103 protein-coding genes, 1 tRNA gene, 1 other RNA gene and 1 pseudogene (2 of these 106 cut by a window edge) are annotated in these 115,343 nt (G+C 54.0%); 63 read left to right on the forward strand and 43 right to left on the reverse strand.

Annotated elements, in window-relative coordinates; translation table 11 throughout:
* A protein-coding gene (gene pdeH, locus EX31_RS05425) for a cyclic-guanylate-specific phosphodiesterase (RefSeq protein ID WP_013573464.1) crosses the window boundary here: on the reverse strand, window positions 1-219 show its 5' end (the start). Its footprint begins 558 nt before the window's first position; only the first 219 of its 777 coding nucleotides appear in the window; the start codon lies at window positions 217-219; its stop codon lies off the left edge, out of view.
* Between the two features lie 323 nt (window positions 220-542).
* Between pdeH and EX31_RS05430 the strand changes: the two genes are divergently transcribed.
* Together EX31_RS05430 and EX31_RS05435 are read left to right on the forward strand one after the other, a co-directional pair.
* Window positions 543-746, forward strand: coding sequence for a 2-hydroxymuconate tautomerase family protein (locus tag EX31_RS05430; protein ID WP_013573463.1), 204 nt, complete (start codon window positions 543-545; stop codon window positions 744-746).
* A gap of 193 nt (window positions 747-939) precedes the next feature.
* On the forward strand, window positions 940-1,878 hold the full coding sequence (locus EX31_RS05435; protein ID WP_013573462.1) for a 2-dehydro-3-deoxygluconokinase: 939 nt from the start codon (window positions 940-942) through the stop codon (window positions 1,876-1,878).
* Between the two features lie 170 nt (window positions 1,879-2,048).
* Here EX31_RS05435 and EX31_RS05440 read toward each other — a convergent pair whose 3' ends face one another.
* The 3 genes from EX31_RS05440 to hmsP all read right to left on the reverse strand — a co-directional run bounded on the left by EX31_RS05440 (window position 2,049) and on the right by hmsP (window position 7,392).
* On the reverse strand, window positions 2,049-3,563 hold the full coding sequence (locus EX31_RS05440; protein WP_037033797.1) for a M16 family metallopeptidase: 1,515 nt from the start codon (window positions 3,561-3,563) through the stop codon (window positions 2,049-2,051).
* A gap of 326 nt (window positions 3,564-3,889) precedes the next feature.
* Window positions 3,890-5,173 carry a dicarboxylate/amino acid:cation symporter gene (locus tag EX31_RS05445; RefSeq protein WP_037033798.1) on the reverse strand — a complete coding sequence of 428 codons (1,284 nt, stop codon included), beginning with the start codon at window positions 5,171-5,173 and terminating at the stop codon, window positions 3,890-3,892.
* A 236-nt stretch (window positions 5,174-5,409) separates the two neighbouring features.
* Window positions 5,410-7,392, reverse strand: a complete 1,983-nt coding sequence (gene hmsP, locus EX31_RS05450; protein ID WP_037033800.1) for a biofilm formation regulator HmsP — start codon at window positions 7,390-7,392, stop codon at window positions 5,410-5,412.
* Window positions 7,393-7,951: 559 nt separating this feature from the next.
* Here hmsP and EX31_RS05455 point away from each other — a divergent pair.
* From EX31_RS05455 to EX31_RS05485, 7 genes are all read left to right on the forward strand, one after another.
* On the forward strand, window positions 7,952-8,686 hold the full coding sequence (locus EX31_RS05455; protein ID WP_037033801.1) for a hypothetical protein: 735 nt from the start codon (window positions 7,952-7,954) through the stop codon (window positions 8,684-8,686).
* Complete coding sequence (gene bcsQ, locus EX31_RS05460; protein ID WP_013573457.1) at window positions 8,677-9,480, forward strand: cellulose biosynthesis protein BcsQ; 804 nt, start codon at window positions 8,677-8,679, stop codon at window positions 9,478-9,480. Before EX31_RS05455 ends, bcsQ begins: the two co-directional genes overlap by 10 nt.
* Before the next feature lie 30 nt (window positions 9,481-9,510).
* The gene (bcsA, locus tag EX31_RS05465; protein WP_013573456.1) at window positions 9,511-11,610 is read left to right on the forward strand and encodes a UDP-forming cellulose synthase catalytic subunit; all 2,100 of its coding nucleotides are present in this window, start codon (window positions 9,511-9,513) and stop codon (window positions 11,608-11,610) included.
* Window positions 11,607-14,096, forward strand: a complete 2,490-nt coding sequence (gene bcsB, locus EX31_RS05470; protein ID WP_037033803.1) for a cellulose biosynthesis cyclic di-GMP-binding regulatory protein BcsB — start codon at window positions 11,607-11,609, stop codon at window positions 14,094-14,096. Before bcsA ends, bcsB begins: the two co-directional genes overlap by 4 nt.
* Window positions 14,097-14,178: 82 nt before the next feature.
* The gene (locus EX31_RS05475; RefSeq protein ID WP_037033804.1) at window positions 14,179-18,141 is read left to right on the forward strand and encodes a cellulose biosynthesis protein BcsC; all 3,963 of its coding nucleotides are present in this window, start codon (window positions 14,179-14,181) and stop codon (window positions 18,139-18,141) included.
* Window positions 18,142-18,159: 18 nt separating this feature from the next.
* On the forward strand, window positions 18,160-18,639 hold the full coding sequence (gene bcsD / locus EX31_RS05480; RefSeq protein ID WP_037033806.1) for a cellulose biosynthesis protein BcsD: 480 nt from the start codon (window positions 18,160-18,162) through the stop codon (window positions 18,637-18,639).
* Window positions 18,640-18,648: 9 nt separating this feature from the next.
* A complete protein-coding gene (locus EX31_RS05485; RefSeq protein WP_037033808.1) occupies window positions 18,649-19,662 on the forward strand; it encodes a glycosyl hydrolase family 8 in 1,014 nt (337 codons plus the stop codon).
* Between the two features lie 64 nt (window positions 19,663-19,726).
* Here EX31_RS05485 and EX31_RS05490 read toward each other — a convergent pair whose 3' ends face one another.
* The 7 genes from EX31_RS05490 to EX31_RS25925 form a co-directional block, all read right to left on the reverse strand.
* A complete protein-coding gene (locus tag EX31_RS05490; RefSeq protein ID WP_051930996.1) occupies window positions 19,727-20,161 on the reverse strand; it encodes a hypothetical protein in 435 nt (144 codons plus the stop codon).
* Window positions 20,162-20,443: 282 nt separating this feature from the next.
* Window positions 20,444-21,457: a dipeptide ABC transporter ATP-binding subunit DppF gene (dppF, locus tag EX31_RS05495; protein WP_037033810.1), complete on the reverse strand. Its 1,014-nt coding sequence runs from the start codon at window positions 21,455-21,457 to the stop codon at window positions 20,444-20,446.
* Window positions 21,447-22,472, reverse strand: a complete 1,026-nt coding sequence (gene dppD, locus EX31_RS05500; protein WP_013573447.1) for a dipeptide ABC transporter ATP-binding protein — start codon at window positions 22,470-22,472, stop codon at window positions 21,447-21,449. The genes dppF and dppD overlap by 11 nt, the downstream gene beginning before the upstream one ends.
* Window positions 22,473-22,482: 10 nt before the next feature.
* The gene (dppC, locus tag EX31_RS05505; protein WP_013573446.1) at window positions 22,483-23,397 is read right to left on the reverse strand and encodes a dipeptide ABC transporter permease DppC; all 915 of its coding nucleotides are present in this window, start codon (window positions 23,395-23,397) and stop codon (window positions 22,483-22,485) included.
* 10 nt (window positions 23,398-23,407) lie between these two features.
* Window positions 23,408-24,427 carry a dipeptide ABC transporter permease DppB gene (gene dppB, locus EX31_RS05510; RefSeq protein ID WP_013573445.1) on the reverse strand — a complete coding sequence of 340 codons (1,020 nt, stop codon included), beginning with the start codon at window positions 24,425-24,427 and terminating at the stop codon, window positions 23,408-23,410.
* A 200-nt stretch (window positions 24,428-24,627) separates the two neighbouring features.
* Window positions 24,628-26,235 carry a dipeptide ABC transporter periplasmic-binding protein DppA gene (dppA, locus tag EX31_RS05515; RefSeq protein WP_037033811.1) on the reverse strand — a complete coding sequence of 536 codons (1,608 nt, stop codon included), beginning with the start codon at window positions 26,233-26,235 and terminating at the stop codon, window positions 24,628-24,630.
* A gap of 405 nt (window positions 26,236-26,640) precedes the next feature.
* Entirely contained in the window at window positions 26,641-26,874 is a 234-nt protein-coding gene (locus EX31_RS25925; protein ID WP_134706489.1) for a hypothetical protein, read from the reverse strand.
* Window positions 26,875-26,963: 89 nt separating this feature from the next.
* Between EX31_RS25925 and EX31_RS05520 the strand changes: the two genes are divergently transcribed.
* From EX31_RS05520 to EX31_RS05575, 12 genes are all read left to right on the forward strand, one after another.
* Window positions 26,964-27,890, forward strand: a complete 927-nt coding sequence (locus EX31_RS05520; RefSeq protein ID WP_013573443.1) for a LysR family transcriptional regulator — start codon at window positions 26,964-26,966, stop codon at window positions 27,888-27,890.
* 257 nt (window positions 27,891-28,147) lie between these two features.
* Entirely contained in the window at window positions 28,148-29,587 is a 1,440-nt protein-coding gene (locus EX31_RS05525) for a M20 family metallopeptidase (protein ID WP_037033813.1), read from the forward strand.
* A gap of 233 nt (window positions 29,588-29,820) precedes the next feature.
* Window positions 29,821-31,419 carry an ABC transporter substrate-binding protein gene (locus EX31_RS05530; protein ID WP_037033814.1) on the forward strand — a complete coding sequence of 533 codons (1,599 nt, stop codon included), beginning with the start codon at window positions 29,821-29,823 and terminating at the stop codon, window positions 31,417-31,419.
* 29 nt (window positions 31,420-31,448) lie between these two features.
* The gene (locus tag EX31_RS05535; RefSeq protein ID WP_037033815.1) at window positions 31,449-32,534 is read left to right on the forward strand and encodes an ABC transporter permease; all 1,086 of its coding nucleotides are present in this window, start codon (window positions 31,449-31,451) and stop codon (window positions 32,532-32,534) included.
* Entirely contained in the window at window positions 32,531-33,466 is a 936-nt protein-coding gene (locus EX31_RS05540; RefSeq protein ID WP_037033816.1) for an ABC transporter permease, read from the forward strand. Before EX31_RS05535 ends, EX31_RS05540 begins: the two co-directional genes overlap by 4 nt.
* The gene (locus EX31_RS05545; RefSeq protein ID WP_014411456.1) at window positions 33,459-34,325 is read left to right on the forward strand and encodes an ABC transporter ATP-binding protein; all 867 of its coding nucleotides are present in this window, start codon (window positions 33,459-33,461) and stop codon (window positions 34,323-34,325) included. Before EX31_RS05540 ends, EX31_RS05545 begins: the two co-directional genes overlap by 8 nt.
* Window positions 34,325-35,107: an ABC transporter ATP-binding protein gene (locus EX31_RS05550; protein WP_014411455.1), complete on the forward strand. Its 783-nt coding sequence runs from the start codon at window positions 34,325-34,327 to the stop codon at window positions 35,105-35,107. Before EX31_RS05545 ends, EX31_RS05550 begins: the two co-directional genes overlap by 1 nt.
* 19 nt (window positions 35,108-35,126) lie before the next feature.
* The gene (locus tag EX31_RS05555) at window positions 35,127-36,506 is read left to right on the forward strand and encodes an MmgE/PrpD family protein (RefSeq protein ID WP_037033817.1); all 1,380 of its coding nucleotides are present in this window, start codon (window positions 35,127-35,129) and stop codon (window positions 36,504-36,506) included.
* A 211-nt stretch (window positions 36,507-36,717) separates the two neighbouring features.
* A complete protein-coding gene (locus EX31_RS05560) occupies window positions 36,718-36,954 on the forward strand; it encodes a ParD-like family protein (protein WP_037033819.1) in 237 nt (78 codons plus the stop codon).
* The gene (locus EX31_RS05565; protein ID WP_037033821.1) at window positions 36,923-37,252 is read left to right on the forward strand and encodes a type II toxin-antitoxin system RelE/ParE family toxin; all 330 of its coding nucleotides are present in this window, start codon (window positions 36,923-36,925) and stop codon (window positions 37,250-37,252) included. Before EX31_RS05560 ends, EX31_RS05565 begins: the two co-directional genes overlap by 32 nt.
* Window positions 37,253-37,333: 81 nt before the next feature.
* The gene (locus EX31_RS05570; RefSeq protein WP_013573435.1) at window positions 37,334-37,678 is read left to right on the forward strand and encodes a type II toxin-antitoxin system PrlF family antitoxin; all 345 of its coding nucleotides are present in this window, start codon (window positions 37,334-37,336) and stop codon (window positions 37,676-37,678) included.
* 6 nt (window positions 37,679-37,684) lie between these two features.
* Window positions 37,685-38,161 carry a type II toxin-antitoxin system YhaV family toxin gene (locus EX31_RS05575; protein ID WP_037033823.1) on the forward strand — a complete coding sequence of 159 codons (477 nt, stop codon included), beginning with the start codon at window positions 37,685-37,687 and terminating at the stop codon, window positions 38,159-38,161.
* Between the two features lie 102 nt (window positions 38,162-38,263).
* Here the strand turns inward: EX31_RS05575 and EX31_RS25160 are convergent.
* The 6 genes from EX31_RS25160 to EX31_RS05600 all read right to left on the reverse strand — a co-directional run bounded on the left by EX31_RS25160 (window position 38,264) and on the right by EX31_RS05600 (window position 43,086).
* Window positions 38,264-38,393, reverse strand: a non-coding RNA gene (locus tag EX31_RS25160) — RtT sRNA.
* 33 nt (window positions 38,394-38,426) lie between these two features.
* Window positions 38,427-38,503, reverse strand: a tRNA-Pro gene (locus EX31_RS05580).
* A 100-nt stretch (window positions 38,504-38,603) separates the two neighbouring features.
* A complete protein-coding gene (eptB, locus tag EX31_RS05585; RefSeq protein ID WP_037033825.1) occupies window positions 38,604-40,283 on the reverse strand; it encodes a kdo(2)-lipid A phosphoethanolamine 7''-transferase in 1,680 nt (559 codons plus the stop codon).
* A gap of 271 nt (window positions 40,284-40,554) precedes the next feature.
* Complete coding sequence (locus tag EX31_RS05590) at window positions 40,555-40,977, reverse strand: organic hydroperoxide resistance protein (protein WP_037033827.1); 423 nt, start codon at window positions 40,975-40,977, stop codon at window positions 40,555-40,557.
* A 134-nt stretch (window positions 40,978-41,111) separates the two neighbouring features.
* On the reverse strand, window positions 41,112-41,570 hold the full coding sequence (locus tag EX31_RS05595) for a MarR family winged helix-turn-helix transcriptional regulator (RefSeq protein WP_013573431.1): 459 nt from the start codon (window positions 41,568-41,570) through the stop codon (window positions 41,112-41,114).
* Between the two features lie 70 nt (window positions 41,571-41,640).
* Window positions 41,641-43,086 carry an alpha/beta hydrolase gene (locus tag EX31_RS05600; RefSeq protein ID WP_037033828.1) on the reverse strand — a complete coding sequence of 482 codons (1,446 nt, stop codon included), beginning with the start codon at window positions 43,084-43,086 and terminating at the stop codon, window positions 41,641-41,643.
* Window positions 43,087-43,370: 284 nt separating this feature from the next.
* Between EX31_RS05600 and atzF the strand changes: the two genes are divergently transcribed.
* The 10 genes from atzF (at window position 43,371) to EX31_RS05650 (ending at window position 56,311) form a co-directional block, all read left to right on the forward strand.
* Window positions 43,371-45,221, forward strand: coding sequence for an allophanate hydrolase (gene atzF, locus EX31_RS05605; protein ID WP_037033829.1), 1,851 nt, complete (start codon window positions 43,371-43,373; stop codon window positions 45,219-45,221).
* 9 nt (window positions 45,222-45,230) lie between these two features.
* The gene (uca, locus tag EX31_RS05610; RefSeq protein ID WP_037033830.1) at window positions 45,231-48,860 is read left to right on the forward strand and encodes an urea carboxylase; all 3,630 of its coding nucleotides are present in this window, start codon (window positions 45,231-45,233) and stop codon (window positions 48,858-48,860) included.
* Window positions 48,861-48,888: 28 nt separating this feature from the next.
* Window positions 48,889-49,611 (forward strand): GntR family transcriptional regulator, encoded by a 723-nt coding sequence (locus EX31_RS05615; RefSeq protein ID WP_013573425.1) that lies wholly within the window; start codon window positions 48,889-48,891, stop codon window positions 49,609-49,611.
* 69 nt (window positions 49,612-49,680) lie between these two features.
* A complete protein-coding gene (urtA, locus tag EX31_RS05620) occupies window positions 49,681-50,949 on the forward strand; it encodes an urea ABC transporter substrate-binding protein (protein WP_013573424.1) in 1,269 nt (422 codons plus the stop codon).
* Between the two features lie 180 nt (window positions 50,950-51,129).
* The gene (gene urtB / locus EX31_RS05625; RefSeq protein ID WP_037033832.1) at window positions 51,130-52,698 is read left to right on the forward strand and encodes an urea ABC transporter permease subunit UrtB; all 1,569 of its coding nucleotides are present in this window, start codon (window positions 51,130-51,132) and stop codon (window positions 52,696-52,698) included.
* The gene (gene urtC / locus EX31_RS05630; protein ID WP_013573422.1) at window positions 52,698-53,771 is read left to right on the forward strand and encodes an urea ABC transporter permease subunit UrtC; all 1,074 of its coding nucleotides are present in this window, start codon (window positions 52,698-52,700) and stop codon (window positions 53,769-53,771) included. The genes urtB and urtC overlap by 1 nt, the downstream gene beginning before the upstream one ends.
* A complete protein-coding gene (gene urtD / locus EX31_RS05635; RefSeq protein ID WP_013573421.1) occupies window positions 53,771-54,568 on the forward strand; it encodes an urea ABC transporter ATP-binding protein UrtD in 798 nt (265 codons plus the stop codon). The genes urtC and urtD overlap by 1 nt, the downstream gene beginning before the upstream one ends.
* An 11-nt stretch (window positions 54,569-54,579) precedes the next feature.
* Window positions 54,580-55,278 (forward strand): urea ABC transporter ATP-binding subunit UrtE, encoded by a 699-nt coding sequence (gene urtE, locus EX31_RS05640; RefSeq protein WP_013573420.1) that lies wholly within the window; start codon window positions 54,580-54,582, stop codon window positions 55,276-55,278.
* A 233-nt stretch (window positions 55,279-55,511) separates the two neighbouring features.
* Window positions 55,512-55,928, forward strand: coding sequence for a DUF2442 domain-containing protein (locus EX31_RS05645; protein WP_037033834.1), 417 nt, complete (start codon window positions 55,512-55,514; stop codon window positions 55,926-55,928).
* The gene (locus EX31_RS05650; RefSeq protein WP_037033836.1) at window positions 55,928-56,311 is read left to right on the forward strand and encodes a hypothetical protein; all 384 of its coding nucleotides are present in this window, start codon (window positions 55,928-55,930) and stop codon (window positions 56,309-56,311) included. Before EX31_RS05645 ends, EX31_RS05650 begins: the two co-directional genes overlap by 1 nt.
* A gap of 63 nt (window positions 56,312-56,374) precedes the next feature.
* On the opposite strand, the gene EX31_RS05655 is transcribed toward EX31_RS05650, so the two are convergent.
* Entirely contained in the window at window positions 56,375-56,623 is a 249-nt protein-coding gene (locus EX31_RS05655) for a GlsB/YeaQ/YmgE family stress response membrane protein (protein ID WP_013573417.1), read from the reverse strand.
* 403 nt (window positions 56,624-57,026) lie between these two features.
* Here EX31_RS05655 and EX31_RS05660 point away from each other — a divergent pair, with 403 nt between their 5' ends.
* From EX31_RS05660 to EX31_RS05670, 3 genes are all read left to right on the forward strand, one after another.
* Entirely contained in the window at window positions 57,027-57,284 is a 258-nt protein-coding gene (locus EX31_RS05660) for a multiple stress resistance protein BhsA (RefSeq protein WP_013573416.1), read from the forward strand.
* Window positions 57,285-57,442: 158 nt separating this feature from the next.
* Window positions 57,443-58,078, forward strand: coding sequence for a LysE family translocator (locus EX31_RS05665; protein ID WP_013573415.1), 636 nt, complete (start codon window positions 57,443-57,445; stop codon window positions 58,076-58,078).
* Window positions 58,079-58,097: 19 nt separating this feature from the next.
* On the forward strand, window positions 58,098-58,544 hold the full coding sequence (locus EX31_RS05670; protein WP_037033837.1) for a GNAT family N-acetyltransferase: 447 nt from the start codon (window positions 58,098-58,100) through the stop codon (window positions 58,542-58,544).
* Here EX31_RS05670 and yfcF read toward each other — a convergent pair.
* Window positions 58,536-59,165: a glutathione transferase gene (yfcF, locus tag EX31_RS05675; RefSeq protein WP_013573413.1), complete on the reverse strand. Its 630-nt coding sequence runs from the start codon at window positions 59,163-59,165 to the stop codon at window positions 58,536-58,538. The two genes, EX31_RS05670 and yfcF, sit on opposite strands and share 9 nt — an antisense overlap.
* Before the next feature lie 295 nt (window positions 59,166-59,460).
* Here yfcF and EX31_RS05680 point away from each other — a divergent pair, with 295 nt between their 5' ends.
* The 5 genes from EX31_RS05680 (at window position 59,461) to EX31_RS05700 (ending at window position 62,080) form a co-directional block, all read left to right on the forward strand.
* A complete protein-coding gene (locus tag EX31_RS05680; RefSeq protein ID WP_037033838.1) occupies window positions 59,461-60,111 on the forward strand; it encodes a hypothetical protein in 651 nt (216 codons plus the stop codon).
* Window positions 60,112-60,132: 21 nt separating this feature from the next.
* Window positions 60,133-60,324, forward strand: a complete 192-nt coding sequence (locus EX31_RS05685; protein WP_037033839.1) for a hypothetical protein — start codon at window positions 60,133-60,135, stop codon at window positions 60,322-60,324.
* Window positions 60,325-60,346: 22 nt separating this feature from the next.
* Window positions 60,347-60,826 (forward strand): Hcp family type VI secretion system effector, encoded by a 480-nt coding sequence (locus EX31_RS05690; RefSeq protein ID WP_037033840.1) that lies wholly within the window; start codon window positions 60,347-60,349, stop codon window positions 60,824-60,826.
* A 217-nt stretch (window positions 60,827-61,043) separates the two neighbouring features.
* Complete coding sequence (locus tag EX31_RS05695; protein ID WP_037033841.1) at window positions 61,044-61,583, forward strand: hypothetical protein; 540 nt, start codon at window positions 61,044-61,046, stop codon at window positions 61,581-61,583.
* Between the two features lie 14 nt (window positions 61,584-61,597).
* Window positions 61,598-62,080, forward strand: coding sequence for a GNAT family N-acetyltransferase (locus tag EX31_RS05700; RefSeq protein WP_037033842.1), 483 nt, complete (start codon window positions 61,598-61,600; stop codon window positions 62,078-62,080).
* On the opposite strand, the gene EX31_RS05705 is transcribed toward EX31_RS05700, so the two are convergent.
* Together EX31_RS05705 and EX31_RS05710 are read right to left on the reverse strand one after the other, a co-directional pair.
* The gene (locus tag EX31_RS05705) at window positions 62,064-62,516 is read right to left on the reverse strand and encodes a GNAT family N-acetyltransferase (RefSeq protein ID WP_037033844.1); all 453 of its coding nucleotides are present in this window, start codon (window positions 62,514-62,516) and stop codon (window positions 62,064-62,066) included. The two genes, EX31_RS05700 and EX31_RS05705, sit on opposite strands and share 17 nt — an antisense overlap.
* A 28-nt stretch (window positions 62,517-62,544) precedes the next feature.
* Window positions 62,545-63,111 carry a helix-turn-helix domain-containing protein gene (locus EX31_RS05710; RefSeq protein WP_013573409.1) on the reverse strand — a complete coding sequence of 189 codons (567 nt, stop codon included), beginning with the start codon at window positions 63,109-63,111 and terminating at the stop codon, window positions 62,545-62,547.
* A 138-nt stretch (window positions 63,112-63,249) separates the two neighbouring features.
* On the opposite strand from EX31_RS05710, the gene EX31_RS05715 reads away from it, so the two are divergent.
* The 5 genes and pseudogenes from EX31_RS05715 to EX31_RS05735 all read left to right on the forward strand — a co-directional run bounded on the left by EX31_RS05715 (window position 63,250) and on the right by EX31_RS05735 (window position 67,926).
* Entirely contained in the window at window positions 63,250-64,452 is a 1,203-nt protein-coding gene (locus EX31_RS05715; RefSeq protein ID WP_037033845.1) for a benzoate/H(+) symporter BenE family transporter, read from the forward strand.
* Between the two features lie 122 nt (window positions 64,453-64,574).
* A complete protein-coding gene (gene idnD, locus EX31_RS05720; protein WP_037033846.1) occupies window positions 64,575-65,606 on the forward strand; it encodes an L-idonate 5-dehydrogenase in 1,032 nt (343 codons plus the stop codon).
* 87 nt (window positions 65,607-65,693) lie between these two features.
* Entirely contained in the window at window positions 65,694-66,290 is a 597-nt protein-coding gene (locus EX31_RS05725) for a DJ-1/PfpI family protein (RefSeq protein ID WP_013573406.1), read from the forward strand.
* 131 nt (window positions 66,291-66,421) lie between these two features.
* A pseudogene (locus EX31_RS05730) lies at window positions 66,422-66,964 on the forward strand (isochorismatase family protein); the annotation flags it as partial.
* Window positions 66,965-67,011: 47 nt separating this feature from the next.
* Entirely contained in the window at window positions 67,012-67,926 is a 915-nt protein-coding gene (locus EX31_RS05735; RefSeq protein ID WP_013573404.1) for a GlxA family transcriptional regulator, read from the forward strand.
* Between the two features lie 6 nt (window positions 67,927-67,932).
* Here EX31_RS05735 and EX31_RS05740 read toward each other — a convergent pair whose 3' ends face one another.
* Complete coding sequence (locus EX31_RS05740) at window positions 67,933-68,928, reverse strand: acyltransferase (RefSeq protein WP_037033847.1); 996 nt, start codon at window positions 68,926-68,928, stop codon at window positions 67,933-67,935.
* A 235-nt stretch (window positions 68,929-69,163) separates the two neighbouring features.
* Here EX31_RS05740 and EX31_RS05745 point away from each other — a divergent pair, with 235 nt between their 5' ends.
* Complete coding sequence (locus EX31_RS05745) at window positions 69,164-70,402, forward strand: MFS transporter (protein ID WP_037033849.1); 1,239 nt, start codon at window positions 69,164-69,166, stop codon at window positions 70,400-70,402.
* Between the two features lie 129 nt (window positions 70,403-70,531).
* Here the strand turns inward: EX31_RS05745 and EX31_RS05750 are convergent, their stop codons facing one another.
* From EX31_RS05750 to fdnG, 6 genes are all read right to left on the reverse strand, one after another.
* Window positions 70,532-72,070, reverse strand: a complete 1,539-nt coding sequence (locus tag EX31_RS05750) for an acetaldehyde dehydrogenase ExaC (protein WP_013573400.1) — start codon at window positions 72,068-72,070, stop codon at window positions 70,532-70,534.
* A 101-nt stretch (window positions 72,071-72,171) separates the two neighbouring features.
* Window positions 72,172-72,813, reverse strand: a complete 642-nt coding sequence (locus EX31_RS05755) for a glutathione S-transferase (protein ID WP_037033850.1) — start codon at window positions 72,811-72,813, stop codon at window positions 72,172-72,174.
* Between the two features lie 85 nt (window positions 72,814-72,898).
* Complete coding sequence (gene fdhE, locus EX31_RS05760; RefSeq protein WP_037033851.1) at window positions 72,899-73,804, reverse strand: formate dehydrogenase accessory protein FdhE; 906 nt, start codon at window positions 73,802-73,804, stop codon at window positions 72,899-72,901.
* Complete coding sequence (fdoI, locus tag EX31_RS05765; protein WP_013573397.1) at window positions 73,801-74,454, reverse strand: formate dehydrogenase cytochrome b556 subunit; 654 nt, start codon at window positions 74,452-74,454, stop codon at window positions 73,801-73,803. Before fdoI ends, fdhE begins: the two co-directional genes overlap by 4 nt.
* Window positions 74,451-75,362: a formate dehydrogenase subunit beta gene (gene fdxH / locus EX31_RS05770; protein ID WP_037033852.1), complete on the reverse strand. Its 912-nt coding sequence runs from the start codon at window positions 75,360-75,362 to the stop codon at window positions 74,451-74,453. The genes fdoI and fdxH overlap by 4 nt, the downstream gene beginning before the upstream one ends.
* A gap of 12 nt (window positions 75,363-75,374) precedes the next feature.
* The gene (gene fdnG / locus EX31_RS05775; protein WP_072012262.1) at window positions 75,375-78,422 is read right to left on the reverse strand and encodes a formate dehydrogenase-N subunit alpha; all 3,048 of its coding nucleotides are present in this window, start codon (window positions 78,420-78,422) and stop codon (window positions 75,375-75,377) included.
* Window positions 78,423-78,567: 145 nt separating this feature from the next.
* On the opposite strand from fdnG, the gene fdhD reads away from it, so the two are divergent.
* From fdhD to yiiM, 4 genes are all read left to right on the forward strand, one after another.
* Entirely contained in the window at window positions 78,568-79,410 is an 843-nt protein-coding gene (gene fdhD, locus EX31_RS05780) for a formate dehydrogenase accessory sulfurtransferase FdhD (protein ID WP_037033853.1), read from the forward strand.
* Between the two features lie 210 nt (window positions 79,411-79,620).
* Window positions 79,621-80,241 carry a superoxide dismutase [Mn] gene (gene sodA, locus EX31_RS05785; protein WP_013573393.1) on the forward strand — a complete coding sequence of 207 codons (621 nt, stop codon included), beginning with the start codon at window positions 79,621-79,623 and terminating at the stop codon, window positions 80,239-80,241.
* Window positions 80,242-80,512: 271 nt separating this feature from the next.
* Complete coding sequence (locus EX31_RS05790) at window positions 80,513-82,459, forward strand: methyl-accepting chemotaxis protein (RefSeq protein ID WP_037033855.1); 1,947 nt, start codon at window positions 80,513-80,515, stop codon at window positions 82,457-82,459.
* Window positions 82,460-82,562: 103 nt separating this feature from the next.
* Window positions 82,563-83,234, forward strand: coding sequence for a 6-hydroxyaminopurine reductase (gene yiiM, locus EX31_RS05795; RefSeq protein ID WP_013573391.1), 672 nt, complete (start codon window positions 82,563-82,565; stop codon window positions 83,232-83,234).
* A 171-nt stretch (window positions 83,235-83,405) separates the two neighbouring features.
* Here the strand turns inward: yiiM and EX31_RS05800 are convergent, their stop codons facing one another.
* Window positions 83,406-83,765, reverse strand: a complete 360-nt coding sequence (locus tag EX31_RS05800; protein WP_013573390.1) for a YibL family ribosome-associated protein — start codon at window positions 83,763-83,765, stop codon at window positions 83,406-83,408.
* Between the two features lie 164 nt (window positions 83,766-83,929).
* Here EX31_RS05800 and EX31_RS05805 point away from each other — a divergent pair, with 164 nt between their 5' ends.
* The gene (locus EX31_RS05805; RefSeq protein WP_037033856.1) at window positions 83,930-84,352 is read left to right on the forward strand and encodes a hypothetical protein; all 423 of its coding nucleotides are present in this window, start codon (window positions 83,930-83,932) and stop codon (window positions 84,350-84,352) included.
* Here EX31_RS05805 and EX31_RS05810 read toward each other — a convergent pair.
* Window positions 84,321-85,814, reverse strand: a complete 1,494-nt coding sequence (locus EX31_RS05810) for an aminotransferase-like domain-containing protein (RefSeq protein ID WP_037033857.1) — start codon at window positions 85,812-85,814, stop codon at window positions 84,321-84,323. The genes EX31_RS05805 and EX31_RS05810 overlap by 32 nt on opposite strands.
* 144 nt (window positions 85,815-85,958) lie before the next feature.
* On the opposite strand from EX31_RS05810, the gene EX31_RS05815 reads away from it, so the two are divergent.
* A complete protein-coding gene (locus EX31_RS05815) occupies window positions 85,959-86,567 on the forward strand; it encodes a LysE family translocator (protein WP_037033907.1) in 609 nt (202 codons plus the stop codon).
* A gap of 93 nt (window positions 86,568-86,660) precedes the next feature.
* Here the strand turns inward: EX31_RS05815 and EX31_RS05820 are convergent, their stop codons facing one another.
* The 12 genes from EX31_RS05820 to EX31_RS05875 form a co-directional block, all read right to left on the reverse strand.
* On the reverse strand, window positions 86,661-87,209 hold the full coding sequence (locus EX31_RS05820) for an MltR family transcriptional regulator (RefSeq protein WP_014411435.1): 549 nt from the start codon (window positions 87,207-87,209) through the stop codon (window positions 86,661-86,663).
* A gap of 136 nt (window positions 87,210-87,345) precedes the next feature.
* Window positions 87,346-88,494, reverse strand: a complete 1,149-nt coding sequence (locus EX31_RS05825) for a mannitol-1-phosphate 5-dehydrogenase (RefSeq protein ID WP_013573385.1) — start codon at window positions 88,492-88,494, stop codon at window positions 87,346-87,348.
* Between the two features lie 134 nt (window positions 88,495-88,628).
* Complete coding sequence (locus tag EX31_RS05830; RefSeq protein WP_013573384.1) at window positions 88,629-90,542, reverse strand: PTS mannitol transporter subunit IICBA; 1,914 nt, start codon at window positions 90,540-90,542, stop codon at window positions 88,629-88,631.
* A 487-nt stretch (window positions 90,543-91,029) separates the two neighbouring features.
* On the reverse strand, window positions 91,030-92,574 hold the full coding sequence (locus EX31_RS05835) for an anti-phage dCTP deaminase (protein WP_037033858.1): 1,545 nt from the start codon (window positions 92,572-92,574) through the stop codon (window positions 91,030-91,032).
* Window positions 92,575-92,604: 30 nt separating this feature from the next.
* Entirely contained in the window at window positions 92,605-92,784 is a 180-nt protein-coding gene (locus EX31_RS05840) for a hypothetical protein (RefSeq protein WP_013573382.1), read from the reverse strand.
* A gap of 234 nt (window positions 92,785-93,018) precedes the next feature.
* Complete coding sequence (locus EX31_RS05845) at window positions 93,019-93,813, reverse strand: DsbA family protein (protein ID WP_037033859.1); 795 nt, start codon at window positions 93,811-93,813, stop codon at window positions 93,019-93,021.
* Between the two features lie 177 nt (window positions 93,814-93,990).
* Window positions 93,991-94,713 carry a DUF3053 domain-containing protein gene (locus EX31_RS05850; RefSeq protein ID WP_013573380.1) on the reverse strand — a complete coding sequence of 241 codons (723 nt, stop codon included), beginning with the start codon at window positions 94,711-94,713 and terminating at the stop codon, window positions 93,991-93,993.
* A gap of 284 nt (window positions 94,714-94,997) precedes the next feature.
* On the reverse strand, window positions 94,998-97,067 hold the full coding sequence (glyS, locus tag EX31_RS05855; protein WP_037033908.1) for a glycine--tRNA ligase subunit beta: 2,070 nt from the start codon (window positions 97,065-97,067) through the stop codon (window positions 94,998-95,000).
* 7 nt (window positions 97,068-97,074) lie between these two features.
* Window positions 97,075-98,010 carry a glycine--tRNA ligase subunit alpha gene (glyQ, locus tag EX31_RS05860; RefSeq protein WP_037033860.1) on the reverse strand — a complete coding sequence of 312 codons (936 nt, stop codon included), beginning with the start codon at window positions 98,008-98,010 and terminating at the stop codon, window positions 97,075-97,077.
* 121 nt (window positions 98,011-98,131) lie between these two features.
* On the reverse strand, window positions 98,132-98,416 hold the full coding sequence (locus EX31_RS05865; RefSeq protein ID WP_013573377.1) for a type II toxin-antitoxin system RelE family toxin: 285 nt from the start codon (window positions 98,414-98,416) through the stop codon (window positions 98,132-98,134).
* Window positions 98,406-98,654 carry a type II toxin-antitoxin system Phd/YefM family antitoxin gene (locus EX31_RS05870; RefSeq protein ID WP_013573376.1) on the reverse strand — a complete coding sequence of 83 codons (249 nt, stop codon included), beginning with the start codon at window positions 98,652-98,654 and terminating at the stop codon, window positions 98,406-98,408. The genes EX31_RS05865 and EX31_RS05870 overlap by 11 nt, the downstream gene beginning before the upstream one ends.
* 78 nt (window positions 98,655-98,732) lie before the next feature.
* Window positions 98,733-100,739 (reverse strand): autotransporter domain-containing esterase, encoded by a 2,007-nt coding sequence (locus EX31_RS05875; RefSeq protein ID WP_037033861.1) that lies wholly within the window; start codon window positions 100,737-100,739, stop codon window positions 98,733-98,735.
* Window positions 100,740-100,929: 190 nt separating this feature from the next.
* Between EX31_RS05875 and EX31_RS05880 the strand changes: the two genes are divergently transcribed.
* The 10 genes from EX31_RS05880 (at window position 100,930) to ghrB (ending at window position 111,924) form a co-directional block, all read left to right on the forward strand.
* A complete protein-coding gene (locus EX31_RS05880) occupies window positions 100,930-101,502 on the forward strand; it encodes a DNA-3-methyladenine glycosylase I (RefSeq protein ID WP_037033862.1) in 573 nt (190 codons plus the stop codon).
* Complete coding sequence (locus EX31_RS05885; protein WP_013573373.1) at window positions 101,499-101,942, forward strand: N-acetyltransferase; 444 nt, start codon at window positions 101,499-101,501, stop codon at window positions 101,940-101,942. Before EX31_RS05880 ends, EX31_RS05885 begins: the two co-directional genes overlap by 4 nt.
* A 221-nt stretch (window positions 101,943-102,163) precedes the next feature.
* On the forward strand, window positions 102,164-102,826 hold the full coding sequence (locus EX31_RS05890; RefSeq protein WP_037033864.1) for an OmpA family lipoprotein: 663 nt from the start codon (window positions 102,164-102,166) through the stop codon (window positions 102,824-102,826).
* Between the two features lie 103 nt (window positions 102,827-102,929).
* Window positions 102,930-103,937: a LacI family DNA-binding transcriptional regulator gene (locus EX31_RS05895; RefSeq protein ID WP_014411432.1), complete on the forward strand. Its 1,008-nt coding sequence runs from the start codon at window positions 102,930-102,932 to the stop codon at window positions 103,935-103,937.
* 140 nt (window positions 103,938-104,077) lie between these two features.
* Window positions 104,078-106,204, forward strand: coding sequence for an alpha-galactosidase (locus tag EX31_RS05900; protein WP_037033866.1), 2,127 nt, complete (start codon window positions 104,078-104,080; stop codon window positions 106,202-106,204).
* Window positions 106,205-106,262: 58 nt separating this feature from the next.
* Window positions 106,263-107,549, forward strand: coding sequence for an MFS transporter (locus tag EX31_RS05905; protein WP_037033867.1), 1,287 nt, complete (start codon window positions 106,263-106,265; stop codon window positions 107,547-107,549).
* Window positions 107,550-107,616: 67 nt separating this feature from the next.
* The gene (locus EX31_RS05910) at window positions 107,617-108,651 is read left to right on the forward strand and encodes a LacI family DNA-binding transcriptional regulator (RefSeq protein ID WP_037033868.1); all 1,035 of its coding nucleotides are present in this window, start codon (window positions 107,617-107,619) and stop codon (window positions 108,649-108,651) included.
* Between the two features lie 213 nt (window positions 108,652-108,864).
* Window positions 108,865-109,614: a sugar phosphate isomerase/epimerase family protein gene (locus EX31_RS05915; protein WP_037033869.1), complete on the forward strand. Its 750-nt coding sequence runs from the start codon at window positions 108,865-108,867 to the stop codon at window positions 109,612-109,614.
* A gap of 43 nt (window positions 109,615-109,657) precedes the next feature.
* The gene (locus EX31_RS05920; RefSeq protein WP_037033870.1) at window positions 109,658-110,950 is read left to right on the forward strand and encodes an MFS transporter; all 1,293 of its coding nucleotides are present in this window, start codon (window positions 109,658-109,660) and stop codon (window positions 110,948-110,950) included.
* The gene (gene ghrB / locus EX31_RS05925) at window positions 110,947-111,924 is read left to right on the forward strand and encodes a glyoxylate/hydroxypyruvate reductase GhrB (protein ID WP_037033871.1); all 978 of its coding nucleotides are present in this window, start codon (window positions 110,947-110,949) and stop codon (window positions 111,922-111,924) included. The genes EX31_RS05920 and ghrB overlap by 4 nt, the downstream gene beginning before the upstream one ends.
* A 67-nt stretch (window positions 111,925-111,991) precedes the next feature.
* Here the strand turns inward: ghrB and EX31_RS05930 are convergent, their stop codons facing one another.
* Window positions 111,992-113,203, reverse strand: coding sequence for a hypothetical protein (locus EX31_RS05930; RefSeq protein ID WP_037033872.1), 1,212 nt, complete (start codon window positions 113,201-113,203; stop codon window positions 111,992-111,994).
* Between the two features lie 251 nt (window positions 113,204-113,454).
* Between EX31_RS05930 and EX31_RS05935 the strand changes: the two genes are divergently transcribed.
* Both EX31_RS05935 and EX31_RS25930 read left to right on the forward strand, forming a co-directional pair.
* Window positions 113,455-114,705: a valine--pyruvate transaminase gene (locus EX31_RS05935; protein WP_013573363.1), complete on the forward strand. Its 1,251-nt coding sequence runs from the start codon at window positions 113,455-113,457 to the stop codon at window positions 114,703-114,705.
* A 358-nt stretch (window positions 114,706-115,063) separates the two neighbouring features.
* Window positions 115,064-115,343 carry the 5' portion of a YopT-type cysteine protease domain-containing protein gene (locus EX31_RS25930; protein ID WP_072012263.1) on the forward strand. Its footprint extends 476 nt past the window's final position, so only the first 280 of its 756 coding nucleotides appear in the window; it begins with the start codon at window positions 115,064-115,066; its stop codon lies off the right edge, out of view.

Raw genomic sequence — 115,343 nt, forward strand, 5'->3', positions numbered from 1 at the left:
GATCGCGACAAAATATTCTTCCGGCGAAATGAATTTGTGCGGGCTCGCAGGGTGAAAAATCCCTGTCAGCAATTCAATTCCCAACAGCTTTCCTGTGGTGCGATAAATAGGCTGAAAACGGTACACTCTCTGACACTGACGCCAGTAAGACTGTGCTTTTACGCGCTCTATGGCGGTAAAAGAAGGCGTAATCAGCCCTAACATCATCTTAGTTATCATATTTTTCTGCCGTCATGAATAAGAATCAGATAATCAGGGGGACATGCGGCAACATGTGTCGCGTGACTACAATGTGATTCATGTCAACAGCGTGTGTTCGCAGAACACTGTGTTTCATGGAGGCAAAGTAGCCCGGTTTCCTGGCTTTCTTTAGTAGAGTTATCTATCGGCGCTGCGCGGGGAAACTTTAATCACTCCATATAACCTTGCAATCCATGTGGCTAAATCAGCCAAAAAGCCGGGCTGGAAGTTCTTTTACACAGGCTCTACAGTGGAAGCACTGAATATTTTATTGACGCCTCATTCACAAGCCGGAGAAAAAAATGCCTTATGTTAATATCAAAATCACCCGCGAAGGCGCGACAGCTGAACAGAAGAAAGCGCTGATCGCCGGGGTGACACAATTACTGGTGGACACGCTGGGCAAAAATCCGGCGACGACCGTGGTCGTCATTGACGAGGTCGACACCGATAACTGGGGAGTGGGTGGCCGTCCGGTGACCGAACTGCGTCAGGAAAATAAGTAACTGCCTCAGGTGGAAGTGCTGACGCTTCCACTTTCCCCCTCGTTTTTTCTTCGTTTTTTTGCCTGCCGCCTACAAAAATAAAACCTTGTTTTAATTTATTTGACTGACCGCATTCTTATGAAGAGACTAGAGCGCAATAATGACGGTCTTTTCTTTCCTTTCGTTTTAATGCTTCAGACATAGGCCAGGTACCATGACCAGCAAAAACATTGCCGTTATCGGCGAATGCATGATCGAATTATCTCAGAAAGGCGATGCGCTCCACCGCGGTTTTGGTGGCGACACGCTGAACACGTCTGTTTATATCTCCCGCCAGGTTTCCCCTGATGCACTGAACGTGCATTACGTCACCGCGCTCGGCAATGACAGTTTCAGCAATGAAATGTTGCAGGCCTGGCAGCAGGAAGGGGTTCACACGGATCTGACCCAGCGCCTTGAAAACAAGTTACCCGGTTTGTATGTGATTGAAACGGACAGCACCGGCGAGCGCACCTTCTATTACTGGCGCAATGATGCTGCCGCGCGCTACTGGCTCGACAGTCCGCAATCCGAAGAGATTTGCCGGAAACTGGCAGAATTCGATTATCTGTATCTGAGCGGTATCAGTCTGGCGATCCTCAGCGACGCAAGCCGTGACCGTCTGATGACCTTGCTGAAAGCCTGCCGTTCACGCGGTGGCAAAGTGATTTTCGATAACAATTACCGTCCGCGTCTGTGGGCCAGCAAAGAACAGACGCAGGCCGCGTATAACGCCATGCTTTCCTGCACCGACATCGCCTTCCTGACCCTCGATGACGAAGATATGTTGTGGGGCCAGAAGCCGTACGACGACGTGATTGCGCGCACCCATGCGCTGGGGGTCAGCGAAGTGGTCGTCAAACGCGGAGCCGACAGTTGCATCGTCTCCAGCGCTGAAGGCGAGTTGCATGATGTCCCTGCGGTGAAATTGCCGAAAGAGAAAGTCATTGATACGACGGCAGCAGGAGATTCCTTCAGCGCCGGTTATCTGGCGGTGAGGCTCACCGGTGGCAGCGCGGTGGAAGCCGCAGTGCGTGGACATGAAACAGCGAGTACTGTTATCCAGCATCGCGGTGCGATCATTCCGATGGAGTTTATGCCGGGGCGGGCATAAGGGGAGTTTTTTTACTCCTCCCCCTGCGAAGGGGGAGGCTGGGAGGGGGTTTTAATGACTAACTCTTTGCTAAAGCACACTTAAACTTTTTGATTTAGACCTTAATACCCCACCCCAACCCTCCCCTTCGCAGGGGAGGGAGCCGACCGAATTCTTACTCAACGATCTACTTATTGCGCAGTCGCCGCCGATGCCGCCGGCACATCCCCCGCAGGGGCATCAACCGCAGGCGCGGTTTCCACCGGTGCCATTATCTTGTCATAAACCGCCCGCAGCTCTGCGGCATTCACCTCAGGTTCCCCTTTTGGCTGCGCCACTAATAACGCAGGAGCGCGGGAAAGCTGTTGCTTCAGTTCCTGATTCAGCACCGGCAGGGTCAGCGTGGAAAGGAACTGCTGACGCAATTGCTGATACTGTTCTGGGGCGATATCTACCACACCGTTTTGCTGGGAACGCAAACGCTGGCTCATCAGCACATCGGTATCGGTACGGGCGTAAGTCGCGAACAGTTTGCTCAGCTGATCGTTTTTCTGCGCAATCAGTGCATCAAATTCAGCCTGAGAAATGCCTTTATCGCGAACAGCCAGGAGTTCTTCTGACAGACGTTTAAACAGCTCCGTCAGCTTAGCCTGCGGTGCTTCAATGCGGATTGCACACTGCGCGCGCTGATATTGCACATTACAGTCGAAACCCAGCCCCGGGCCAGGTGCCGGGGTGTCTTTTTTGGTTTCAAACGCACTTTTCAGTTGTTGCTGCAAATGCCAGAACAACGCTTCGCGGGCTAGATCACTGCGCCAGTATGCGGCAAGGGCCTGTGAATCCTGAATGGGCTGCCAGGCGTTATCCCACATTAATGAGACGCGATCCTGAGTCAGATTTTCATCCATGACGGTCATGGATTTTGTCGTCACTTCAGACAGCGTGGGCAACGTCTGCGGCGTCTGGCGGCTGCCTTTGAGTGACGAGAACGTGCGATTGATTTGTTCACTCAGGCCACGGCTGTCGACATTACCGACGACAAATAACGTCATCGCATCAGGCGTATACCACTGATGATAAAATTTGATTAATGCGTCGATGTTGACAGGTTTGGTGGGTAAATGGTTTGGATTGTGACCAACCAGCGTCGAACCGGCCATCCGCGCACGCCACCAGGCATCCTGCGTATTTTGAGGCAGAGAACCTACCGGATCCTGAGATTCCTGACGGGCTGCACTCACCAGCGCCGGGGTGACAGACACTTTGCCCGCCGTATTTGCCAGCCAGTTCAGAGCATCTTTCAGAAGCTCAGGACGGTTATTGGGCAGGCTCAGGTTGTACATCGTGAAATCATAAGAACTGACCGCTGGCGGCAAGGGCCGCTGCGGATTGATACTTTGCTGCCACAGAGACTGGAGCTGAGCCGTGCTGAAGCCTTCGCTGTGCATCAGCGCAAGGCGGGGAAGGAAATGGGCATAGCCCGTTTGCTGGGCTGATTCCGCCAGCGAGCCGGTGCGAACCACCAGGCGTAATTCAATGCGATCGCTCGGGCGTTGCGGCGTGGTCAGCAACTGCCAGGTAAATCCATTGTCCAGTTTCCCCTGCTGCCAGGCCGGATCTGGTTGTAATGCTTCAGCTTGCACATGACTTGCGGCTGCTGCCAGCAGCAATCCACCAATGAGTAAACGGATTTTGGTGCCCTGCATGTGAACCCCTACGTAATGACAATCCAATTTTCAATATGCTGTCCTGCCGGTGTCGGTCGACTGGCCCACAGGAATTGAATGCGTAAGTTTAAGGACGAAAAATACAGCCCTTCGTTAGACCGCGCATTTTTCGCAATGTCACGCAGCCCGCAAAAATATTATGGGAACGAACGCCAGATGAGGCATTTGAGGGACATATTATGAAGATAATCCACCGGTTGCATCAAGTAACCGGTGGATATTAGGTGGGTTTGGGGCTAAATAAATGCGTTTTTAGAAACCTTTCTCAATATTTTCATCCATTCAGCCACCATTTTTCAGAAATTTCAGGCGGACTTTTCGGCTTCTGTCAGACCTTTCTGGCCGTTTAAGGTCGCTTTTAACTGCCCTTCGTCCAGCTGATCACACCATTTTGCGACCACGATGGTGGCGACGCCGTTACCCACCAGATTGGTCAGCGCACGCGCTTCGGACATGAAACGGTCAATGCCCAGAATCAGTGCCAGTCCTGCAACCGGTAAATGGCCCACAGCAGACAACGTTGCCGCCAGCACGATGAATCCGCTGCCCGTTACGCCTGCCGCCCCTTTTGAAGACAACAGCAGCACCACAATCAGGGTGATCTGATGCCAGATATCCATATGGGTATTGGTCGCCTGCGCGATGAAGACTGCTGCCATCGTCAGATAAATCGAGGTGCCGTCCAGATTGAAGGAATAGCCGGTCGGAATGACCAGCCCGACCACCGATTTCTTACAACCCAGACGCTCCATTTTATCCAGCATGCGCGGCAGCGCTGATTCAGAAGATGACGTGCCCAGCACGATCAGCAGCTCTTCTTTAATGTAATTCACAAACTTGAAGATGCTGAAACCGGTGAAGCGCGCGATAAGCCCGAGCACCACCACCACGAACAAAATACAGGTCAGGTAGAAGCACAGGATCAGTTGTCCCAGTTGCACCAGCGAACCGACGCCGTATTTGCCGATGGTAAACGCCATGGCCCCAAATGCGCCAACCGGTGCGAGGCGCATGATCATATTGATGATGCCGAAAATGACCTGAGAGAAGCTTTCGATCACATTGAAAATCAGCTGGCCTTTGTGGCCCAGACGGTGCAACGCAAAGCCAAACAACACAGCAAATAGCAGCACCTGAAGAATGTTCCCGCTGGCGAATGCCCCAATCACGCTGGAGGGGATTACGTCCAGAAGGAACGGAATGATGCCCTGGCTTTGCGCCTGCTCGGCGTAAACCGCTACCGCTTTAGCATCCAGCGCGGCAGGATCCACGTTCATCCCGGCTCCCGGCTGTACAATATTGACGATCACCAGCCCGATGATCAGCGCCAGTGTACTGACAATTTCAAAGTACAGCAGCGCAATCGCACCGGTGCGGCCGACCGCTTTCATGCTTTCCATACCCGCAATACCGGTGACGACAGTACAGAAGATCACCGGCGCGATGATCATCTTGATTAATTTAACAAAACCATCACCAAGTGGTTTCATTTGAGCGCCAATCTCAGGGTAGAAATGCCCCAGAAGAACACCGACGGTAATAGCCAAAAGCACCTGAAAATACAGGCTTCTGAAGAGTGATTTTTTCATGAATACCCATCCTGAAGTGATTGCGCCGACTTCTATTTTTTGTAAGGTCAAAGGTAATGAGTGGCAGCAGGTAAATAACACAAGCACAACATGATGGAAATATTTCGTTTCCCTCCGCAATCACGAGTCATGAAAAACCGGAGCGGAAAGGATTCAGCAGGAAGTAATGTAAGTAAAAAAAGCGTCAGGAGGGGGAAATGCCGGACAAGAAGAGGTTTTCCTGTCCGTGGTACAGGTCAGGAAGGCTGGCAGAATTTCCGTTCGAAGTCAGTTTTGGAAAGCGGCGCGGAAAATAAATAGCCTTGTCCGAGCTGAATATTTTCCTTAAGCAGCCACTGACGTTGTTCCTCTGTTTCTACGCCTTCGGCTACCAGCTGAATATTCATGGCGCGACCAATCGAGGCCACAATATTCACCATCACTTCATCCTGCGGCAGCACGCTGACGAAGCTGCGGTCAATTTTGATGACATCAATAGGCAATGTGCGCAGCCGGTTGAGGTATTCCAGCCCGGAGTAACCCAGACCAAAATCATCAAGCTCGATGGAAACACCCACGGCGCGAAGTTCGCTGAGCAACAGCAGCGCGCGATCGAGATCATCAATGCGGGCCGTTTCCGTGATTTCCAGCACCAGTTGTCCCGGATTAATTTTGTAACGGCTCAGCAGGCTGCGCAGTTCCGGCAGGAAGTTACGCTGCTGTACCTGCGCGCCGGAGAGATTGACTGACAGCGGCAGGGGAATGCCTCGTTGCTGCCAGTCCGCCAGGATCTGACAGCCCAGCTCAAGAATTTTGTAACCCAGCTGACTCATGACGCCGATTTCTTCGGCCAGCACAATAAAATCGCTTTCCAGGCCGTAACTTCCATCGGCCATTTTACGACGCAGCAGGGCTTCCGCCCCGACCACCGCGTCAGTTGCCATATTCACCTGCGGCTGGATAAACAGCGTGAAATCATTCTGTTCCATCGCATGCAGGATTTCGTTTTCCTGCAGTAAGCGTTTCTGAATTTTTTCGGTCAGTTCCGGCTCGAAGAACAGGATTTGGTTTTTCCCCTGCTGATAGGCCGAGACTCTGGCCGCACGACCATTCACCATCAGTTGCTGCGCACTCACCGGGAATTCGCCGGTGTATTGCACGATGCCGATGCTGCCGGTCGGATGCAGAGACATATTGCCAGCATGACTTTCCTGCGGCGCATTGATGCGCTCCATGATTTGCCGCGCCAGACGCATCGCCATAAAGGGCCGCGGTATATCCGCCGCCAGCAGAGCAAATTCGTTATAACTCAGGCGCGCCAGCAGGCAGTTCTCAGGCAACACATTCATGATGGAAGAGATCAGCGGGCAATCCACATGGCCGTCATCGCGCAGGCTTTCAATGCCGATTAACAGCAGGTGGAAACTTTTTTGCGGTTCAGCGCAATGCAGGCGGTGTTCCAGATGCTGTATAAACTGTTCTTCATTATTTAGCATGGTTTGAGAAGGCAGCAGTGCTTCACGGGCAGTGCATTGCGGCTTCTCCCGCTGTTGCTGATTGCGGTTGTAGCTGCGCACCAGCATGCCGATCTCATCGTCTTCGTGGCGTTGCGGCAGGGTTAGCTGATGGCCTGGCACCTCGCTTTCCGGCAGGGATTCCAGATCGCTGGCAATCGCGCGAAGCGGTTTCACGATCAAACGGTTGATAACCCAGCTCACGGAAATAGTCAGGATCAGCGCCAGCAACAGATATGTTGTCAGCATGGTCGAGAGCGCGCTGATGATGAACTGATACATGCGGTAGGAATCAGCCTGAAGGACCAGATAAGCCAGGGGTTTGGGGGCTTTAGGGCTGGCAGCCGCAGAATAGAGAGGTACGGAGATTGTCACCGGCAGATTGAAACCGCGGGTCACCCATTGCGGCACCGGGCGGCCTGGTGGGAAATGCGTATGCAGTGCGGCGATCTGATTGGGTAACACGACGTCGGCACGGCTCAGAATGCCCACCGGTTGCAGCGTATTCAGAATGTCCTGCGTTTCTTCCAGATCAACATCCAGCACGGCTTGCGAGAGCGGAACCCGAACAGAATGCGCAATATTCTCAAGTTGCTGGGCGTAATCGTCCCTCCGTTGCTGTACAAAGTGGAACAGCTGGATGACGATAAAAATACAAATGGTGATGGCCGCAATGCTCGACACGGCCGCCATCTGTTTAATCGTTAATGAACGCCTGACCCGCAACTTAATTCTCCATCAACCACCGACATGATTTTCCGCGCCCATCCGGGCATAAACGGTACTTGTGCGCAGTATACCTTATAACGTGTTATTTCGAGGTTAAAGACGAAGTTTTGGCTATAAAAAACAACATGTTTGCCGGTACACACCTACAATGAATATTCTTTATGTTGTTCAACTTAGAGAAAACATACATTACTCAGGTTAATCGAATAATTCACAGCATAAGAACATCCTGAGCCCGGCGCACCTGATGAATATTATGTGCTATTCATCACATAAAAAACCAAACATTATACTAATTTAACAAAAACGCATCGCAAAACAACATCAAAAACCTTTTGCGCCAGCCAGTTATGCCCGTGTTGTTTTTTATGCGGGTTAATCCTATTTTTTGTAAAAACTGCTCTATGCTGTAAAAGAACTGATATATTAAGACGAGTCCTATTCCCACATAAAACTTTAAAAATATTCATCTTTTTACACTCTTTGTTAACGGCCAATCACAGTCGTTTTGACGTCCAGAAAACACCGAAATATATAATCCTATCGGGCGGGATTTATGAATAAATATGATGACATTAAACGTTTTATGGATAAGACGAAGTTGGAAAATCTTGATTATAAAGAGCTTAATGAAAAATCAACGGGAGAATCCATAACAGGTTCAATGAATCAGTGGACGTTGATTAAACAAGTCTCAGCCAGCGAAGAGCCTGCCGGTCCCCTTGATAACGGCCGTACCACGCAGCCAACGCCACAATCCATTTCTGCGGACGAGTTTTCGCTTTCTGCTTCTCAGTCTGTCAATGAGCAGCAGAAACCGCATGCTTCTGCCGCACAGACTGTTATGCACACACCAGCCACGCCGATGTCTTCGGAGGTTACTCCTCCGCCAGCCGGTTTTGGTCTGCTTGATGCCCTGCGCGAAACGCTGCCGTCCGCACCCGTTCAGCCTGTTCACACAGCACCGACATTGCACGCCCAGTCAGTCATTCCTGACAGCGGCTCAGGTTTACTCGATTCATTGCGTAAAGCAATGCCCGAAGCGCCTTCAAAGCCTGCACCTGCGCCGGTTCAGACGCCTCAGCCAGAACAACACCCCGCCGCGCCGGTTTACCACCAGCCGCCGGTACAAAATCCAGCGCCAGTGGTGCCCGCATCCCCGGCGTCTGCTGAGGTTAACCAGCGCTTTAAACAAATGTTTAAACAGCGAGCGCCGCAGCCTGCCAGCGCTTATTTACATCGCGACACACCGCTTCAACCCCTGTTAGAGATGATTGCCTCATGCCGTTAGTTTGCGTTTGTTCACCGAAAGGTGGGGTAGGAAAAACCACGGTGGCCTCCAACCTGGCCTATTCGCTTGCCCGCAGTGGCAGCAAAGTGCTGGTCATCGATTTTGATGTGCAGAACGCCCTTCGCCTTCATTTCGGTGTGCCTATTGCCGATACCCGCGGTTTTGTCGCCGGTTCGGGTAATGAATCCGACTGGAGCCAGTTCATCCTGAAAGCGGGTTCCAATACGTTTGTCTTACCTTACGGCGAAGTGACGGAAGATCAGCGGCTGGAATTCGAACATCAGCTTGCCAGCGATCCGCATTTTTTACAGCGCGGATTAAATACCGTCCTGAATTATCCGGGATTAATTATTATCGCGGATTTCCCTCCCGGCCCGAGTCCGGCATTAAAAGCCGTTCAGGCCATTGCTGATTTACATGTGGTGGTGATGCTGGCCGATACCGCATCATTATCTTTATTACCCTTAATGGAAAAAAACAAATTAATTGGCACCCCTTTGAATAACAAGTTGGGTGAATATTATGTTGTTAACCAAAGTGACACCCGCCGGACATTAAGCCGCGACGTCACCCAATTTTTCGAACAGCGTTTAAATGAAAGATTATTAGGCACAATCCACAGGGATGAATGCGTGCCAGAGGCCAATGCCTCGCAGCGCTCTATTATTGATTTCAGCCCGGTATCGGCTTCGGCATTTGATATTGAACTGATCAGCAAAAAAGTCGCCGCCATTTTAGGGATTAAAGTCGGTGATGGTGAATTACACGCCGCGCCTAAATCTGGCAGTTATTAGCTATCACTGTTAACAGCGACCCCAAAAGCGATGAATAAATTCCTGTTTTCTCTCCTTGTACTTCTGCTGCTGCCGGTGGCAGCAGTCATCATCATTACCCCGATGGACAGCCAGAAGCAGTACATTTTTGGCCTGATCAGCATCGGTTTGTTATTCCTGCTTGGCATCAGTAAAAGCCGACGGATTAGCGTGGTGATGGTCATCATGTCCGTCATGATGTCGACGCGTTATATTTACTGGCGTGCGACGGAAACGCTGCATTTTAATTCAACAATAGAAGCTATTTTAGGGATCGGCTTATTCCTTGCCGAACTGTATGTCTGGCTAATTTTGTTGCTGGGTTATCTGCAAACCACCTGGCCATTAAAACGCACCATCGAACCTTTGCCGGATGACACCACGCTGTGGCCAACCGTCGATGTGTATATTCCGTCTTATAACGAAAGTCTCGACGTAGTACGTGACACCGTGCTGGCGGCGCAGTGCATCGATTATCCGAAAGACAAAATCAAAATTTATGTTCTGGATGACGGTAAACGGGACGAATTTGCGGTGTTCTCCGCTGACGCCGGCGTGGGATATATCACCCGTAACGACAACTCCCATGCCAAAGCCGGCAACCTGAACCATGCAATGAAACTCACCAAAGGCGAGCTGATTTGCGTATTCGACTGTGACCACGTGGCCACCCGCGCGTTCCTGCAGGCGACGGTCGGCAGCTTCCTGAAAGACCCGCGTCTGGCGCTGATCCAGACACCGCACTACTTCTATTCACCTGACCCGTTTGAACGTAACTTGTCTGCGGGCCGCACCATGCCCAACGAAGGTGCCCTGTTCTACGGCCCGGTTCAGCAAGGTAACGACAACTGGAATGCGACGTTCTTCTGCGGCTCCTGTGCGGTTATCCGCCGTGTGGCCCTGGAAGAAGTGGGGGGTTTTGCGGTTGAAACGGTTACCGAAGATGCACACTCCGCGCTGAAAATGCAGCGTCGTGGCTGGAATACCGCGTTTCTGGATATCCCGCTGGCAGCCGGTCTGGCGACCGAACGTCTGGGTCTGCACGTCATTCAGCGTACCCGCTGGGCGCGCGGTATGACGCAGATTTTCCGGGTGGATAATCCGCTGCTCGGCCGCGGTCTGAAATGGCAGCAACGCCTGTGCTACCTGAACGCCATGCTGCACTTCCAGTTTGGTCTGCCGCGTGTGGTGTTCCTGACCGCACCGCTGGCTTTCCTGCTGTTCAACCTGAACATTATTTCCTCGTCCGCCAGCCTGATTTTTGCTTACGCGCTGCCGCACCTGGTGATGTCGCTGTACATCAACTCCCGCATGAACGGGCGTTTCCGCTACACCTTCTGGGGTGAGATTTACGAGACCGTGATGGCCTTCCACCTGATCCTGCCCACGCTGGTAACAATGTTCGCCCCCAAACGCGGCAAGTTTAACGTGACGGATAAAGGCGGTTTGCTGGACGTCGGTTTCTTCGACTTCAACATCGTCAAACCTCACCTGATTGTCGCCATCCTGATGATTATCGGCATCGGTTACGGCATCGTGCGCGCCATCTTCCACAATTACTTTGCCATCGACCCAAACGTTATTGCGCTGAATATCGCGTGGGGCAGTTTCAGTGTGCTGATTTTGCTGGCAGCGATTGCAGTAGCGAAAGAAACCCGTCAGGTACGTAAAACTATCCGTATCGATGTGGCCATCCCGGCGATTATTCATTACGCCAATGGTATTTCACTGCGCACCACCACTATCGATATGTCGATGGGCGGTGTGCAGCTGGTGACGCCGGACGTGCGCTATCTGGATGAAGAAATTGAAGAAGTAGAAATTCAGCTGTCTTCCGGCGCGGAAAGTTTCCCGGTGACGCAAATCAGCGGAGACAAAGAGCGGTTGCGTCTGCAATTTGAAAACCTGCCGTTATCGAAACGCCGCGAGCTGGTTCGCGTGGTCTTATGCCGTGCTGACGCCTGGATTGGCGAAGAATACCCGCCGGATAACCCGTTCAGATCGCTGGTAAGCATCATCCGTTGCGTGTTCGAGTTGTTCTATAACACGTGGAAGGAACGCCGTGCTAAAAATAAACCCGCTGACGCCACCAGCAAGAGTGAAGCAGCATGAACCGACCTTATAACCTCATGAGTAAGCGCCGTTTATTGGCTGCGCGGGGCACATCCCTGTTCAGAAAAATCACCACCGGTTTGTTGCTGACGTTCAGCAGTCTGCCGTTGTCACAGGCGGAAGACGCGCCGGCACCGGCCGTTGATCCGGCAACCAGCCTGCCAGCCGCGCCGTCATGGCTACCGCCGGTCATGCCGATGCCGGGTGAAACGGCGCCAGCCGGTGACACAACGCCAGCCCCGGCCGCAGATGCACCACAGACGGATACCACGCCGGTGAATAACAGCCCGGCGATGCCTGATGTAACTGCCGATCCTTCCGCTGCCCCTGCGCCGGTAATGCCGCTGGTTCAGCCGGTGACCAGCAACGTCACCGTTGCCGAAATGGGCCAGCCGAACGGGCTGACGCTCAGCGGCGGCCAGTTGCAGTCCGGTATCATTTTCACCCTGCCTGCCGATGAAGTGGTGACCAACGCGCACCTGTCGCTGGCACTGAAAATTTCCCCGGCGCTGATTGCCCGCGATACCACACTCGAACTGATGCTCAACGGCCAGCCGCTGGGTAACCTGCCGCTGAATCAGAGCAGCAACGGCGGCGATGTTTACGATCTCGATATTCCGGCAGCCATGGTGGTATCCAACAACAACCTGAGCTTCCGCGTGCATGACAGCAACACCATGACCTGCGAGAAAGATCAGTCGGATAAATATTGGGTCACTATTTTGCCCACCACCAGCATCGGGCTGGAAGGTCAGCAACTGAATATTGGCCGTAATCTGGGTAACTTCCCGCGTCCGTTCTTTGATGGCCTGCAGATGCAGGAGTCCAAAATCACCATGGGCTTCTCTGCTACCATGAAACCGGGCGATATCAGCGCTGCGGCGATGGTCTCTTCTTATCTCGGCATGTTGTCCGATTATCGCAGCGTCGATTTCCCGGTCATCCTGAATGATTTGCCGGATCAGAATGGCATTCTGTTCGGCAAGCCGGGAGATAAAATCGGTTCACTGACGTTGCCGGCGAGCAACGGCGCATCGATTCAGATTATCGATAACCCGATCAATCCTGTTTACAAGCTGCTGCTGGTACTCGGTAATGACGATAACCAACTGCGTCAGGCAGCGTATCGCCTGATCAGTGGCGGGATGCCGAACAATACCGACCATCTGGATGTGGCCCAGCAAACCATTCCGTCCAGCAAACCGTATGACGCGCCGCGCTGGATTGACACCTCACGGCCGGTGACGCTGGGTGAACTGGCGGGTAAAGATCAAGATTCGCTGATTTCAAACGGCATTTATCACGACGGCATTCAGGTCGCCTTCCGCGCTGCGCCAGATCTGTTCATGTGGGACGGACACAATATTCCGGTGCGCATTGATTACCGTTTCCCCACCGAAAACTGGATTGATGAAGACAGTTCAAGACTCAACGTCTCCATCAACAGCAACTTCCTGCGCAGCCTGACCGTCAACAAAGTGGGTCTGGTGGAAAATATCTGGCGTCGCCTGGGCGGTGACAGCCGTCAGGAACGCTACACGCTGCAACTCGCGCCCTACCTGATTTACGGCGACAACCAGTTGCAATTCTATTTCGACATCAAGCCGAAAAAAGATGCGCCGTGCAGCATTCTGACCAGCGACAATATTAAGAGCCGTATCGATCCAAAATCTTTCATCGATCTGAGCGGAAGCTACCACTTTGCCCAGTTGCCGAACCTGTCGTATTTCGTCGGCGCGTCTTATCCGTACTCCAAACTGGCTGATTTCTCCGACACCCTGATGCTGTTGCCGCAAACGCCGACGGCGGATGAAATCCACACCCTGCTGAACCTGGCCTCACGCGCCGGTAAAGCCACAGGCGTGCCGGTGAATCATGTGCAGGTGGCCTTCGGCCTGAACGGTGATGAACAAAATAACCCGCTGTTTGACCGCGATATTCTGGCCGTCACCACGCTGGGCGACACGCCATTCAACCAGCAGTTACTTGCGGACTCTCCTTTCAGCATCAACGGTGGCTCAATGGGCGTAAAAACGCCGACCGAAATGCAGCGCGTTGTCGCCTGGCTGACCGGTGACTGGTACCGCCAGCCGGTCGATGCAGACCGTTATCTGTCCTCAACCGGCGCATGGCGTGGCTTCGTCAGCTACCGTTCGCGCTGGTCTGCCGACCATGTGGTCGTGCTGGCAACCGGTACAGACGATCAGCAGTTGCTGAAAATCCATAACGATTTGAAATCACCCAAAATCAACGCCAACGTGCGCGGCGATCTGGCGATTATTACCGATGAAAATGGCATCCGCAGCTTCTCAGTGGGTCAGCAATTCCCGACCGGGCAAATGCCGTGGTACATGATGGTGCTCTGGTATGCCAGCAAACACATCGTGATCCTGTCGTTGATTGCGACCCTGCTTTCGCTGGTGGTTGGCCTGAGCCTGTTCGTTGTCCTGCGTCGTCACGCGGCCAAACGTCTGGGTCAGAAATGAAAAGCATCGGCTTTAAAACAAAAACAATGAAGATCGCCCCGATTTCGGGCGGCGACTCTCTGGCGATTACCGGAGCTGGAAAATGAAGAAACATAAACTGTCCCTGGCGGTGATCAGGGCTATTTATCTGGTAGGGATCGCCGGAGTAGCGAGTTTTAGTGCCGCCACCTTTGCAGCGGATACCACCAATCCTGCCATGAAAGCGTTGTTTGATCAGGCCGCTTACTGGCATGAACGCGCCCATGACGATCTGGCGAAAGACGCCTTACAGAAAGTGCTGCTGGTTGAGCCAGACAATGCGCAGGCGCTGTACCTGATGTCGCTGTATTCCATGCAAAGTGGCGATAAAACCGCAGCCAGCCAGTGGCGCGAAAAACTGGCCGCTGCCTCGCCGGACGATCCGCGTCTGACATCGCTCAACAGCGCCAAAGCCATGCAGTCAATCCCGCCGGCTCAGCTGGCTTCTGCCCGCCAGATGGCCGCGCAGGGCAACGTCAGCGGTGCGCTTTCGGCATACCGCACGATCTTTAACGGCAACCAGCCACTCGACAGCCTGGCGACCGAATACTATCTGACGATGGCGGGCGACAAGTCGCTCCAGCCACAGGCCATTGCCGGGTTACAACAGCGTGTCGCCTCGCGTCCTGACGACACACAGGCGCGCCTTGGTCTGGGTAAGGTGCTGACGTATCAGGAATCCACCCGCCGCGACGGTATAAAATTACTGAGCACGATGGCCGGTTCCAGCACCGAAGCCGACCGCTCATTACGTCAGGCATTATTGTGGATGACGCCGCAGGAAGCTGACCGTGATTTTTATCAGGGCTATCAGGCGCGTCACCCGAACGACACCGGCGTGATGACTTACTTCCAGAAAAACATCGGCGGCGCGGCGAAAGGTCAGGGCTTCACGGCACTGAACAGCGGCGACGTCAACAGCGCGAAAGCTAAGTTTGAAAGCGTACTGGCCGATAACCCGAATGACGCCGATGCACTGGCCGGTCTCGGTTATATCGCGCAGCGCAGCGGTAACTTTGAGCAGGCGTCACAGTATCTGAGCAAAGCTGCCGCACAGGGCGGCCCGAACAGCGCCCAACTGAGCAATCAGGCACAGGATTCCGCGTTTTACGCCCAACTGGCGAAAGCCAAAGACGCCGCCGGTTCCGGCAGTTACGATGCCGCACTGGCGGCCGTCACTCCGCTGACGCAGGTCGGTGGTGAGAAAGGTCAGTCGGCCAGCCTGTTGCGTGCGGATATTCTGCGCCGCAAAGGCGATCTGGCCGGGGCTGAGCAGCAATACAGCGCGCTGGGCGATAATGCCGATGCCCGCGCCGGGTTGTATTACGTGCTGCGTCAGCAGAACAAAACCGCCGAAGCCAGTCAGGTGCTGAAAACGCTGCCAGCCGGGATTCAGGCCAAAATGAACCCGCCGACCGTGGCAGATGTTATCGAGCCAATGCGCCGTCAGGCCGCCCAGGCCGTAGCGAACAACGATCCGCAGCGCGCACTGAATATTCTTCAGCAGGCACGGGAACGTCAGCCGTCAAATGTCTGGGTGAAACTGGATATGGCGCGCATCCTGCAATCGCAGGGGCAAACCGCGCAGGCACAGTCAATCATGGCACCGTCTGCGCGTCCGGGTGCCTCTTCTGCCGATCTGTACGCCGCGGCCCTGTTCGCGTCAGAAACCAAAAACTGGTCAACCGCCAACGCCCTGCTCTCGCGTATTCCGCGCAGCAGTCAGAATCAGGGGATGCGTGAACTGGCGCAGCGCGCCAACTTCAATGCGCAAATGGCCGATGCCGAAAGCTATCTGCAACAGGGCAATGCCGCCGCCGCGTCCAACACCTTGCGTGCGCTGGCACAGAATCCGCCAGCCGCGCCTGCGGATGTCGGCGCGCTGGCGAAAAACCTGGCGGCGGCCGGTCAGCTTCCGCTGGCGGTGCAACTGGTTCGCCAGAATATGCGTCAGGGCGTCACCGGCAATGCCGGGGATTACGCCGATCAGGTCAGCGTGCTGAATCAGGCCGGTCTGAGCAATGAGGCGCAAGCCTTCCTGCAAAATCCACAAATCCAGTCCGGCACTTCACCGACAGCGCTGGCGAGCCTGCGTAACGGTTTCGTGATCACCCAGGCTGATCAGTTGCGCGAACAGGGTCAGTACGCAGCGGCCTACGACAAACTGGTCGTCGCGTTGCAGGCTGACCCGCAGAACCGTGACCTGATGCTGGCGATGGCGCGCCTGTATCAGTCCGGAAAACTCAATAAACAAGCCGGTCAGGTCTATAACTACCTGATGAGCAACGACACACCGACACAGGATGCACGCGTCGGTGCGATTAACGTTGCGCTGGGCGAAGGCGATAACCAGCGTGCTAAAACGCTGATGGAAGGCCTGCGCGGACCGCGTACGCCGGACCGTCTGTTACTCGAAGCGCGCGTCGCCGAAGCACAGGGCGATCATCAGCAGGCGCTGGCGTTACTGCGTTCTGCGAAGGGCAAGATGATCGGGCTGGAAGGCACAGACAGTCAGGCGCAGGTGGCCGGATTGCAGATCAGCGACAACCCGTTCATCAACCGCTCAACACGCACCTCCGCCTCACGACCGGCGACACAATCTTCTTACGGTGCCGTATTGCCGTGGCAGGTATCAGATCAGGTTTCCACGCCGGGAAATATTCCGGCGGCAACGACCGAACCGACAGCGGTCACACAGCGTAATGCCACGGAAAAACAGATCGACGACATGCTCGACGAGTTGCAGGGCAAGACCGCGACCTGGGCGCAGGGTGATATGTCGATCCGTGGCCGTGACGGCGAAAGCGGTCTCAGCCAACTGACCGAAGCCAAAGCGCCGATGACCTTTGCCTTCGTGCCATTTGATACGTCACGTCTGAGTATTGGCGTCACGCCGGTTTCCCTCAGCGCAGGCAGCCCGTCCGGTACCGGCAATTCCCGCTTCGGTCAGGGCGCACTGGCTGCAGCACAGTCGGCGCAGAAAGATGTCGCCGCCGCAGCCGCAGCGGCGGGTCTGGATATCGCCAGTTACAGCACCTTTGCGAAATTGCAGGCAGCGGCAGCAGCGAATTCCAGCACCAACTGTACGTCAGCTAACGCAACCTCCGATCAATGCGTGGCCTACAACACCATTACGGGTACGGATCCAACGACTTACGCAGCGCCAGCCGCAGGCAATCAAAGCGCAACCGGCGTAGAAGTGAACGCTGCGCTGACCGGTGACAGCTATAAAGCCGATATCGGCAGTACGCCGCTCGGGCAGGATCTGAACTCGCTGGTCGGTGGCGTGCAATGGGCACCGAAACTGACTGACTTCACCACCCTGCGCGTGACGGCTGAGCGTCGTGCCGTCACTGACAGTATTCTGTCCTACGTCGGCACCAAAGATAATTACAGCGGCAAGGAATGGGGTCAGGTCACTAAAAACGGCGGCAGCGTCAATCTGTCGTACGACGATGGCGATGCTGGTTTTTACGCCGAAGCGGGTTATTACAGCTATCTGGGTAACAACGTGAAGAGCAACAAATCGGTGAACGCCAATGCCGGTCTGTATGTACGTCCGTTCCGTTATGACGATCGTGAACTGAAAACCGGCATCAACGTCGGTTACATGGATTTCGACAAAAACCTCAGCTATTACAGCTTCGGTCAGGGCGGTTACTTCAGCCCGCAAAACTATGTCAGCGTCTCCTTCCCGGTGGAATACACCCAGAAATATGACGACTGGGATCTGAAACTGTCCGGCGCGGTGGGCTATCAGTCTTATTCGCAGGATAAGAGCGCCTACTTCCCGAATAACCCGGACCTGCAGAAACAACTGGAAGATCTGGTGGCTGAGGGCTACGGCACAGAAGCTTATTACAGCGGTAAAACGCAAAATGGCATCGGCTGGAATGCGGGCGTCGGCGGCAACTATCATCTGAACAAAAGCATGCAGATTGGCGGACAGGTTGGCTACGATACTTTCGGCGATTACAACGAAAGTAAAGCGCAGGTCTACTTCCGTTATCTGATGGGCCAAAATTAATCGCGGTGAAATAAAACCATGCAAGAACATAACTATACTCAGGTCGCGCAGGAATATTACCGCCAGCGCCACACCACACCCGGCTGGCAAAGCCTGGTGCAGGTGCTATTTTCAGGTATTCTGGCGTCCGCCGATGACGAAGATGGCCGCCGCTTTCTGAGCCTGATGGGCAATAACCTGGCACGCCAGCATCCGCTTCCCGCCTCTGCGACTCTTGGCGAACTGGAAGACAATATCAACCATATTCTCAGCCGTTTTGACTGGGGTGTCGTGAAGCTGGAAGCGACTTCGCAACAACTGGCGCTGGTGCACATTGCCTGGCCGGCATCACCGCAAGGGCAGGATGATGCGTTGTGGCCTATTGCGCTCATCGCCCTGTTTGAAGGACTGTATGCTGAGTGGTTGTTATCACAAGGCGGGCAACCCTATGTTCCGCTGCGCTGGCAGGAAAGCACACAGGAAGGCGCATTCGTTTTCCGTTATCAAAATGGTTTGTAAGGAATCTCTATGTCGTTATTTCGGCGCTACAGCCTGGTGCTGTGGTTCGGCCTTATTTTCGCGTTTTTCAGTTCCGCTGTAATGGCTCAGGATGCTGGCTGGTCTGCGTATAAAAGTCGCTTTCTGATGCCAGATGGACGAATCATTGATACCGCCAATAAAAACGTCAGTCACACCGAAGGTCAGGGTTTCAGTATGCTGCTGGCGGTGTTCAATGACGATCAGGCGACGTTCGACAAGCTGTGGCAGTGGGCAAACACGACGCTCTATCGCAAAGATATCGGCCTGTATTCATGGCGGTATGACCCGAACAGCACCCCGCATGTGGCCGATATCAACAACGCCTCTGATGGCGATACGCTGATGGCCTGGGCGCTGTTGCTGGCGGGTGATAAGTGGAATGACAGCCGTTACACCAAAGCCTCTGAAAAATTGCAGACGGCGCTGATCAAATACAATGTGATTGATTACGCCGGTTACAAAGTGATGCTGCCGGGCGTGAAGGGTTTCAATCAGACCAGCAACGTAACCGTCAATCCGTCCTATTTCATCTTCCCGGCGTGGCAGGCATTTTATGCGCACAGCCATTTGAAAGTGTGGAAAGATCTGGATGAAAGCAGCACCGCGATGCTCAGTAAAATGGCGTTTGGTGAATTCCGCTTACCGACGGACTGGGTCGATATGCAGGCCGATGGCACCCTGAAACCGGCCAGCCGCTGGCCAACGCGTTTCAGTTACGATGCCGTGCGTATCCCGCTGTATCTCGGCTGGGCGCATCCCGGCAGCCCGCAACTGGCACCGTTTATTCTGTGGTGGCAAAAATCCCCACGCGACGCCACACCCGCCTGGATTGATGTCATGACCGGCACCAAAGCGGGCTACAACATGTCACCGGGATTATTAGCCGTGCGCGATTTCACCATGGCCAACGCTGGCGCCATCAGCCCGAACCTGGCGCCGAAAGACGATTACTACTCTTCCACCCTGCAACTGCTGAGCTGGTGGGCAAGTCATAAAGGGTGAGCGTACTCTGAAATAAAAAGGCCAGTCAGGGGATGCTGACTGGCCTTTTAATATCTATAGAGATTTAATTAATCTGATAGCTAAAGTTAGCCGTATAGTTCTGCCCGTTATACTTGTAGCTGGCGGTATTATTTAAAGAAAAAACATTTCCGCTATAAGTAACCATCACCCGGTTATCTGCACTGGTGCTGATATCCGCAATTGTTCCACTCCCTGAGATAAATGGAAAACTCTCAGCCAGATTTTTAACGATTTCACTGTTACTGCCTTTCAGATCTCCAGCCAGATAATAACGGTAGTGGAAAGGAACCGTCGCCCCCCCACTTTGGCTTTCAGTCAGATATAACCACATATGATCATTAATTTTTTGTGTGCGAAGCAATTTATCTCTGGCTGGATTGTCCCCGCTCTGATTAAGCCACCAGAACCCCATCACCAGCAGAAAAAGGGCGAGAGTGACAAAACGATGTAGCCATCTAATAACCATTTTGAATGGCATAATCGATCCCTTCTCTTATGTTACGTTGATCTGTTGGGTCATCTCCGTAAGGTGGCTTCTGAGTCCATTTTCCCCACTCAGGTCTCGATGTCCCATGCTGCCGGGCTTTTTTGAACAACCTGAGAGTCGGGTCCAGATAAGGGTACAGATGCCATAATTAACGTCCTGTTATTTTTGGGATTCAGGCATCATATCAATTTCTCATCTGCCAAAGTGTCTGAAAAATTGCCCACAAAAAAGCCCGCTTTCGCGGGCTTTCTCATATCAGCTGTTCAGCCGGTATTACGCAACGGTCTGCGTCGTACCGGTTTCATCCTGATCGACAGCGAAGCAGGCGACGAGCTGATCGCCGTACTGTTTCAGCTGCGGCTGGAACTGTTTGCAGGTGCCGAACGCACGGCGGCAGCGGGCGTTGAACGCGCAACCGGCTGGCGGATTCAGCGGGCTTGGCAGCTCGCCGGTCAGTTTGATGCGTTCACGGCGTTCGTCCGGGTTCAGACGCGGTGTCGCGGACAACAGCGCCTGTGTGTACGGATGACGCGGATTGCTGAAGATGGCGTCTTTCGGCCCCTTCTCCACGCAGCGTCCCAGATACATCACCATCACTTCGTCAGCGATGTGTTCCACCACTGACAAGTCGTGGGAGATGAAGACGTACGACAGCCCTAAATCCTGCTGCAAATCCATCATCAGGTTCAGTACCTGCGCACGCACGGAAACGTCGAGCGCGGAGACCGGTTCATCAGCGATCACCACGTCCGGATCCAGCATCAGACCACGGGCGATAGCAATACGCTGACGCTGGCCGCCGGAGAACATGTGCGGATAGCGGTCGTAATGCTCAGTTTTCAGGCCGACTTTCGCCATCATCGCCAGGGCTTTTTCGCGACGTTCTTCGCGGCTAAGTTTGGTGTTGATCAGCAAAGGTTCTTCGAGGATCTGCCCGACTTTCTTACGCGGGTTGAGCGATCCGTAAGGATTCTGGAACACGATTTGGATCTTCTGACGGCGCAGCTTTTCCGCCGTCGCATCAGGTTTCAGCAAATCCTGCCCGCGGTAATACAGCTCACCGCCGGTCGGCACTTCAATCATGGTCAGCAGGCGGCCCAGCGTGGATTTACCACAACCGGACTCCCCCACCACCGCCAGCGTTTTACCGCGTTCGAGGGTAAACGACACGCCGTCGAGCGCTTTCACCGTGCGTTCCTGGCCGAAGATGCCCTTCTTCACCGGGTAATGTTTTTTCAGGTCAATCGCGTGCAACAGCGGCTGCGGTTGGGTGTTATCAGGACTCATAAGTAGGTCTCCCGGCATCATCCAGCGGATAATGGCACTTCGACTGACGCCCGTTCGCGAGGTCACGCAGCGCAGGTTCTTCTTTACGGCAAAGATCGGTTGCATACGGGCAACGCGGATTCAGCAGACAGCCGTTAGGACGGTCATATTTACCCGGCACCACACCCGGCAAGGATTGCAGACGCGCTTTATCTGCGGCGAATTCCGGCAGTGAGCGCAGCAGCGCCTGCGTATACGGATGGCGTGGCGCACGGAAGATTTCCGTGGCTTTTGCCGATTCCACTACCTGTCCGGCATACATCACAATAATGTGCTGCGCGGCTTCCGCCACCAGTGCCAGGTCATGGGTGATCAGCATCAGCGCCATGTTTTCGCGTTGTTGCAGATCGAGCAGCAGTTCAATAATCTGCGCCTGAATGGTCACGTCGAGCGCGGTGGTTGGCTCATCGGCGATCAGTAATTTCGGGCGACAGGCGATCGCCATGGCGATCATCACGCGCTGGCTCATCCCGCCGGAAAGCTGATGCGGATAGACATCGAGACGCGAAGCCGGATCAGGAATACCGACCAGATTCAGCAGATCGATGGTGCGCTGACGACGGGTCTTTTTGTTGCCGCCCTGATGCACCTTGATGGCTTCCATAATCTGGAAACCGACGGTGTAACACGGGTTCAGGCTGGTCATCGGATCCTGGAAAATCATCGCGACTTCGGCACCGACAATCTGGCGGCGTTCTTTTTCGCTGATGCCCTGCAGATTACGGCCACCGAACTCAAGTTTTTCTGCCATCACTTTGCCGGGGAAGTCGATCAATCCCATCAGCGCCAGTGAACTGACTGATTTACCGGAGCCGGATTCACCGACAATCCCGACCACTTCGCCCTGCTTCACGCTGTAACTGATACGGTCTACGGCGCGGAACGGCGTCCCTTCGTCACCAAAGTGAACGGAGAGTTTATCCACGGTCAGCAACGTTTTGCCGACCTGAACATCATTCGTTAATGTTGTTTCCATCTCCAACCCCTTACTGCTTAAGTTTAGGGTCGAGGGCATCACGCAGGCCATCACCCATCAGGTTAAATGCCAGCACCGTCAGCAGAATGATCACGCCGGGGAAGGTCACGACCCACCAGGCACTTTGAGCAAACTGTAAGACGTCCGACAGCATGGTGCCCCACTCCGGCGTTGGCGGCTGTGCGCCCATACCGAGGAAGCCCAACGCTGCCATATCAAGGATGGCGTTGGAGAAGCCGAGCGATGCCTGAACGATCAGCGGCGCTAAGCAGTTAGGTAAAATATTGATGAACATCTGACGGGCAGAACCGGCACCGGCCACGCGCGACGCGGTGACGTAGTCGCGGTTCACTTCCACCAGCACCGCAGCACGGGTTAAGCGGACATAGTGCGGTAAGGCGACGAAGGTCAGCGCCAGCGAGGCGTTAACAATCGATGGGCCAAAAATCGCCACCAGCACCAGTGCCAGCAACAGGCTTGGCAGGGCCAGCATGATATCGACCACACGCATGATGATGGCGTCAACCACACCGCCGTAGTAACCGGCAAACAGACCGAACACCACGCCGAGGATCAGCGACAGTACGACAACCAGGCAACCGACCAGCAGCGATAAACGCGCGCCGTACATCAGACGCGACAGAATATCGCGGCCGACGTCGTCGGTGCCCAGCAGGAATTTCCAGCTCCCGCCTTCCATCCAGACCGGCGGACGCAACAGCGCGTCACGGAACTGTTCGGCAGGCAGATGTGGTGCAATCACATTCGCACCAATCGCAATGACCAGCATGATAATGATGTAAGCCAGGCCGACAACGGCCCCTTTGTTACGCTTGAAGTAATGCCAGAATTCGCGCAAAGGCGGCATCGGCACTGGCGCAGCCGTCACTAACTCGTTAGCGACCGGCTCAGTGGTTTGAGACATTGTGCGCCCCTTATTTCTTGTGGCGAATACGCGGGTTGACCACGCCGTAGAGCACATCTACCAGCAGGTTAACCACGATGATCAGAGTAGCGACCAGCAACACCCCGCCCTGCACGACCGGATAGTCGCGGCGCTGGAGTGCGTCGATCAGCCACCGGCCGAGTCCCGGCCAGGAGAAGATGGTTTCGGTCAGGATGGCACCGCCGAGCAGCGTACCGACCTGCAAACCAATGATGGTCACCACCGGCAACAGCGCATTGCGCAGCGCGTGGATGACGATCACCCGCATACGGCTGACGCCTTTGGCGCGCGCGGTACGGATGTAGTCTTCGCCCAGCACTTCCAGCATGGAAGAACGGGTCATACGCACAATCACCGCCAGCGGAATGGTGCCCAGTACGATGGCCGGTAAAATCATGTGCATCACGGCATCCACGAAATCACCCGGTTCGCCCCAGAACAGCGTGTCGATCAGCATAAAGCCGGTCAGCGGCAGGCTGTCATCCAGGAAGACGGTATCGCTTATTCGCCCCGATACGGGCGTCAGATTAAGCTGCACCGAGACCAGCATCACCAGCATGATCCCCCACCAGAATATCGGCATCGAATAGCCGGTCAGCGAGATCCCCACAGCCGTGTGGTCGAATATCGATCCCCGTTTTACCGCCGCCAGCACACCCACCGGAATACCGACAATGATCGCGAAGATCATCGCGCAGATGCCCAGTTCCAGTGTTGCTTTGAAGCGCGGTACGAATTCCTGCCAGACAGGGGTGCGGCTTTTTAAGGACGTGCCCAGGTCGCCATGCAGCACACCGTTCACGTAGTGGAAATATTGTTGGTAAAGAGGCTTGTCGAGCCCCATATCTGCCATCAGCTGGGCGTGACGTTCGGGGGAAACACCGCGTTCGCCTGCCATGATGGTGACCGGGTCGCCTGGTATCATGTGTACGAAGGCAAAAGTCAGCAAAGTAATGCCGATAAACGTTGGGATAACTAACCCCAGACGTCGGAGTATGAACTGCAACATATCCCGTACTCTCTGTATAAAATGCCCGGCGAACCGTAGCTCGCCGGGCTTATTGTGGCTCACATTTCTTTCTTGAGAATCAAGGCTGTACTGAATGGCCCGCGAGCAAGGCGGAGGAGCACAGCAATCAAGACATACCTTCAGGCAGGCGAAGATTGCGAGCACCACACAACGCAGCTCCCGGGTTATTCAGTAAGCGATCACTCCATTGAGACGTTTTCGAAGTGGTGCTTGCCGAGCGGATCGACGACATACCCTTTGACTTCTTTGCGAACAGGTTCGTATACGGTGGAGTGAGCGATGATCAGCGCAGGTGCCTGGTCATGCATCACAACCTGAGCCTGCTGATACAGCGCGGCACGTTTGGCGTGATCAGATTCAGCACGGGCTGGCTGGATCAAATCTTCAAACGGCTTGTAGCACCAGCGGGAGTAGTTGGAACCGTCTTTCGCCGCTGCACAGCTGAACAGGGTGGCGAAGAAGTTATCCGGGTCCCCATTGTCGCCGGTCCAGCCCATCATCACAGACTGGTGCTCACCGTTCTTAGCACGCTTGAGGTATTCGCCCCACTCGTAAGTCACGATGTTGGCTTTCACGCCAATTTTTGCCCAGTCAGCCTGAATCATTTCAGCCATACGGCGTGCGTTCGGGTTGTACGGACGCTGTACCGGCATCGCCCACAGGTCGATAGCGAAACCGTCTGCGTGACCGGCTTCTTTCAGCAGCTCTTTGGCTTTCTCAGGATTGTATTCGTAATCCACAACGTCTTTGTTGTAGCCCCACATGGTTGGTGGGATCAGGTTTTTAGCCGGCTGGCCAGCACCCTGATAAACCGCATCGATGATGGCTTTTTTGTTCACAGCCATGGTCAGTGCCTGACGCACTTTCACTTCATCCAGTGGTTTCTTCTCAACGTTGAAGGACAGATAACCCACGTTCAGGCCAGGCTGTTGCATCAGGTTGATGGATTTATCTTTCTTCATTGCCGCGATGTCAGCCGGGTTCGGGTATGGCATCACCTGGCATTCGTTTTTCTGCAGTTTCGCGTAACGCACGGAAGCGTCAGGCGTGATGGAGAAGACTAAACGGTCGATCTGCGGCTTGGTGCCCCAGTAGCCCGGGAAGGCTTTGTAGAGGATGCGTGAATCTTTCTGGTATTGCAGAAGCTGGAACGGACCGGTACCGATCGGATCCAGGTCGACTTTCTCAGGGGTTTTCGCTTTCAGCATGTTGTCAGCGTATTCCGCAGACAGGATAGAGGCGAAGTCCATCGCGAGGTCAGCCAGGAACGGAGACTCCGGGCGGTTCAGCACGAACTGCACGGTGTTGTCGTCCACTTTCACGATCTTGTTGATCAGATCGCCCATGCCCATGCCTTCGAAGTATTCGTAGCTGCCGCCAGAAACGCCGTGGTATGGGTTATTTTTGTCCAGCTGACGTTCGAAGGAATACACGACGTCGTCCGCATTGAAATCACGGGTCGGTTTGAATTCCTTGTTGTCCTGCCACTTCACGCCTTTGCGCAGATGGAAGGTGTAGGTTTTGCCATCAGCAGACACGTCCCACTTCTCAGCCAGACCCGGCTGGATTTCAGTGGTCCCGATCTTGAACTCAACCAGACGGTTGTAGATAGGCACGGAGCTTGCGTCATACGTGGTGCCAGAAGTGAACAACTGAGGGTTGAAGCCTTCAGGTGAACCTTCAGAGCAATACACTAACGTTTTTGCCTGGACACTGGCCGCAACGGTCAGCGCAATCAGGCCCATACTGAATTTCAGTAGCCCCGACTTACCTAAAGAGATTGTCATCGCTTCTGCTCCATCGATTAATGGTGATGTGGATGTGTGTGTTGTGTATACAGCTCACGTCACCCTTTATTTTTATTTGCGGGTGACTGTGTTTGCTCGTGTGCTGCAATAAGTCCAACCAGAGCATGGTGAACTGCCATTTTTTTCCTTCGATCTGTAAAGCTGTCTTTACAAAATCTTACCGGAAATAATCACTGGTCTTCCTTGGGGCTATCAATTTGGCAACTCCTTTCCTTGACGTCAATATAACCATCAGGCATTTACACAGACTGTGAGTTACAACAAACAAACATAAAAAAACATTTTGTTAACCAAATCAGGATGAATGTTCAGTTTGCGCAGTGAATAACCAGACAATCCCCTTTGTAAAAGAACATTCCTGGGGGTTTCGCCCATTTTAAATCCCTAAAAATTTCTGGCTAAATGATGAATATATGAACGGTTATTTTTGAGATAGGGGTGGAAACCAGCGGAAAATGCTGACAAGTGCAGCAAACGGCGTCGAGTCATCAGCGAAAGCGTTTGCACTAGCACCCGCAAAATACCCCAAAATAGCGCAATTGCACGCTGGTGGTGCAGGTGATTTAGCGTACTGATGTTGTCTGTTTTTCCGGCATAAGCCGGGTTGCGGGCAGACATGGATTGAAACCAATATGTTAAGCAGTTTTTAAACTCTGGCGCATTTATTGCTTGTTATTACGGGCTTATTACCCGCCAGAGGTTTTCTGATGGAACTGAAGTGGTTTGAAGATTTTCTCAGTGTGTCTCAGTGCTATAGCTTTACGCGAGCCGCCAGTGAAAGAAACATCACCCAGTCCGCGCTGAGCCGACGAATTAAGCAACTGGAAGAATGGCTTGGCGTGCCGCTTTTTGACCGCAAAACCTACCCGATACGCCTGACGCCGGAAGGCCAGGACTTCCTGCATACTGCGGCAGATCTGGTGTTTTCCATGACACAACTGCGCAGCGACCTGCGTGAGCGCCATGCGCAGAAGCACGCCATCGTGCATTTTGCCGCGCTCAATACGCTCTCCCTGACCTTTTTCCCCGACTGGATCAACCAGATCGACCCGTCGCATCAGTACGGCTACATTCGTTTGTGCGATCAGCAGCCGTCATTCAGCGGCAATATTTCCCTGCTGCTGGATGGCGAAACGGATTTTCTGCTGACCTACGCCCATGATTCCGTCCCGCTGATGAAACAGCTCGAACGCTTTCCCTATATTGAACTGGGAAAAGAGAATGCGCTGGCCGTTTGTGCACCAGACGATGACGGCAAGCCCCTGTTCCCGCTGAGCCCCTTTGGCGGCACCCGCGTCCAGCTTCCTTATCTCAGTTACGGCAATCGGTCCTTTTTTGCCCACGCGCTGAGTGCCCTGTTTGCGTCGCGCCCGCTGCCGCTGAAGCCGGTGTATGAAAATCCGATGTGCAGCGGCCTGAAAGCAATGACCATTTCCGGCTGCGGCGTGTCGTGGTTGCCCACCAGCCTGATCTGCGAGGAACTGGCGAACGGCTCGCTTATCCGCGCCGGAGAACGAAGCTGGGATATTCAGGCCAGCATCCGTCTTTACCGGCTGGAAAAATTTCGCACACCACAGGCTGAACGGCTGTGGAATAAAGCCAGCCAGTTGCACCAGACCCGCGCCGTCGCCTGACCGGTTCCGGCGGTAAAAATGTTCCCTTTCCACGCCAGGCTCCCGCGTGAGGCTCCCCGCAACCTGTAATTTCTCCTTTCTATTCAGAGAGTCACGCTGACTATTCTGTTTTCGCATATCTCAAAATATCTATGCGGTTTTGGAATGGGTCAGCTGAAAGACTCATTGGATCTTTGCCTTTTCTGCACACATTCTGAACAGGTTCCTCCGACACACTGACCTCATAAAACCGTAGCCACTGGCACAAGGAGTCTCCGTTGAATAACGCATCTGCGCAGAATAAAGAAACCGTCTGGAGCCTGGTCGACGCCAAAAAAGCCCTGTTCACCGCCCTGAGCGATCGCGTCTGGGGTATGCCGGAAATTTGCTATACCGAATACCGTTCCGTTGCCGAACACACGGCGATGCTGAAAGAACAGGGTTTTCGCGTCACTGAAAATGTCGCCGACATTCCGACGGCCGTGATGGGCGAAGCCGGTGAAGGCGGCCCGATCATTGCGATTCTCGGCGAATACGATGCGCTGCCGGGGCTGAGTCAGGTGGCCGGGATTGCCCGTCCTGAGCCGCTGCCGGGCAACGGTCAGGGGCATGGCTGCGGGCACAATCTGCTGGGTTCTGCCGCCATGCTGGCAGCTACGGCGCTGAAAGACTGGCTGGCACAAACCGGCACGCCGGGGCGCGTGCGCTATTACGGCTGTCCGGCGGAAGAAGGTGGCGCCGCCAAATCCTTTATGGCGCGCGCCGGGGCGTTTGACGGCGTGGACGTCGCCATCACCTGGCACCCGAATGCCTTTACTGAAGTTGCCCGCGCCGAATCGCTGGCCAATACCCGCATGGATTTCGTCTTCCACGGCCGCTCCTCGCACGCCGCCGCCTCGCCGCATCTTGGACGCAGTGCGCTGGACGCCGTTGAACTGATGAACGTCGGCGTTAACTACCTGCGCGAACACGTACCGCAGGATTCCCGCATTCACTATGCGATGCTCGATTCCGGCGGCATCGCGCCGAACGTGGTGCAGGCGCGTGCCGCCGTGCGTTATGCCATCCGTTCACGCGACGTACATGCCATGTTTGAACTCAACGAGCGCGTGAAAAAAGTCGCACAGGGCGCGGCGCTGATGACCGAAACCACCGTCGATATCAGCATCATGAGCGCCGTGGCCAACCTGCTGGGCAACCGCCCGCTGGAAGAAGCCATGCAGCGTAACTTCGAACTGCTCGGCCCGCTGGAATTCGACGCGGCTGACAAGGCCTTTGCCGCTGAAATTCAGGCCACGCTCAGCCCGCAGGATTTGCAAAGCGCCTACCGCCGCATCGGCCTCAAAAAACCGCAGGACGCCTCACCGTTATGCGAATTCATTGTCCCGCTGGAAACCTCCGGCGAACTGATGCTGGGTTCAACGGACGTCGGTGATATCAGCTGGAAAATGCCGACCGTGCAGGCGCATGTCCCGACTTACGCCATCGGGACACCGGGTCACTCGTGGCAGCTCACTGCGCAGGGGAAAATGCCTGCCGCACATAAAGGGCTGGCTTACGTCGCCAAAATCATGGCCGCCACCGCCATCGACACCCTGACCGACAGCGCACTGATGGCAGCCGCCAAACAGGCGCATCAGGAACTGACCGCTGAAACCCCTTATGTGTGCCCGATCCCGCCGGAAGTCAAACCGCCGGTTCAGCCACGTCCTGAATAAAAGTTTGAAGCACTCTCTCTGATGACAGGGAGTGGGTCTGCTCCTCCCCCTGCGAAGGGGGAGGCCGGGAGGGGGTTTAGCAGGCAACTCCGGCGACGCCATTAATACCCCACCCCAACCCTCCCCTTCGCAGGGGAGGGAGTTGACCGAATACGCCTTCTCTTTCTGCGAAAGGGGCTGACAGAGATTCACTATTTTACGCTCGTTTTTTTTTAATCAAAGGAACCCGATTTATGCTCAACACCAGAACAAAAATCCTCGCCACAATGATTGGTCTCACATGGGGAAGTACGGCTGCACAGGCCGCGACGCCTGCGGATTCGCTGGTGATGGCATGGAATATTGACGCAATCAGCACCTTTGACCCGGCGCAGATCGGCGAAGTGGTCACTAATGAAATCATCAAAAACACCTGCGACACGCTGGTGGATTTCGATCCGAAAGACGAATCCCACGTTATTCCGCGCCTGGCAAAAAGCTGGGATATCTCGCCGGATCGCAAACAAATCACCTTCCATCTCAATACCGGCATGACGTTCCCGTCCGGCAATAAAGCCACGGCGAAAGACGTCGCCTGGTCGTTGCAGCGCGTGGTGCTGCTCGGTTTCGGCAATTCCGCCACCCTGACTGAATATGGCTTTACCAAAGATAACGTCAAAGAACGCATTACCGCGCCCGACGACAACACGCTGGTGATGAAATTCGACCAGCCGTACCCGACCAATCTGGTCTTACAGGCTATCGCCGCCAATAACGTGTCGACCACGCTGGATCAGGCGCTGGTGGAGAAAAATGCCGTTGGCGACGACATGGGCAACAAATACCTGACCACGCACACCGCCTGCGTCGGTGCCTATCAGCTGATGCGCTGGAATGCCGGTGAAGGCGTGGTGTTGCAGGCGAATAAAGATTACTGGGGCGAGAAACCGAAACTGCAACGCATCCTGATCCGCCACGTTGCGGAAACCGGTACGCAGCGCCTGTTGCTGACGCAGGGTGATGTGGATATCGCCCGTGACCTGGCGCCGGACGATTTACGTGATCTGGACAAAGGCGGTCAGGTGAAGGTGGAGAAAGTCCTCAAGCCGCAATTGTTCTTCTGGACCTTTAACAGTGAAGACCCGATTTTCAAAAACCCGAAAGTGCGCCTCGCGATGCGTTATCTGATTGATTATCAGGGGCTGGCTTCCACCGTGATGCCGTATCTCGGTGTGCCGCGCGCCAGTTTCGCCCAGCTCGGCGCCTTTGGTGCGCTGGATAAAGATGCCGGACAGCCGTTCAAACTGGATCTGGCGAAAGCCAAACAGTTGCTGACCGAAGCCGGTTATCCCGACGGATTCTCCGCCAAACTGATCATCGGCACCCTGCCGCACTCGGCGCCTATCGCCCAGAGCACGCAGGAAAATGCCTCGAAAATCGGCGTAAAACTCTCCATCGAAAGCATGGCCAATGCCCAGTTATTCAGCCGCGTGCGCGGGCGTGAATTCCAGAGCGCCATGATGGCATGGCAGACCTCGGTGCCGGATGCGCACGGTAACGCCTCGCGTCTGGTCTACAACCCGGACAACAGCAAAGAAGCCAAGAAAACCCAGTATCCGAGCTGGCGTGCTTCGTATTTCGATCCGGCGATGAATAAAAAAGTCACCGAAGCGCTGCTCGAACCGGATGAGCAAAAACGTATTGCCCTCTATCACACCTTGCAGGAAGAGCAGATGCAGCAAGGCCCGATGGCGATCATGTTCCAGATGTACAACACCGCCGGGCTGACCAGACAGGTCAAAGACTGGACGTGGAACGGCTTCCGCGTTTATTACGCACTGGCATCCAAATAAGCCTTCCATAAAAAACCAAGGAGCGCCCGATGTCGCACCTCGATCCGACCACAGCAGGCATAGCGCATGCTGAACCTCTCTGGCTGCGGCTGCGCGAAAGCGCCGCCCGGCTGAGTAAATTGCTGGTTTCCGTGTTCTGCACGTTACTGGGGCTGGCGGCGCTGACCTTTTTTATCGGGCGCTTGCTGCCGATTGACCCGGTGGTATCAGTGCTCGGCGATAACGCCAGTCAGGAAGCCTATCAGAAGATGTATCACCTGCTCGGGCTGGACAAACCGCTGTGGGAACAGTTTCTGATCTACCTGAAAAACGTCGCGATGCTGGATTTCGGTAACGCACTGACCACCGGCAATCCGGTCACCACTGACATTGCCCGCGTGTTTCCGGCCACGCTGGAACTGGCGACGCTGGCGGCACTGATCGCCACCTGTCTGGGCATTCCGGCAGGTGTGTTATCGGCGATGTACCGCAATACCTGGTTTGATCACTGCATCCGCTTTATCGGCCTGCTCGGCCATTCCGCGCCGAATTTCTGGCTGGGGCTGATGGGGCTGGTATTGTTTTACGCCGGACTCGGCTGGATCGGCGGGCCGGGGCGTATCGACTTTATGTATGAATTCGACGTGCAGAAAGTCACCGGATTTTATCTCATCGACACCGCGCTGACCGGAAACTGGGAGGCATTTCGCAACGTGTTCAGCCACCTGATTTTACCGGCATCGATTCTTGGCCTCAGCGGGCTGTCGTACATCAGCCGCATGACCCGCAGCTTTATGATTGAACAACTCGGACAGGAATATGTGATCACCGCCCGGGTGAAAGGGTTGTCATGGGCACGCAGTGTGTGGATCCACGCCTTTCGTAATGTGGCAGTGCAGGTGGTGACGGTCGTCGCGCTGTCTTACGCCTTTTTACTCGAAGGCGCGGTGCTGACCGAAACGGTATTCGCCTGGCCGGGTTTTGGCCGCTATCTCACCAACGCCATGCTGGCGGGCGACATGAACGCCGTGGTGGGTTGCTCGTTACTGATCGGCGTGATTTTTGTGGCGCTGAACCTTATCTGCGACCTGCTTTACCGCATCTTTGATCCGCGAACCCGTCAGGAGCAATCATGACCGACTCCGCTAAACCTCATCTCACTTCGCGCCCGGCGTTTTCCCTGCGGGCATGGCTCGACGCGCCGGTTCCGGCCACACCGTGGCAGGCGCGTGTGCAGCAAAGCCTGAATCAGTGGCGGCGCTTTCGCCGTAATACTTCGGCGCTGTTCGGGCTGATCGTCATCCTGTTTATCGTCACAGTGGCGATTTTCGCGCCGTGGCTGGCGACACACGATATTTACGCGCAAAACCTGCAACTGCGTCTGGCGCCGGTGAGCCGCGAATACTGGCTGGGGACCGACGAACTCGGGCGCGATATTTACAGCCGCCTGATTTATGGCGCGCGTATCACGCTCTACATCACCGGCCTGACGGCGCTGATTGTCGGTCCGCTCGGATTACTGGTCGGCACGCTGGCGGGCACCGTTGGCGGCTGGACGGACACCATTCTGATGCGCATCGTCGATATCTTTCTGGCGTTCCCGAGTCTGATTCTGGCGCTGGGATTTGTCGCCGCACTCGGCCCGGGTATCGAGAATGCGATTATCGCGATTTCACTTTCCGCCTGGCCGCCGATTGCCCGTCTGGCACGCGCCGAAGCCTTGTCTATCCGCAAAATGGATTACGTCGCCGCCGTGCGTTTGCAGGGCGCGTCGCAGATGCGCATCATCCTGCGCCACATCATTCCGATGTGTCTGCCTTCGGTGGTGGTGCGCCTGACGCTGAATATGGCGGGGATTATCCTGACCGCCTCCGGCCTCGGATTTCTCGGCCTCGGGGCACAGGCACCCAGTCCGGAATGGGGCGCGATGCTCTCTTCCGGCCGCCAGTTCATGATGACTCACTGGACGATTGCCGCCATTCCCGGCCTGTCGATTCTTTTCACCAGCCTGGCGTTCAACCTGTTCGGTGACGGCCTGCGCGACGTACTGGATCTGCGCCATGACTGAAACATTGCTTGATGTGCAAAACCTGAACATTACGTTCAAAGGCCACCGGCAGGAAAACCACGCGGTGCGCGGTATCTCCTTCTCGGTTGGCCGTGAAAAAGTGGCGATTGTCGGCGAATCCGGTTCCGGTAAATCGCTCACCGGCCGTTCACTGCTGAAACTGACGCCGCAGGGTGCCAGCGTCAGCGCCGACCGCATGCAGTTTGGCGATATCGACCTGCTCAGTACCGGCGAGCGCCAGATGCGCAAAATCCGCGGCAAACGGATTTCCATGATTATGCAGGACCCGAAATTCTCGCTGAATCCGCTGATGCGCGTCGGTCATCAGATTAATGAGGCATACCGCATTCACTTTCATGTCAGTGAAAAAGAAGCCCGCGTGAAAGCACTGGCGATGCTGGAAGCGGTGAATATCCGTGACCCGGAGCGGGTGTTTGACCTGTATCCGCACGAGATTTCCGGCGGCATGGGGCAGCGCATCATGATCGCCATGATGCTGATCCCTGAACCCGATTTGATTATCGCCGACGAACCCACGTCGGCGCTGGACGTCACGGTGCGTCAGCAGGTGCTGAGCGTACTGGACGCGTTGCTGGCACGGCGCAAAACCGGCCTGCTGTTTATTACCCACGATCTCGGGCTGGTGTCGAGTTTCTGCGACCGCGCACTGGTGATGTACGCCGGACGTATTCTCGAAGAAATTTCGGCAGATCAACTGCATAACGCCAGACATCCTTACACCCGCGCCCTGCTCGCCAGTCAGCCGGATTTACAGCATCCGGTGGACATGCTCGCTATTCCTGCACGCGACCCGGCGTGGCTGACCGGCCCGGTATACCGCTACGGAGAAGCCTGCTGATGACCACTTTCATGAATCCCACGCCGCCGCTGACCGCTGACCGGATGCTCGAAACCGTCGATCTGAGCATCGCTTTCGGCAAAGGCACTCACAGCAAAACCGTGGTCGATAGCGTCACAATGCACATCGCCAGAGGTGAAAGTTACGGGCTGATTGGCGAGTCAGGCTGCGGAAAATCGACCATTCTGCGCACGCTGACCGGCCAGAACACCCGTTACAGCGGCGCGATTTTGTATCAGAACCGCGAACAACATCCGGTGCGCAATAAAGACTATTACCGGCAGGTACAAATGGTGTTTCAGGATCCGTATGCCTCGCTGCATCCGCGCAAAATGGTCTACCACACGCTGCTGGAACCGCTGGTGATCCACGGCATGGACCGGCGGGAAGCACGCATCAGCGACGTGCTGAATGCGCTTGGCCTGAGCGATGCCTTTCGTTACCGCTATCCGCATCAGCTTTCCGGCGGCCAGCGTCAGCGCGTGGCGCTGGCACGGGCGCTGATCATCGAACCGCAGGTATTGCTGCTCGACGAACCGACTTCGGCGCTGGACGTGTCAGTGCAGGCGGAAATCCTCAATCTGCTGAAAAAACTGCGCCGTGAACGCAACCTGACTTACCTGATGGTGACGCATGATCTGGCGGTGGTCGCGCACCTGTGCGACCGCGTCGCCATCATGCATCAGGGAAAACTGCTGGAAGAACTGACCGCCGCCGAAATCCGCAGCGGCGCGGCCCGCGAGCCGTATACCCAACAATTTCTTGCTGCCAGCCGCCACTGAAGCCGTTGAAGGAAACATCATGAATGTGATTGAAGCCATTGCCCGCTGGTGTTGCAGCCAGCCTGATTTCAGCACCACCGCGCGCCGCAAAGCCCGGGAAGCGATCACCGATACGCTGGCCTGCATGTACGCCGGACAGGATGATTTCTCCAGTCGTGCCGTGCGTGCCGCCAGCGAAAGCTATTTTACCCCGCAAGCCCGTTGCCGTTTAGCCGGTGGCGGACGCGCACCTGCGGCCATCGCCGCGATGGTCAACGGCACGGCCGCGCACGCCATCGATTATGACGACAACTTCGCGCCGGGCATGAGCCATGCGTCTGCGGTGCTGGTTCCGGCGCTGCTGGCGGTCGCTGATGATATCCGCGCCAGCGGCGAACAACTGGTGAAAGCCTATCTGATCGGTTTGCAGGCGCAGGCGTTTGTCGGTTCCGGCGTCTCGCCATCACATTACACCGCAGGCTGGCACGGCACCTCGACCGTCGGCTGCATCGGCAGTGCGGCAGGTGTCGCCTGGCTGATGGGATTAGATCAGGCAGGTATCGCCAGAGCGTTAAGCAATGCCGTCAGTTTTGCCTCCGGCACCAAAGGTCAGTTCGGCACGCCGATCAAACCGCTGCACGCAGGATGGGCTGCCCGTAATGCAGTTGACGCGGCGAATTTTGCCCGACAACACATGCAGGGACGCATTGATATTCTGGACGCGCCGCAGGGCTTTCTGGAAATGTTTGGCGGCCTGACGCCGCCGGGCTGGAATATTCCGGCTATTTTGGGCACCCATCTTCACGTCATAGAAACCACCGGCGTGATGCCCAAACGTCACCCGTGCTGCGGCTCGACGCACATGATTATCGACGCCCTGGACGACCTGCGTGCGCAGCATGATTTCAGTGATGATGACGTGCTGACCGTTGATACGCTGGTTGGCATCGCCAATCTGCGCAATCTGGCGTATCCGCTGCCGGTCAATGAAATGCAGGCGCGCTTTTCGATGCAATACTGCGTCGATACCTGGCTGCGCAACGGCTCGCTGAGCGTCGCTGATTTCACGCCAGCGCGGGTCGCAGAACTCACTGAACCGGCACGTCTGGCGCGCATATCCCTGCGCTGCTATACGCCGGAACAGGAAGCAGAAACACCGCCGGGCGATCGCCTGGCACATGAAGTGACACTTACCCTGCGCGATGGCCGCACGTTACAGGCAGGCCGCAAACTGGCGAAAGGCAGCAACAGCGAGCCGTTCAGTGACGCCGACAGACTGCGAAAATTCACTGATTGTTGCACCACGATGAGCAATGCCAGCGACCTTTTTCGTCAGCTCAACCGGCTTGAGGAGCAGGAGGATTTAGGTTTTTTAGCCCCGTTGTTGGGTGAATCTTTGCGGGACGGTGCGCAGGGTTGAGTGCAAGAAAAATGGCGTGCCGGACATTTTTACGTGATGCCTCGCAGGAATGAAAAACCCGCGAAAATGCCCCTTTCTTACGTATGTGACAACGCCTATTCTCGCGGCTCAGGGAAGAAAAAACGGAATGGTTGTCCGCGACAATTTGTTGCATTACGCAATTTTATGGCGCACCCTGCTATCGGGTATAGAAAACGACCAGAGGTAAACCATGGCAACCAGTATTCGCTTAGATGATGATTTTGTGAATGATGTAAAAATACATGCGGAAGCCTCCCACCGGAGCATTCCCAAGCAGATCGAACACTGGGCAAAAATCGGCAGGATCGCCGAGGATAACCCTGATCTGACGTACCGGTTTATTGTGGAAACGTTATTGGCCAAAAGCGAGACAGATAACAACAAGGTAACGCGCTATGTCAGAAGGACTGAGCGGTCAAAGGATTGATACATTTGAATCTCATCGCTTTACCAAAGCTTTTGGACGATTGCCTTTATCACAGCAAATTATCGTCGAAGATGAAATTGAACGCATACAGGATGACCCGCGGCTCGGGGAACTTAAGAAAGGCGATCTCAGTTACCTGAGGGTGCATAAATTTCCGCTGGAAAAGCAGCAAGCTTTGCTGGGTTATTGCTGGCGTGAAGAGAAAATTGAACTGTATCTTCTGAGCCTGGATTCGCATGAGAATTTCTATCAGGATCATAAAAATCACCGCAAAGGCGATTTGAAGATGATGAAGTAAAAAGCAATGCATTTGCATTGGCAATGCAAATGCATTACGCTGACAAAATTGCTCAAATAAGCATCATTATGGAGTCTCATTATGTCAGCCTCGGCACTATGGGGAATAAAATTCGAAGCCGAATCCAAAGTCACCCGCCGCTTCCAGACCACCATTCCGGCCACTATCCGTAAGGCATTAAATCTCACCGAAAATGATCGGATCCAGTACAAGATTTTGCCAGACGGACAGGTGGTTATTTCGAGGCAACTCGAAGAAGCGGAAGACCCTGTTATCAGTGCCTTTCTCGGTTTTGTGGCAAAAGATATGCTCAATAACCCGGAAAATATGCAGCCGGTAACATTATCCCTGCATGAAAAAATCAATGTACTGACCGCCGGGATGGCTATCGATCTTGAGAGCCCGCTTTCTGACGATGACGAGTAAAGGATTATGCACAATCAGGCCATGGAGATTAACGGATGGACCCTTCTCGCTCATCCTCTGATCCTGCAACAAATACAGGCACTCACTGATCAGGTTGTTTTACTGCGCCGCAAAGATCCGGCGGGCTATAAAAGTAAGAACGCCACCAAACGGCTGGCTGCGATCAATAAGCTGATGTTTGACGTTATCCCGCAGGATCCGGCGCGTGTTGAATTCCGTCAGGGCGATACGTTAGGTGGGGAATTCTCACACTGGTTCAGGGCAAAATTCTTCCAGCAGTACCGTTTGTTTTTCCGCTACAACCTGAAAAGCCGGATCATTATTTACGCCTGGGTGAATGATGATAAAGAATTACGCGCCTACGAAAGCAAAACAGACGCATACCGGATGTTTCGCAAGATGTTGAAAAGCGGTGAACCGCCAGACAACTGGCAGGCACTTTGCGAGGCGTCAGGGAAGGTAGCGGCGGAAGAATTCCCTTAGTCTCCCTCATACACGCCACAAAGCAAAAAGCCCGCAACCAGAAGGCCACGGGCTTTTTATAGACGAAAAAAAACCTGCTTTAAAAAGCAGGTTTTTCAAATGTGGTCGGCGAGAGAGGATGACACGCATCTTCGATGCTTGCCCTGCGGGCCGTTGCTAAAGCAACGTGGTCTCGCTTCGCTCGGCTCAAACCTCCTTCGGAGGTTCTCATCCTCTTTTACTACAGACGAAAAAAAACCTGCTTTAAAAGCAGGTTTTTCAAATGTGGTCGGCGAGAGAGGATTCGAACCTCCGACCCACTGGTCCCAAACCAGTTGCGCTACCAAGCTGCGCTACTCGCCGAATGGGGCGCATCTTACTGCGACCCCCTCAGAGCGTCAACGGCTTTTTATAACATCCGAACTGACTGCCCATAAATTATCCGATACGTCGCCAAAATAACCTACAGCTTCTGTTCTGTCTGCGGTTTTGCACACCAGTTATTCGCCGGATTAATACCACCGTCCGGCGACGTATAACCCAGACAGCCTAAAATCGAGTCGAATAACTCAACGTGACGTTTCTTCGCACCGACCCGCTGCTGCGCCTGCAACTGCTCAAACGCCAGCTTGTGGTCCGGTTGTTCGAGGAAACTGTCAGAAGCCCACACCATCATCGGCACGCGGAACTGCTCCGGTGGTGCCATCTCGCGCGGCGTACCGTGCAGATGCGAGTTCTCATCGATAGATTCGCCGTGATCGGAAGCGTAAAACACCAGCGCTTTCTTATCACGCAACTGATCAATCACGCTGTCAATAAAGGTGTCGGTGTACAACACGCTGTTATCGAAGGCATTAATCAGTTCCGCTTTGGTGCAGGTGTTGCTCTTACATTCCGGGGTATAGCGGGCGTAACTGCGCGGATAACGCTGGGAATACAGATAGTGCGAGCCTTTGGTATGCAGGATCACCAGATGCTTACCTTTCGGATGATTCTTCAGCGACTCCTGTAACTCATTGACCAGCAACATGTCATCAACAGGTTTGCCATCGTTACGTTTTTCCGAGGCGATAATTTCGCGGAAAGAGAAGTTATTGGTGTCAGCATTATTGTAGAACCACAGCTCGCTTTGCATCGCGAACAGCTCTGAGGTGAAGCCCAGTGATTTCATCACCGCAAAAATATTCTGTTCTTTCAGCGTACGCTGCGGATTATCCGCCGTACCGCCTTCACGCACGAACATACAACGCAGTGACAACTTGGTGGCCGTATCGCAGGATGTCCCGCGAAACGCCACCAGGTTCTTCTCTTTGGACAGGCGCGGCGTGGTATCCCGCTCGTAGCCCAAAATCCCCATATGATCCCAGCGGGTGGTTTCACCGATGATAAACACCACGTAGGTATCGTCGATGTCAGCAGGTGCAACGTAAGTGAAGTTCTTCGCCGGATCAAAGTAATTACCGGCATCCTGACTTTCATCCACCTGCGTATAGGCATACAAACCCAGTGCAGCCAGCCAGTTAGACGGCAGATAGGAGTGCGCGACAACACCGCCGTAGCTTGGTAAATCGACGTTAGTTTTCTTCTCATTCACACTCTGCGCGTGATCCAGAGAACGCAGCGGCAACCACACCAGCAATGCCGCCGCCAGCAGCACCGCTAAAGGCAGCACACGCTGCCCCGGCGTTTTCATTTGTTCGATCAACGTCAGACGCAGATTATTTTTCCAGATGAGGAACAGCGGTACCGCGCTGACCAGCGCCATCCAGATAAACAGATGATAACCAATGATCTCTTTGCTCAGATCGATATCGGTGGTCATCACCGACACCACGATGCCGTAGCCGATCACCACGTTGAACATCACCATGTAATAACTGGCGGCAACGGAAATCAGCACCAGCAAACTGGCGATAATGCGGAAGAACAGCCGCCCGCCCAGCGAGAGCAAGCGCAGAACAAAGAAGGTAAATAAGACGATGGCACAGACTTCGGTGACGGCCTGAACCAGTTCAGCCGACGTGAAATGATTGACCAATGCAGCAAAGCGGCGCTGGAACACAGAGACATTCAGAAAAATGCCAATGTAAATCGCTAACAATAAAGAGATATTTTGCTGCGATAGAGTCTTCACTCTATTCATGAAAAGTGACTTTCCTAACGTATTTTGAAAGATTTGGAATCATTGTGACATGTTTATGGCGGACTGGTTCACAGATTATGCTGAGAATGCGGTTTTATGCAGCTTTCTGGATTATTCCGCATGCGCAGCGACGTCGTATTTTCTTTCCGAATATTTTCTGTTGGTCTGTGGATAGGCGCTGGTAATGCAAAAAGGAGGCCGAAGCCTCCTGAGATTTTTTGCTTTTATACATCACAACATTCCCCTGGTGAAGGCGTTGTGTATCAGAACATTATTTAACGTTCAGCGTGACGTCGATATTGCCACGGGTCGCGTTGGAGTACGGGCAAACCTGATGCGCTTTCGCCACCAGCACTTCGGCTTCGCTGCGCTCAAAGCCCGGCAGGGTAATATCCAGCTGTACTTCGATGCCATAGCCGCCCGGGATAGCACCAATGCCTACCACACCTTCGATTTTAGCGTCAGCAGGGATCTTAATTTTTTCCTGCGCGGCCACGGCTTTCAGTGCGCCGAGGAAACACGCGGAATAACCGGCGGCAAACAGTTGCTCAGGGTTGGTACCGCCACCCATGCCGCCCATCTCTTTTGGTACGCCCAGTTTGACGTCAAGAACGCCGTCATCGGAAGTCGCACGGCCATCACGGCCACCGGTAGCGGATGCATGAGCACGATACACAACTTTTTCAATAGACATATTTCGTTCCTTATCTGTGATAAATACTTATTAGTTTCAAACGATTTAATCGCACACTACTTAATTAACTTTACCTGACGACCCGCAGAAGCACCTTCGGACTCGTCTGGTTAACACTCTTAAGACAATCAGCGCTACGCTTTATCCTGAAGTTTAGCCCGTAATACTTCGAGCTGCTGTTTCAGCGCCACGAGTTCGCCGATATCACATTCCGTCGCACACACAATGGCTTCGGGAATGTCCTGTGCTTTTTCACGTAGTGCCTTACCCGCATCAGTCAGGGAAATAATCACCTGGCGTTCATCTGCTTTGGCGCGCTGACGCACCAGTAAACCTGCCGCTTCAAGGCGCTTTAACAGCGGCGTTAAGGTCGCCGAATCCAGAAACAGTTTTTCGCCGATTTCAGACACCGTGACTTCATCACGTTGCCACAGCACCAGCATCACCAGATATTGCGGATAAGTGAGCCCGAGTTCCCCGAGTAACTTACGGTAAACTTTATGCAGTGCCAGATTCGCAGAGTAAAGCGCGAAACACATCTGTTGATCCAGATGCAGCATGCGGTGTTGTGTTGGGTCGCTGTCTGTTTTCATGTTCATGCCGCCAATATATATAGTGCGCGATATTATCGCAAGCTATTTCCGTGAATTTAATCAGCAGAAATCAGAAACCTTCAATTCGCTGCAACATATACGGATAAAACGGATTGGATGAAACCCGCATCAGTTGATCCATGCTCACCACCAGCGCGCCATTTTCTCCACGGGCAGCCAGTGTTCCCAGCCGGATGCCAAACTGCGCCGGACCTTGCGGATTGCGCCCGTACAGCGAATCGTCCGTCGGAAAAGGCAGCGAAACATGCGACAGCGAATAGAATTCCGACGGATAATTCAGGCCGAGTGGCGTAACTGACGTGCTGTTTTGCCCCGCCGCAGTGGTTTTCGCGACAGCGGCGGCATCGTCCGGCGAGGCATTGGTGATAACCGTCGTCTGATAAGCGCGCGGGGGCGCAGGCAACAGGCGCTCTGCTGCTGTTTCAGAGGAAGGACGCAGCAGCGGGCCGACATAGGCACTGCGGTTGATATCAAACAGAACCAGCTGGCTGCCATTGGCGGGAAGCTGATTAAACAACGCCGTCACCACGGCACGGGAACTGACGGTGGAGTCAACAACCGACTGAAACGCCAGCAGCGGTGGCAACTGCGCCAGCTTGCCGGATTGCGCATCCTTGCTGATCTGCTGCTGCAAAACATGGGTGAGCAGATAGGACTGACGGGCGGCTTTCACCGGAAAAGAATTGTATTTAAACGGATTAAATTCCGGCATCAGGTTCAGCCAGGCGGTTTTGGCAAAGGCCGGGAAAATAGCCGGCCAGCCCGCATATCCGGCAAAGCGCGCAAAACTGGTCACGCCAATCATCGGGGAAATCAGCACCACACGCGAAGGTTTCGCCAGCGCAGGGTCATCAAGGGAATCCAGCGTGTATTTCATCGCCAGCGCCCCGCCGTTGGAGAAACCCACCAGTTGCAGCGGTACATCTGTCCCGGCTGCGCGACGCGCTTCACGTACCGCCAGCCGCGTTGCCGCCAGCCACTGTTCCCAGTCCACCCGCGTCAGGCCGCCGGGCACGGTGCCATGACCGGGCAGGCGGATACCGACAACCACAAATCCGCGGCGACGAAAATCCTGCGCAATATGCCGCAGGCTGTAAGGGGAATCGGTCAGACCGTGTAACAGCACCACTGCACCGGCTGGCTTACCGTCGGGCATCAGCTCATAAGAGCGGTTCCAGTCCTGTGCAAAATGCTCGGGATAAATCGGGCTGCGATCGTAATAGCGGTTAAGCGGAATACGATCTTCTCTGTCGAGTTTGTCCGTCACCTGCTGCTTCACTTCAACAAACGCCTGCTGCTCCGCGCGCAGATACGCCTGCCAGTCGCTCTTATCCAGTTGCTCCGTACTCAGTTCGTCCGGCACCAGTTTGTGCCACGGTTCAAGCGGCGGCCCTTGTAAGGCGTCATAAGTACGCACAGCCAAAAGCGTGATAATCACCAGAACCAGCGCCAGTAACAGCTTTTTCAGGCGTTCAGAGAGATGACGAAGTTGCATTAAATAGGGGTTTCCTAAAAACAGTTTTGCAGAAAGACAGCCTCTTAAAGATATGTCCTTCCTGAGCATTATTGCGAAAATAATAATGCAATTACCTTGAACGGTGGCTGCACAAAGCGCAAATTTTCGCCCCATTTTTGTTCAGTTGCATTCCGTCCGTGGTGCAACAAATATACAGACCGGTCATACAACGAAACATAAACCCAACAATATCAATAGATAATGATGTGGCACAGGCTTTGCTTAGATGAATTCAATCTTGTATACCAGATGGGATTCACAATATGGCTTCAGCTTCAGAAACAGTCGCATCACCTTTTCGCGGTTTTACCCTGCGGGAATGGCAGCAGCATTACCGCAGTGCGCCCGACAGCCTGCGCACTACGCTTTCCCTGGTGTTGGGGAGCCTGAGTGACACAGACAATGCCTGGATTTATCTCGCCACGGCAGAACAGCTTGAAGCACAAATCACCCGTCTTGAAACCCTGCGCGATCAGGCTGAAGGCTCCCTGAGCGCCCTGCCGCTGTTTGGCGTGCCGTTCGCCGTTAAAGACAATATGGATATCGCTGGCTGGCCGACCACGGCGGCCTGCCCTGCGTTTGCTTATACCGCAGAAGCGGATGCCACCGTCATCGCCAATCTGAAAGCCAAGGGCGCGGTGGTGATCGGTAAAACTAATCTCGATCAGTTCGCCACCGGCCTGGTCGGCACCCGCTCGCCGTACGGCGCGGTGCGCAATACGTTCAATCCTGATTACGTCAGTGGCGGCTCAAGCTCGGGTTCGGCTTCCGTTCTGGCCCGCGGTCTGGTGGCGTTTTCGCTGGGCACCGACACCGCCGGTTCCGGTCGCGTTCCGGCGGGCTTTAACAATGTTGTCGGGCTGAAACCGACCAAAGGCTGGCTGTCGAATACCGGTGTGGTTCCGGCCTGTCGCCTCAACGATGCCGTCTCGATTTTCGCCCTGACCGTCGCCGATGCCCAAACCGTGGCCCATGCCGCAGGCGGATATGACGCCGCCGATGCCTATTCGCGTAAAAACCCGCATACCGCGCCGGTGGCTTTTTCCGCACAACCGCGCATCGCCATACCTGACCGTCTGGAATTTTTTGGGGACGATCTGGCACAGGCCGCTTTCAGTGAGGCGCTGGATCGCCTGCGCCACCATGGCGTCACGCTGGAAACGATTGATTTCACGCCGTTCCGCGAACTGGCTGAGCAGTTGTATTACGGCGCGTGGGTGGCGGAACGCACCGTGGCGGTCGGCGAAATTTTTGAAGAAAGCCCGGAAGCGATGGATCCGGTCGTACGCGGGATTGTCGCCAATGGCCTGAACTACACCGCCTGCGATGCCTGGCGCGCCGAATATTTACGGGCGGAGCTGGCACGCAAAATTAATCTGGCACTGGAAGGGTTTGACGCGCTGGTAGTGCCGACGTCGCCGACCATCCGCACCCAGGAAGAGCTGGTTCGGGAACCGGTGCTCTACAACTCGCAGTTCGGCATTTACACCAACTTCACTAATCTGGCGGATTTGTCGGCGCTGGCGCTGCCTTGCAGCCTGCGCGCCGACGGCCTGCCCGCCGGGATCACGCTGATCGCTCCGGCCTGGCATGACGACGCACTGGCCAGTTTTGGCCGTCAGTGGCAGCGCAGCCTGAGCCTGCCGCTTGGCGCGACCGGGCTTACGATGAAACCTGAAGAATTCATGACATCCGCGCCGGTCAGTGCCGCCAGCGTGCGCGTTGCCGTGGTCGGCGCTCATCTGACCGGCATGCCGCTGAATTTCCAGCTCACCAGCCGCCACGCGGTACGCGTCGAACAAACCACCACTGCTGCCACCTACAAACTCTTCGCCCTCGCCAACACTAAACCGCCGAAGCCGGGGCTGGTGCGGACTGAGAGCGGCAGCGCAATTATCGTCGAATTGTGGGATATCCCGCTGGCGCGCTTTGGGGAATTCGTCGCTGAAATCCCGGCACCGCTGGGGATCGGTTCTCTCGAACTGGCCGATGGCCGCATCGTGAAAGGCTTTATCTGTGAGCCATGGGCGACTGGCGGAGCCACGGATATCACCGCGTTTGGCGGCTGGAGAAGTTACATCCAGAGTCTGAATTCATCACCGGTAAAAAGCTGAGGAACGCACATGTTTACCACCGTTTTAATTGCTAACCGTGGCGAAATCGCCTGCCGTGCGATCCGCACGCTGAAACGTCTGGGCGTCACCAGCGTCGCCGTGTATTCCGATGCCGACCGCAATGCCCCGCACGTCACACAGGCGGATATCGCCATCGCGCTGGGCGGCGAAAAGGCCAGCGAAAGCTACCTGATGATCGACAAAATTCTGGCCGCCGCGAAAGAAACCGACGCGCAGGCAATTTATCCGGGGTACGGCTTTTTATCCGAAAGCGCAGAGTTCGCCGATGCCTGCGAAGCAGCGGGCATTGCGTTTATCGGCCCGACCGCCGGACAAATCCGCGAGTTTGGCCTCAAGCACCGCGCCCGCGAATTAGCCGGTGCCGCGAATGTGCCGATGACGCCGGGCACCGGTTTGCTCGACAGCATTGATGACGCGGTGAAAGCTGCCGCCGAAATTGGTTATCCCATCATGCTGAAAAGCACCGCAGGCGGCGGAGGCATTGGTCTGACGCGCTGTGATAACGAAGAGGCATTGCGTGCCGCATGGGACAGCGTGAAACGTCTCGGCGAGCAGTTTTTCCGTGATGCCGGTGTGTTTCTGGAACGCTTCGTCGATCGCGCCCGCCACGTTGAAGTGCAGATTTTCGGCGACGGCAAAGGCCGCGTGGTGGCCCTCGGCGAGCGTGACTGTTCGTTGCAACGCCGCAATCAGAAAGTGGTGGAAGAAACCCCTGCGCCGGATCTGCCGCAGGCCAGCCGCGAAGCATTGCATCGCGCCGCCGTGCAGCTCGGTGAATCGGTGAACTACCGCAGCGCCGGTACGGTTGAATTTATCTATGACGCCGCGCGCGACGAATTTTATTTTCTCGAAGTAAACACCCGTTTGCAGGTTGAGCATCCGGTCACCGAAATGGTCACCGGTCTGGACTTGATCGAATGCATGCTGAACGTCGCCGCCGGTGAATCGCCGGACTGGCCAGCAATGGAAAAAGCCCCGCAGGGCGCGTCGATGGAAGTGCGTATTTACGCAGAAGATCCGCTGAAGAATTTCCAGCCAAGTCCGGGCGTGCTGACCGAAGTGTTTTTCCCCGAAGACGTCCGCGTCGATGGCTGGGTCTCTACCGGCAGTGAAGTGTCGGCGTTTTACGACCCGATGATCGCCAAGCTGATTGTGCATGGCACCGACCGGCAGGACGCGCTGGCGAAAATGTCCGTCGCGCTGGCCGCCACCCGCCTGCACGGTATCGCCACCAACATTGATTATCTGCGTCAGGTCGTCGCCACGCCGGTTTTCCGCAACGGCGAAATGTGGACGCGCATGCTCGACAGTTTTGACTACTCGCCCAACGCCATCGAAGTGATCGCACCCGGCACTTACAGCAGCGTACAGGATTATCCGGGACGTCTCGGTTACTGGGATATCGGCGTGCCGCCTTCCGGCCCGATGGACGATTTTGCCTTCCGTCTCGCCAACCGCATTGTCGGCAATCATCCGGATGCCGCCGGTCTGGAATTCACGTTGCAGGGACCCACACTGCGCTTTCATTGCGACGCCGTTATCGCACTGACCGGCGCACGCTGCCCGGCAACGCTTGATGACGAAGCTGTTTCTTACTGGCAGCCGGTGGATGTGAAAGCCGGTCAGACACTGACACTTGGCCGCGCCACGCAGGGTTGCCGCACCTATCTCGCCGTGCGTAACGGTTTCGACGTGCCGGTGTATCTCGGCAGCCGGTCGACCTTTGCACTCGGGCAGTTTGGCGGCCATGCGGGCCGCACGCTGCGCGTCGCCGATATGTTGACTGTTTCACAGCCGGAACTCGCGGCCTGCACCACGCCCGCGCCGGTCGGTTTACCGCAGGCAGCCGAAAATATCGTGCCACCTTACGGCGACATCTGGAATATCGGCGTGCTTTACGGGCCGCACGGTGCGCCGGATTTCTTCACCAAAGACGCCATCGATACGTTCTTCGCCGCAGAATGGCAGGTGCACTACAACTCCAACCGTCTCGGCGTGCGGCTGGTCGGTCCGAAACCGCAATGGGCGCGGCAGGACGGCGGCGAAGCCGGTCTGCATCCGTCGAATGTGCATGACTGCGAATACGCCATCGGCGCGATTAATTTCACCGGCGATTTCCCGGTGATTCTGACCCGCGACGGGCCAAGCCTCGGCGGTTTCGTCTGCCCGGTAACCATCGCCAAAGCCGAACTGTGGAAAGTAGGACAGGTGAAACCGGGCGATAAAATCCGTTTCCATCCGATCAGTTTTGAACAGGCGCAGGCGCTGGAACGGGCGCAACAAGGCACGCTCGATTCGCTGATGCCAGTCAACGCGATGGCGCTGCCGGTGCCATCCCTGCTGCCGGACACCACTGCATCAGCCACCATTCTTGCGGCATTACCGGCCACGGCAGAACGCCCTTCGGTGGAATATCGTCAGGCGGGCGACGGCTACGTGCTGATTGAGTACGGCGACAACGTGCTGGATCTGGCGGTCCGCATGCGCATTTATCTGCTGATGAACGCCATCAAAGCCGCCGGTCAGCAGGGCATTGAGGAACTGTCGCCGGGCGTGCGTTCGCTGCAAATCCGCTACGACAGCCGCGTGCTGCATCAGACGGCGCTGCTGCAACATTTACTGACGCTGGAAAACAGCCTGGCCGATGTCAGCCAGCTCAAAATCCCGACCCGTATCGTGCACATGCCGATGGCGTTTGAAGATTCCGCCACGCTCGGCGCGGTCGAACGCTATCAGCAAACCGTGCGCGCAGAAGCACCGTGGCTGCCGAATAACGTCGATTTCATCCAGCGCACCAACGGACTGGCGAGCCGTGAAGACGTGAAAAACATCATTTTCGACGCCAGCTATCTGATCCTCGGGCTGGGGGATGTGTATCTCGGCGCACCGTGCGCGGTGCCGGTCGATCCGCGCCATCGCCTGCTGAGCTCCAAATACAACCCGGCGCGCACGTTTACCGCCGAAGGCACGGTCGGTATCGGCGGCATGTACATGTGCATTTATGGCATGGATTCGCCGGGCGGCTATCAGCTGGTCGGGCGCACGCTGCCGATCTGGAACAAGTTCCTGAAAAACGAGCAGTTCAAAAACGGCGAGCCGTGGCTGCTGCATTTCTTCGATCAGGTGCGGTTCTATGAAGTCACCGAAGCCGAGCTGGACATTCAGCGCGAAGCCTTCCGCGAAGGACGGGCGCAAATCCGCATCGAAGAGACGGAATTTGATTTTGCGCACTATACGCAATTTCTCGCCGACAACGCCGCCGACATTGCTGATTTCCGCACCCGGCAAACCGACGCTTTTACCCGCGAAGTGGCGCACTGGCATGAGGCTGAAAGCGCCGCGGTGGAAGCGGCAGCCAATGCCGTGCAGTTAGTGGAAGACGACGCGGATCAGGACGGCCATTTAGTCAGCGCTGACCTTAACGGCAACGTCTGGAAAATCCTGGTACAGCCGGGCCAGCAGGTCGAAGAAGGCCAGCCGTTGATCGTCGTCGAAGCCATGAAAATGGAACTGTCGGTGAACGCGCCGTGCGCCGGTACCGTGCTGAAAATCAGTTGCCAGCAAGGCCGTCCGGTCGGGCCAGGTGATGCGTTGTTGTGGCTGGACACAGCCGTTTAAAACTATCGGGAACAACAGGGAATATTTCATGCAACTCACGGGACCTAAATCTTCACGCAGTAAAAGCCGCCCGGAAGGGCTGGCGGAACGCATTTATCAGCAGCTGAAAGATGACATTTTCAGCTTCCGCCTGCTGCCCGGTGACCGGTTCAGCGAAAACGACATCGCTGACCGCATGGAAGTCAGCCGCACACCGGTCCGTCAGGCGCTGTTCTGGCTGGAACATGAAGGCTATGTCGAAGTGTTTTTCCGCAGTGGCTGGCAGGTTCGCCCGTTCGATTTCGACTTTTTCGAGCAGTTGTACGATCTGCGTATCGTGCTGGAACTGGAAGCGGTGAAACGTCTGTGTGCGTTGCCGCCAGCCGCTCAGCCCTTACAACTGGCTGAACTGAAAGCGTTCTGGATCGATCAGCCGCAACTGCAAGATGGTCAGGTGGTCTCGCGTTATGACGAGGAGTTTCACATGACGCTGGTGGCCGCGGCGGGTAATGCCGAAATGGCGCGAATCCACCGCGAGCTGACGGAGAAAATCCGCATCATCCGGCGGCTGGATTTCACCAAAGGTGAGCGGGTTAACGCCACCTATAAAGAACACGCGAGCATTTTGCTCGCCATCATCCAACAACAAACCGAGGAGGCACAGCGCCAGTTACACGATCATATTGCCGTCAGTAAGGCCGAGGTACGCAAAATTACTCTGCACATGTTGCACCGGGCCAGGGCGGAGAGTGACGAGGGCAACCCGTCATGACTTTTTTAAATGTTTTTTCGACTTTCTACATACCAGCGTTCTCTTAACTTTTCTTCAGAGGGTACATCTATGCAACGTCGACGTTTTATTAAAGCCTTTGCTCTTTCCGCTACCGTAGTCAGCATGGGCTTAGCCTGGAGCGCGCAGGCAGCCGAGACCATCAAAGTCGGTATTATGCATTCGCTTTCCGGCACCATGGCCATTTCAGAAACTCCGCTGAAAGACATCGCGCTGATGACCATTGACGACATCAACGCCAAAGGTGGCGTGCTCGGCAAAAAGCTCGAGCCGGTGGTGGTCGATCCGGCCTCCAACTGGCCGCTGTTCGCGGAGAAAGCCCGCCAGTTGCTGACGCAGGATAAAGTCGCGGTGGTGTTTGGTTGCTGGACGTCGGTGTCGCGTAAATCTGTGCTGCCGGTGTTTGAAGAACTGAACGGCCTGCTGTTCTATCCGGTGCAGTACGAAGGCGAAGAAATGTCGCCAAACGTGTTCTACACCGGTGCCGCGCCTAACCAACAGGCGATCCCGGCAGTGGAATACCTGATGAGTGAAGACGGCGGTGCGGCCAAACGCTTCTTCCTGCTCGGCACCGATTATGTCTATCCGCGTACCACCAACAAAATTCTGCGCGCCTTCCTGCATTCCAAAGGCGTGAAAGACAGCGACATCGAAGAAGTCTATACGCCGTTCGGTTACAGCGATTATCAGACCATCGTCTCCAACATTAAGAAATTCTCCGCTGGCGGCAAAACTGCGGTGATCTCCACCATCAACGGCGATTCCAACGTGCCGTTCTACAAAGAGCTGGCGAATCAGGGCGTGAAAGCGACGGATGTGCCGGTGGTGGCGTTCTCGGTCGGTGAAGAAGAACTGCGCGGTATCGACACCAAACCACTGGTCGGTGACCTTGCAGCGTGGAACTACTTCCAGTCGGTTGATAACCCGACCAACAAGAAATTCGTGGCTGAATGGAAGGCTTACGCGAAGGCGCACAAACTGCCAAACGCCGATAACGCGGTGACCAACGACCCGATGGAGGCAACCTATGTCGGCATCCATATGTGGGCGCAGGCGGTGGAAAAAGCCGGTACGACGGATGTGGATAAAGTCCGCGCCGCGATGGCCGGACAGACCTTCGCTGCGCCGTCCGGCTTCACGCTGACCATGGATAAAACCAATCATCACCTGCACAAACCGGTAATGATCGGCGAAATCGAATCCAACGGTCAGTTCAACGTGGTCTGGCAGACCGACAAACCAATCCGCGCCCAGCCGTGGAGCCCGTACATCGCGGGTAACGATAAAAAGCCAGATACCCCGGTAAAAACGACTAACTGATTGTTTTAGCTCCTTCTTGCGAAGGGGTTGAAGAGTAAACCGGTCGGCTCCCTCCCCTGCGAAGGGGAGGGCTGGGGTGGGGTATTAATGGCAACTGTGTTGTTTGCAAAACCCCCTCCCCGCCTCCCCCTTCGCAGGGGGAGGAGCAAACCAGCATCAACTTTATGCGGCGAGAACATTATGAGAATCCTCATCCGATCACTGCTTTTCCTGCTTTGTTGCCTTCCGTTGCTGGCAGAGGCGGGTGCGGCGAATGACTTTGCTGCCGCCAGCCGCAGCCAGCAGGCCACGTTATTACAGCAATGGGCGGCAGACCCGCAGCCGGAAAGGCTGCCACTGCTCGAGGCACTGAAGCAGGAAAACGTCGTCATCGACGAAGCGAAACATGCATTTGCGCAAAATGGCGATCAGCTGACGCCGCTGGAAGGCGACGTTAAACCGCAGGGTGACACCAAAAAAGTCTGGCTGAACAACCGCCTGCGTATTCTGATTGCCAATGCGCTTTCCGCACACCGTCTGGTGAGCACCGACAGCGCGGTCCGTTTACAGGCTGCCAAAGCCTTACAGCGCGAAGCGCAGGCCGATCAGTTGCCGCTGCTGACCCGTCGTCTTGAACAGGAAAAAGACAGCACCGTTCACGACGCCCTTTCCATCGCGCTGGCAAATTTACAACTGGCTGATGCCAGTCCGCAGGTGCGCCTGAAAGCCGTTGAACTGCTCGGCACGTCGGGCGATCCGGATACTCAGGGCCGCCTGCAAAGCCTGACGGATCCGAAAACCGAGCCTGATGCCACGGTGCGTAATGCCGCGCTCGCCAGCCTGAAAGCGGTGCAGCATCGCCTGATGATTGGCGATTTACTGGGTCAGGCGTTTACCGGCTTATCGCTCGGCTCGATTCTGCTGCTGGCCGCACTCGGACTGGCGATCACATACGGTTTGCTGGGTGTAATTAACATGGCACACGGTGAGATGTTAATGCTCGGCTCTTACTCGACTTACATGGTGCAGTCGCTGTTTCAGCATTATGCCCCTGGCCTGCTGGCGCTGTATCCGCTGGTGGCACTGCCGGTGGCCTTTTTCATTACGGCGGGGATTGGCATGGCACTGGAGCGCACGGTCATCCGCCATTTATACGGTCGCCCGCTGGAAACCCTGCTGGCGACCTGGGGCATCAGCCTGATCCTTATTCAGGGCGTACGTATGCTGTTTGGTGCACAGAACGTCGAAGTGGCGAATCCCGGCTGGCTCTCCGGCGGTATTCAGTTGCTGCCGAATCTGGTGCTGCCGTACAACCGCATCGCAGTGATCATCTTCGTGTTGCTGGTGCTCGGCCTGACCTGGCTGCTGCTCAATAAAACCCGGCTGGGCATGAACGTACGCGCCGTCACCCAGAACCGCGCCATGGCGGCCTGCTGTGGGGTGCCCACCGGGCGCGTCGATATGCTGGCGTTCGGCCTTGGTTCCGGCATTGCCGGTTTAGGCGGCGTGGCATTATCGCAGCTCAGTAACGTCGGCCCGGAACTCGGTCAGGGCTACATCATCGACTCCTTCTTAGTCGTGGTGCTTGGCGGTGTCGGACAACTGGCGGGCACCGTGGTGGCGGCCTTTGGTCTGGGCATCGTGAACAAAATTCTTGAGCCGGAAATCGGCGCAGTACTGGGGAAAATCCTGATCCTTGCGCTGATTATCCTGTTTATTCAGAAACGTCCTCAGGGACTCTTCGCCTTCAAAGGCAGGGTGATTGACTGATGAGCCAGCCTCTGACGATTACCGGCGTACAAAAAGCGCCGAAGATTGCGATTTCGGTGGGCACGCTGGTGCTCATCTTCCTGATTGTGATGCCGTTTCTGGCGCTGTTGCCCGCCAGTAATCCGCTGGCGATCTCCACGTACACGCTGACGCTGATCGGCAAGATCCTCTGTTATGCGATCGTGGCGATCGCGCTCGATCTGGTCTGGGGTTATGCCGGTTTGCTGTCGCTCGGCCACGGGCTGTTTTTCGCCCTCGGCGGTTATGCGATGGGCATGTATTTAATGCGGCAGGCCGCAGGCAGCGGATTGCCGGACTTTATGTCGTTTCTGTCGTGGACCGAACTGCCGTGGTTCTGGGCAGGTACGCAGCATTTCGCCTGGGCACTGTGCCTGATCGTGCTGGTGCCCGGCGCGCTGGCGTTTGTGTTCGGCTATTTCGCCTTCCGCTCTAAAATCAAAGGCGTGTACTTTTCGATCATGACGCAGGCGCTGACGTACGCCGGTATGTTGCTGTTTTTCCGCAATGAAACCGGTTTTGGTGGCAATAACGGTTTCACCGGTTTTACTACCCTGCTCGGCTTTCCGGTCACCGCCACCGGCACCCGCGTGGGACTATTTCTGGCCACGGTTCTGGTACTGGTCGCCAGCCTGGCGCTGGGCTTTGCGCTGGCGAGAAGTAAATATGGCCGCGTGCTGACGGCAGTGCGTGACGCTGAGAACCGGCTGATTTTCTGCGGTTACGATCCGAAAGGTTTCAAGCTGTTCGTCTGGACGATTTCCGCCATGCTGTGCGGCCTGGCGGGTGCGCTGTACGTGCCGCAGGTCGGCATTATCAACCCGGGCGAAATGTCGCCGACCAACTCTATCGAAGCCGCCATCTGGGTGGCACTCGGCGGACGCGGCACGCTGATCGGCCCGGTTATTGGCGCAGGCATCGTCAACGGCGCGAAAAGCTGGTTCACCGTCGCCATTCCCGAATACTGGCAATTTGTGCTCGGCGGCATGTTTATTCTGGTGACGCTGTTCCTGCCACAAGGTGTGATTGGCCTGCTGCGCAAGAGGAAATCCTGATGACCATGACCGAAGACCTGTTTACCCAGCCGCAGCGGGCGGACCGGCACCGCGAACAAACTGACCCGATTTTGCAACTGGAAAACATCAACGTCAGCTTTGACGGGTTTAAGGCGCTGACCAATTTGTCGCTGAACATCGGCGTCGGCGAACTACGCTGCGTGATCGGCCCGAACGGCGCGGGGAAAACCACGCTGATGGACGTGATCACCGGCAAAACCCGACCGCAAAGTGGCCGTGTTTTTTACGACCAGCGTACCGATTTGACGAAACTGGATCCGGTGCAGATTGCGCAGTCAGGCATCGGGCGGAAATTCCAGAAACCGACGGTATTTGAAGCGCTGACGGTATTCGAAAATCTGGAAATCGCGCAGAAAACCAATAAATCGGTATGGGCGTGTCTGCGCGCAAAAATGAACAGCGAGCAGCGTGACCGTATCGATGAAATGCTTGGCACGCTGCGCCTCGCCGCTGAGCGCCACCGACCGGCGGGCCTGCTTTCGCACGGTCAGAAACAGTTTCTGGAAATCGGTATGTTGCTGGTGCAGGAACCGCATCTGTTACTGCTCGATGAACCGGCGGCAGGCATGACCGATGCCGAAACCGAATACACCGCAGAACTGTTCAAACAACTGGCTGGCAGGCATTCGCTGATGGTGGTCGAGCACGATATGGGGTTTGTGGAAACCATCGCTGACCACGTCACCGTACTGCATCAGGGTCAGGTACTGGCTGAAGGCTCGCTGCGTGAAGTGCAGGCCAACGAGCAGGTTATCGACGTGTATTTAGGGCGCTGAGGAGTCGCATTATGTTGCAGGTAAATGAACTGAATCAGTTTTACGGCGGCAGCCACATTCTGCGCGGCCTGTCTTTTGAGGCAAAAATCGGCGAAGTGACGTGCCTGCTCGGGCGTAATGGCGTCGGAAAAACCACGCTGCTCAAATGCCTGATGGGGCTGATACCGGCGAAATCCGGCACCATCACCTGGCAGGATCAGGTGATCAATTCCCGCAAACCGCACCAGCGTGTACAGGCGGGAATTGCCTATGTCCCGCAGGGACGCGAAATTTTTCCGCGTCTGACCGTGGAAGAAAATCTGCTGATGGGGCTGTCGCGTTTTTCCGGCAGCAATGCTAAACAGGTGCCGGATGAAATCTATCATCTGTTCCCGATCCTGCTGGAAATGAAGCATCGCCGCGGCGGTGATTTGTCCGGCGGCCAGCAGCAACAACTGGCGATTGGCCGTGCGCTGGCCTGCAAACCGAATCTCCTGATCCTCGACGAACCGACCGAAGGCATTCAGCCGTCGGTGATTAAGGAAATCGGTGCGGTGATCAAACAGCTCGCCGCCCGGGGAGACATGGCGATCCTGCTGGTCGAACAATTCTACGATTTCGCCGCCGAACTGGCCGACAGCTATCTGGTGATGTCGCGCGGCAGCATTGTGAAACGCGGGCGCGGGACAGAAATGGAGGCGGAAGGCGTGCGCGGGCTGGTGGCGATTTAGTCCCTGATAAAGTAACGCTCGCTAATTCATCCCTTCAGGTCTACCATAAACCTAACTGCTAGGTTTATGGATAAACTCATGCCCACAATTCTCCGCTTTTCAGGATGGTTGATTATGGTTTACAGCCATGATCACCTGCCGCACCATGTTCATTTACGACGCGGAGATCAAAGCTTTGTTTCGTTATTTAGAAGCAAATATCGTCACGCTCAATGCTGAATGGGAGAAGATCCATGGCACCAATGACACGATTTGATGCGGCGTTAAAACGCGGGGAGCAAACGGCTAATGACCCTTCCCTCCCTGTTTCGGTCGAATACCGTCCTGAACAACATGCTTTTATGATCATGCACGGCAACGGCGTCGGGTATCTTATTAACATTGATTTGATTGAAGAACTTCAGCACGCAACGCAGGAACAACTGAACACCGCAGCAGTCGATGGTTTCAGCAAAGCACTGCGTATTCCGGCCTGTGATGTGGATATTTACCTGCCGGGATTACTTGCAAAAATTCTATTTGATGCCAGCGACTTACAGAAAATTGTTGCCTCAATTAACGGTGCCATGCGCAGCGCGGTTAAAGCCAGTGCCAGCCGGGAAAATGGTAAAAAAGGCGGACGTCCGCGTAAAAATACAGAGTTACGTTAATGCCCAAAATCAAAAGTCAGGAAGCCCTGATGCGTCAGCGCAAGCGCTGGATCATGCTGGCGGTGCTGTTGGCGGTGATCGCCGCAGGCCATCAGTGGTGGAAACAAGGGAAACTCGTCTCCGAGCAGTGGAGTCCGAACAAACAATATGTGGTGCGCGAGTATAAAACTTTCGAATTTATTCCGCGCATGACCATGCCGGGCGACGGCGGGCATTATTCCGGCTATATGCGTGTCTACAACCGCGACGGCAAACAATTTTACGAAGAGTATTCCGACCTGCTCGACTTTATCGAAGGGCCGTTCTGGGCGAAGGAAGGCGTTTACTGGATGGGCAATGAAAATCAGGACATCGTACGGTTGCCGACGTCGCCGGTGGAGTGATTAACAGACACAAAAAAGCCGCGACTTGCGCGGCTTTTCACATCTCAACCTAAGGTCGACACCTTAGCTTCTGACTTTACGGTAGATAAACAGTACGACGATCGCACCAATCACGGCGACCACGAAGCTGCCGAAGTTGAATCCGTCTACGCGACCAAAACCGAAGAAAGTACTGATATAACCACCCACAACGGCACCTACCACACCCAGGACTACGGTCAGAATGAATCCGCCGCCATCTTTGCCCGGCATGATCCATTTCGCCAGAATACCTGCAATCAGACCAAAGATAATCCAGGATAAAATTCCCATTTTCGACTCCTCCGAATAAATTTCCGTTACCGTGAATATTGTTCAGCCAAATTAGCCAAACAAGAGCAGAACGTTTCAGGCTCTGCGAGCAGAACGTGTGTTTTGCACGAACGCCCTCTTCTTGAACTGCAGATAAAGTCTAGCACCCTTTCTACAAAACCGCCCAAAATCAGCAGGAAGGGAAGAAATGCAGAGAAACCTAAGGCAGTTTCAGGCTGTGTCAGCACGAATGCGGTTTCGTCAGCTACCCGCATTCGCACGTAAAATTGCGTAAAAAGTAGGCCAAATATTTTGAACAAGATACTCAAATCAATCCGTTTTTCATCTCCGGGTATCACGCCTATTATACATTCATCGAAAGGCAACCACCTTTCACTCTCATAACCTGAATGGATAAATCATCATGAAAAACGTCAAAATTTTTGCTGTAGCTGCAACCCTTTCCCTGATTTCTTTCGGCAGCTTCGCGGCTCAGCAGATTACTCAGCCATCAAGTGACATGCAGAAAATTGGGGTGATTTCCGCCGCCAACTCCACCTCCATCAGTGGCCTGGAAGCGAAACTTTCACAACAAGCGAAAGATGCCGGTGCCTCTTCTTACCGCATCATCTCCGTAACCGGGAACAACAAACTGCACGCTGACGCTGAAATCTACAAATAATCGTCTGCGCGAAAACCCTCTGAAAAGCCTGTGGAAGCCCGACTTCCACAGGCTTTTTTATTTGCCAGTATTTTTATGCCGAATTTCATTTAAATTCGCGATTGCATCTCTGCCGTCCGCTTCACTATTCTGGTTTTTTCGCTCATCAGGAAAAGCCAATGACCGTTACCGAATCCCTGCTTTCTTACGCGCTTGCCGCTGGCATTTTAACCCTCACCCCCGGTCTCGATACCGCACTGGTGCTGCGCACTGCCGCCAGTCAGGGCAGTAAAAAGGCGCTGTCCACCGCTTTTGGCATCAGCACCGGTTGTCTGGTCTGGGGCGCGATGGTAGCACTTGGCCTCGGTGCCGTGCTCGCCGCCTCTGAAATCGCCTTCAATGTCTTGAAATGGATCGGTGCCGCGTATCTGGCCTGGCTCGGCCTGCAGATGTTGTTCAAACCCCGCAACGAAATGAACATGGATGCGCCACAAAGCCGCCGCACCGCCTTACGCATCGGGAACTCGCCGTTCGTTAAAGGCCTTTTTGGCAACGTGCTTAACCCGAAAGTCGGTGTGTTTTATGTCTCTTTCCTGCCGCAGTTCGTCGCCACCGGCTATCCGGTCGGGCCGTACATTTTCGGCCTCGCCGCCATGCATGCGGTGATCGGGACGTTATGGTCGGTCACCATGATTTCAGCCACCCGCCCGCTGTCGCGCTGGTTGCGCCGTCCGGCAGTGGTCAGAACGCTGGACCGGCTCACCGGCACCGTGTTTATCGCTTTTGCAGTTCGCCTCGCTACGACAAAACGTTAACGGAAAAAGGAAAAATGTCATGAAGACTCGTCTCACCCATGCCCCGACCGAAAGCGATCTCGAGGAGATCAAAACGGCACTGCGGGATTTCAACAGAAACTTTATCCCGAAACCGACCTTCCGCGAGTTAGGCATTTTCGTGGAAGATGAAAATGGCAAGAAACTGGGCGGTATCGTGGCTGAAACCGTCGGCTACTGGATGTACATAAAGATGCTGTGGGTCGATGAAACGCTGCGCGGCAAAGATGTCGGCACGCAGCTCATCAGGGAAGCGGAAGAGGAAGCCAAAGCCCGGGGTTGCCGTTACTCGCTGGTTGATACGTTCAGTTTCCAGGCGCGGCCTTTCTACGAACGTATGGGCTATAGCATGCAAATGGCGCTGGAGGATTACATCCCTGATTCCCGCGCGCCGGACGATGCGCCCTCGACGCATACGCGGTTCTTTCTGACAAAAACGTTAAGCTGAAAGCGCCAGCCATTCCTTCACCGATGGCCGCTGCCATTGCGCCTCTGCGTAAGCGGCCAGTTTCTCCGGCAGCGGATCGCCGTTCAGATGCAGACGATTAAGCATCAGCGCCAGATCCACGTCCGCAATACACCATTCGCCAAATAAATATTCTTTGTCGCCCAGTAAAAACGCGGCGGCGGCATACAATTTTTCAGCCGCCTGCTGTCCGCTTGCACTGAGCGCCGGACGTTTCGCACCGGCAAACACCACTTCCGTTGAACGCTCTTCGCGAATAGGCATCAGATCGCTGCGCAGCCATGCCTGTACTTCACGGGCCTTGGCACGGTTTTCAGGGTCAGCCGGGTAAATGGCCGGGAACGTGGGCGCAGGGAACAACTCTTCGACATATTCATCAATCGCAGAAGACTCGGATAACACAAACGTGCCATTGGTTAATGTCGGTACGCGGCGGGTGACGGAAATCGCCGAATAATTTTCCTTCAGGTTTTCCGCGTTAGCCAGATCTACCTTTTCCAGTTCAAAGGGAATGCCTTTTTCGGTCAGCGCGACAAAAGCGGACATCACGTATGGGCTGAAAAAATTGGCATCGGAATACAAAATCAGCGAAGGCTGGCTCATGGCAAACTCCTGAAAGAAATAAAACAAAGGAAGAAAAACATAGCGCAGAAAGAGGGAGGTGTCGTTAAAAACTCATTCAGATGATAAACCCGAGTGGAGTTGTTGGGATACGGGCAAATTTTCTCATTCTAAAGAATGCGTACATCATCTTATACATTAAGCTAATTTTGAGAAACTGATTAAACAAGATATTTTCCGCACCAAACTTTCGCACGTTTTTTAACCATTGTCATTTGGCTTAAGTCAATATATCCTCTAAAAAACCGCCAAACAAACGGACTTCAAAGGGCGTCTTATGGATAATTCAGAAGAGATAGCACAGCGCATTGCCGACATAATTATTTCCCCTGATTCAGCTATTGGTTTGGTACATGGAATACTTTCCGTGCCAGTTGATCTTGGATATCTTGCATATGGTTTTTTCGATACAGATTCATACCACGCGCATGAAACAGAAACAATAAGAATAATAGAAGCGATTAAACGTGGAATACTGGAACATGATCGGATTACGGACGCGATACAAACTATACTTAACGATTTCAATAAATACGTTTCAGAAAGCGAACAAAACAAAACATACAGCCGATCTGTTTTCTCAGTTGTCGGCAGAACTGCAACTAATACAGTTATTGCCGGGAAAGTTGCTATCGCGATAGCTCAAGGAACAAGCTTTTTTGTGAAAGTAAGAGGCGGGGTCATTGGAAACATATTATTAGTCGGAGGAATGAAAGAACGCTGCATTCGGGCATCAGAAAAGCTGAGCGTGGAAGTGCCTGAACTCTACGCTATTTTGCGGTTAAAAGATTATGATCTGCTTTATTTCCTGTTCGAGCCTGCCCTGTCACCTTTTGTTGACGCCCTGTATGTTCGACACCAACAAGGCTCTCCCGCGTTTGATAAGATCCTAAAAATTGTAGATTCAAAAGTTGGAGGCCGTGGATAAGTGGATAAGAAACCCAGTTTTATGAAGAAAGCTGCAAATGCTGCAGTAGGTCAAATAGGCGCTATCCTTGGCGGTGCATCAGTCTGGTTTTCGTTATTCTTTGTATTTTATTTTGATACCTGGCTGGAGAGATTGCTCGCCATTTCAGCTATGGTATTTGTCATATGGATTATTGGTAAACTAGTCGATAAATATTACCCACAAGATAACTAAACATTAAAAATAAGGATATTTCATGTCAAATCCAGCATATTTATTTCTAACCGGAGTAGATGGTTCGCCCATTGTTGGTGGTTCGTTGGTTTCAGGCAGAGAAGGGGCGATAGAGTTAAAATCAGTGACTCATAATATGCATATCCCAGCCGACAGAAACACGGGTAAACTAACAGGGACACGAATACATTCTCCGATCACCTTGCAAAAAGAATTCGATAGGACAACGCCGCTTTTGTATCGCGCACTGAGTGAAGGACAAACGCTGAAGTCTGCTACAATCAAAATGTATCATATTCTTGAGGCGGGAATAGAAGCCGAATACTTCAATATCATTTTGGAAAATGTAAAAGTTACATCCATTGCACCAAATTTATACCCAGGCAACCAGACTGGGACACATTTTGAAACTATCCAGCTACGCTATGAAAGCATTACATGGAAGTATGTAAACGGGAATATCATTTATAAAGATATCTGGAATGAACGCATAACCGCCTAATAGATCGGCGACAACCCACTACAGCCTCCATCTCTGCTTCGGAAATCCAAAAACGACATATAAAGTCGGCATTTTTACGCCTCCAACCCACCTCATACTTATTCATTGTAGCAATGAATAAGTATGAGGTCCGCCAAAGATAAACGTTCGCATCCTGCGCACGTCTCCCTATACTGCTGTTATGTCGGCTGATTCAGCACCTGTTCAGGAAACTCCTATGAAGTCATGGCTCTTACCTCTTTTGCTGCTTGCACCGCTCTGCTCGCAGGCGGCATCTACGCCGAAAGAAATCAAAGCGCGGTTCAGCCAGTTTAAGGTCGGCGATAAAACCATTTGCCTGGATGATGTGACTTACGCCAACAACAGCAAAATGAAAGTTATCGAGAACGGCTTCGTGGTTTCGAAACGCAAGAATGTGCTGGTTTATCAGAGCAACACCTTATTTCTGCTCGGTAATGACATCACGGTGAACATCAAGGCCGTGATTGAAAGCAAGGCGGGGGAAACAGGATTCCGTAATCAGTTTAAACAGGCGATGATCCGGGTCGACGGGATGGATGATCCGACGCGCGCCAGTGAAAAAGCCAAAATCATTCAGTCTTTTGAAGACGTGATTTCAGATAAAAATAATGAAACGCCCTACAGTTCAGTGGCGCTGACCGATAAAGGCTACATCATCACGCAGATGGAAAGTCATTCCACCACCATCAGCGAATGCTACGTCACGCCTTATAAGAAGCCGGAAAACAACAAATAAATCAGAGGGAAAGGATGACTATTTTAGCGCCGATGAGTGCTGCGTTTTACCAGGGTTTCGCAGAACAGCTGGCAAAAGATTATGCAGAAGAGAACGTAACAGCCGGTCTTTGGCAGGCGGATACCGCGCTGGAACGGGCTCGCAGTTCTACGCAAAGTGCACTGCCGCAAGGTATTGATACGCCGGATCAGTATCTTTTTGAGATTAAAACCAAAGAGAACGGCGAAACAGCGGGTTATTTATGGTTTGCCAATGTGGAACGTTATGGCGTGCGCAGCGCGTTCGTGTACGAACTGACGGTGTATCCGCAATTTCGCCGTCAGGGTCATGCAGCGGCAGCGTTCAGATTGATGGAAGAACGCCTGCAGGAACAGGGTTGTGTGGCAATTGAACTTAATGTCTTTGCCAGCAATCCCGGTGCGCAGGCGCTGTACGCAAGCCTCGGTTACGTCACGACGAAAATGAATATGCGTAAACCACTTAACGGGAATATTTAATAAATTCGGTCAGCGTACCAATACGATCATACAGTTTGCGGGCAGTATGATTTGAGGTCTGGGTAGTCCAGTAGACGTTGGCTTTATTGTTTTCGTCGGCGTAAGCATAAACCGCTTCAATCAGTTTTTGCCCGATCCCCAGTTTGCGGGCGCAGTCGTCAACGTACAAATCCTGCAAATACACCACCTGCTGCATGTGCCAGCCATGATCGTGATTGATACAGTTCACCAGCCCGACCAGTTTTCCCTCGTACTCCGCCACATAGCCAAACATGCTGGCGTAATCAGGCTGTGATAAACGCTGGAAAGTGTAATCAAATTGCGCCGGATCGAGCTCCGACTGGTAAAAATCCAGATAATCTCGCCATAACACTTCCCAACCTTCGCGGTCTGCGGGGGTTAACAGACGGATCATCACATCTTGCGGCTGGCTCATCGGGCATTCTCCTCAGGAAATGAAAACGTTACGGGCGTGACTGCGGATAATGTATCAGGTCATGGAAACGCACGGAATGACCGCTTTCATTGCGGTAAGCGTGCGGACAATCGGCAACAAAACGCAAAGCTTCACCGGCACTGAGCACACGCGTCACGCCGTCAACCGTCAGCGTCAGTTCACCTTCGATAACAATCACATGCTCAATCACTCCGGCTTCGTGTGGTGTGGATTCGCTGCATCCGCCCGGCTCGAGATCGATAACAAACATGTCCATACGCAGCGTGGTATCGAACGGAAACAGCGGCACCACGCGCATGCCCGAAGTGTCACTGTTGAACGTAGTCAGTAAGCCGTGGCGATGCAACGCCGCTGACTGCGCGGGCGGCGTTTCGAGAAATTCCGAGAACGAAACATTCAGGCCGCTGGCGATTTTCCACAGCGTCGCGACGGTCGGGCTGGATTCGCCGCGCTCGATTTGCCCGAGCATCGCCTTGCTGACGCCGGTATGTTCTGCCGTCTGGCTGAGACTCCAGCCGCGTTCGCTGCGCACGGCTTTCAGCTGGCTGCCAATATGGTGGGTGAGTTCCTGCATCCTGACTCCTCTGGCAATCGTTTTTACCGATCGCGATTGTGCGTTATAACGCACAGTGATATCTTGAGCGCAGCAGATGTGCGCTATAACGCACAACAGCATACCGCCAGCGTCCGCTAACCAGAAGGAATTTCGCCCATGGCCTCGCGTCTCAGTTTGCAGAATTTAACGTTTTCGGCGGTAATCGCCGGATTTGTCGCGGTTTTAGTCGGGTATACCAGCTCCGCCGCGATTATCTTTCAGGCGGCGGAAGCGGCAGGCGCCAGCGTAGCGCAGATTGGCGGCTGGCTGAGTATGCTCGGGCTGGGCATGGGTGTTACCAGCATCGGGCTATCGTTGTATTACCGCACGCCGGTGGTGACGGCCTGGTCAACGCCCGGTGCGGCGCTGCTGGTGACCAGCCTGCCCGGCACTTCGCTTAACGAAGCCATTGGCGTATTTGTGTTTGCCACCGGGCTGATCCTGCTGTGTGGCGTGACCGGCTTATTCGCCAGACTGATGCATTACATTCCTCAGGCGCTGTCAGCGGCGATGCTCGGCGGTATTCTGTTGCGTTTCGGGCTGAACGCCTTTACCTCACTGCAAAGCAATTTTGCCCTCGCAGGGACCATGTGTCTGGTGTATCTGCTGGCAAAACGCGCCCTGCCGCGTTATGCGGTGGTAATGGCGCTGGTTGCCGGGCTGATCGTCGCCGCATTACAGGGGAATATTGCGCTGCACGGTCAGACGCTGACCTTCGCCGCACCGGCGTTTGTGATGCCGCATTTCACACTTTCCTCGATTATCGGCATCGGCATTCCATTTTTTGTGGTGACCATGGCCTCACAGAATGCGCCGGGCATCGCCACACTGAAAGCGCACGGCTACCATCTGCCTGTTTCGCCACTGATTTCCTGGACGGCGCTGACTGCGTTAGTTTTAGCGCCGTTCGGCGGTTTTACCATCTGTATCGCCGCCATTACCGCCGCAATTTGTATGGGTGAGGATATTCATCCTGATCCCAAAAAACGCTATATGGCAGCCGTCTCGGCAGGCGTTTTCTATCTGATTGCGGGCGTGTTTGGCGGTTCCATCGGCATGGTCTTTACTGCGTTGCCGGAGGCGCTGATCCACACCATCGCCGGGCTGGCGCTGCTCGGCACCATTGCTGGCAGCCTGTACCGCGCGCTGGAAAATGAGCGTCAGCGCGACGCGGCAGTCATTACGTTTCTGATCACTGCTTCCGGCGTCACGCTGCTGGGAGTCGGTTCGGCATTCTGGGGGCTGGCCGGTGGTGTGATAACCCATCTGATCCTCAGCATTCCGGCGCGCAATCGTGATAAATCTGCCGGGAAAAGTTGAGTCCGTTCAAGTTATGGGTAACAGGTTTTCGTAACACGGCGCAAAGTGACGACGATCACATTTTATGACCGGCAAACCCTCTTTACTGGGCGCAATCAGGCCCTTTAAAGAGCGAGAATTCCATGACTATTGCCACACAATCCTGCGTCGTGACCGGGAAAAAAGACGTTTCGGTGATCAACCAGACCCTCGACTACACCGGAGCAGGTACGCTGGTGAAAATCACCCGCGGCGGCATCTGCGGCTCGGATCTGCATTATTACGAACACGGCGCGGTGGGTGATTTCAAAGTGCGCGAGGCGATGGTACTCGGCCACGAAGTGGTGGGTGTGGTGGAGAAATCGGATAACCCGCGTTTGCAGCCTGGTCAGAAAGTGGCGCTGAACCCGAGTAAGCCGTGCAAAGCCTGCAAATACTGTCTGTCCGGCGACGAAAACCAGTGCACCACCATGAAATTCTTCGGCAGCGCGATGTATTTCCCGCACATCAATGGCGCGTTTACGCAGTATAAGATCGTCGACAGCGACCAGTGCATTCCTTACGACAATCAGGTCAGTGACCGTCTGATGGTGTTCGCCGAGCCGCTGGCCGTCGCCATTCATGCCGTCAATCAGGCAGGCGATATTCATGGCAAAACGGTGTTTGTTTCCGGCGTCGGTCCGATCGGTTGCCTGATCGTGCTGGCGGCGAAAGCCAAAGGCGCCGCGCAAATCGTGGTGACGGACCCGAGCGAACGTTGCCGCACGCTGGCACTGGCGGTGGGTGCAGGTAAAGCGCTGGACGCCGCACAGGGTGATTTCAGTGAATATCAGGCGGAGAAAGGCTTTTTCGATGTCTCCTTTGATGCCTCCGGCCATCCGTCTTCCATCCGCCGTTGTCTGGAAGTGACCCGCGCGCGCGGCACGCTGGTTCAGGTCGGCATGGGGCCGGTGGTGAATGAATTCCCGCTGATGATGCTCATTGCCAAAGAAATTAACTGGGTCGGCAGCTTCCGCTTCACCGAAGAATTCAACACGGCGGTCGAATGGCTGGCGAATAAAACTGTCGATCCGATGCCGCTGCTGTCGGCGGAATTCCAGCAGGAAAGCCTGGTGGAAGCGCTGGAATACGCCCTGGATAAATCCAAAGCCTCGAAAGTGCAACTGGTTTTCTAACCGGGTCTGCAATACCAGTCACAATATCAAAACACCGTTTCATTTTATTATATCCTCTGATTTTTATCCTCAGAGGACATTTGCATTATGGTAAAGGACAACGCGAAAAAGCAGGTCGCTCTGCTGCTGGCCGACGGATTTGAAGAAGGTGAAGCGGTAATTGTGCTCGATATTCTCGAGCGGCTGGAGATTCAGGTCACCACATTAGCCTGCCAGAAAAGCCTGACGCTGCGCACCTATCACGGCATTCAGATGCAGGCCAACGAACTGCTGTCCGCGCAGGGGGATCGTTTATTCGATGCCGTCGTCATGCCCGGCGGGCCGGAAGGTTCAGTGGCGCTGGCGGCCAGTAAAGAGGTGGTGGAATTTGTCCGCCGTCATGACGACGCCGGGAAACTGATTTGCCCGCTGTGCTCCGCTGCCGCGCGCGTACTCGGCGGAAACGGGCTGCTGAAAGGTCGCCGCTATGTCTGTTCTGGCGATTTATACAAAGACGTGAAAGACGGTGTTTACGTCAATCAGTCGTTTGTAGAAGACGGCAACTTACTCAGCGGCAAAGGATTAGGGCTGGCGTTTGATTTTGCGTTTCAGCTTGCGTACCGCCTGACCGGCGACGCTGAAACGACTAATTTCCAGGCCGACCATATCGACTATCACCACTGGCGCGCCGATCAGAAGCTTTGATCAAAAAATTCTGAATCGAAGGCGGATGGCGCAGGTCGTCCGCCCTGGTCAGCATCATGTCCGTTTTTGGCATTCTTCTCATTTCAATTCAGGCACACACTGGCTTAACACTCACCAGATGGAGTCCGGAAATGACCCAAAGCGCCCTGTTAAACATCGACGTTCAACGTTCCTTCGAACATAAAGACTTCTGGCAGCAGGATGATTTACCGGCTTTCAGCGCAGCCTTAACCCGCCTGATTGATGGCTGTCAGGCCCGCAACGTGCCGGTTATCGACGTGTTTCACGTCAATCCTGATGGCGACTTTTCGCTGGCTTCCGGTCTGGTCACGCCGATGACGTTCCTCACACACCAGCCGCAACATGTCGTCCATAAACACGTCCACAATGCCCTGACGGAATCCGGCCTCGACGGCTGGCTGCGTGATAAAGGCATCACGCATCTGATTATCGCCGGTATGCGTACCGAGCAGTGCTGCGAAACCACGGCTCGCGTGGCGTCCGACCTCGGCTATTCGGTGACTTTTGTCACCGAAGCGACACTGACGTTCCCGATGACCCACGCCAGCGGACTCACGCTGAGCGCGCAGGAGATCAAATTGCGTACCGAACTGGTGCTCGACGACCGCTTTGCCACCCTCACCGACGTGACCGGTGCGCTGGCGGAACTTGACCGCGTTGTGTGAAGATAGCGTTTTCCCCTGCGGACGGATGAAGCACTATGCAGCGAAATGTCTACTTTGTGACGCTCCCCGGCGTGATGTCGTTAGATCTCACCGGCCCGGCGGAAGCGCTGCGCCTGAGCGGGCAATTCCGGCTGCACTACATCGGGCCGCAGCCGGAAGTCATGATGTCTACCGGCCTGATGGTCAGCCATTTACAGCCACTGCCGCAAAGCCTGCCAGAGGGCAGCATTCTGATCATGCCGGGCGTGGCGGAATCCGCTGAAAACTTCAGCTCAATGGTGGCGCAGACGACCTGCGACTGGCTGCATCAGCAGAAAAGCGCCATTGAAGCGGGGAATTTAACGCTGGTATGTATCTGCTCCGGCAGCCTGCTGGCCGGAAAAGCCGGGCTGCTCGACGGCTATCAGTGCACGACACATCACGACGTGATCGGGCAGTTGCGCCAGCAGGTCCCCGCCGCACAGGTCAAAGATAACCGGATATTTGTTGAAGACCGTTCCGTGCTGACCAGCGCGGGCATCAGCGCCGGTATCGATCTGGCACTGCACCTGATCGCCACGCATCTGGGACCGCAGGCGGCGCTGGATGTCGCCCGCGAAATGGTGGTCTATTTTCGTCGTGGCGGTGATGATCCGCAACTCTCTCCGTGGCTGCGTTACCGTAATCATCTGCACCCCGCCGTTCACCGCGCACAGAATCTGATGGCCGCCGAACCGGAATCCGCCTGGCAGGTGGAAGAGGTCGCTGCCAGAGCGCACATCAGCGCACGCCACCTCACCCGTTTGTTCCGCCAGCATCTGGGTATCAGCGTGCGTGACTACCACGAGCAACTGCGTATCGCCGTGGCGCAACAGCGCCTTCAGCAGGGATCAGGCATCGAAAAAGCCGCCCTCGCCGCCGGATTTTCGTCCGCAAGACAATTGCGCCGTGCGCAGGAGCGGTGGCGTTAAAGGGATTCAGCTCACCCAATTCCGCCGGTCTATTTTCCCCAACCCCATCGCCAGTAATAATCCGCCACCCAGTCCGCAGATAAACAAAAAGGCGATGTTCAGCAGCGGATATTGCGGAAAGTCGAGATGCTGGCTGCGCAGGCCAATGATGATCAGTGCATGAAAGCCGTAGATGGCCAGGGAATGACGGGAGATCGGGGCAAATCCCGGCAGCATGCGGTGTGTCAGCGCGTTTTTGAACACCACGAACAGCGCGATGGCGGAGATAAACACCAGCGGGCCGCTGTAGACGTAAAAGGTGTCGGCGAAATTCTGGTTAATCTGCATCTGCCGGTACGTACCCGTGGCAATCGCCAGCGTGCTGAGGATAAACAGGGTGCTGGCGGTAAGCGTGATTACCATTTTTTCAGTATTGAGCTGGCTGATGGCGCGGCCCATCAGGGCGTAAAGCACGTAATAGAAGGTATCGCCACTGATGTATAAATCCAGCGGCAAAAGATGGATTTTCTGCCATGTCACGGCAGGCAGCTGCGGATTCGCCAGGACGCCAAGCAATGTTCCGGCGATCAGCAGGTATCTGCCGGATACGGCTTTAACGTTAATCAGCGGGGAAATCAGGTAAATCACGATAATGGCGTAGAAAAACCAAAGATGGTAAAACACCGGCTTTTCCACAATCAGACGCAAAGACGGCCAAAATCCTATTTTTGTCATCGTGAGGATATACATCAGCGAGACGGCGCTGTAGAACAGCAAACATAATGTGACGCGCCAAAAATGCCGTTTTTGCGCACTTTTTTCACCCAAAAATAGCGCACCGGAAATCATAAAGAACAGCGGCACACAGACGCGCGAGGCGGAATTGAGCAGGTTTGCCACTGTCCATTCAGCGGTATGGACCGCAGCGAAATTGACCACCAGCGAGGTGCTGGCGTGGATCATCACCACCATCATGCAGGCGAGCGCACGCAGATTATCTATCCAGCTGATTTTTTGGCTCATTCCCTGCAATTTCCTTCTTACCGATGGTTGTTGGCAGCGTAGCCAGCTTTTGGAGGGCTAACAAGGCAAAAGTGCCGTTCTCAGATTGTGCTGAACGTGAATCTGAAGATTGCGTTGCGCTCAAATAATCGGCAAAATAGCCAGCATTACTGCCTCGCTTGCGAAACCCGCCCGGACAGTCTCTTATTTTCTGCTAATTTTCAACCGATTAGCCTTACGTCTGTGAATAACTAAAATGCATAATTCTCCAAATACTGCGTCCCTTCTGGGTCGGCAGGCGCTTTTGTTCCCTCTGTGCCTGGTGCTGTTCGAATTCGCGACTTATATCGGTAACGATATGATCCAACCGGGCATGCTGGCCGTCGTGGCTAATTTTAATGCCGGGGAAGAATGGGTGCCAACATCCATGACCGCTTATCTGGCTGGCGGCATGTTCCTGCAATGGCTGCTCGGGCCACTGTCAGACAGGCGCGGGCGTCGTCCGGTTATGCTGGCGGGCGTGAGCTTTTTCATCATCACCTGTCTGGCCATTTTGTTCGTACAGAACATTGAACAGTTTATGGTGATGCGTTTCCTGCAAGGCATCAGCCTGTGCTTTATCGGCGCGGTCGGCTACGCGGCGATACAGGAATCTTTCGAAGAATCGGTGTGTATTAAAATCACGGCCATGATGGCGAATGTCGCGCTGATTGCCCCGCTGCTCGGGCCGCTGGCCGGTGCGGCGCTGATCCACATTGCCCCGTGGCAGTCGATGTTTGTAATTTTCGCCGTGCTCGCCGCTATCGCGCTGTGGGGACTGTGGAAATCGATGCCGGAAACAGCTTCCCGGCTTGGCGAACCGTTCTCGATGCCAAGCCTGCTGCGCGATTACAAGCACGTGCTGAAGAACCGTCAGTTCGTATGCGGCGCGCTGGCGATTGGTTTTGCCAGCCTGCCGCTGCTGACGTGGATTGCACAGTCGCCGGTGATTTTAATCAGCGGCGAAGGCTTAGCCACTTACGATTATGGCCTGTTACAGGTGCCGATTTTCGGCGCACTGATTATCGGTAACGTTACGCTGGCGCGCCTGACGGGCAAACGTACCGTCGAATATCTGATTAAACTGGGCGCAGGCCCGATGGTGGTCGGTTTGCTGATCGCCGCGGTGGCTACGATGTTTTCTGCGCACGCCTATCTGTGGATGACCGCCGGTCTGAGCCTGTATGCGTTCGGAATTGGTGTGGCGAATGCCGGTTTGTACCGCCTGACGCTGTTCTCCAGCGACATGAGCAAAGGGACTGTCTCCGCCGCCATGGGCGTTATCAGCATGATGATTTTCACGGTTGGGATTGAGCTGGCAAAAGTGGCTTACGTCGAAGGTGGTGCGGGGATGTTTAACATGTTCAACCTGATAAGCGGTCTCGCCTGGCTGGCGCTGGTGGTGGTTTTCCTGCGCAGCCGTCAGGTGGTGCTGCCGCCGAACAGCGTGGTGTGATTTCGATCTGAGTCGCCTGCAAAACCCCCTCCCCGCCTCCCCCTTCGCAGGGGGAGGAGTAAAAACGCCGACCTGCTCCCTCCCCTGCGAAGGGGAGGGCTGGGGTGGGGTATTAATGGCAACTCAGAATCAGAAAAGCCCCATCGGTTTACTTGAATAACTCACCAGTAAACATTTCGTTTGCTGATAGTGATCCAGCATCATCTTATGGGTTTCGCGCCCGATACCGGATTGTTTGTAGCCGCCGAATGCCGCATGTGCCGGATAGGCGTGATAGCAGTTGGTCCAGACACGGCCAGCCTGAATGTTGCGCCCCATATGATACGCCACGTTGCCGTCACGGCTCCAGACACCCGCCCCCAGCCCGTACGCCGTATCGTTGGCGATTTGCAGCGCCTCATCCATATCTTTGAATGTCGTTACCGCCAGCACCGGTCCGAAAATTTCTTCCTGGAAGACGCGCATGTTGTTTTTACCCAGCAAGATGGTCGGTTGCAGGTAATAACCCTCGTTCAGCGAACCTTCAAGTTTCTTCTTCGCACCGCCGGTCAGCACTTCCGCGCCCTCATTTTTACCGATTTCGATGTAATCCAGAATGGTTTTCATCTGTCCGGCAGACACCTGCGCGCCCATCTGGGTTTCCATATCCAGCGGGTTACCGGTTTTGATCGCTTCCACGCGTTTGATTGCCCGTTCCATAAAGCGTTCGTAGATGGACTCCTGCACCAGCGCACGGCTCGGACAGGTACAGACTTCGCCCTGATTGAAGGCAAACAGCGCGAACCCTTCCAGCGCTTTGTCGAAGAATTCGTCCTCTTTATCCATCACGTCGGCGAAGAAAATATTCGGCGATTTACCGCCCAGTTCCAGCGTAGCCGGGATCAGGTTTTGTGCAGCATAGCCGGCGATCCGCTGGCCGACTTCCGTCGAACCGGTGAAAGCGACTTTGGCGATACGTTTGGAGGTCGCCAGATATTCGCCGATTTCTCCGCCCGCGCCGTTGACCACGTTAATGACGCCAGCAGGCAGAATGTCCTGCACCAGTTCCATCAGCAACAGCACCGACAGCGGCGTCAGTTTGGCCGGTTTGAGTACGATGCAGTTACCTGCCGCCAGCGCCGGTGCCATTTTCCAGCACGCCATCAGCAGCGGGAAATTCCACGGGATAATTTGTGCCACCACGCCCAGCGGTTCGTGGAAATGATAGGCCACGGTTTCGCTGTCGATTTCGCTGATCCCGCCTTCCTGTGCGCGTACGCAGGAGGCGAAATAACGGAAATGGTCGATGGCTAACGGCACGTCTGCGCCACTGGTTTCGCGGATCGGTTTGCCGTTATCCCAGGTTTCGGCATTTGCCAGCAGTTCAAGGTTTTGTTCCATGCGATCGGCGACTTTCAGCAGTAAGTTTGCACGCTGCTGCACCGGCATTTTTCCCCATGCGTCTTTGGCTTGATGGGCGGCATCCAGCGCCAGATCGACGTCATCGGTGCTGGAACTGGCCACTTTACACAGCACTTCGCCGGTAACCGGCGTCAGGTTGTCGTAATACTCTTTTTTTACCGGCGCGACCCATTCACCGCCAATAAAGTTGTCGTATTGTTTTTTGAGTTTCAGCGGGAAACCGTATTCTTCCGGTTTGACGGCATGAGGATTTTTATCATAGGCCATGATGGAACTCCTTTATGCAACAGGGATTAGCAGAGCGCTGCACAAAGCTTAGGCTTTAAAAATCTCACCGGCAGATTGTAAAGAGAAGTCTTCGAGCGGCCTCACACCTTTTTCGCTGCAAAGCTGGCGTTACCACTTCCGGGGGGTGTGGTGCGCGCAAAACTCTCGCGCTGGAACAGGCGTTCAACCAGTTTTACCAGTTCGGGATGCTCGACACACCAGCCCGGCGCAATACGCCGGAAGTTGAGATAGCCCAGACAACAGGCGACGGCAATATCGGCCACGTTGAGGCTTTCAGAATTGATCAATGTGCGGTTTGCCGCATGCTTTTCCAGCGCATCCAGCCCGCGCAGCAGTTTTTCCCGCTGGCGCAAAACCCAGGCTTCGTTACGTTTATCCGCATCGCGGCGACCTTCCAGCACCAGCGCCACGGCTGCATCAGTGACGCCGTCGGCCAGCGCTTCAATTTGCTTCACACGTAACGCTTCCAGCGGCTGCCAAGGCAACAGCGTGGGCGCGACATTCATCAGTTCGATGAACTGCACAATGATCGGGGAATCATAGAAAATTTCGCCATCATCGGCGACCAGCGCGGGGACTTTTCCGAGAGGATTGTACTGCGTGATTTTGCAGCCAGGTTCGTGGGGGGTGTCATTAATGAAATCAAACGGGATGCCTTTTTCCAGCAACATCACCGAAATTTTGCGTACATACGGGCTGGTATAACTGCCGATCAATTTCATCAGACCCTCCTCGTTTTCGCCGGAACCTCTTTTAAAGCTAGCAGCCATGCCGGGGTTTACCAGTCACGGCTGCCAGATTTACAGGTTACCCGGCGGGAAACAGGAACGGGTTGATACCGCTGCCGGAAAAACCTTTGTCTTCCATACGGTCATCGAGCAGCAGCGTGGCAAGGTCGTCCGCCACAGCGTCAGCCTGCGGGTCTTTATCCTGATAAATCACTTTCAGGTAAGCGCCGCAATCGTCACAGGCTTCGGCTTTCACCGTTGCCTGCTCATCATCAATCGACCACAGATTCAGATGCTCCATCTCGTCGCAGTTGCTGCATTTCGCCCGTACCACATGCCACTGGCTTTCACACAGATTGCAGTGCAGATAGCGCAGGCCACCGGCATTGATCACCGCAGACACAGGAATACTGCCGCATACCGGGCAGAACTGACGATTTTCGCCATAATCCGCCCGCCCGACACCCCGCAACTGCGCCGCCATCTGCGCCCAGTACAGCGACAACGCGGCCCAGATAAACGGGGCTTCATCGGCCGGAACGTGTTTGAAATCCTGATTCAGCAACTGCGTCGCCATCATTTCCCGCTGCAGGCTCGGGGAATGTTCGAGGCGCTCAAGTACGCCGGACACCGGCTCTGATGCGCCATGTTTGAGCACCAGGATCAGCGCATCCAGTAAGGTCAGCCAGTGCGGCGTGCGCGGAAACAAACGGCAGTCGAGTGGCGGTTTACCGGCAGCTTTTTCTAATTCGCCACTCAGGTCGATACTGAGCGGAAACTCTTTCAGCACGCGCTGCTGGGCGTCGCAAATCGCCGCAGCAAAGTTCAGATATCCGTCGAGCGGGCTGTTTTCAGCCAGCGTGCGCAGACGATCGGCGCGGCGCTGATACAGTGTTTTCAGGTTGGCGAACAGTACCGGCGGGATGTTCCCCGCCGTGGTTTTACCGTCTGTCAGTTCGTCCTGTTGAACAATCTGGATGCTCATCCGGCTTTCCTCTTATCTTGTTCTTTTTTCAGCTCTTCAGCACGCACCTGACGATACCAGCGCGGATGGTGATACTTCGCCCATGACGCGGGCACTTTGCCGCCGGTCATGGCCGAAATCGACCCTTTCGCCCAGGTCGCCGCGTAGACGTGCATAATGATCACCAGAATCAGGCCAATACCGGCCAGTGAATGCACCAGCAGCGCCAGACGGATCAGCGGGATCGGGAAGTAACCAGCAAACCACGGACGCCAGATCATGACGCCGCTCGCCATCAGCAGCACAAGGCAACTGATCGCCGCCCAGAACACGCATTTCTGGCCGAAGTTATAGCGGCCTGTGTCGCCGACTTCATGATTGGTCAGCACTTTGCCGATATTCTTCGCCCACACAATGTCATCTTTTTCCGGCAGGTTGTGCTTCCAGTAGCGGAAGAACATGCCGAGGAAAGAGACGAACATCACCACGCCGAAAAACGGGTGCAGGATACGCGCCAGTTGCGGGGTGCCGTAAACGTTCATCAGCCAGTTAAACGACGGGAAAAAAAAGCCGATGCCGCTGAGCGCGAGCGTCACAAAACAAAACGCCACGATCCAGTGATTGAGACGTTCCACCAGGTTATAGCGCTGGATTAACTTCTCTTTTTTCATGAGCGTTTCTCCTCATCGTCATGTTTATCTTTCCCTTCCGTATGCTCTTCCTCTTTCACGTAATTCGGCCCCACGCCGAGGAAGTGGAATGCCGCCGCGGCGAAGGTCACTGCAAAGCCGACGGCGGCCAGCGGTTTCCAGACACCTTTCCACAAGGTAACCGCCGCGCTGATGGCCGGATCTTTTGGCAGGCCGTGATACAGCTCAGGATTGTCGGCGTGATGCAGCACGTACATCACGTGCGTGCCGCCAACGCCCTGCGGATCGTATAAACCGGCATGTTCAAACCCGCGGCCTTTCAGCTCGCTGACGCGTTCTGCGGCCAAATCCTGCATCGCGGTTTTAGTGCCAAAATGAATCGCACCCGTCGGGCAGGTTTTCACGCAGGCCGGTTCCTGGCCGACGCTCACACGGTCAACGCACAGCGTGCATTTGTAGGCACGGTTATCCTGTTGGTTGATGCGCGGAATGTTGAACGGGCAACCGGCGATGCAGTAACCGCAGCCGATGCAATGTTCTGACTGAAAATCGACGATGCCGTTGGCGTACTGCAAAATCGCGCCTTCCGCCGGACAGGCTTTCAGGCAGCCCGGATCGGCGCAGTGCATGCAGCCATCTTTGCGGATCAGCCATTCCAGCTTGCCGTTTTGTTCTACTTCTGAGAAACGCATCACCGTCCAGGATTTCGCACTGAGATCCATCGGGTTATCGTAAACGCCGGTATTAAACCCGACGTCATCGCGCAGGTCGTTCCATTCAGAACAGGCGACCTGACAGCCTTTACAGCCGATGCAGGTGGTGACATCGATGAGTTTCGCCACTTCCTGCTGATGGTCACGGGCACGCGGCGCTGGCGTGAACCCGTTGGTTGCGGACTTACGAAGTATGTCCTGTGATTGCATTGCCATAATTCGCCTCCGTTAGACCTTTTCCACGTTAACCAGGAACGCCTTAAACTCCGGCGTTTGCGAGTTAGCGTCACCGACTGACGGCGTCAGCGTGTTGGCTAAATAACCTTTACGCGTCGCGCCTTCAAAGCCCCAGTGGCAAGGGATGCCAATGGTATCAACGTGCTTACCGTCGATGGTCAGTGGCCGGATGCGTTTGGTCACCACGGCTTTCGCCACGATGAATCCGCGCTTCGAAGACACTTTCACTTCATCGCCCTGCGCAATGCCCTTCGAGGCGGCCAGACCTTCGCCGATCTCGATAAACTGTTCTGGCTGCGCAATGGCGTTCAGCAACGCGTGTTTGGTCCAGTGGCGGAACAATTCGGTAATTGAATAGGTGGTCGCCACATACGGGAAGTCTTTGGCGGTGCCCATATTCGGCAAATCGCTGGCAAAAATGCGCGCGACCGGATTGGAAATCACAGCCGGATGCAACGGGTTGGTGCCAATCGGTGATTCGATCGGTTCGTAATGCTCCGGGAACGGGCCGTCGGCCATTTTGTCAGTGGCAAACAAACGGCCGACGCCTTCCTGTTGCATGATGAATGGCCCGACACCGGACCCCGGCGCGGCGGCGCTGTAATCCGGGACATCAAAACCAATCCACTTCGCGCCATCCCAGCGGATGATTTCGCGTTTCGGATCCCACGGCTGGCCCTGCGGATCAGCGGACGCACGGTTATACAGAATGCGGCGGTTGAGCGGCCAGCACCACGCCCAGCCGGACGTACAGCCCAGACCGGAAGGATCGGCGTTATCGCGGCGCGCCATCTGGTTACCGGCTTCCGTCCAGCTTCCCGTGTAAATCCAGCAGAAACTGGCGGTGCTGCCGTCATTTTTCAGATGGGCAAACGTCGAAAGTTGCTGGCCTTTTTTCGCCAGCAGATTGCCCTGGTCATCATGAATATCAGCCAGCGCTTTGCCGTTGGCTTCGCGGGCGATTTCTTCCGGCAGCGGGTCGAGCGGATCCTGATAATCCCACGCCATATTCATTACCGGCAGCGGATTGGCACCGCCCTCTTTCTGGTACAGCTCACGCAGTTTCATGAACAGACGGGCGATAATTTTGCCGTCGTGCAGCGCTTCACCCGGTGGCTCAGAGGCCTGGAAGTGCCATTGCAGCCAGCGACCGGAGTTCACAATCGAACCGTTTTCTTCTGCAAAACAGGAAGACGGCAGACGGAACACCTCGGTCTGAATATCGGCGGTCTGCACGTCGTTCATTGCACCGTGGTTTTGCCAGAAGTTTGAGGACTCAGTCACCAGCGGGTCGATCACCACCATGTATTTGAGTTTCGAGAGTGCACGCGAGGATTTGTTTTTGTCCGGGAAGGCCGCCAGCGGGTTGAAGCCCTGCACGATATATCCGTTCAGCTTGCCTTCGGTCATCAGCTCGGCCTGTTGCAGCACGTCGTAGCTTTTGTCCCATTTCGGCAGCCAGTCGAAGCCCCAGTCATTCTCCGCCGTGGCGTGATCGCCCCAGAAGCTTTTCATCATACTGACGAAAAAGTTCGGTGTGTTTTTCCAGAAATTGACCTGTCCGTCCACCAGCGGTGCGGGCGTAATCTGATGCAGATAATCAGTGAAATTAGTCTGTTTTTCCGACGGCAAAGGCATGTAACCCGGCAGATTCAGCGACAGCAAACCGAGGTCGGTATAGCCCTGAATATTGGAGTGACCACGCAGGGCATTCACGCCGCCGCCCGGCATACCAATGTTGCCAAGCAGCAACTGGATCATCGCCGCACAGCGGATGGTTTGTGCGCCGCCGGTATGGTGCGTCCAGCCCAGCGCATACAAAATAGTCGAGGTTTTATCGCGTGCGCAGGTTTCCGCCAGAATGGAACTGATCAGCAGGAAATCTTCTTTTGAGGTACCGCACAGACGTTCCACCAGTTCCGGCGTGTAACGGGAAACATGCTCTTTCAGCAAGTTCCAGACACAGCGCGGGTCCTGCAACGTTTTATCCTGTTTCGCGAAGCCTTTTTCATCCAGCTGATAGTGCCAGCTTTCTTTGTTATAGGATTTTTTCGCCGCGTTAAAACCGCTGAAAAGACCGTCGTTGAATTCATAATCTTCACGTACCAGCAGGCTGGCATTGGTGTATTCCAGGACGTATTCGGTCTGAATTTTATTGTGGGTGATCAGATAGTTGATCATGCCGAGCAGGAAGGCCGTGTCAGAACCAGCGCGAATCGGCGTGTAGATATCGGCCACCGCAGCACTGCGGTTAAAGCGCGGATCGACGACGATGACTTTAGCGTTATTTTTGGTTTTGGCCTCAATCACCCATTTGAATCCGACCGGATGCGCTTCTGCCGCATTTCCGCCCATAATTAAAATCACATTGGCGTTTTTGATGTCGACCCAGTTGTTCGTCATCGCACCACGACCAAAGGTTGGCGCTAATGCCGCCACGGTCGGGCCATGACACAGACGGGCCTGACAGTCGATCGCCACCATACCCAGTGCGCGGGTGAATTTCTGATCCAGCAGACCGGTTTCATTACTGGCCGCAGAAGAACACAGCATGCCGGTGGTCAGCCAGCGGTTGACCGTCACGTTGTTTTCATTTTTCTCGACGAAGTTGGCGTCGCGGTCATCTTTCATCAGGCGGGCGATACGGGAAATCGCCTCGTCCCACGTGATGCGCTGCCATTTATCGGCACCGGGAGCGCGGTATTCCGGATATCTGAGACGGCCTTCGCTGTGGATGTAATCCAGCACGCCTGCGCCTTTCGGGCACAACGAGCCACGACTGACCGGATGATCGGCGTCACCCTCTACGTGGAAGATATTTTCAGTGACGTTTTTCGCGCCATCGCCCTGGCTGTAAATCAGTAATCCGCAACCTACGGAACAGTAAGTGCAGTTGTTGCGGGTTTCACGGGAGCGAAGCAGTTTGTATTGGCGGGTTTCCGCCAGCGCCATGGTAGGAGTAAATCCTAATAATGCCGCCGTGGTGCCGGCCATACCACCCGCACATATTTTGAATAATTGTCTTCTGCTGACTTGCATGAAAGACTCCTTCCCATCATCTGTTAACACATTGCTTTTCAAATTGGCGCTTTCCGCAGCTGATGCGGAAGCGTTAAAATTAAAGCCAAGTACCCATAGTTTTTGTACGGCTTATGTAGCCGGAATGTTTATAAGGTTATTGCTAATGGATGTCCATCAAGTAAACGAACTGGGCGAAAAAGATGACAAAAAAGTGACTCAGATCATCGGAGCCAGCCAAAAAACGGTGATGCAGCGCGCACATCTCAATGAGCCGGAAGATGACTGGATTGCTCAGGAAGTGCCCGTTGCGCTGGTTTATAACGGCATTTCGCATGTGGTCATGATGGCTTCACCGAAAGATCTGCAGGCCTTTGCGCTGGGCTTTTCGCTGTCAGAAGGGATTATTGAATCGGTCAGTGATATTTACGGGATGGAGGTGACACCAAACTGTAACGGGATTGAGGTTAACATCGAATTATCGAGCCGCCGTTTCGCCGGGCTGAAAGAACGCCGCCGCGCCATGGCGGGCCGTACCGGGTGCGGCGTCTGCGGCATCGAACAGTTAGGCGATTTATTCCGCCCGCTCGCGCCGCTGCCGTTCAGTCAAACCTTTGATCTGGCGAATCTGGACAACGCGCTGCACCAGCTGAAATCCGTGCAGGAAATCGGCCAGCTCACCGGCTGTACCCACGCCGCCGCGTGGATCACATCGCAGGGTGAATTACTGGGTGGCTGCGAAGATGTGGGCCGTCATGTAGCGCTCGATAAAATGCTCGGTATGCGAGCCAGACAAAGCGACTGGATATCCGGCGCCGCGCTGGTATCAAGCCGCGCCAGCTATGAAATGGTGCAGAAAGCCGCGATGTGCGGCATCGAAATCCTGTTTGCCGTCTCCGCCGCCACCACGCTCGCAGTCGACGTTGCCGAAAAATGCAATCTGACGCTGGTCGGTTTCAGTAAACCGGGACGGGCAACGGTGTATACACATCCGCAACGGTTACGTTAACTCTCTCTAAGCACCGCGTGCCTTTAGACAATTTAGGATTGTTTGCGGTTATCTGGTTCTAAGCCCCGTATAACAGGCGCTTACGAGTACCCGCACAAAGCATGGAGCATAGATAATCATTTTCAATATCATTTAATTAACTATAATGATCCGACTGATTACGCGGTGCTCACAATGACGGTGCCGCCCTACACTATGGAGACGATGAACATGAGTTATTCACTGCCATCACTGCCTTACGCATACGACGCACTCGAACCGCATTTCGACAAAGAAACGATGGAAATCCATCACACTAAACATCACCAGGCTTACGTGAACAACGCTAACGCTGCGCTGGAAAGCTTGCCGGAACTGGCTGCACTGCCGGTTGAAGAACTGATCACCAAACTGGATCAGGTTCCTGCAGACAAGAAAGTTGCACTGCGTAACAACGCAGGCGGCCACGCTAACCACAGCCTGTTCTGGAAAGGCCTGAAAACTGGCACCACCCTGCAGGGCGAACTGAAATCTGCGATCGAACGCGATTTCGGCAGCGTTGACGCTTTCAAAGAAACTTTTGAGAAAGCAGCGACCACTCGTTTCGGTTCAGGCTGGGCATGGCTGGTACTGAAAGACGGCAAACTGGCGGTTGTTTCTACTGCTAACCAGGACAGCCCGCTGATGGGCGAAGCCATTTCCGGCGCTTCCGGTTACCCGCTGCTGGGCCTGGACGTGTGGGAACACGCTTACTACCTGAAATATCAGAACAAACGCCCTGATTACATCAAAGCCTTCTGGGCTGTTGTAAACTGGGACGAAGCAGCAAAACGTCTGGCTGAAGCGAAGTAATTTCGCACAGCCGCCCTTCGCGGGCATGATGATGTTTTCGCCAATGGCGGGTCAGTGACCCGCCTTTTTTATGTCCTGAATTTGTATGCATGATCACTGTTTTACAGCGAATTATTCTTCCGTTTCCCGCCATTATTAGACCCCGCTCGCATTAATCAAAAATACGCCACAGATCCTATAAAGTTTATTAAACAACCTACCGATAGATTGTTCACAAAGGCGTCACAAAAACGCATGTCTATTTAAAAGGGATGTTTGACGGAGAATGATTATGAGTAACGGATCGGGTCTTTCGCAGTGGATGAACAATCTCAAGGTCGGCACCAAACTGGGTCTGGGTTTCGGCCTGGTGCTTTTGATCGCGGCCGTCATTACCACTGCGGGAATGATTAAATTTAACGACATCAGTCAGCGTGCGGAAAAAGTCGATTTCAGTAATCAGATGAACGCATTACTCAATGATGCCCGCCTCAGCCGTACGCTTTATCAGCTCAATTACAATCCGGCGTATCTCAAAAAAAATCAGGACAACATTGACGCGCTGTCGCAACTGATTGAGCAGTCGAAAGACAAGCTGAAATGGGATGCCGCTGGCCAGGCAGAACTGGAGCAGGTGCCGGTAAAAATTCATGAATATCAGCAGGCACAAGCCGCGTTTAAAGAAGCCGTCGACCGCAAAGATGCGGTACGCGCCAGCTGGAATCTTTCCGAAACCGAAGCCGTTGTGAAACGTTTACAAGATCAGCTGCGTGTGGAAGATGCCGATCCTTCTATTCGTCTTTCACTGGCCGAAGTCATTCAAAAACTGATCAACGTGCGTTATGACGTGCGCGGCCTGTTGCTCAACATCAACAAGGAATCGGAAGCCAGGCTGTTAAAGTCAATTGATGATACGCAGGCCAATGCTAAAAAGCTGAACGCATTACTGTTGCCGGATCAGCAGGCCACACTCGCCCCGCTGATGAGTGCGCTGGCGACCTATAAAGATCACGTTATGGCCTACATGCCGGCTTACGAAGATGAACAAAAGAACTCGCAGCTGCTGACAGTAAAAGCCGCTGAGATGAACACACTGGTCGCAAAAATATTCAAAAATGAACTGGATAACACGCATAAAGACATCAGTAATGCACAGATGATCATGATGGTGATTACGCTGATCGTAATGCTGGTGGGGATTATCATTGCATGGCGAATCACCCGCCAGATTGCCCAGCCGCTGCGCGATACGCTGAAAACGGCGGAGGCGATTGCGCGGGGCGATCTGACTGTCGCGCATCCAACCACACGTCGCGATGAACTGGGTATGCTGATGAACGCGGTGTCCGCGATGAGCCAGAATCTCAGTACGATGATTTATGAAATCCGCTCCGGCGTTTCACAGGTTTCTCACGCGGCGGCTGAAATCGCCGCCGGGAATACCGATCTTTCCTCACGCACCGAACAGCAGGCCGCCGCAGTTGAAGAAACCGCCGCCAGCATGGAAGAACTGAGCGCGACGGTGAAACAGAACGCCGATAACGCCCATCACGCCAGCAAACTGGCCAGCGAGGCTTCGGGCACCGCAACGCTCGGCGGCAAACAAGTCGGCGAAGTGGTCGACACCATGCAGCAGATTTCCGGCAGCTCAAAACGTATCGCCGAAATTACGTCCGTCATCAACAGCATCGCGTTCCAGACCAATATCCTGGCACTGAACGCTGCGGTTGAAGCCGCGCGAGCCGGTGAACAGGGCCGCGGATTCTCAGTCGTCGCCTCGGAAGTCCGCATACTGGCACAGCGCAGTGCCCAGGCGGCGAAAGAGATCGAAGGGCTGATTGCGGAGTCGGTTGAACGTGTTAACACCGGTGCGAAGCTGGTGGAAAATACCGGACGCACCATGCAGGACATCGTGAAATCCGTCTCGCATGTGCGCGATATCATGGGTGAAATCGCCTCTGCTTCTGACGAGCAAAGCCGTGGAATCAGCCAGATTTCGCAGGCGATTGTCGAAATGGACAGCACGACACAGCAGAACGCCGCGCTGGTTGAGCAGTCATCCGCTGCCGCCGATTCACTCGAAGATCAGGCCGCGACGCTGACGCAGGCAGTCTCGGTATTCCGCCTGGCCGATAACGGCGATATGCTGGCCGCACCGGCATCCGCCGCGCTGCGCCGTCCGGCCCTGCCGCTGCCAGTTCAAGGCAAAACCAGTCAGGATAACTGGGAAACGTTCTGACTGATTAACCTGCGCACCCCGCATGTGCGCAGGTATTCCTTCTACTCCCGCTGCCGAATGCAGGTTATGCTTGAGCGAGTGACATTTCAGCAGCGGAGAGCTTATGCATTATCCCGACGTGTACATCGGTACCATCGAGCATTATCCCGACTTTTCACCCAGTGCGATTGCCAAACGTCAGGTTGATGGCGCTGTCGCTCTGACGCCTCTCGGGCTGGAGAACGATCAGCAGGCCGAAAAGTCTTATCACGGTGGCGCTGACCGCGCGCTGTGTCATTTTCCCCGCGAGCATTACGCCTGGTTGCGCCAGCAGTTTCCCGAAGAAGAGGACCGTTTTCATCCGCCTGCGTTTGGGGAAAACCTTTCGACACTCGGCATGACCGAAGATAACGTGTATATCGGTGATATTTTCCGCTGGGGCGACGCACTGATTCAGGTCACGCAACCCCGTGCACCCTGCTACAAACTGAACCATTTTCTCGACTGCAAAAACCTGTCGCCGCTGTTACAACAAAGCGGCCGCTGCGGCTGGTTATATCGGGTGGTCAGTACGGGGAATGTCAGTGGCGACCGGCCGCTGGAACTGCTGACGCGCAACAGTGAGGTGTCCGTCGCAGAAGCGATTTCTATCGCCTTCAACATGCCGTTTGATGAGGAACAGTATCGCCGTCTGATGTCTGCTGCAGGGATTTCTGCCAGCTGGAGTAAAACCATGCAGATGCGGCTGGTAAATCGCAAGATCGAGGATTTTGGGCGCAGATTGTTTGGGAAGTAAGAAACAGAACGGGTATGGCTGGAGGGGTTTTTCTTTGCTCCTCCCCCTGCGAAAGGGGAGGCTGGGAGGGGGTTATAAAGACAAAACCCGAGTCAAAGCACACTTCAACTCTTTGATTCTGCTTTAATACCCCACCCCAACCCTCCCCTTCGCAGGGGAGGGCGTGTTAGTTCAGAATTCTTTCTTAGCGAAACCGGTCACCGCTTTCAGGCCCATTTCGCGGCCCAGCGCAGTCATCGGGTGAACCACCACGATACCGCGAACGGTTTTCTTCAGCGTGCCCATATCAGCCTGTTCTTTCTTGGTGATTTCACGGCTGAACAGCTTTTCCAGCTTCTGCGCTTCGGTGCTGAGTTTTTTCTCACGCACTTCTTTCAAACGCGCGATCTCGGCAGCCAGTTTTTCTTTCTCTTCTTCGTGCTTAGCGATTAACTCAGCATTACCTGCCTGAATCACGGTTGCATCTTTGTGATTAAGTGCATCCAGCATGTCGCTGAGGCGTTTAATCTCGGCTTTTTCGACTTCTTTCATAGTGACCAATTCGTGTAGTGAACAATTGGGCTAAGTGTAACAGCCCGATGCGCGAGATGCTCGATTTGTGCGGCATACATTTTGTTCTGAGATTTTCAGGATGTTTGCATTTGCACATGGGACTAGGATCACCCCCATCATTTTCCCTCATGGAGAGAGACATCATGAAGCCGACATTCAGCCACGATCACCGTATTGAAATGCATTTGAACAACGGCATGTTCAACGGAAAACCACTGTATATTCACTACACATCAGCTGAAACATTTCCCAAAATTATCGCCAGCCGATGTTTTATGGCTCGCCCAAATTATGACAGACGCGGATCCGCAGCAAAATCAGGTATCTATATGGTGCGAGGCAGGCATGCCTTCAATGCCCGGCAAGCCTTTCAACAGCTGTTTCTCGGCGAACCCAAATACCGTGATAGCGCGAAATATTGCTTCGTCTTTACCTTCAACAGCGAACCCTATTTAACCGGCAATTTGATTTCAGCAGGCAGTACGGTCGAAGAACTGATCCATCCGGGCAACCTCTCTTTCTCAAAAATTAATATTATTTATCAGGGAAGGAATCCGTTCCTGTAGCCTCCAGCCCCGGCGGCAAACCACACATCTCACACGCCCGCTCGCCAATGCGGATCATCGCCGAAATATAGCGGGTATCGAAAACATAACAGCACGATAAACGCAGGCCATTGGCGTAGCGACCGCTCGGTGAATACAGTTGTCCCGGCGTCATGCAGATTTTATCTTTCAGTAACTGGCGGAACAGCGTGACGCAATCGACGCCCGGCGGGAAATCCACCCAGATAACAAAGCCGCCTGCCGGTTGCGTGGCGCGGGTGCCCTGCGGGAAGTGACGGGCGATCAACGCGCGCGCCTGTTCCACCTGCGACGCGTAGCGTTTGCGTAAAACCCGCAGATGATGATCGTAACCGCCCGATTCCAGAAACAATGTCAGCGTTTGGGAAAGCAAGGCGGACTCTGCCATTGACGATACCGCTTTCAGTTTATGCAGCTTATCGGCAAAGCGCCCGCCGTCCACCCAGCCGATGCGAAAATCAGGTGCCAGCGTTTTGGTAAAGCTGGTGCAAAACAGGATCCAGCCGTCCCGGTCAAAGGCTTTTACTGCCGGAGACAGCGTCGCGCCAAACTGAATTTCTGCGTAAAGGCCGTCTTCAATCAGGGGGACCTGGTGATCGTTCATCAGCCGCGCCAGCCGTTTTTTCGCCGCCAGCGGCATGGTAAAGCCCAGCGGATTTTGCGCCGTCGGCATGGCGATCACTGCATTCAGCCGTTTCTCGGTCAGCAGCATTTCCAGCACATCCAGCGACAGGCCGGTTTGCGGATCGGTGGGGATTTCCACTGCTTTCAGTCCGAGACTCGCCAGCATCGGCAGCAGATAAAAATAGGTCGGCGTTTCCAGCCCGATACTGTCGCCGGGTTTGGTGGTAACGCGCAATGCCAGCTGTAACGCCTCCATACAACCGTGCGTAATTGTGATATCCGCAGGCTCTAAAATCATGCCGAGCGTCAGTGCACGGCGCGCAATTTGCTGGCGTAACGCCGGGCTGCCCGGCGGCAGCGCGTATTGCCCGATCAGATTGGGCTGACGACGCAGCAGTGACGACATAATCCGCCCCAGTTTTCCGGTCGGGTAAAAATCGTTCGACTGCGGACAGGCCAGCGATAAGTTGGTGTAGGTGGGGTCAATTTGCGAGGCGAACACTTTGTCGATCAGATCCAGCACTTCATCTGCCGGTTCTGCCGCTGGCGTCTGCGGCTGTTCCTGCGGCTGGTGATCCAGCGCGGGCAACGCGGCCCGCACATAAAAACCGGACTGCGGACGTGCCTCGATAAAGCCGCGATCTTCCAGCCGCCGGTAAGCGGCTACCACGGTGTTGATACTGACTGACCAGGTTTGTGCGCTGCGTCGCACGGACGGCAAACGACTGCCCGGTGCGAGTGTGCCACGGCGGATAGCGTCCGCCAGTTGTTCCGCCAGTTGGTTATATCGCGTGTCGCTGAAATCCGCTGTATCAGTCATGGTGTCAGTTCCGTGAAAAGTCATGGGTACAGTTTTTAGTTATGCTATCTGTAACCATAACAATAGCGTATTTCTGGTTCTGTTACCTTTCCTGTGCAGTGTTTACTCTGGTTATCTGGAAAACAGGGGATGCAGGAAAACAAAATGATCGATACCGCTTTTGTCAGTTACGTCACCGTGATGTCAATTACACCCGGCCCGAACAATCTGTTGCTGGCGGCTTCCGGGGTGAATTTCGGGCTGCGCCGCAGCGTGCCGATGATGCTGGGAATTACGCTGGGCTGCGTAGTGCAGTGTGCGCTGATGACCTCCATGCTGGCGATTCTGCTGAGCTGGATGACCGTTGTGCGTCTGCCAATGGCGGCAGTGGGCTGTGCGTATTTGTTCTGGCTGTCGTGGAAAATTTACCGTTCCGGCTCGCCGAAAGAAGGCGCAAAACAGCAACCGATGAACATGATTAATGGCGCGTTATTTCAGGCAGTGAACCCGAAAGCGTGGCTGATGGCGACCAACGTGGCGATTCTGTTTACCCCGCCGGATGGCAACATGCTGCATCACACGCTGCTGATTTGTATCGGCTTCGCGCTGATCAATCTGCCCTGCATTCTGGTGTGGGTCGTGATGGGTGACAGGTTACGTCAGGCATTACGTGTGGAATGGAAGCTGAAAATGTTTAACACAATCATGGGCGGCATGATGGCATTAACCGCGCTGTGGTTGCTGGTCGGCGAAGTGCGTCATGCAATGATTTAAGGGATTTATTTTTGCACCGGAGAAAGCCTCATGTAAGTGATTCGGGTGACTGAACGCAGCCAACGCATCTGTGGCTCGAAGTATGACGGGGATTTATTTTTGCACCGGAGAAAGCCTGGAAGGCTGCTGATTACTGATGTGGGCGATCAGCCCTGTCACGGAAAGGACCATGGTGGAGCGGACGATTTGTTGATAGCGCTGACGTTGCATGGCGATCAGCGACTCGTCGGCTTCGCCCGGTTTCAGGAAAGTGGGCGCTGGCGGCAGTTCTGTCACGCAATGCAATTCACCGAACGGGCCGAGAATTTCATCATCGGTAAAACGATACTCTTCGCCGTCGTAATTCAGCTCTTCACGCAGCGCCATCAGTAATTCTGCATCTTCGTATTCATGACGGCTGATCACGCCCAGCGCATAAATCAGTTTGAGACGTACAGACAAATCACCGAGCGGTCCGGTGCCGGTCAGTAACGGTTCGACTGCATATTTCACCGCATAATCATCTTTACGGAAAACCTGCACCACCAGAATATCCAGCGCTTCGGCCAGTAACTCCACAGCGGTCATTAAAAAGCTGCGCACGGTTTTACCCGCATTAAGCTTTTCAAGTACACGGTTTTCAAACGCCTGAGCTTTTTCCATAGGGCTTACTTGCATTAAAGAGCCGATGCTGACAGCGCCCCTGGCGTCATCCATGATGCGCGCATGTCGGGCAGAAACATCCCGCCCGACAGGGCTTTCTTTGCCTGGTGTTGGCGAAATCAAAATAAACGCAGTATCAGTGCATCGATTCGTAGAGAGCGACGGCTTTCGCCACAACTTCGCCATCTTCTGGCAGACCTGAAATCTGGGCAAGGGCGGCTTTTGGCCCGACTTTCTCCAGCAATTCTACCAGTTCTTTAGCTTGCGGATCTTGCTCGCTGCGATAATGCATCGCGGCCGCAATCCCTCTCACCAGATTGTCGTTCGGCAGGCGATATTCCTGCGTGCCCAGCAAGGGTTTGATCAGACGATCACCCGCACTCAGTTTACGCAGTGGCTGACGGCCAACGCGCTCAACATCGTCATGCAGGTACGGGTTTTCGAAACGGGTCAGGATTTTTTCGATGTAAGCGAAATGTTTTTCCGGGTCAAAACCGTAACGGCGGATCAGCACTTCCCCGCTTTCTTCCATGGCACCGCGAACCACCAGACGCACTTTCTCGTCGAGGATCGCATCACGAATTGTCGCGTGGCCTGCCTGCTGGCCGAGATAGGCGGTGATGGCATGACCGGTGTTGAGGGTGAACAGTTTACGTTCAACAAACGCCATCAGGTTATCCGTCAGTTCCATGCCTGCGATTTCCGGCAATTCTCCTTTGAACTGGGTTTTATCCACAATCCATTCGCTGAAGGTTTCAACGGTGACTTCCAGCGGATCGGTGGTGCCCGCTGCCGCAGGGGGAACGATGCGGTCTACGGCGGAATCGACAAAACCGACGTGCGCTTCAACCCAGGCTTTTTCATCTTCCGGCAGGGCGTTGAATACGTGCTGTTTAAACTGGCTGGTACCGCGCACCATGTTTTCGCAGGCGATAATGTTCAGCGGCTTTTCGTTGCCTTGCTGATGACGCAGCACCAGACCTTTAGCGACGTTCGGCGCGATTTTTTCCAGCACGGTCGGACCGACGGCGGTGGTCACCAGATCGACTTCAGCGATGAGGTTGATTGCCTCCTGACCGGCGCTGTTCACGGCATTCACATTACTGACAGGCTCAACGGTGGCCTGTTCACCGACCACGTGCACGTCGTAACCTTTACGGCTGTTCAGCGCATCCAGTAAGGCAGGGCTGACATCCGCAAACGTCAGTTCAATCCCGGCATCAGCAAGTAATTTACCGATAAAACCGCGACCAATGTTACCTGCACCAAAATGTAATGCTTTCATAATATTTCCTTCAAATCGGGGGCCATACTTTATGGTAAAAAGCTTTGGGTAAAGCTGGGAGCCGCCCGGCTCCGAATCAACAAGCGGGTCTTTTATCAAGACCCGCTTAGTAACGCTCTACTGATTACTCAACCTTAGCCGCGAAGAATAGTCAGAACTTCTTCAACGCTGGTGGTGTTCGCCAGACGTTCGATAACACCTTCTTCGTCCAGCGCCGTGGTCAGTTTGGTGATCACGTTGATGTGCTCATTATTGCGCGCTGCGATACCGACGACCAGGCGTGCACGGTCATCTTCATCATCGCCCCAGCGGATACCCGCCGGATACTGGCAGAACACGATACCGGTTTTCAGCACGCGATCTTTCGCTTCGATGGTACCGTGCGGCACAGCGATGGATTCGCCCAGATACGTCGAGGTCAGCTGCTCACGAGCCAGCATCGCGTCGACATATTCTGCCTGAACATAACCGCCTTTCACCAGTTGTTCACCGGCAAAACGAATCGCGTCTTCTTTGGTCGCTGCGTTCAGGCCGAGGAAGATGTTACTTTCGCTGATGCGGAACAGGTTTTCGTTTTCATTGTCAGTCACGATGCTGTCGCCCAGCGTGGTGGTCACTTTCTCTTTGTACTGGCTGGCTTTGTTCACTTCAACCAGACGCGAAGTCAGGTCCGTGTACAGGCCGCTGTCGAGGAAGTTGGTCAGCGAAATGTGCTGTGCGTGTGGCACCTGGCGCATGGCGCGTTCAGTCAGGTCACGGTGAGTAATCACCAGATCCACATCATCAGGCAGGTTGTTGATCGCGCTGTTGGTGACGCTGATGTTGGTCAGCCCGGCATCCTGCACTTTTTTGCGCAGCACACCGGCACCCATTGCGCTGGAACCCATACCGGCGTCACAGGCAACGATGATTTTACGTACGGTAGACAGGTCGCCCGCCACGCCTGCAACAGCAGGTTTGCCGCCTTTAGACTGGGCTTTCATATCCTGCATACGGCGTGTTGCTTCGTCCAGATCGTCGCCGTCTTTCGCTTTGGTGGTTTTCAGCAGGAAAGAAGAGATAACGAAGGACACCGCAAAGGCTGCCACGATAGCCGCGATGTTAGCGAAGTACGCACCTTTTGGTGTCATCGCCAGAACCGCCAGGATGGAACCCGGAGAAGCCGGAGACACCAGACCGCCGTTCAGCACAGTCAGGGTGAACACGCCAGTCATACCGCCCAGAATGACTGCCAGCAGCAGACGTGGGTTCATCAGAACATATGGGAAATAAATTTCGTGGATACCACCCAGGAAGTGGATGATTGCCGCACCGCCAGCTGATTGTTTAGCACTGCCACGACCGAAGAACATGTACGCCATCAGGACGCCCATACCCGGACCCGGGTTCGCTTCGATCAGGAAGAAGATAGATTTACCCGTTTCAGTCGCCTGCTGGATACCCAGCGGAGAGAAGATACCGTGGTTGATAGCGTTGTTGAGGAACAGGATTTTCGCCGGTTCAACAAAGATAGACGCCAGCGGCAACAGGTTATGAATAACCATGATGTGCACGCCTGCAGCCAGCACTTTAGACAGCGCTTCTACCAGCGGACCGATTGCCAGGAAGGCCAAAATGGCCAGCAGCATACCGATAATACCGGCCGAGAAGTTGTTGACCAGCATCTCGAAGCCACTTTTGATTTTACCGTCAACCCAGCGGTCAAAACGCTTGATGCACCAGCCGCCCAGCGGACCTACAATCATTGCGCCGAGGAACATTGGCATATCCGCACCAACGATAACCCCCATTACGGTGATTGCGCCGACCACACCACCGCGATCACCACCGACCAGACGACCACCGGTATAACCGATGAGCAATGGCAGAAGATAAGTGATCATCGGGCCAACCAGTTTCGCTAATGTTTCATTAGGGATCCAGCCGGTAGGAATGAACAGAGCAGTAATGATACCCCAGGCGATAAACGCGCCGATGTTGGGCATTACCATGTTACTCAGGAAGCGACCAAAGTTTTGAACTTTGATCTTAACGTCTGGTGAAAACATAAAACGCACCCCTATTGATACGCGCTGACAATAGAGCGCGTGATATCAGTTAATTATCGGTGACGGTTGTTTCGGTTTTTGTGCCACTGCTTTAAAAATCCGTCCGTCGAATTGCTGTCTGCGAGGCGGACTCTACCACGTGATTATAGGCCTCGCGTAGCCACCCGACAGCCCGTGACACAGATCACACGTATACAGCCATCACCCCCTGCATTTTGGTGATCATCATCACAAAAGCAGCCTGTAACCGAGCTACACTGACGATTATTTGAGCGCGACCCTGCCAAATATGTGACTTAAGTCACTTTTTGTTAACGAGTCTTTATCATTAAAACGTGATATTGATCACAAAGTATTTTTCGCCGGACTTGTGTATTTCGCTTAAAAAGCATTCAGACGTGTCTGAGGAAAGGAAAACTGAGTTTACGGGAGAGATGTTGAAAGAAAATTACAGGGGAAGCGGGTATCCGGAATACCCGCTTCTTCTTTAATCGGGGACAGGTTCATCACGAAGCTTATGAGTAACATTCAAAATCACTTTTGATTCAGAATCACCATAACTATCCAGATATTGTGGATCAACGTGATGGGAAGCAGGGATTCCATAAGAAATTGGCTTGCCTCTGTCATCTTTTCTCGGACGGCTATAACCGAAAAATTTTGTATACCGTCTCGGTGCCGTTCCCTCAAAATTCTCGAAAATAACCTTTTTAGTTTTATCCGTACTGTCGGCATGAGCTATCGAATCACCGTGAAGGTCTTCAGCCAGACTCTTGGCATAAGGTTCGATATAAACCACCCTCTTCAATCCAGCGGCAACAATATGTCGTGCACAGTTGTGGCAAGGATAAGTTGTGCAATAAAGTGTCTTATCACAAGTACTTGCATTCGCAAGACGCGCCATCGTAGTAATTGCATCCATTTCGGCGTGAATAGCACGCGAGTATTCAATCAGGGACTTTATTTTTGGGGTTTTCATAATCTGTATTGCAAGTTCATTCGCCCGTGACGGATCACTACGGGCGATCACTGCTTCGACCTCACGCCTGACTAAATCCTTGTGCATATCACTATGGCAGCCATCGTTGTTATAACAGCGTTTATCGCTCTTGCTTTCACAGGAATAGAGCCCACCACCTGCAGCAGGTACATCGTTGCAGCCAGTGGAGAGGATATTGCAATTATCATCCATAATAGCAGCCCCCACCTGACGCGATAAACAGGCAGAGCGTAATGCGGCTGAATTCGCGGTGAACATGCCGGTTTCATCCTGGCTGGGACTCACATTATTTGCGCCATGTACAAGGTCGATAAATCGGGCTATCGATTTTTTAATCTGATCATTATTTATGTTCCTGATAAAATAATCGGCACACTGCAATGTGTCCTCGACATGTTGACCATAAGGGTACTCGGAACGCCTGTCGCGCCTGATTATTTCGGCAATCTGATGATCGTTAAGAAAATCCTTTTTCAAATTAATAACTCTTTCATTAATCGTTCTCACTAAGCCGATCAGATAAAAATTATTACGATACACCTCACGAAAGAGATCAACTTCTTCAGGATGTTTTAATTGATCGACAATGTAAGCTATTTTACTGGTTGATTTTCCTGATGCTCCTTTAAAATCTCCCGTATTTAAATTTGCCGTCCTGATAACTTTTATTTTCCGGATAACCAATTCGGAGTTAATGATATTGCCATGTTTTTCACGCAGAGTATTACCGAGATTTTGCAACTGGATAAAATGCTCATAGCCTTCAAGTTTCTTTAACTCTGCCGCTTCAGCAGCTGACAGGGTGTCTGCCATTAAATCGCTAATTCTTATATGCACAACATGATAATTACAGGCTTTAAGTTTAGTGATGATTTTTTCTTTAAGGGTTTTAACCCCTGATCCACTCGCCCCACAAAGTCCGATGACCAGTTCTTGTGAGCGGCGCTCACGAATATCATCAATGCTGTTATTGTTGCCGAATGATTGATTTGATGCAGGTAATGAAATGATTTTTTTTGCCGGTTCAGCCATAGACACTCCAATGACTGGACAGCCTGAATGTTACCAGTCTAGCTTGGCTGCTTCTTCCAAAACCTGAGCCATGGCCTTTTTATATGCAGCAGACTGACGCCGGGCCGAAAGATCAATAACGTGCTCTGATCCCGTGCTCTCCACTGCTGAGAATTCGGAATGCTGTTCATCCGTTTTCAACGCAGCATAATCAGCGAATTGAACAATCATAAGCTATCCATGTAATCAGTAAAAAATTGAGTAAACTCTGCTGGCAGATCCCAGAATCAGAGATTGTTTCATTGGATGAATATCCATGAAGAAAAGAAGGTTACCACGTCAAAACCCACGAAGTGAGTAAAAATTTACTCAGTTTCAGCCGTTACATTCGATACTGAGAAGTGCTTTCCAAACTATCCCTGAGAAGAAAATCCGACAGCACAGGCTGCCGGATTGAAACAAAAATTATTTCCCGCCCTGCGCCTTCACGATAGCGGCCTGCAGTTCTTCAGCAGACACAGCACCAGGCAGCACGCTGGTGTTTTCAGCGGTCGCGCCGCTGGTTGGCATCACCACGAACCCTGGCGTACCGCTGAAGCCCAGCGTACGGGCCAGCTCATCGTTAGCGGCGATGGCTTCGTGCGTCGCTTTACGCTGTGTATCGGTTGGCGCTGTCGCTTTCGCGGCTTTCACTGCACCGGCGATATCGGCATCCGTAAGCTTACCTTCGTCATGACCGGTGCGGTAAATGCTGTTGTGGTAATCAAAGTACGCCTGAGCGCCTTTTTCTTTCCAGATAGCCATACCGGTTTCAGCCGCAGTAATGGACGCTTTCCAGCGGTCACCAAAGATTGGCCATTCTTTGAAGACGAAACGTACGTTCGGATTGGCTTTCACGGTCTGCTCAACAACCGGCGCCATGTGGCTGCAATACAGGCACTGGTAATCGAAGAATTCCACGAACGCGACTTTTGCATCTTTCGGGCCGTAGCTTGGAGTCGCAGGGTCGTTCAGCAGAGCTTTAGAATTTGCCAACACCGCGCTCAGGGTTTGCTGTTGTTGCTGATCAGCCTGCTGTGCCTGCAATTTCTGGCTGACCTGCACCAGAATTTCCGGGTGCTGCAACATGTAATCCGCCGCAATTTTACCAATGGCTTCCTGTTGCGCCGGGGTGAAATCTGCGGTTGCGCTGTCGGCAGCAACCGCCAGCGTCGGTGCCAGCACAAGGGAAGCCAACAGAGTCATCATCTGACGTTTCATCAAAAATCCTTAAAGTGAAAGACGGGAAAAAACGGACAGTTACCTTCAAAAGTAGAGGAACTCAGCCGGATTTGCAGGCAAAAAATTGTCATTTTTTATAAACAGGCGGACAGGATCTCAGTCAATAAAAAAGCCACGTACAAGATGACGTGGCTTCGTTGCTGATATCAGTCAGGCTTAGTTGCTAAAATCGCCCTGTGCGACTTTTTGCGCCTGAAGCAATGTCTGCTGTTTGCCCACCAGATTAGACATCATGGTGTTGTACTGCGTGGCCTGTTGCTGCGTCGGGAACTGCACGCCGCCGTTGGCGAAAGCAACCTGAGTGCCCTGCTGTTGCAGGAAATCACCCACAGATGCGATATCCTGCGTGAAGCTTTGCAGTGCAGGCACCAGTGGTGTCAGCACGTTAGCAGGCTGGGTCACCACGCTGTTGTATACCTGGCTATAAACCGCTTTCAGATCGTCCGGTTGTTTCAATGCCGCCATCGCGGTGTCGGCTTTCACTTTTGAGTCACGCAACTGCGCATTCAGCAAGCTCAGCGTGCTGGCCGCCTGTTGCAACGCGCTGCGCTGAGTCATGTAATCCTGCGGCGTACGCACCTGACCAATCGCGCTCACCACCGGCACCAGGCTACCTTCAACGGCACCTTTCATCTGGCGGGAGAATGACAGAATGATGCCGTAGTCATTCGCGTAATTACCAAAACGTTGTTTCTGATCTTCACTCAGCGACGGCAGATTTTGCCCGCTACGCATCACGGTATTTTGCAAATAATCGATAAAGGCTTTGCGTTGCTCCGGTTCTTTATCGCCGCATGCAGTGAGCTGAAACACCACCAGCAGTGCGATAAACGGCGCCAGCCAGCGAGAAAATGCACCGCTTCTGATCCCTACAGCCATGAGTCCTGACTCCTGATTTCAATGTTCTTCTTCCGGCCAGTTCCCTGCCGATGCTGTGCATTCCATGCGGGTTATAGGATAGAACAATTGGGGGGAGAACGCTTTTTAAAAAAGCGTAGAAATTGGCATCCGATAAGGTGCCTTGCTCCTCCCCCTGCGAAGGGGGAGGCCGGGAGGGGGTATTAAAGACAAAACAAGGGTCAACGCATACTTCAACTTTTTGATGTTGCTGTAATACCCCACCCCAACCCTCCCCTTCGCAGGGGAGGGCGCAAAAGCTAAATTTACTGAAGCAGCGAAATATCCGCCACCTGCAGGAACAACTCCCGCAGTTTGGAGAGCAGCGTCAGGCGGTTGATACGCACCGCTTCGTTCTCATCCATCACCATCACGGTATCAAAGAACGTATCGACGGTTTCACGCAATGCAGCCAGTTCCACCAGCGCTTCTTTGTACTGACCGGCGGCAAACAGCGGTTCCAGCTTGTCGCGCAGAACCACCAGATGCGTCGCCAGTTTCAGCTCAGCAGGTTCTTTCAGTACGGACGCGTGGACGTGATCCAGCAGAACATCCGTGGATTTCGCCAGAATGTTGGACACACGCTTGTTGGCCGCCGCCAGCGTGGCCGCTTCATCCAGCGTACGGAAGTAGCTCACCGCTTTCACGCGCGCATCGAAATCAGCCGGTTTGGTCGGACGACGTGCCAGCACAGCCTGAATAGTATCGACCGCGTGACCTTCTTCCTGATACCACGCGCGGAAACGACCGAGCATGAAATCAACCACTTCATCGACAACCTTGGCGTTAGTCAGCTTGTCGCCGTACAGGCGCACTGCTTCTTCGGTCAGGGTTTGCAGATCAAGCGGCAGGTTTTTCTCAACGATGATACGCAGAACACCCAGCGCGGCACGACGCAATGCGAACGGGTCTTTGTCGCCTTTCGGATGTTGACCGATGCCGAAAATACCGGCCAGGGTGTCCATCTTGTCAGCGATTGCCAGCGCGCACGCTACCAGCGAAGCCGGTAACTCGTCGCCCGCAAAGCGTGGCTGATATTGCTCGTTCAGCGCAACCGCGACTTCTTCCTGCTCGCCGTCGTGACGTGCATAGTGCATGCCCATCACGCCCTGCGTGTCGGTGAACTCGAAGACCATGTTGGTCATCAGGTCACATTTAGACAGCAGACCGGCGCGTTTTGCGTTCTCAACGTTGGCACCGATTTTCTCAGCGATCCAGCCAGACAGCGCCTGAATACGGTCGGTTTTGTCGCGCAGCGTACCCAGTTGCTTCTGGAACAATACGGTTTCCAGACGCGGCAGATTATCTTCGAGACGTTTCTTGCGGTCGGTATTGAAGAAGAATTCGGCATCGGCCAGACGCGGACGCACCACTTTCTCGTTACCGGAAATGATTTGCTGCGGATCTTTCGATTCGATGTTGGCGACAAAGATGAAGTTCGGCAGAAGTTTGCCTGCGGCGTCGTACACCGGGAAATACTTCTGGTCGCCTTTCATGGTGTAAACCAGCGCTTCAGCCGGAACAGCCAGGAATTTCTCTTCGAATTTCGCGGTCAGCACCACCGGCCATTCAACCAGAGACGCGACTTCTTCCAGCAGACTTTCACTCAGATCAGCGATACCGCCAATTTCTTTTGCCGCTTTTTCCGCGTCACGTTTGATCAGCGCTTTACGCTGCTCGTAATCGGCAATGACTTTGCCGCGTTCCAGCAGAATTTGCGGATACTGATCGGCGTTGTCGATGGTGAATTCAGGCTCGCCCATGAAGCGGTGACCGCGAAGAGTGCGGGCAGAATCGATACCGAGAATTTTCGCCGGGATCAGCTCATCGCCTAACAGCAGCGTGACGGTGTGAACCGGACGCACGAACTGCACGTCGGAATCGCCCCAGCGCATCAGTTTAGGAATTGGCAGTTTAGACAGTGACGTGGCGATCATCGCAGGCAGCAGTTGTTGCGCGCTTTCACCTTTGACGTGCGCACGGTAAACCAGCCATTCGCCTTTGTCAGTGACCAGACGATCGGCCTGATCAACGGTGATACCGCAACCGCGAGCCCAGCCTTCAGCGGCTTTGCTGGGTTTGCCTTCGGCATCGAATGCCTGCGCCACAGCCGGGCCGCGTTTTTCAACTTCACGGTCAGCCTGGGATTCATGCAGACCAGAGACTTTCAGCGCCAGACGGCGCGGTGCGGCAAACCATTTTACGTCGCCGTGTGGCAGATTCGCCGCATCCAGCTCCGCAGTCAGGTTAGCGGCAAAAGATTCAGCAAGGCTGCGCAGAGCCTTCGGTGGCAGTTCTTCCGTGCCGATTTCCACCAAAAAAGTTTTATCAGTCATGGATGGCTCACTCATTCTCTAGTTTCGGATGATCATCGTTCTTTTTGCACATCGGGAAGCCCAGCACTTCGCGGGAAGCGTAATACGCCTCAGCTACCGCTTTAGTCAGGGTACGGATGCGCAGAATGTAGCGCTGACGTTCAGTCACAGAAATCGCTTTACGCGCGTCGAGCAGGTTGAAGCAATGGGCCGCTTTCAGGATGCGCTCGTAAGCAGGCAGTGCCAGTGGCTTTTCGAGCGCCAGCAGGGTTTGCGCTTCTTTCTCGTGCTGTTCAAAACAGGTGAACAGGAAATCGACATCGGCGTATTCAAAGTTATACGTCGATTGTTCCACTTCGTTCTGATGGAACACGTCGCCGTAGGTGGTTTTACCCAGCGGACCGTTGCTCCACACCAGATCGTAAACGCTGTCCACGCCCTGGATGTACATCGCCAGACGTTCCAGACCGTAAGTGATTTCGCCGGTTACCGGTTTACATTCCAGGCCGCCGACCTGCTGGAAGTAAGTGAACTGCGTCACTTCCATGCCGTTCAGCCACACTTCCCAGCCGAGACCCCAGGCGCCGAGCGTCGGGTTTTCCCAGTTGTCTTCAACGAAGCGGATATCGTGGATCAGCGGATCAAGACCCAGCTCTTTCAGTGAGCCGAGGTACAGCTCCTGAATGTTTTCCGGTGAAGGTTTGATCATCACCTGAAACTGATAATAGTGCTGCAGGCGGTTCGGGTTCTCGCCGTAGCGGCCGTCAGTCGGACGGCGTGATGGCTGAACATAGGCTGCCGCAAAAGGCTCAGGGCCGAGTGCGCGCAGACTGGTCATCGGGTGCGAGGTCCCCGCGCCGACTTCCATATCCAGCGGTTGAACAATGGTGCAGCCCTGCTGCGCCCAATAATCTTGCAGTGTCAGGATCAGGCCCTGAAATGTCTTGGTATCAAACTTTTGCATGTTGGATTCGCACGCGAGAAAGTGGGTGTAAAGAGAGTGCGACAGTATACCCGCTGCACGGAAGATAATCAGCCAGAATGACACATCAGTTCAGCCGGATTTGCTTTCGGGACGCCAGTATTTAGCGCTTCTCAGCCAGTTTATACGCTTCGTTGCCTTCGCGTTTACCCACCGCGACAACGGTCACGATGATTTCCTGATCTTCTACCTGATACACCAGGCGATAACCAAGACTCTTTAATTTGATTTTATAGCGGTTATTTTTGGGGCCACATAAGCGGGCAGAAACCACGTGAGGATTCTCCAGCCGCTCGGCCAGTTTCTTTTTAAATTGCTCCTTGATCGTTGGGGCAAGTGCTTTCCATTCTTTTAAAGCTGATTTGAAAAAATTGAGTTTATAAGTCATCCAGTGTCAGCCTTATCCTTTCTTCACCCTGCCGCGCATCCATTATGCGGTTCAATTCAACGTCTTCTGCAAGACTCAGAAAATAGGCGTAAACATCGGGCGGAACGCAATAAAAAGCGGGCTCGTTACGATTGAGTATCGCCACCGCTTCGCCTTCGCCTGCACTAAATGTTCCCATCGGGTCGCGTTTTAGTTCAGTAATACTGGCGGCTGAGGAAGTGAGTATTTCAAACGGCATAGTTTTTCTCCTTTTTTCATACTATGCCGTCAGTATAGCTTTTAAAGACATCATTTAAAGCACTCTTAATAATATCTTTTAAAACCGCGCACTCAGCCCGGCGTTGTAGGAGGTTTGTTCGCCGGAATCCAGCCCGGTGGTTTGTGAAATAGCCGCAAATGCTGAAATGCTGTGGGTGATTTGCACGTTTAAGCCTGCGGTCATATCCACCCAGTCGTCGTCCTGTTCGCCGGTGGTGCGGCTGAACCGCGTGCGGGTGGATTTGATCGCGCCGGTGGTGGTGTAGGTTTTATCGCCAAACTGGCGGTCATAGGTGACCTGCGCATACGGATTGACGATGCCGAGTTCGGCATTCACCCGCCAGCCGAGCGCACCGATTTGTGAATGAGAAGTCTGATCGCCAAAACGCATCGAGGTACTGTTGTTCCCCTTCTCGCTGTAACCGTCAACACTGCTGTAATCCCAGCTGTATTGCGCCACCGGCCCGGTTTTCAGCACCGGCAGAATCGGGAAATCCCAGCCTGCGGTGACGCGTCCGCCGATCTGTTTGCCGTCCGTTTCACCGCGCTCCGTCCGGGTGGTGGGTCCGAGCGTAATGCGGCGTTTGATATCGTCATAATTGAGCGAGCCGTAGTGCACATCGCCGTTGATCCAGCCGTTTTCGGCGATTTTAATGCCGGTGAAGGCGGTGGCCATCCAGCCGCGCGTACGGTAGCTGTAATGGTCAGTCGGATCATCCTTATCATCGGAGCCGGAAAGCATAAGCCCCATCATCCAGCGATCGGTCATCTGATAATCCATACCGATATTCAGCGAGTTAGCCGTCAGGTCGCCATCACCCAGCCCCATCGACGGACTGAATTTGCTGTCCGCACTTTGCCCGGCATAACCGCCAAACATGCCGAAGGTTCCCGCATCGTTATTCTGCGTACGCAACTGCTGATAACGGCTGTCGAGCAAGCCTTGTGTATTTCGCGCCAGCGCCAGTGAACCCTGACTCAGCGCAGAGGCTTCCAGCGGGCCGTCGAGCACCGACTGCATATATTGCGCAATCAGCGCGTGCGCCTGAGGCGTCGGGTGGAAATGGTCAGAAAACAGGAAAGCTTTGCTGCTGTCGAAACCCGGCAGATTCGAAGTACATTCCGAGGCGGATGTCCCGACCGGACAGGCCGTACCGGCAGTATTGGCAAAACCGTACCGCGCCGGATCGGCAACCACTTCGTTGAACAGCCCGTTGATATCCACGCGTGCAATATTGCCGCCGGTTTTCGCCAGCGCGATATCTTCGGTGGTGTTGTAGGTGTCGGTCAGGCCGCCCGCCACGTCTTTCAGCGCGTCATACGCGGCCGCCAGCCCTTTGGCGATCACGTCCTGCACCAGCGGAATGCCTGAGCCTTCCGCCGCAGCGGCCGCCAGCGCATTGTGAATGGCCTCGGTGCGGGCATCGGCATCCGGCGTAGTTTGTGCATTCAAATACTGATACGCCGCTGCCAGCGCCTGTTGCTGCACCGGCAACAATCCGACCTGGATCACGCCTTCCATCAGCACCGGTGTCAGACCGATATTCGGCACCGTCGGCACCACAACCGTGCCAGCACCGGCTTTCAGTAAATCGTTTACCTGTGAGGCCGCCTGCGTCGCGCTGTTGGTGGCAATTTCCACCGCCGTGACCGGATTCAGGCTCAGCGCCGCAGCGGCCAGATCGTTACCGCCAATCCAGTGAATATACAGTCCGTTCGGATCGGCTTTGCCGCCAGTCGACGTCAGATAGCTTTTAACCTGATCCTGGGTGGTGTAATCAGAATCCAGCCCCGGCACCGCCACACCGCCACCTTCGGCATAGTTCAGGCCGCCTTTTGAAGAAGGAGCTAAGGTTGTGCCGATGTTGTTCGCCAGGATCTCGTCATAAAGCGGATGCGTGCTGCTGTCGAAGGTCCAGCGACCAATGTTACCGGTGTCGCTCAGGCTGTCGCCGAACACATAAAGCTGGTCAAAAGCCTTCGCGGGAGCCTGTAAACCGAGGCACAGTGCCACGGCAAATGCTCCCTGAGAGAGTCGTAAAATCGACGAATTCTTGCCTGCCATAACGGTGATTTCCCTCAATAATGACGCTCAACGCAAGGATTAAACGTAAGGATTACGTAATGATTGGCTTTAAATATTGTTCAGATCCGACCAGCGTCAAGGCGGGGATTTAGAAATTGCGACGTTGCAGAGTTATCCGAGAAGCCACACACTGACACCACGCATTTAAGCCTCTTATAAGGACGACAGAATGGCGACTACCCGATGCAACTGGGTTTCGAAAGAACCGATTTACCTCGAGTATCACGATAAAGAATGGGGCGTGCCGGTTAAAGATGGCCGCGAATTGTTTGAAATGTTGTGTCTGGAAGGCCAGCAGGCCGGTCTGTCGTGGATCACCGTGCTGAGAAAACGCGAAAACTATCGCCAGAATTTTCATCACTTCGACCCGGTGCGCATTGCGAAAATGACCGATGACGACGTGGAGCGGCTGGTGCTCGACGCCGGGATCATCCGCCATCGTGGCAAAATCAAAGCCATTATCGGCAACGCACAGGCGTATCTGGCGATGCAGGCCGGTGGCGAAGACTTCTCTGAATTCATCTGGAATTTTGTTGGCGGCCAACCGGTCATCAATAATCCGCTTGGCCCGGAAGGGGTTCCGGCGACCACCGCCGTGTCCGATGCCATGTCCAAGGCGCTGAAAAAGAAAGGCTTTAAGTTTACCGGCTCGACAATTTGTTATGCCTTTATGCAGGCGGCCGGGCTGGTGAACGATCATCAGTCATATTGCTTCTGCCATCCGGCGAATCAGCCGTCATGATCCGTGCAGCGCGGCCCGCCGACACCGAAGCCATTCTGATGCTCTGGCTGCGCAGTTCTTTGCTTTCACATGCGTTCATCGCCGAATCCTACTGGATTGAAAGCCTGCAAATGGTCAGAGAAGATTTTCTGCCCAAAGCCAGAACCTGGGTCGATTGCGACGAAGATGATCAGGTTTGCGGATTTATCAGCGTGATGAATCAGCAGTTTATCGGTGCGCTGTTTGTAGAAGCTTCACACTACGGCGATGGCACCGCGCAGCGTCTGATGGCGGCGGCAAAGGAGGAATATCCGGTGCTGCTGCTGGAGGTTTACCAACAAAATGATCGCGCCGTCTCGTTCTATCGCAAGGAAAATTTTGAGATAACCGCGAACACCCGCCATCCCGGCACGGATATGCCAACGTACATTCTGCGCTGGCATCATCCCCTTTCTGAATAAGTTCCAAAAATCCGTAAAAATACAAAAACGGATATCCGGAATTCTCCTACTGCTTAACGTGCCGAAATTGCGCATAAAGAGCGCCAGAACGCCGCAGGACTGATGTCCTCCCGTTGCATTTGTTTATGTTTTGACACCTTTTTCTGTGCAACTTGTCAGAAAGCGCGAAGTCATAATGCAGCGATGAAGTTCTGAATAATAAACATCCTGAAGGAAATAAGATGAGCAAAAGATTAGTTGTGGTTGCGGGCGTACTTTGCGCCACCCTGGGCCTGTCGGCCTGTACCACTAACCCTTACACCGGCGAATCAGAAGCAGGGAAATCCGGCATTGGCGCAGGTCTTGGGGCCGCGCTCGGCGCAGGCGTCGGTATGCTGTCTTCTTCTAAACACGACCGCGGCAAAGGCGCGCTGATCGGTGCCGCAGCCGGTGCCGCACTGGGCGGCGGTGCAGGTTATTACATGGATGTGCAGGAAGCTAAACTGCGCGATAAAATGAAAGGTACCGGCGTCAGCGTGACCCGTCAGGGCGATAACATCGTGCTGAACATGCCAAATAACGTGACCTTCGATACCAACAGCAGCACGCTGAAACCGGCAGGCGCTAACACGCTGACCGGCGTGGCGATGGTGCTGAAAGAGTATCCGAAAACCGCCGTCAACGTGATCGGTTACACCGACAGCACCGGCACCCGCGCGCTCAACATGAAACTGTCGCAGCAACGTGCTGACGGCGTGGGCAGTGCGCTGATTACACAAGGTGTTGAAGGCAGCCGCGTACACACCACCGGCGCCGGCCCGGATAATCCGATTGCCAGCAACAGCACCGAAGCCGGGAAAGCGCAAAACCGTCGTGTAGAAATCACGCTAAGTCCGTTGCAGTAAACTCTGAATATCCTTATTCATCACGGGGCCTTATGGCCCCGTTTTGTCTGGCATGTGATATTCTCCCGCAATGTGTCTCCTCAACGGCGTTACGGGTGTCAGTATGTCTCTGAAAGCTATCGCGAAAGATCTCGGTATTTCCGTGACCACCGTCAGCCGCGCGCTGAACGGTTACGATGACGTTTCAGCAGAGACCAAAGCCCGTGTTCAGGCGGCGGCAAATGTGCGCGGTTACCGCCCCAACACCCTCGCCCGCCGGTTGAAAATGGGCAAGATCGACGCCGTTGGCCTCATTTTCCCCTTCACTTCCCACCCTTTAAGTAATTCTGCTTTTATCGAAATGGTCGGTTGTATCACCCGTGAACTGGCCAAACATGAAATCGACCTGTTACTGGTGCCGGATGAACTGGGCACCTTTTCGTGGCGGCGGCTGATTGAAAGCAAACGCGTCGATGCCATGCTGGTGGCGCATACGCTCGATAACGACCCTCGTCTGCTGGATTTGCAGCAACGCAATTTCCCGTTCCTGGCACTGGGCCGCAGCGGTTGCCTGACGCAGGACTACGCCTGGTTTGATTTCGATAACCGCGCCGGTATGCAGATGGCGGTCGATCATCTCGCCGCACTCGGCCATCAGCGCATCGCATTTCTTGGCGAAAATAATCAGCAATCGTTTATCGGACAGCGTTATCAGGGGTATCTCGACGGGTTGCAGGTCAACGCCCTGCCGGAAAACCCGGACTACATGCATAAAATCAGCCCAAGCCGTCGCGCCGGTTATCAGACCACGCAGGCATTGCTGGCGCTACCGGTGCCGCCAACGGCGATTGTCTGCGACTGCAATATGCACGGCGAAGGCGCTGCACTGGCGTTACATGAAGCCGGTTTACTGCTCAGTGGCGGTATATCACTCATCATTTTTGACGGATTACCCCGTGACAGCGTGCCGGATGTGGCGGTGACCGCCGTCCGCCAGGGCACCCGCGAAGCGGTCGGTTTGCAAATCGCCACCATGACAATGTCGCTGATCCGCAACGAGCCACTGAAAGATTTACAGGTTCTCTGGCAGCCTGAACTGCAGGCGGGCGTTACCGCACATCCACCACGCTGATACTTCCCCTTTCGGTTATTTTTCCACCCTATATCACAAATCTGACGATTTACATTTCCCATCCGAAACGTTTCGGATCAATAGTTACTCCACCTGATCGCGTCTTATCAGCGCAAATCTTTGTTTGGAGCAGCGACTATATGGAAAACCAGATTGTTCATTTAACCGGCGGGAATACCAGCCTGATCGTGCGTTGCATGCCTTACGCCGAAATTCTTTACTGGGGAAACCGCCTCAGCCAGTTTTCAGCGAATGACATTATTTCGCTGAGCCGCGCGGTGCCCAATGGCCGGATTGATGTCGAAGCGCCGGTGAATGTCAGTGCCGACTCAGGGCGCGGTTCATTCGGCACACCGGGCATGGAAGGCCATCGCGACGGGCTGGACTGGTCGCCGGTATTCAATACCACGCAGGTAAAGCACGACGAAAACCAGCTCACCATCACCACCGAAGACGCGATCGCCGGGTTGCAATTTCGCAGCGAGTTACGCCTTGATGACAGCGGCGTTTTACAGGCACGTAACAGCCTGACCAACCTCAAACCCGGCACGTATCAGGTGACGCGACTGGCCGTGACGCTGCCGCTGCCGGAACGCGCCGCCGAAGTGATGGCCTTTCATGGCCGCTGGATCAAAGAATTCCAGCCGCACCGCACACGGCTGGATCACGGCGGCATCATTCAGGAAAATCGTCGCGGCAAAACCTCTTCCGAATATTTTCCGGCGATGATGATCGGTCATCCGGGTTTCAGCGAAGAACAGGGCGAAGTCTGGGGAATGCATCTGGGGTGGAGCGGCAACCACAGGCTGCGCGCCGACATCAAAATCGACGGCCGCCGTCTGGTGCAAGCCGAAGCGTTGTATCTGCCCGGTGAGCAACGACTCGGGCAAGGCGAAACTCTGGAAACGCCCTGGCTGTATGCCAGTTATTCCGCCAGCGGCCTGAACCGCATGAGTCAGCAATTCCACCAGTTTGTGCGTGAACAGATTTTGCGCTTCCCGACAGAAAAACCGCGGCCGGTGCATCTCAATACCTGGGAAGGGATTTATTTCGATCACGACCCTGACTACATCATGCAGATGGCGACCGAATCCGCCGCGTTAGGCGTGGAACGCTTCATTATCGACGACGGCTGGTTCCGTGGCCGCGACCATGACCGCGCCGCGCTCGGTGACTGGTATCTCGACGAGAAGAAATACCCGAACGGCCTGAAACCGGTGATCGACCATGTAAAAAAACTCGGGATGGAATTTGGCATCTGGGTCGAGCCGGAAATGATTAACCCGGATTCCGATTTATACCGCGCCCACCCTGACTGGCTGCTGGCGTTGCCGGGCTATCAGCAACCGAGCGGACGTCACCAGTTCGTGCTCGATCTGAACAATCCGCAGGTCTTTGATTATCTGCTGGAACGCATGAGCTGGCTGCTTGGCGAGCACGACGTCGATTATGTGAAATGGGACATGAACCGTGAAATTGTCCAGCCCGGCCATGAAGGCCGCGCGGCACTGACGTCACAAACGCAGCAGTTTTACCGCCTGCTCGACGCGCTGGGCGAACGTTTCCCGCAGATTGAGTTTGAATCCTGCGCGTCCGGCGGGGGTCGCATTGACTTCGAGGTGCTCAAACGCAGCCACCGTTTCTGGACATCCGACAATAACGACGCGCTGGAGCGGCAGAAAATTCAGCGCGGCATGAGCTATTTCTTCCCGCCGGAAGTGATGGGGTCGCACATCGGCAACAAGCTGTGCCATGCCACCTCACGCCAGCACAGCATTGAATTTCGCGGCCTGACGGCGCTGTTCGGTCACATGGGGATTGAGCTGGATCCGGTGAAAGAAGGTGATACCGAACGCGCCGGTTTTGCGAAATACACCCGCCTTCATCAACAACTTCGCCCGTTATTACACAGCGGCGACGTTTACCGCGTGGATACACACGACGAGACGGTGCTGATCAATGGCGTGGTCAGTGAAAGCGCCGATCGCGCGGTATTCCTGGTCAGCCAACTGGCGATGCCCACCTGGTCGTTACCCGGTGTGTTGCGGGTGCCGGGGCTAAGACCTGATGCGCGTTATCGCGTGACGGTGCTGGATGAACCGCCATTGCTGGCGGGCGGCGGCAGCGGTCACACCATGCGCGTACAACCGGCGTGGCTGCATGAATCTCCGGTATTGAGCGGCGAATGGCTGGCAAATGCCGGGCTGGCACTGCCGGTGTTGGATCCGGAAAGTGCGCTGCTGCTGGGCTTCGAAGAAATCAGATAACAACAAAAAACGCCGGTACGACAGTGCCGGTTTTCATGGTTTCGGCAAGGAAATCACTATGAACTCTACACAAACCTCCGATCGTTGCTTCTACAAAAACAATACTAATTTCTGGATATTTGGCAGCTATTTCTTCCTGTATTTCTTCATCATGGCGACCTGTTATCCGTTTTTACCGATCTGGCTTTCTGATGTGATCGGCCTGAGTAAAACGGAAACCGGTATCGTGTTCTCCAGCATGTCGTTGTTTGCCATTCTGTTTCAGCCGATTTTCGGCATCATTTCAGACAAGCTCGGCCTGAAGAAGCATCTTCTGTGGGTCATCGCCGTGCTGCTGTTCCTGTTTGCGCCGTTCTTCATTTACATTTTCGCGCCATTGTTAAAACTGAATATCGTACTCGGCGCGATACTTGGCGGTGCGTATATCGGTTTCGTCTTCGCGGGCGGCTCCGGCGCGACTGAGGCGTATATCGAAAGAGTGAGCCGCAACAGTTCGTTTGAATACGGTAAGGCGCGGATGTTCGGCTGCTTCGGCTGGGGGATTTGCGCCTCGACGGCGGGTGTGCTGTTTAATATCAACCCGGATATCGTGTTCTGGATGGGTTCCGGGGCCGCGATCATTTTGATGATTTTGCTGCTGATTGCCCGTCCGCAGGAAAACAAAAACGCGCAGGTGCTGGATAAACTCGGTGCCAATCAGCCGCAATTCTCGCTGAAAACGGCGGCAATGTTGCTGAAAGAGCGCAAACTGTGGATGCTGATTTTGTATGTCATCGGCGTGGCCTGTGTGTATGACGTGTTCGATCAGCAGTTCGCGACGTTCTTCAAAACTTTCTTCGCGTCGCCACAGCAGGGCACGGAAATGTTCGGCTACGTCACCACCGCCGGTGAGTTGTGTAACGCACTGATTATGTTCTGTTCTCCGTGGATCATTAACCGCATTGGCGCGAAAAACACCTTGCTGCTGGCAGGCACGATTATGTCGATCCGCATTGTCGGTTCGTCATTTGCCACCACGGCGGTTGAAGTGATTTTGCTGAAGATGCTGCACGCGCTGGAAGTACCGTTCCTGCTGGTTGGCGTGTTCAAATACATCACGCAGATTTTTGATGTCCGGTTCTCGGCGACCATTTATCTGATCGGGTTTAACTTTGCCAAACAACTGGCGGCGATTTTCCTTTCGGCCTTCGCGGGCAGTTTGTATGACCGTATCGGATTCAGTGATACTTATCTGATCCTCGGCGGTATTGCCTTTGGCGTGACGATCATTTCCGCGTTTACCCTGAGCAGCAGGCCGAAGCCTGAAGCGGTTTCCGGGGTGCAAACGGCAGAAGGTTTGCGCTGACTTGCGGATGCAGTCTTTCAGCACTCTGTGCTAGTCTCCGTGGGATGAGCAAGAAGGGAGAAAGGCTGTGAGCAAAAAACAGGAACCGGGCGCTGCGGTTCGCGCCACGATACGTGACGTCGCCAGTGCCGCCAAAACCGGTAAAACCAGCGTTTCACGTTATCTCAACGGTGAACAACACCTGCTGTCCGATTCGCTGAAAGAGCGCATCGGACGGGCTATCTCCCTGCTCGATTATCAGCCCAGCCAGATGGCACGTAGCCTGAAAAGCGGGCAAACGCGGCTAATCGGGCTGATCCTCGCTGATATCACCAACCCGTATTCTGTCGATGTGATGCGTGGCGTTGAAGCCGCCTGCCGTCAGGAAGGGCTGACGCTGCTGGTGTGTAACACCAATAACGAGCTCGATCAGGAAAAGCATTACCTGCAATTACTCAGCAGTTATCGCGTCGATGGCATTGTGGTGAATGCCGTCGGGATGCGCGAGGCGGCGATTTCTACGCTGCAACAGGCCAATTTACCCATGGTGCTGATCGATCGTAAAGTGGCGAATTTCGCCTGCGACGTGATCGGACTTAACAACGTGGAAGCCACTCAGATGATGACCGGTCATCTTCTGGAGCAGGGTTTTGAAGCCCTGCTTTTCATCAGCGAACCCGCCAATATAAACACCCGCTTCGACCGCTTACACGCCTTTCTGAAATGCATGCAGCAATCTCCGCAGTATATTGCCGAACAGGGTGAAATTGAGCTGAGTAATACCGAAGGGCTGGATAATCTGCTGAAGGACTTTGTGGCACGGCACGCGGATAAACACAAAGCGGTGATGTGTGTGAACGGCGCACTGACGTTACAGGTTGCACGCGCTATGCAGCGGCTGAATCTGCGCTGGGGGCCGGACATCGGTTTATCCGGCTTTGACGAACTGGTGTGGGCAGAACTGGCGGGCGTCGGTATTACGACGCTGAAGCAGCCGACTTACGACATGGGCGTGGCGGCGCTCAGACAACTGGTGACCCGCATTCAGGGCAATACTGAGCCGGTTAAAGACCTGGAGTTTTCCGGCGAACTCATTGCGCGCGGTTCTACAGCAGCGCGCTGATCCCTCTTCTTCCCCCTGAACCTGCCCGTTCTTCGTGAGCGGGATCATATTTTTGCGCTTTTGTCCTGTCGATTGGAACCGGTTCCAATTAGGTTGTATAAAACGAAACAAAACGTTAACAACGGCTCGACCTGTCATTTGTTCCACTAAAATAAGGTTTCGGAAATGATTGCCTGCGCCAGATTACAGGGCGCTTTCACAGGATAAGTATTCATGAAAAGAGAAATCGTCATTGTTACCGCAGCCTACGGCAACAGCGTGGTAAAAGCCCGCGGCGGCCAGGCGGAGCTGCTTTCAGTGATTGCTGATGCTAAGGCCGACGGTGTGGAAATTCGTCGCGAATTGTTCACTGCCGGAGAACTGGATTCGTTGCCAGCGCTGGCAGAAAAAATTAAAAGTCATGGATTGTTTGCGGTGTATTCCGTGCCGTTTCCGCTGTTTTCAGCCGGTGGCAAGCTTAATTCTGATGCATCACAATATTTTGAAGAGGCGCGCATTCTCAATGCCCGCACCATTAAGTTTTCTCTCGGCGAATTTATGCCGGGCCAGGATCTGACCCCGCTGAAGGTTGTACTGGCATCAAGCCCGGTGAAGCTGGTGGTTGAGAATGACCAGTCGCCGGATTGCGGCATTCTTTCACGCATTAACGCTTTTATGTTTGCTGCTGAGTCGCTGCATCTGCCGTTAAGCATGACGTTCGACATGGCCAACTGGCTGTGGGTCGGACAGGATCCGGCCGTGGCCGCTGAGCGTCTGGCGCGTCATGTGGGTTATGTGCATGTCAAAGCTGCACAAAAACGTAGCGGAAAATGGCATGCCGTCGCGCTCGATGACAGCGATGGCAGTTGGGAACCTTTATTGAAAAGCCTGCCTCAGGATGTGCCACGCGGTATCGAATTCCCGCTTGAGGGTGATGATCTGACCGCGGTGACGCGCCATTACGTAGAACTGTTACGTCAGTAAGCGCCGTCGGGACCGTGCTGATGCACTATCAGGAGAAACAGTTATGAGCCAGTCCAGGATCGCCGCCCGCCGCTGGTGGTACATCATGCCGATCGTGTTCATCACTTACAGTCTGGCGTATGTCGACCGCTCGAACTTCAGTTTTGCCTCAGCGGCCGGTATCAACGACGATTTGGGCATTACCAAAGGGATGTCGTCCCTGTTGGGTGCACTGTTTTTTTTGGGCTATTTCTTCTTCCAGATCCCCGGCACGATTTACGCCGAACGCCGCAGTGTTAAGAAACTGATTTTCTGGTGTTTATTGCTTTGGGGGGGATTCGCCTCTTTAACCGGCGTGGTAACCAACATTCCGATGCTGGCAGTGATCCGCTTCGCTCTCGGCGTGGTGGAAGCTGCCGTGATGCCCGCCATGCTGGTGTATATCAGCAACTGGTTCACCAAATCCGAGCGTTCCCGTGCTAACACCTTTCTGATCCTCGGCAATCCGGTGACGGTGTTGTGGATGTCGGTGCTTTCCGGCTATCTGATCAAATCCTTTGGCTGGCGCGAGATGTTTATCTTCGAAGGCATTCCGGCGGTGATCTGGGCGGTTATCTGGTGGTTCACCGTCAAAGATAAGCCCGAACAGGTCGGCTGGCTGAACGACCAGGAAAAACAGGCGCTGGCCGCACAGCTGGAAAAAGAGCAGGAAACCATTCAGGCGGTCGGCGGTTACCGCGAAGCCTTCCGCTCACGCAATGTGGTGCTGCTTTGCCTGCAATATTTCTTCTGGAGCATTGGCGTGTATGGCTTTGTGCTCTGGCTGCCGTCGATTTTGCGCGACGGCAAATCAATGGGCATGGTCGAAGCGGGCTGGTTATCTTCCGCCCCTTATCTGGCCGCCACTATCGCCATGATCCTGGTGTCCTGGGCATCGGACAAAATGCAAAACCGTAAGTTGTTTGTCTGGCCGTTATTGCTGGTCGGCGCGCTGGCGTTCTTTGGTTCATGGGCCGCTGGCACAAACAATTTCTGGCTTTCGTACAGTTTACTGGTCATTGCCGCTGCGGCAATGTATGCCCCGTACGGGCCGTTCTTCGCCATTATTCCTGAAATGCTGCCCAAAAATGTGTCCGGTGGCGCGATGGCTTTGATTAACAGCCTCGGCGCACTGGGCTCATTCTTTGGCTCCTGGTTTGTCGGCTATCTCAACGGCAATACAGGCAGTCCGGCAGCCTCATTTATTTTCATGGCCGTGTCGTTACTGGTTTCCGCAGGTTTAACCCTGCTGGTGAGACCGCGAAAGGCCAACATTCAGCCGAAAGAAGTTTCCTTAACCCAAGGGAGTAAGTCATGAAGCCGTCTATCGTTTTATATAAAAAATTACCCGCCGACCTGCATCAGCGTCTTGAAGAGCATTTCACCATCACTGAATTTGATGGCATTACGGATAAGAACCGTGCTCAGGTGTTTGATGCGCTGCAAAACGCCGAAGGGTTACTGGGTTCCGGCGGGAAAATTGATAAAGAACTTTTCGACCATGCACCGCGCCTGCGTGCGGTTTCTACCATTTCCGTCGGTTATGATAATTTCGATGTGGCAGAACTGACCCGCCGCGAAATCCCGATGATGCATACTCCGACGGCGCTGACCGATACCGTCGCTGACACGGTGATGGCACTGGTGCTCTCTACCGCCCGCCGCGTGGTAAATGTGGCCGAGCGCGTAAAAGCCGGTGAATGGAATGAAAACATTGGCGAAGACTGGTTCGGCATTGATGTTCACCATAAAACCATGGGTATTGTCGGCATGGGCCGTATCGGTCTGGCGCTGGCGCAACGTGCGCATTTCGGTTTCGACATGCCGATTTTGTACAATGCACGCAGCCAGCATAAAGAAGCGGAAGAGAAGTTTGGCGCGCGTAAATGCGAGCTGGATGAGCTGCTGAAAGAGTCTGATTTCGTTTGTATCTTGCTGCCAATGACCGAACAAACCTTCCATCTGATCGGTAAGGAAGAGCTGGCGAAAATGAAATCCAGCGCGATTCTGGTCAGCGCAGGTCGCGGGCCGGTTATCGATGAACCAGCCCTGATCGAAGCGCTGAAAGCCGGTACGATTTATGGTGCTGGTATGGACGTGTTCGAGACTGAGCCGCTGCCAAAAGATTCTCCGCTGCTGAGCCTGCCAAACGTGGTGGCACTGCCGCATATCGGTTCCGCAACGCATGAAACCCGCTACGATATGGCGGCCTGCGCAGTGGATAACCTGATCGCCGCACTCAAGGGTGACGTGAAACAGTTCTGCGTGAACCCGGAAGTTCTGAAGAAGTAAGATAAAGAATGGGCGAGACCGGTCCGGGCGCAATCCTGCGGCCGGTCTCCCGATTATTTTCAAAGGGTCAGAGGTATTTCATTAATATCTCTCTGATTTTCCCGTCAGCTTTTCTTGCATATATTTCCTTGTTAAACGCATGAAGACTGCTTTTCAGCGCCAGCGTCGGGGCATCGTCGGGTGCCAGAAGCTTAAAGGAAAGGCTGCCAGTAAAGGCTTTTCTTCCGGCGACCATCGACTTAAATTTGTTGAGCAATTCTTCGCCCCCCAGTTCACGGGCACGGGTCTTCAATCCTTTAATAAGAGGGTCTTTCCAGGTTTGCTTGTCGTAATAAGGTAACCGCTTTTTCAGTGACAAATAATCGGAAAGGCTTTGATCGCCCGACATCATGCCAGTCTTGCTGATACTGGTCAGATTTTTAAACGTCGTGCCGGGAATGGTTTGGGTAATAACGATATGTACTTTTTTCTTTCCCGTACCGCGGGAGAAGCCGTGGCACTGGAATATATTTTCGTCTTGCATGGTTGAATAATGACATTCAGAAAACAAATCATTATAAATTGACCCTGATAAGGACTCTTTGAGGTTTTTCAGTAATCGTTCAATACTCCCTTTTTCCCTACACACCAGGACATAAGCTGAATTATTCAGCAAGCCACTGTCTTCTATCAATGAATTAATAATAAAAATCTGAGCACAGGTTGTCACGGTATCAGAACTTAAATAGGCAAGATATAAGCTACAATTTGCCGGCATCGATAAGTTATAACCGTCCAGTAATTTAATGATTTCCTGTTTTGCTGATTTTTGTATATTGATAACTTCCTGCTCAGGCATGGGTAAATAACCCATCGATTTCTTAGCGAATCCAAGGCTCTGGACAATGATATTTTCGAAGCACAGACTCAACAGGGCAGCTTTATAATCATGATCAGATGAAGCGGCACTCCGGGTGACGTCCATTTCATCGATCAGAATAACGGTATTGCACGTTATTATGTCCAGCTGGTAGAGAAAATCAGCCAGCACTGTCGATAATACATCGGGAGACAGGAGACTGTAGGGCGTCACAATAATTACCGGATCATCATAATTCAATTTTTTACCCGGATTGAACACTTCCTTTCCCTGCATATTAATATGTCTTGTTTTGGCATTCACCGTAATTAATGACCCCTCAGCCTGAGTGCTCCGCGCGATGTCTTTTATTTTCTTTCCCAGCGCGTGATCCCCTCCGCCTGCCGTGAAAATATTCAGTATAAGTATACTTCTTTTCATTTTACCAACCTGATATATATATTCTTAAACATAATTATGCCAAGAAAGAAAAAATATCATAAGCCGTCTTTTATTACTCTGTCATTAAGCATAAAGGGTTCCGTTCAGGGATATTCGAAAAATACATTGAATGATTTTCCGTATTCATCTTTTTTAATACTTCTCCACGCCAAAACCCGCTGGTCCGATTGCACTGCCTTGCTGCAGGCGTTATGGTGGGTATCACATTTCGATAACATACAAAGCTTTCTATGACGTTTTCTGCTTTCGGTGACAAATTTACCCGTTTTTCAGGCATCACACGCCTGATGGGCGACATGAATGACGGTTTACGCACGCCCGGCGCGGTGATGCTGGGCGGCGGTAATCCGGCGCAAATTCCTGAGATGCAGGATTATTTCCAGACGCTGCTGTCGGAAATGCTGGCCGCAGGCAAGCTGACCGAAGCGCTGTGCAATTACGACGGGCCGCAGGGCAAAGATGTGTTGCGTCATGCGCTGGCAGACATGTTACAGAAAGAACTCGGCTGGCAGCTTGACGCGCAAAACATCGCACTGACCAACGGCAGCCAGAGCGCCTTCTTCTATTTGTTCAACCTGTTCGCCGGACGCCGTGCCGACGGTAGTATGTCAAAAGTGTTGTTCCCGCTGGCACCGGAATATCTCGGTTATGCCGATGCCGGTCTGGATGAAAATCTGTTTGTGTCGGCCAAGCCGAACATCGAATTGCTGCCGGAAGGCCAGTTCAAATATCACGTCGATTTCGATCATCTGAATATCACCGATGATATCGGCCTGATCTGCGTGTCACGCCCGACCAACCCGACCGGTAACGTCATTACTGACGAAGAACTGATCCGCCTCGATGCGCTGGCACAGCAGAAAGATATTCCGTTATTAATCGATAACGCCTATGGCGTGCCGTTCCCGGGCATCGTATTCACTGACGCCACGCCGCTGTGGAATCCGAATATTATCCTGTGCATGAGCCTGTCGAAACTCGGCCTGCCGGGTTCACGCTGTGGCATCGTGATTGCTGATGAAAAAATCATCAAAGCGATCAGTAATATGAACGGGATTATCAGTCTGTCGCCGGGCAGTGTCGGCCCAGCGATTGCCCATGAAATGATTGTCCGTGGCGATTTGCTGCGCCTTTCCGAAGAAGTGATCAAACCGTTCTATTTTCAGCGCGTGCAGGAAACTATCGCCACGCTGCGCCGTTATCTGCCGGAAGAACGTTGCCTGATCCACAAACCGGAAGGGGCGATTTTCCTGTGGCTGTGGTTCAAGGATTTACCGATCACCACCGAAGTGCTGTATCAGCGCCTGAAACAACGTGGGGTACTTATGGTACCGGGCGATTACTTCTTCCCGGGTCTCGAGCATCCGTGGCCACACACCCATCAGTGTATGCGGATGAATTACGTGCCTGATGCGGAACAGATCGAGCGCGGCGTGAAAATTCTGGCAGAAGAAGTAGAAAAAGCCCACGCTGAAGGCTGATTTCTCACCATAAAGTGACCAGGAGGAATGATATTCTTTCGGGTCACTTTATCAATCTAAGGACTCTTACTCATGAGTAGAAAACAATCTTATTCTCAATGACATCATAAAGTTATTTATATCTCCCTCAACGCATCCAGATACACATTCATTCAAAAAAATCAATTCATTTTATATATAGATAGACATCACTTTATATTTTTTACAGTTAAACAAAAAAAATAACATTATTTATCAAAGAAATAAAAACCCAGTCAAGAGTTTGAGTATTTTACATAATCAATTAAATGGGAATTTTATTATCACTGGCGTATTTTTATGCAATATGTATTTTTTGATTTAAAAAATAGGTGAGAAAATGATTAACAGATTACGTCAATATATTAATAAAACAAACGGTACATACAGTTTTTTTAATCAGGTGACGTACATACAGCAAAACAAATGGGTAGCTAACAACCCCCGAAATCTTGGTGGAGCATGGTTAGGAAGTCATAGAGACTCAGAAAGTAAACAAATTCAGTACGGATTACGTGGAGCCTGTTATGGCCTCTCTGCGGCATATTTAATTACTGGTAGAGATTGGAGTAGTTTCAAATGTTTCATCAATACCTCTGCATCGCATCGATTGATATTAG

It is taken from the genome of Rahnella sp. WP5 (genome assembly GCF_000745615.1).
Lineage (GTDB): Bacteria > Pseudomonadota > Gammaproteobacteria > Enterobacterales > Enterobacteriaceae > Rahnella > Rahnella aceris.

Coding starts and splice junctions, on each gene's coding strand:
- EX31_RS05430 (WP_013573463.1), top strand. CDS start 543: ATGCCTTATGTTAATATCAAAATCACCCGCGAAGGCGCGACAGCTGAA.
- EX31_RS05435 (WP_013573462.1), top strand. CDS start 940: ATGACCAGCAAAAACATTGCCGTTATCGGCGAATGCATGATCGAATTA.
- EX31_RS05440 (WP_037033797.1), bottom strand. CDS start 3,563: ATGCAGGGCACCAAAATCCGTTTACTCATTGGTGGATTGCTGCTGGCA.
- EX31_RS05445 (WP_037033798.1), bottom strand. CDS start 5,173: ATGAAAAAATCACTCTTCAGAAGCCTGTATTTTCAGGTGCTTTTGGCT.
- EX31_RS05455 (WP_037033801.1), top strand. CDS start 7,952: ATGAATAAATATGATGACATTAAACGTTTTATGGATAAGACGAAGTTG.
- bcsQ (WP_013573457.1), top strand. CDS start 8,677: ATGCCGTTAGTTTGCGTTTGTTCACCGAAAGGTGGGGTAGGAAAAACC.
- bcsA (WP_013573456.1), top strand. CDS start 9,511: ATGAATAAATTCCTGTTTTCTCTCCTTGTACTTCTGCTGCTGCCGGTG.
- bcsB (WP_037033803.1), top strand. CDS start 11,607: ATGAACCGACCTTATAACCTCATGAGTAAGCGCCGTTTATTGGCTGCG.
- EX31_RS05475 (WP_037033804.1), top strand. CDS start 14,179: ATGAAGAAACATAAACTGTCCCTGGCGGTGATCAGGGCTATTTATCTG.
- bcsD (WP_037033806.1), top strand. CDS start 18,160: ATGCAAGAACATAACTATACTCAGGTCGCGCAGGAATATTACCGCCAG.
- EX31_RS05485 (WP_037033808.1), top strand. CDS start 18,649: ATGTCGTTATTTCGGCGCTACAGCCTGGTGCTGTGGTTCGGCCTTATT.
- EX31_RS05490 (WP_051930996.1), bottom strand. CDS start 20,161: ATGCCATTCAAAATGGTTATTAGATGGCTACATCGTTTTGTCACTCTC.
- dppF (WP_037033810.1), bottom strand. CDS start 21,457: ATGAGTCCTGATAACACCCAACCGCAGCCGCTGTTGCACGCGATTGAC.
- dppD (WP_013573447.1), bottom strand. CDS start 22,472: ATGGAAACAACATTAACGAATGATGTTCAGGTCGGCAAAACGTTGCTG.
- dppC (WP_013573446.1), bottom strand. CDS start 23,397: ATGTCTCAAACCACTGAGCCGGTCGCTAACGAGTTAGTGACGGCTGCG.
- dppB (WP_013573445.1), bottom strand. CDS start 24,427: ATGTTGCAGTTCATACTCCGACGTCTGGGGTTAGTTATCCCAACGTTT.
- dppA (WP_037033811.1), bottom strand. CDS start 26,235: ATGACAATCTCTTTAGGTAAGTCGGGGCTACTGAAATTCAGTATGGGC.
- EX31_RS25925 (WP_134706489.1), bottom strand. CDS start 26,874: ATGTCTGCCCGCAACCCGGCTTATGCCGGAAAAACAGACAACATCAGT.
- EX31_RS05520 (WP_013573443.1), top strand. CDS start 26,964: ATGGAACTGAAGTGGTTTGAAGATTTTCTCAGTGTGTCTCAGTGCTAT.
- EX31_RS05530 (WP_037033814.1), top strand. CDS start 29,821: ATGCTCAACACCAGAACAAAAATCCTCGCCACAATGATTGGTCTCACA.
- EX31_RS05535 (WP_037033815.1), top strand. CDS start 31,449: ATGTCGCACCTCGATCCGACCACAGCAGGCATAGCGCATGCTGAACCT.
- EX31_RS05540 (WP_037033816.1), top strand. CDS start 32,531: ATGACCGACTCCGCTAAACCTCATCTCACTTCGCGCCCGGCGTTTTCC.
- EX31_RS05545 (WP_014411456.1), top strand. CDS start 33,459: ATGACTGAAACATTGCTTGATGTGCAAAACCTGAACATTACGTTCAAA.
- EX31_RS05550 (WP_014411455.1), top strand. CDS start 34,325: ATGACCACTTTCATGAATCCCACGCCGCCGCTGACCGCTGACCGGATG.
- EX31_RS05555 (WP_037033817.1), top strand. CDS start 35,127: ATGAATGTGATTGAAGCCATTGCCCGCTGGTGTTGCAGCCAGCCTGAT.
- EX31_RS05560 (WP_037033819.1), top strand. CDS start 36,718: ATGGCAACCAGTATTCGCTTAGATGATGATTTTGTGAATGATGTAAAA.
- EX31_RS05565 (WP_037033821.1), top strand. CDS start 36,923: ATGTCAGAAGGACTGAGCGGTCAAAGGATTGATACATTTGAATCTCAT.
- EX31_RS05570 (WP_013573435.1), top strand. CDS start 37,334: ATGTCAGCCTCGGCACTATGGGGAATAAAATTCGAAGCCGAATCCAAA.
- EX31_RS05575 (WP_037033823.1), top strand. CDS start 37,685: ATGCACAATCAGGCCATGGAGATTAACGGATGGACCCTTCTCGCTCAT.
- eptB (WP_037033825.1), bottom strand. CDS start 40,283: ATGAATAGAGTGAAGACTCTATCGCAGCAAAATATCTCTTTATTGTTA.
- EX31_RS05590 (WP_037033827.1), bottom strand. CDS start 40,977: ATGTCTATTGAAAAAGTTGTGTATCGTGCTCATGCATCCGCTACCGGT.
- EX31_RS05595 (WP_013573431.1), bottom strand. CDS start 41,570: ATGAAAACAGACAGCGACCCAACACAACACCGCATGCTGCATCTGGAT.
- EX31_RS05600 (WP_037033828.1), bottom strand. CDS start 43,086: ATGCAACTTCGTCATCTCTCTGAACGCCTGAAAAAGCTGTTACTGGCG.
- atzF (WP_037033829.1), top strand. CDS start 43,371: ATGGCTTCAGCTTCAGAAACAGTCGCATCACCTTTTCGCGGTTTTACC.
- uca (WP_037033830.1), top strand. CDS start 45,231: ATGTTTACCACCGTTTTAATTGCTAACCGTGGCGAAATCGCCTGCCGT.
- EX31_RS05615 (WP_013573425.1), top strand. CDS start 48,889: ATGCAACTCACGGGACCTAAATCTTCACGCAGTAAAAGCCGCCCGGAA.
- urtA (WP_013573424.1), top strand. CDS start 49,681: ATGCAACGTCGACGTTTTATTAAAGCCTTTGCTCTTTCCGCTACCGTA.
- urtB (WP_037033832.1), top strand. CDS start 51,130: ATGAGAATCCTCATCCGATCACTGCTTTTCCTGCTTTGTTGCCTTCCG.
- urtC (WP_013573422.1), top strand. CDS start 52,698: ATGAGCCAGCCTCTGACGATTACCGGCGTACAAAAAGCGCCGAAGATT.
- urtD (WP_013573421.1), top strand. CDS start 53,771: ATGACCATGACCGAAGACCTGTTTACCCAGCCGCAGCGGGCGGACCGG.
- urtE (WP_013573420.1), top strand. CDS start 54,580: ATGTTGCAGGTAAATGAACTGAATCAGTTTTACGGCGGCAGCCACATT.
- EX31_RS05645 (WP_037033834.1), top strand. CDS start 55,512: ATGGCACCAATGACACGATTTGATGCGGCGTTAAAACGCGGGGAGCAA.
- EX31_RS05650 (WP_037033836.1), top strand. CDS start 55,928: ATGCCCAAAATCAAAAGTCAGGAAGCCCTGATGCGTCAGCGCAAGCGC.
- EX31_RS05655 (WP_013573417.1), bottom strand. CDS start 56,623: ATGGGAATTTTATCCTGGATTATCTTTGGTCTGATTGCAGGTATTCTG.
- EX31_RS05660 (WP_013573416.1), top strand. CDS start 57,027: ATGAAAAACGTCAAAATTTTTGCTGTAGCTGCAACCCTTTCCCTGATT.
- EX31_RS05665 (WP_013573415.1), top strand. CDS start 57,443: ATGACCGTTACCGAATCCCTGCTTTCTTACGCGCTTGCCGCTGGCATT.
- EX31_RS05670 (WP_037033837.1), top strand. CDS start 58,098: ATGAAGACTCGTCTCACCCATGCCCCGACCGAAAGCGATCTCGAGGAG.
- yfcF (WP_013573413.1), bottom strand. CDS start 59,165: ATGAGCCAGCCTTCGCTGATTTTGTATTCCGATGCCAATTTTTTCAGC.
- EX31_RS05680 (WP_037033838.1), top strand. CDS start 59,461: ATGGATAATTCAGAAGAGATAGCACAGCGCATTGCCGACATAATTATT.
- EX31_RS05685 (WP_037033839.1), top strand. CDS start 60,133: ATGAAGAAAGCTGCAAATGCTGCAGTAGGTCAAATAGGCGCTATCCTT.
- EX31_RS05690 (WP_037033840.1), top strand. CDS start 60,347: ATGTCAAATCCAGCATATTTATTTCTAACCGGAGTAGATGGTTCGCCC.
- EX31_RS05695 (WP_037033841.1), top strand. CDS start 61,044: ATGAAGTCATGGCTCTTACCTCTTTTGCTGCTTGCACCGCTCTGCTCG.
- EX31_RS05700 (WP_037033842.1), top strand. CDS start 61,598: ATGACTATTTTAGCGCCGATGAGTGCTGCGTTTTACCAGGGTTTCGCA.
- EX31_RS05705 (WP_037033844.1), bottom strand. CDS start 62,516: ATGAGCCAGCCGCAAGATGTGATGATCCGTCTGTTAACCCCCGCAGAC.
- EX31_RS05710 (WP_013573409.1), bottom strand. CDS start 63,111: ATGCAGGAACTCACCCACCATATTGGCAGCCAGCTGAAAGCCGTGCGC.
- EX31_RS05715 (WP_037033845.1), top strand. CDS start 63,250: ATGGCCTCGCGTCTCAGTTTGCAGAATTTAACGTTTTCGGCGGTAATC.
- idnD (WP_037033846.1), top strand. CDS start 64,575: ATGACTATTGCCACACAATCCTGCGTCGTGACCGGGAAAAAAGACGTT.
- EX31_RS05725 (WP_013573406.1), top strand. CDS start 65,694: ATGGTAAAGGACAACGCGAAAAAGCAGGTCGCTCTGCTGCTGGCCGAC.
- EX31_RS05735 (WP_013573404.1), top strand. CDS start 67,012: ATGCAGCGAAATGTCTACTTTGTGACGCTCCCCGGCGTGATGTCGTTA.
- EX31_RS05740 (WP_037033847.1), bottom strand. CDS start 68,928: ATGAGCCAAAAAATCAGCTGGATAGATAATCTGCGTGCGCTCGCCTGC.
- EX31_RS05745 (WP_037033849.1), top strand. CDS start 69,164: ATGCATAATTCTCCAAATACTGCGTCCCTTCTGGGTCGGCAGGCGCTT.
- EX31_RS05750 (WP_013573400.1), bottom strand. CDS start 72,070: ATGGCCTATGATAAAAATCCTCATGCCGTCAAACCGGAAGAATACGGT.
- EX31_RS05755 (WP_037033850.1), bottom strand. CDS start 72,813: ATGAAATTGATCGGCAGTTATACCAGCCCGTATGTACGCAAAATTTCG.
- fdhE (WP_037033851.1), bottom strand. CDS start 73,804: ATGAGCATCCAGATTGTTCAACAGGACGAACTGACAGACGGTAAAACC.
- fdoI (WP_013573397.1), bottom strand. CDS start 74,454: ATGAAAAAAGAGAAGTTAATCCAGCGCTATAACCTGGTGGAACGTCTC.
- fdxH (WP_037033852.1), bottom strand. CDS start 75,362: ATGGCAATGCAATCACAGGACATACTTCGTAAGTCCGCAACCAACGGG.
- fdnG (WP_072012262.1), bottom strand. CDS start 78,422: ATGCAAGTCAGCAGAAGACAATTATTCAAAATATGTGCGGGTGGTATG.
- fdhD (WP_037033853.1), top strand. CDS start 78,568: ATGGATGTCCATCAAGTAAACGAACTGGGCGAAAAAGATGACAAAAAA.
- sodA (WP_013573393.1), top strand. CDS start 79,621: ATGAGTTATTCACTGCCATCACTGCCTTACGCATACGACGCACTCGAA.
- EX31_RS05790 (WP_037033855.1), top strand. CDS start 80,513: ATGAGTAACGGATCGGGTCTTTCGCAGTGGATGAACAATCTCAAGGTC.
- yiiM (WP_013573391.1), top strand. CDS start 82,563: ATGCATTATCCCGACGTGTACATCGGTACCATCGAGCATTATCCCGAC.
- EX31_RS05800 (WP_013573390.1), bottom strand. CDS start 83,765: ATGAAAGAAGTCGAAAAAGCCGAGATTAAACGCCTCAGCGACATGCTG.
- EX31_RS05805 (WP_037033856.1), top strand. CDS start 83,930: ATGAAGCCGACATTCAGCCACGATCACCGTATTGAAATGCATTTGAAC.
- EX31_RS05810 (WP_037033857.1), bottom strand. CDS start 85,814: ATGACTGATACAGCGGATTTCAGCGACACGCGATATAACCAACTGGCG.
- EX31_RS05815 (WP_037033907.1), top strand. CDS start 85,959: ATGATCGATACCGCTTTTGTCAGTTACGTCACCGTGATGTCAATTACA.
- EX31_RS05820 (WP_014411435.1), bottom strand. CDS start 87,209: ATGGAAAAAGCTCAGGCGTTTGAAAACCGTGTACTTGAAAAGCTTAAT.
- EX31_RS05825 (WP_013573385.1), bottom strand. CDS start 88,494: ATGAAAGCATTACATTTTGGTGCAGGTAACATTGGTCGCGGTTTTATC.
- EX31_RS05830 (WP_013573384.1), bottom strand. CDS start 90,542: ATGTTTTCACCAGACGTTAAGATCAAAGTTCAAAACTTTGGTCGCTTC.
- EX31_RS05835 (WP_037033858.1), bottom strand. CDS start 92,574: ATGGCTGAACCGGCAAAAAAAATCATTTCATTACCTGCATCAAATCAA.
- EX31_RS05840 (WP_013573382.1), bottom strand. CDS start 92,784: ATGATTGTTCAATTCGCTGATTATGCTGCGTTGAAAACGGATGAACAG.
- EX31_RS05845 (WP_037033859.1), bottom strand. CDS start 93,813: ATGAAACGTCAGATGATGACTCTGTTGGCTTCCCTTGTGCTGGCACCG.
- EX31_RS05850 (WP_013573380.1), bottom strand. CDS start 94,713: ATGGCTGTAGGGATCAGAAGCGGTGCATTTTCTCGCTGGCTGGCGCCG.
- glyS (WP_037033908.1), bottom strand. CDS start 97,067: ATGACTGATAAAACTTTTTTGGTGGAAATCGGCACGGAAGAACTGCCA.
- glyQ (WP_037033860.1), bottom strand. CDS start 98,010: ATGCAAAAGTTTGATACCAAGACATTTCAGGGCCTGATCCTGACACTG.
- EX31_RS05865 (WP_013573377.1), bottom strand. CDS start 98,416: ATGACTTATAAACTCAATTTTTTCAAATCAGCTTTAAAAGAATGGAAA.
- EX31_RS05870 (WP_013573376.1), bottom strand. CDS start 98,654: ATGCCGTTTGAAATACTCACTTCCTCAGCCGCCAGTATTACTGAACTA.
- EX31_RS05875 (WP_037033861.1), bottom strand. CDS start 100,739: ATGGCAGGCAAGAATTCGTCGATTTTACGACTCTCTCAGGGAGCATTT.
- EX31_RS05880 (WP_037033862.1), top strand. CDS start 100,930: ATGGCGACTACCCGATGCAACTGGGTTTCGAAAGAACCGATTTACCTC.
- EX31_RS05885 (WP_013573373.1), top strand. CDS start 101,499: ATGATCCGTGCAGCGCGGCCCGCCGACACCGAAGCCATTCTGATGCTC.
- EX31_RS05890 (WP_037033864.1), top strand. CDS start 102,164: ATGAGCAAAAGATTAGTTGTGGTTGCGGGCGTACTTTGCGCCACCCTG.
- EX31_RS05895 (WP_014411432.1), top strand. CDS start 102,930: ATGTCTCTGAAAGCTATCGCGAAAGATCTCGGTATTTCCGTGACCACC.
- EX31_RS05900 (WP_037033866.1), top strand. CDS start 104,078: ATGGAAAACCAGATTGTTCATTTAACCGGCGGGAATACCAGCCTGATC.
- EX31_RS05905 (WP_037033867.1), top strand. CDS start 106,263: ATGAACTCTACACAAACCTCCGATCGTTGCTTCTACAAAAACAATACT.
- EX31_RS05915 (WP_037033869.1), top strand. CDS start 108,865: ATGAAAAGAGAAATCGTCATTGTTACCGCAGCCTACGGCAACAGCGTG.
- EX31_RS05920 (WP_037033870.1), top strand. CDS start 109,658: ATGAGCCAGTCCAGGATCGCCGCCCGCCGCTGGTGGTACATCATGCCG.
- ghrB (WP_037033871.1), top strand. CDS start 110,947: ATGAAGCCGTCTATCGTTTTATATAAAAAATTACCCGCCGACCTGCAT.
- EX31_RS05930 (WP_037033872.1), bottom strand. CDS start 113,203: ATGAAAAGAAGTATACTTATACTGAATATTTTCACGGCAGGCGGAGGG.
- EX31_RS05935 (WP_013573363.1), top strand. CDS start 113,455: ATGACGTTTTCTGCTTTCGGTGACAAATTTACCCGTTTTTCAGGCATC.